This is a genomic window from Thalassobaculum sp., assembly GCF_040219615.1.
GTDB lineage: Bacteria > Pseudomonadota > Alphaproteobacteria > Thalassobaculales > Thalassobaculaceae > Thalassobaculum_A.
Window position 1 is genome coordinate 500,255 of record NZ_JAVJSE010000041.1, and the last position, 112,981, is coordinate 613,235.

Annotated in this window: 105 protein-coding genes and 1 riboswitch (2 of these 106 cut by a window edge); of the genes, 59 read left to right on the forward strand and 46 right to left on the reverse strand. The window is 70.0% G+C overall.

Translation table 11 applies throughout. The features are described 5' to 3' along the window. Together RIC31_RS25350 and RIC31_RS25355 are read left to right on the forward strand one after the other, a co-directional pair. Positions 1–6: the 3' end of a TRAP transporter small permease subunit gene (locus tag RIC31_RS25350; RefSeq protein WP_350114869.1), read on the forward strand. It extends 987 nt beyond the left edge of the window; 6 of the gene's 993 nt are visible here — the last part of the coding sequence; its start codon lies beyond the left edge, outside the window; its stop codon occupies positions 4–6. Positions 7–96: 90 nt separating this feature from the next. Then, the gene (locus RIC31_RS25355) at positions 97–2,763 is read left to right on the forward strand and encodes a TRAP transporter large permease subunit (RefSeq protein ID WP_350114872.1); all 2,667 of its coding nucleotides are present in this window, start codon (positions 97–99) and stop codon (positions 2,761–2,763) included. Between the two features lie 110 nt (positions 2,764–2,873). Here RIC31_RS25355 and parC read toward each other — a convergent pair whose 3' ends face one another. The 8 genes from parC to folK form a co-directional block, all read right to left on the reverse strand. Beyond that, positions 2,874–5,108 (reverse strand): DNA topoisomerase IV subunit A, encoded by a 2,235-nt coding sequence (gene parC, locus RIC31_RS25360; protein ID WP_350114875.1) that lies wholly within the window; start codon positions 5,106–5,108, stop codon positions 2,874–2,876. After that, positions 5,105–5,866: a DNA repair protein RecO gene (gene recO / locus RIC31_RS25365; RefSeq protein WP_350114878.1), complete on the reverse strand. Its 762-nt coding sequence runs from the start codon at positions 5,864–5,866 to the stop codon at positions 5,105–5,107. The genes parC and recO overlap by 4 nt, the downstream gene beginning before the upstream one ends. 41 nt (positions 5,867–5,907) lie before the next feature. Then, positions 5,908–6,855, reverse strand: coding sequence for a GTPase Era (gene era / locus RIC31_RS25370; RefSeq protein WP_350114881.1), 948 nt, complete (start codon positions 6,853–6,855; stop codon positions 5,908–5,910). Then, positions 6,852–7,535 carry a ribonuclease III gene (gene rnc / locus RIC31_RS25375; RefSeq protein WP_350114884.1) on the reverse strand — a complete coding sequence of 228 codons (684 nt, stop codon included), beginning with the start codon at positions 7,533–7,535 and terminating at the stop codon, positions 6,852–6,854. Before rnc ends, era begins: the two co-directional genes overlap by 4 nt. After that, the gene (lepB, locus tag RIC31_RS25380; RefSeq protein WP_350114887.1) at positions 7,532–8,269 is read right to left on the reverse strand and encodes a signal peptidase I; all 738 of its coding nucleotides are present in this window, start codon (positions 8,267–8,269) and stop codon (positions 7,532–7,534) included. Before lepB ends, rnc begins: the two co-directional genes overlap by 4 nt. Positions 8,270–8,387: 118 nt before the next feature. Further along, positions 8,388–10,529, reverse strand: a complete 2,142-nt coding sequence (locus RIC31_RS25385; RefSeq protein ID WP_350114890.1) for a RelA/SpoT family protein — start codon at positions 10,527–10,529, stop codon at positions 8,388–8,390. Between the two features lie 63 nt (positions 10,530–10,592). Beyond that, the gene (rpoZ, locus tag RIC31_RS25390; protein WP_350114893.1) at positions 10,593–11,030 is read right to left on the reverse strand and encodes a DNA-directed RNA polymerase subunit omega; all 438 of its coding nucleotides are present in this window, start codon (positions 11,028–11,030) and stop codon (positions 10,593–10,595) included. 88 nt (positions 11,031–11,118) lie between these two features. Further along, positions 11,119–11,628: a 2-amino-4-hydroxy-6-hydroxymethyldihydropteridine diphosphokinase gene (gene folK, locus RIC31_RS25395; RefSeq protein ID WP_350114896.1), complete on the reverse strand. Its 510-nt coding sequence runs from the start codon at positions 11,626–11,628 to the stop codon at positions 11,119–11,121. A 170-nt stretch (positions 11,629–11,798) separates the two neighbouring features. Here folK and RIC31_RS25400 point away from each other — a divergent pair, with 170 nt between their 5' ends. Beyond that, complete coding sequence (locus RIC31_RS25400) at positions 11,799–12,470, forward strand: LabA-like NYN domain-containing protein (protein ID WP_350114899.1); 672 nt, start codon at positions 11,799–11,801, stop codon at positions 12,468–12,470. 9 nt (positions 12,471–12,479) lie between these two features. Then, positions 12,480–13,142 carry a uracil-DNA glycosylase gene (locus RIC31_RS25405; RefSeq protein ID WP_350114902.1) on the forward strand — a complete coding sequence of 221 codons (663 nt, stop codon included), beginning with the start codon at positions 12,480–12,482 and terminating at the stop codon, positions 13,140–13,142. On the opposite strand, the gene RIC31_RS25410 is transcribed toward RIC31_RS25405, so the two are convergent. Genes RIC31_RS25410 through dapA form a run of 3 tightly spaced genes read right to left on the reverse strand, consistent with a single transcriptional unit; the run spans position 13,139 to position 14,941 of the window. Next, positions 13,139–13,579, reverse strand: a complete 441-nt coding sequence (locus RIC31_RS25410; RefSeq protein ID WP_350114906.1) for a hypothetical protein — start codon at positions 13,577–13,579, stop codon at positions 13,139–13,141. The genes RIC31_RS25405 and RIC31_RS25410 overlap by 4 nt on opposite strands. Further along, positions 13,576–14,046: an SsrA-binding protein SmpB gene (smpB, locus tag RIC31_RS25415; RefSeq protein WP_350114909.1), complete on the reverse strand. Its 471-nt coding sequence runs from the start codon at positions 14,044–14,046 to the stop codon at positions 13,576–13,578. The genes RIC31_RS25410 and smpB overlap by 4 nt, the downstream gene beginning before the upstream one ends. A 19-nt stretch (positions 14,047–14,065) precedes the next feature. Next, positions 14,066–14,941 (reverse strand): 4-hydroxy-tetrahydrodipicolinate synthase, encoded by an 876-nt coding sequence (gene dapA, locus RIC31_RS25420; RefSeq protein ID WP_350115227.1) that lies wholly within the window; start codon positions 14,939–14,941, stop codon positions 14,066–14,068. A 184-nt stretch (positions 14,942–15,125) separates the two neighbouring features. On the opposite strand from dapA, the gene RIC31_RS25425 reads away from it, so the two are divergent. Genes RIC31_RS25425 through RIC31_RS25440 form a run of 4 tightly spaced genes read left to right on the forward strand, consistent with a single transcriptional unit; the run spans position 15,126 to position 19,887 of the window. Next, positions 15,126–17,357: a transglycosylase SLT domain-containing protein gene (locus tag RIC31_RS25425; protein ID WP_350114912.1), complete on the forward strand. Its 2,232-nt coding sequence runs from the start codon at positions 15,126–15,128 to the stop codon at positions 17,355–17,357. Next, positions 17,354–18,058, forward strand: a complete 705-nt coding sequence (locus tag RIC31_RS25430; RefSeq protein WP_350114915.1) for a haloacid dehalogenase type II — start codon at positions 17,354–17,356, stop codon at positions 18,056–18,058. The genes RIC31_RS25425 and RIC31_RS25430 overlap by 4 nt, the downstream gene beginning before the upstream one ends. A gap of 7 nt (positions 18,059–18,065) precedes the next feature. Then, positions 18,066–18,917 carry an alpha/beta fold hydrolase gene (locus RIC31_RS25435; RefSeq protein ID WP_350114918.1) on the forward strand — a complete coding sequence of 284 codons (852 nt, stop codon included), beginning with the start codon at positions 18,066–18,068 and terminating at the stop codon, positions 18,915–18,917. Further along, entirely contained in the window at positions 18,895–19,887 is a 993-nt protein-coding gene (locus tag RIC31_RS25440; protein WP_350114921.1) for a threonine ammonia-lyase, read from the forward strand. Before RIC31_RS25435 ends, RIC31_RS25440 begins: the two co-directional genes overlap by 23 nt. A gap of 9 nt (positions 19,888–19,896) precedes the next feature. On the opposite strand, the gene RIC31_RS25445 is transcribed toward RIC31_RS25440, so the two are convergent. Together RIC31_RS25445 and RIC31_RS25450 are read right to left on the reverse strand one after the other, a co-directional pair. Beyond that, the gene (locus tag RIC31_RS25445) at positions 19,897–20,379 is read right to left on the reverse strand and encodes a bactofilin family protein (protein WP_350114923.1); all 483 of its coding nucleotides are present in this window, start codon (positions 20,377–20,379) and stop codon (positions 19,897–19,899) included. Continuing rightward, entirely contained in the window at positions 20,354–21,823 is a 1,470-nt protein-coding gene (locus RIC31_RS25450; RefSeq protein WP_350114926.1) for a peptidoglycan DD-metalloendopeptidase family protein, read from the reverse strand. The genes RIC31_RS25445 and RIC31_RS25450 overlap by 26 nt, the downstream gene beginning before the upstream one ends. 140 nt (positions 21,824–21,963) lie before the next feature. Here RIC31_RS25450 and RIC31_RS25455 point away from each other — a divergent pair, with 140 nt between their 5' ends. Then, positions 21,964–22,596: a hypothetical protein gene (locus RIC31_RS25455; protein WP_350114929.1), complete on the forward strand. Its 633-nt coding sequence runs from the start codon at positions 21,964–21,966 to the stop codon at positions 22,594–22,596. A 9-nt stretch (positions 22,597–22,605) separates the two neighbouring features. Here the strand turns inward: RIC31_RS25455 and ggt are convergent, their stop codons facing one another. Beyond that, entirely contained in the window at positions 22,606–24,381 is a 1,776-nt protein-coding gene (gene ggt / locus RIC31_RS25460) for a gamma-glutamyltransferase (RefSeq protein WP_350114932.1), read from the reverse strand. A 101-nt stretch (positions 24,382–24,482) separates the two neighbouring features. Here ggt and RIC31_RS25465 point away from each other — a divergent pair, with 101 nt between their 5' ends. From RIC31_RS25465 to RIC31_RS25480, 4 genes are read left to right on the forward strand one after another with little or no spacing between them, the layout of a single operon-like run. Beyond that, positions 24,483–25,739 carry a sarcosine oxidase subunit beta family protein gene (locus tag RIC31_RS25465; protein ID WP_350114935.1) on the forward strand — a complete coding sequence of 419 codons (1,257 nt, stop codon included), beginning with the start codon at positions 24,483–24,485 and terminating at the stop codon, positions 25,737–25,739. 16 nt (positions 25,740–25,755) lie between these two features. Continuing rightward, complete coding sequence (locus RIC31_RS25470; RefSeq protein WP_350114938.1) at positions 25,756–26,034, forward strand: sarcosine oxidase subunit delta; 279 nt, start codon at positions 25,756–25,758, stop codon at positions 26,032–26,034. Further along, complete coding sequence (locus RIC31_RS25475; protein ID WP_350114941.1) at positions 26,031–29,075, forward strand: sarcosine oxidase subunit alpha family protein; 3,045 nt, start codon at positions 26,031–26,033, stop codon at positions 29,073–29,075. The genes RIC31_RS25470 and RIC31_RS25475 overlap by 4 nt, the downstream gene beginning before the upstream one ends. After that, a complete protein-coding gene (locus tag RIC31_RS25480) occupies positions 29,068–29,679 on the forward strand; it encodes a sarcosine oxidase subunit gamma (protein ID WP_350114943.1) in 612 nt (203 codons plus the stop codon). The genes RIC31_RS25475 and RIC31_RS25480 overlap by 8 nt, the downstream gene beginning before the upstream one ends. A 102-nt stretch (positions 29,680–29,781) precedes the next feature. On the opposite strand, the gene RIC31_RS25485 is transcribed toward RIC31_RS25480, so the two are convergent. Continuing rightward, positions 29,782–30,690, reverse strand: coding sequence for a 4-hydroxy-tetrahydrodipicolinate synthase family protein (locus RIC31_RS25485; RefSeq protein ID WP_350114946.1), 909 nt, complete (start codon positions 30,688–30,690; stop codon positions 29,782–29,784). Positions 30,691–30,964: 274 nt separating this feature from the next. Between RIC31_RS25485 and RIC31_RS25490 the strand changes: the two genes are divergently transcribed. From RIC31_RS25490 to RIC31_RS25510, 5 genes are all read left to right on the forward strand, one after another. After that, the gene (locus RIC31_RS25490; protein ID WP_350114949.1) at positions 30,965–31,423 is read left to right on the forward strand and encodes a VOC family protein; all 459 of its coding nucleotides are present in this window, start codon (positions 30,965–30,967) and stop codon (positions 31,421–31,423) included. Between the two features lie 104 nt (positions 31,424–31,527). Next, positions 31,528–33,162: a flavin-containing monooxygenase gene (locus RIC31_RS25495; protein ID WP_350114952.1), complete on the forward strand. Its 1,635-nt coding sequence runs from the start codon at positions 31,528–31,530 to the stop codon at positions 33,160–33,162. Positions 33,163–33,321: 159 nt separating this feature from the next. After that, a complete protein-coding gene (locus RIC31_RS25500; protein ID WP_350114955.1) occupies positions 33,322–34,194 on the forward strand; it encodes an FAD binding domain-containing protein in 873 nt (290 codons plus the stop codon). A 13-nt stretch (positions 34,195–34,207) separates the two neighbouring features. Beyond that, positions 34,208–34,690, forward strand: a complete 483-nt coding sequence (locus RIC31_RS25505) for a (2Fe-2S)-binding protein (RefSeq protein ID WP_350114958.1) — start codon at positions 34,208–34,210, stop codon at positions 34,688–34,690. Next, positions 34,687–36,945, forward strand: a complete 2,259-nt coding sequence (locus RIC31_RS25510; protein WP_350114961.1) for a xanthine dehydrogenase family protein molybdopterin-binding subunit — start codon at positions 34,687–34,689, stop codon at positions 36,943–36,945. The genes RIC31_RS25505 and RIC31_RS25510 overlap by 4 nt, the downstream gene beginning before the upstream one ends. Positions 36,946–37,022: 77 nt before the next feature. On the opposite strand, the gene RIC31_RS25515 is transcribed toward RIC31_RS25510, so the two are convergent. The 5 genes from RIC31_RS25515 to RIC31_RS25535 all read right to left on the reverse strand — a co-directional run bounded on the left by RIC31_RS25515 (position 37,023) and on the right by RIC31_RS25535 (position 41,505). Next, entirely contained in the window at positions 37,023–37,340 is a 318-nt protein-coding gene (locus RIC31_RS25515; RefSeq protein WP_350114968.1) for a helix-turn-helix domain-containing protein, read from the reverse strand. Then, positions 37,333–37,707 carry a type II toxin-antitoxin system RelE/ParE family toxin gene (locus tag RIC31_RS25520; protein ID WP_350114971.1) on the reverse strand — a complete coding sequence of 125 codons (375 nt, stop codon included), beginning with the start codon at positions 37,705–37,707 and terminating at the stop codon, positions 37,333–37,335. The genes RIC31_RS25515 and RIC31_RS25520 overlap by 8 nt, the downstream gene beginning before the upstream one ends. A gap of 231 nt (positions 37,708–37,938) precedes the next feature. Continuing rightward, complete coding sequence (locus RIC31_RS25525; protein WP_350114974.1) at positions 37,939–39,489, reverse strand: flavin-containing monooxygenase; 1,551 nt, start codon at positions 39,487–39,489, stop codon at positions 37,939–37,941. Between the two features lie 91 nt (positions 39,490–39,580). After that, complete coding sequence (locus tag RIC31_RS25530) at positions 39,581–40,312, reverse strand: SDR family NAD(P)-dependent oxidoreductase (protein ID WP_350114977.1); 732 nt, start codon at positions 40,310–40,312, stop codon at positions 39,581–39,583. A 32-nt stretch (positions 40,313–40,344) separates the two neighbouring features. Then, positions 40,345–41,505 carry a M24 family metallopeptidase gene (locus RIC31_RS25535; protein WP_350114980.1) on the reverse strand — a complete coding sequence of 387 codons (1,161 nt, stop codon included), beginning with the start codon at positions 41,503–41,505 and terminating at the stop codon, positions 40,345–40,347. A gap of 126 nt (positions 41,506–41,631) precedes the next feature. Here RIC31_RS25535 and RIC31_RS25540 point away from each other — a divergent pair, with 126 nt between their 5' ends. From RIC31_RS25540 to RIC31_RS25560, 5 genes are all read left to right on the forward strand, one after another. Further along, entirely contained in the window at positions 41,632–42,171 is a 540-nt protein-coding gene (locus tag RIC31_RS25540) for an MAPEG family protein (protein WP_350114982.1), read from the forward strand. Between the two features lie 250 nt (positions 42,172–42,421). Next, positions 42,422–44,176: a winged helix-turn-helix domain-containing tetratricopeptide repeat protein gene (locus RIC31_RS25545; protein WP_350114985.1), complete on the forward strand. Its 1,755-nt coding sequence runs from the start codon at positions 42,422–42,424 to the stop codon at positions 44,174–44,176. 31 nt (positions 44,177–44,207) lie between these two features. Then, positions 44,208–45,374 carry a phosphatase PAP2 family protein gene (locus tag RIC31_RS25550; RefSeq protein ID WP_350114988.1) on the forward strand — a complete coding sequence of 389 codons (1,167 nt, stop codon included), beginning with the start codon at positions 44,208–44,210 and terminating at the stop codon, positions 45,372–45,374. Positions 45,375–45,422: 48 nt separating this feature from the next. Next, positions 45,423–47,438, forward strand: a complete 2,016-nt coding sequence (locus tag RIC31_RS25555; protein ID WP_350114991.1) for a S8/S53 family peptidase — start codon at positions 45,423–45,425, stop codon at positions 47,436–47,438. 135 nt (positions 47,439–47,573) lie between these two features. Beyond that, entirely contained in the window at positions 47,574–48,047 is a 474-nt protein-coding gene (locus tag RIC31_RS25560; protein WP_350114994.1) for a hypothetical protein, read from the forward strand. A 173-nt stretch (positions 48,048–48,220) separates the two neighbouring features. Here the strand turns inward: RIC31_RS25560 and RIC31_RS25565 are convergent, their stop codons facing one another. Then, the gene (locus RIC31_RS25565) at positions 48,221–50,131 is read right to left on the reverse strand and encodes an ABC transporter ATP-binding protein (protein ID WP_350114997.1); all 1,911 of its coding nucleotides are present in this window, start codon (positions 50,129–50,131) and stop codon (positions 48,221–48,223) included. After that, positions 50,128–52,008, reverse strand: coding sequence for an ABC transporter ATP-binding protein (locus tag RIC31_RS25570; protein WP_350115000.1), 1,881 nt, complete (start codon positions 52,006–52,008; stop codon positions 50,128–50,130). The genes RIC31_RS25565 and RIC31_RS25570 overlap by 4 nt, the downstream gene beginning before the upstream one ends. A 147-nt stretch (positions 52,009–52,155) precedes the next feature. Between RIC31_RS25570 and RIC31_RS25575 the strand changes: the two genes are divergently transcribed. Next, the gene (locus RIC31_RS25575; RefSeq protein WP_350115003.1) at positions 52,156–53,856 is read left to right on the forward strand and encodes a thiamine pyrophosphate-binding protein; all 1,701 of its coding nucleotides are present in this window, start codon (positions 52,156–52,158) and stop codon (positions 53,854–53,856) included. 3 nt (positions 53,857–53,859) lie between these two features. After that, complete coding sequence (locus RIC31_RS25580; RefSeq protein ID WP_350115006.1) at positions 53,860–54,684, forward strand: transglutaminase-like domain-containing protein; 825 nt, start codon at positions 53,860–53,862, stop codon at positions 54,682–54,684. On the opposite strand, the gene RIC31_RS25585 is transcribed toward RIC31_RS25580, so the two are convergent. Continuing rightward, a complete protein-coding gene (locus tag RIC31_RS25585) occupies positions 54,681–56,318 on the reverse strand; it encodes a Na/Pi cotransporter family protein (protein WP_350115009.1) in 1,638 nt (545 codons plus the stop codon). The two genes, RIC31_RS25580 and RIC31_RS25585, sit on opposite strands and share 4 nt — an antisense overlap. Before the next feature lie 209 nt (positions 56,319–56,527). Then, positions 56,528–57,520 carry an NAD(P)H-quinone oxidoreductase gene (locus RIC31_RS25590; RefSeq protein ID WP_350115012.1) on the reverse strand — a complete coding sequence of 331 codons (993 nt, stop codon included), beginning with the start codon at positions 57,518–57,520 and terminating at the stop codon, positions 56,528–56,530. Between the two features lie 106 nt (positions 57,521–57,626). On the opposite strand from RIC31_RS25590, the gene RIC31_RS25595 reads away from it, so the two are divergent. Together RIC31_RS25595 and RIC31_RS25600 are read left to right on the forward strand one after the other, a co-directional pair. Continuing rightward, a complete protein-coding gene (locus RIC31_RS25595; RefSeq protein ID WP_350115015.1) occupies positions 57,627–58,529 on the forward strand; it encodes an Fpg/Nei family DNA glycosylase in 903 nt (300 codons plus the stop codon). Then, entirely contained in the window at positions 58,526–58,906 is a 381-nt protein-coding gene (locus tag RIC31_RS25600) for a VOC family protein (RefSeq protein ID WP_350115018.1), read from the forward strand. Before RIC31_RS25595 ends, RIC31_RS25600 begins: the two co-directional genes overlap by 4 nt. 182 nt (positions 58,907–59,088) lie before the next feature. Here the strand turns inward: RIC31_RS25600 and RIC31_RS25605 are convergent, their stop codons facing one another. Continuing rightward, positions 59,089–59,883, reverse strand: coding sequence for an aspartate dehydrogenase (locus RIC31_RS25605; RefSeq protein WP_350115021.1), 795 nt, complete (start codon positions 59,881–59,883; stop codon positions 59,089–59,091). 268 nt (positions 59,884–60,151) lie between these two features. On the opposite strand from RIC31_RS25605, the gene RIC31_RS25610 reads away from it, so the two are divergent. Beyond that, positions 60,152–61,381, forward strand: a complete 1,230-nt coding sequence (locus RIC31_RS25610) for an MFS transporter (RefSeq protein ID WP_350115024.1) — start codon at positions 60,152–60,154, stop codon at positions 61,379–61,381. On the opposite strand, the gene RIC31_RS25615 is transcribed toward RIC31_RS25610, so the two are convergent. From RIC31_RS25615 to RIC31_RS25630, 4 genes are all read right to left on the reverse strand, one after another. Continuing rightward, positions 61,382–63,586 (reverse strand): alpha-ketoacid dehydrogenase subunit alpha/beta, encoded by a 2,205-nt coding sequence (locus tag RIC31_RS25615; RefSeq protein ID WP_350115027.1) that lies wholly within the window; start codon positions 63,584–63,586, stop codon positions 61,382–61,384. It abuts the gene before it with no gap. Positions 63,587–63,590: 4 nt separating this feature from the next. Next, a complete protein-coding gene (locus RIC31_RS25620) occupies positions 63,591–64,535 on the reverse strand; it encodes a 3-hydroxyacyl-CoA dehydrogenase (RefSeq protein ID WP_350115030.1) in 945 nt (314 codons plus the stop codon). 100 nt (positions 64,536–64,635) lie between these two features. Beyond that, entirely contained in the window at positions 64,636–65,352 is a 717-nt protein-coding gene (locus RIC31_RS25625) for a CbtA family protein (RefSeq protein WP_350115033.1), read from the reverse strand. Positions 65,353–65,368: 16 nt separating this feature from the next. Beyond that, positions 65,369–65,551, reverse strand: coding sequence for a CbtB domain-containing protein (locus RIC31_RS25630; protein WP_350115036.1), 183 nt, complete (start codon positions 65,549–65,551; stop codon positions 65,369–65,371). Positions 65,552–65,730: 179 nt separating this feature from the next. Between RIC31_RS25630 and RIC31_RS25635 the strand changes: the two genes are divergently transcribed. The 16 genes from RIC31_RS25635 (at position 65,731) to RIC31_RS25710 (ending at position 79,687) form a co-directional block, all read left to right on the forward strand. After that, positions 65,731–66,261, forward strand: a complete 531-nt coding sequence (locus tag RIC31_RS25635) for an acyl-CoA thioesterase (RefSeq protein ID WP_350115038.1) — start codon at positions 65,731–65,733, stop codon at positions 66,259–66,261. Continuing rightward, positions 66,258–67,025 (forward strand): SDR family oxidoreductase, encoded by a 768-nt coding sequence (locus tag RIC31_RS25640; protein WP_350115041.1) that lies wholly within the window; start codon positions 66,258–66,260, stop codon positions 67,023–67,025. The genes RIC31_RS25635 and RIC31_RS25640 overlap by 4 nt, the downstream gene beginning before the upstream one ends. Positions 67,026–67,145: 120 nt before the next feature. Further along, a complete protein-coding gene (locus tag RIC31_RS25645; protein ID WP_350115044.1) occupies positions 67,146–68,744 on the forward strand; it encodes an ABC transporter substrate-binding protein in 1,599 nt (532 codons plus the stop codon). A gap of 9 nt (positions 68,745–68,753) precedes the next feature. Next, a complete protein-coding gene (locus tag RIC31_RS25650; protein WP_350115047.1) occupies positions 68,754–69,815 on the forward strand; it encodes an ABC transporter permease in 1,062 nt (353 codons plus the stop codon). 10 nt (positions 69,816–69,825) lie between these two features. Further along, complete coding sequence (locus RIC31_RS25655) at positions 69,826–70,758, forward strand: ABC transporter permease (RefSeq protein ID WP_350115050.1); 933 nt, start codon at positions 69,826–69,828, stop codon at positions 70,756–70,758. After that, the gene (locus RIC31_RS25660) at positions 70,755–71,630 is read left to right on the forward strand and encodes an ABC transporter ATP-binding protein (RefSeq protein WP_350115053.1); all 876 of its coding nucleotides are present in this window, start codon (positions 70,755–70,757) and stop codon (positions 71,628–71,630) included. Before RIC31_RS25655 ends, RIC31_RS25660 begins: the two co-directional genes overlap by 4 nt. Continuing rightward, positions 71,614–72,411 carry an ABC transporter ATP-binding protein gene (locus RIC31_RS25665; RefSeq protein ID WP_350115056.1) on the forward strand — a complete coding sequence of 266 codons (798 nt, stop codon included), beginning with the start codon at positions 71,614–71,616 and terminating at the stop codon, positions 72,409–72,411. The genes RIC31_RS25660 and RIC31_RS25665 overlap by 17 nt, the downstream gene beginning before the upstream one ends. Positions 72,412–72,572: 161 nt before the next feature. Further along, a complete protein-coding gene (locus RIC31_RS25670; protein WP_350115059.1) occupies positions 72,573–72,809 on the forward strand; it encodes an AbrB/MazE/SpoVT family DNA-binding domain-containing protein in 237 nt (78 codons plus the stop codon). Positions 72,810–72,829: 20 nt separating this feature from the next. After that, positions 72,830–73,135 (forward strand): type II toxin-antitoxin system PemK/MazF family toxin, encoded by a 306-nt coding sequence (locus RIC31_RS25675; protein ID WP_350115062.1) that lies wholly within the window; start codon positions 72,830–72,832, stop codon positions 73,133–73,135. 200 nt (positions 73,136–73,335) lie between these two features. Continuing rightward, the gene (locus RIC31_RS25680) at positions 73,336–74,646 is read left to right on the forward strand and encodes an ABC transporter substrate-binding protein (RefSeq protein WP_350115064.1); all 1,311 of its coding nucleotides are present in this window, start codon (positions 73,336–73,338) and stop codon (positions 74,644–74,646) included. Between the two features lie 46 nt (positions 74,647–74,692). Continuing rightward, positions 74,693–75,475, forward strand: a complete 783-nt coding sequence (locus tag RIC31_RS25685) for an ABC transporter ATP-binding protein (protein WP_350115067.1) — start codon at positions 74,693–74,695, stop codon at positions 75,473–75,475. Next, on the forward strand, positions 75,469–76,173 hold the full coding sequence (locus RIC31_RS25690) for an ABC transporter ATP-binding protein (protein ID WP_350115070.1): 705 nt from the start codon (positions 75,469–75,471) through the stop codon (positions 76,171–76,173). The genes RIC31_RS25685 and RIC31_RS25690 overlap by 7 nt, the downstream gene beginning before the upstream one ends. A gap of 12 nt (positions 76,174–76,185) precedes the next feature. Beyond that, positions 76,186–77,061: a branched-chain amino acid ABC transporter permease gene (locus RIC31_RS25695; RefSeq protein ID WP_350115072.1), complete on the forward strand. Its 876-nt coding sequence runs from the start codon at positions 76,186–76,188 to the stop codon at positions 77,059–77,061. 3 nt (positions 77,062–77,064) lie between these two features. Further along, complete coding sequence (locus RIC31_RS25700) at positions 77,065–78,087, forward strand: branched-chain amino acid ABC transporter permease (protein ID WP_350115075.1); 1,023 nt, start codon at positions 77,065–77,067, stop codon at positions 78,085–78,087. Between the two features lie 170 nt (positions 78,088–78,257). Further along, complete coding sequence (locus tag RIC31_RS25705; RefSeq protein ID WP_350115078.1) at positions 78,258–79,307, forward strand: Leu/Phe/Val dehydrogenase; 1,050 nt, start codon at positions 78,258–78,260, stop codon at positions 79,305–79,307. A gap of 119 nt (positions 79,308–79,426) precedes the next feature. Next, on the forward strand, positions 79,427–79,687 hold the full coding sequence (locus RIC31_RS25710) for a hypothetical protein (protein ID WP_350115081.1): 261 nt from the start codon (positions 79,427–79,429) through the stop codon (positions 79,685–79,687). A 6-nt stretch (positions 79,688–79,693) separates the two neighbouring features. On the opposite strand, the gene RIC31_RS25715 is transcribed toward RIC31_RS25710, so the two are convergent. Next, positions 79,694–81,166, reverse strand: a complete 1,473-nt coding sequence (locus RIC31_RS25715) for an AMP nucleosidase (RefSeq protein ID WP_350115084.1) — start codon at positions 81,164–81,166, stop codon at positions 79,694–79,696. 110 nt (positions 81,167–81,276) lie between these two features. Beyond that, a riboswitch (cobalamin riboswitch) is annotated at positions 81,277–81,494 on the forward strand. A gap of 38 nt (positions 81,495–81,532) precedes the next feature. On the opposite strand from RIC31_RS25715, the gene RIC31_RS25720 reads away from it, so the two are divergent. From RIC31_RS25720 to RIC31_RS25730, 3 genes are all read left to right on the forward strand, one after another. Further along, positions 81,533–82,165: a HupE/UreJ family protein gene (locus RIC31_RS25720; protein WP_350115087.1), complete on the forward strand. Its 633-nt coding sequence runs from the start codon at positions 81,533–81,535 to the stop codon at positions 82,163–82,165. A 173-nt stretch (positions 82,166–82,338) separates the two neighbouring features. Continuing rightward, positions 82,339–83,556: a polyhydroxyalkanoate depolymerase gene (locus tag RIC31_RS25725; protein WP_350115090.1), complete on the forward strand. Its 1,218-nt coding sequence runs from the start codon at positions 82,339–82,341 to the stop codon at positions 83,554–83,556. Continuing rightward, positions 83,502–84,056 (forward strand): phosphatase domain-containing protein, encoded by a 555-nt coding sequence (locus tag RIC31_RS25730; RefSeq protein ID WP_350115093.1) that lies wholly within the window; start codon positions 83,502–83,504, stop codon positions 84,054–84,056. The genes RIC31_RS25725 and RIC31_RS25730 overlap by 55 nt, the downstream gene beginning before the upstream one ends. A 47-nt stretch (positions 84,057–84,103) precedes the next feature. On the opposite strand, the gene RIC31_RS25735 is transcribed toward RIC31_RS25730, so the two are convergent. Continuing rightward, positions 84,104–84,460: a RidA family protein gene (locus tag RIC31_RS25735; RefSeq protein WP_350115096.1), complete on the reverse strand. Its 357-nt coding sequence runs from the start codon at positions 84,458–84,460 to the stop codon at positions 84,104–84,106. 92 nt (positions 84,461–84,552) lie between these two features. Here RIC31_RS25735 and RIC31_RS25740 point away from each other — a divergent pair, with 92 nt between their 5' ends. From RIC31_RS25740 to RIC31_RS25750, 3 genes are read left to right on the forward strand one after another with little or no spacing between them, the layout of a single operon-like run. Then, positions 84,553–85,755, forward strand: coding sequence for an acyl-CoA dehydrogenase family protein (locus RIC31_RS25740; protein ID WP_350115098.1), 1,203 nt, complete (start codon positions 84,553–84,555; stop codon positions 85,753–85,755). Between the two features lie 3 nt (positions 85,756–85,758). Then, positions 85,759–86,793 (forward strand): phosphotransferase family protein, encoded by a 1,035-nt coding sequence (locus RIC31_RS25745; RefSeq protein ID WP_350115100.1) that lies wholly within the window; start codon positions 85,759–85,761, stop codon positions 86,791–86,793. After that, a complete protein-coding gene (locus RIC31_RS25750) occupies positions 86,793–87,206 on the forward strand; it encodes a DUF6285 domain-containing protein (protein ID WP_350115102.1) in 414 nt (137 codons plus the stop codon). Before RIC31_RS25745 ends, RIC31_RS25750 begins: the two co-directional genes overlap by 1 nt. Before the next feature lie 24 nt (positions 87,207–87,230). On the opposite strand, the gene RIC31_RS25755 is transcribed toward RIC31_RS25750, so the two are convergent. From RIC31_RS25755 to RIC31_RS25765, 3 genes are read right to left on the reverse strand one after another with little or no spacing between them, the layout of a single operon-like run. Beyond that, positions 87,231–88,766 (reverse strand): ATP-binding protein, encoded by a 1,536-nt coding sequence (locus RIC31_RS25755; protein ID WP_350115105.1) that lies wholly within the window; start codon positions 88,764–88,766, stop codon positions 87,231–87,233. Then, the gene (locus RIC31_RS25760) at positions 88,766–89,368 is read right to left on the reverse strand and encodes a YfiR family protein (protein WP_350115108.1); all 603 of its coding nucleotides are present in this window, start codon (positions 89,366–89,368) and stop codon (positions 88,766–88,768) included. The genes RIC31_RS25755 and RIC31_RS25760 overlap by 1 nt, the downstream gene beginning before the upstream one ends. A gap of 4 nt (positions 89,369–89,372) precedes the next feature. Beyond that, on the reverse strand, positions 89,373–91,343 hold the full coding sequence (locus RIC31_RS25765; protein ID WP_350115111.1) for a TonB-dependent receptor plug domain-containing protein: 1,971 nt from the start codon (positions 91,341–91,343) through the stop codon (positions 89,373–89,375). 396 nt (positions 91,344–91,739) lie between these two features. On the opposite strand from RIC31_RS25765, the gene RIC31_RS25770 reads away from it, so the two are divergent. Then, positions 91,740–92,555, forward strand: a complete 816-nt coding sequence (locus RIC31_RS25770; protein WP_350115114.1) for a DUF2189 domain-containing protein — start codon at positions 91,740–91,742, stop codon at positions 92,553–92,555. 288 nt (positions 92,556–92,843) lie between these two features. Continuing rightward, the gene (locus RIC31_RS25775; RefSeq protein WP_350115118.1) at positions 92,844–93,443 is read left to right on the forward strand and encodes a MarR family winged helix-turn-helix transcriptional regulator; all 600 of its coding nucleotides are present in this window, start codon (positions 92,844–92,846) and stop codon (positions 93,441–93,443) included. Here RIC31_RS25775 and RIC31_RS25780 read toward each other — a convergent pair. The 4 genes from RIC31_RS25780 to RIC31_RS25795 all read right to left on the reverse strand — a co-directional run bounded on the left by RIC31_RS25780 (position 93,383) and on the right by RIC31_RS25795 (position 98,685). Continuing rightward, positions 93,383–94,564 (reverse strand): enolase C-terminal domain-like protein, encoded by a 1,182-nt coding sequence (locus RIC31_RS25780; protein WP_350115121.1) that lies wholly within the window; start codon positions 94,562–94,564, stop codon positions 93,383–93,385. The genes RIC31_RS25775 and RIC31_RS25780 overlap by 61 nt on opposite strands. Before the next feature lie 73 nt (positions 94,565–94,637). Next, on the reverse strand, positions 94,638–95,756 hold the full coding sequence (locus tag RIC31_RS25785) for a sensor histidine kinase (RefSeq protein ID WP_350115124.1): 1,119 nt from the start codon (positions 95,754–95,756) through the stop codon (positions 94,638–94,640). 53 nt (positions 95,757–95,809) lie between these two features. Beyond that, on the reverse strand, positions 95,810–97,084 hold the full coding sequence (locus RIC31_RS25790) for a pentapeptide repeat-containing protein (protein ID WP_350115127.1): 1,275 nt from the start codon (positions 97,082–97,084) through the stop codon (positions 95,810–95,812). 146 nt (positions 97,085–97,230) lie between these two features. After that, positions 97,231–98,685, reverse strand: coding sequence for an amidase (locus RIC31_RS25795; RefSeq protein WP_350115130.1), 1,455 nt, complete (start codon positions 98,683–98,685; stop codon positions 97,231–97,233). A 205-nt stretch (positions 98,686–98,890) separates the two neighbouring features. Here RIC31_RS25795 and RIC31_RS25800 point away from each other — a divergent pair, with 205 nt between their 5' ends. From RIC31_RS25800 to RIC31_RS25830, 7 genes are all read left to right on the forward strand, one after another. Continuing rightward, entirely contained in the window at positions 98,891–99,322 is a 432-nt protein-coding gene (locus RIC31_RS25800) for a PAS domain-containing protein (protein WP_350115133.1), read from the forward strand. Positions 99,323–99,504: 182 nt separating this feature from the next. Further along, positions 99,505–100,779, forward strand: a complete 1,275-nt coding sequence (locus RIC31_RS25805; protein ID WP_350115136.1) for an ABC transporter substrate-binding protein — start codon at positions 99,505–99,507, stop codon at positions 100,777–100,779. A 92-nt stretch (positions 100,780–100,871) separates the two neighbouring features. Continuing rightward, the gene (locus tag RIC31_RS25810) at positions 100,872–101,780 is read left to right on the forward strand and encodes a branched-chain amino acid ABC transporter permease (RefSeq protein WP_350115139.1); all 909 of its coding nucleotides are present in this window, start codon (positions 100,872–100,874) and stop codon (positions 101,778–101,780) included. Then, positions 101,777–102,793: a branched-chain amino acid ABC transporter permease gene (locus RIC31_RS25815; RefSeq protein WP_350115142.1), complete on the forward strand. Its 1,017-nt coding sequence runs from the start codon at positions 101,777–101,779 to the stop codon at positions 102,791–102,793. The genes RIC31_RS25810 and RIC31_RS25815 overlap by 4 nt, the downstream gene beginning before the upstream one ends. Positions 102,794–102,801: 8 nt before the next feature. Next, positions 102,802–103,596 carry an SDR family NAD(P)-dependent oxidoreductase gene (locus RIC31_RS25820; RefSeq protein ID WP_350115145.1) on the forward strand — a complete coding sequence of 265 codons (795 nt, stop codon included), beginning with the start codon at positions 102,802–102,804 and terminating at the stop codon, positions 103,594–103,596. A gap of 1 nt (position 103,597) precedes the next feature. Continuing rightward, complete coding sequence (locus tag RIC31_RS25825; RefSeq protein WP_350115148.1) at positions 103,598–104,347, forward strand: ABC transporter ATP-binding protein; 750 nt, start codon at positions 103,598–103,600, stop codon at positions 104,345–104,347. Further along, on the forward strand, positions 104,344–105,060 hold the full coding sequence (locus RIC31_RS25830) for an ABC transporter ATP-binding protein (protein ID WP_350115151.1): 717 nt from the start codon (positions 104,344–104,346) through the stop codon (positions 105,058–105,060). The genes RIC31_RS25825 and RIC31_RS25830 overlap by 4 nt, the downstream gene beginning before the upstream one ends. A gap of 16 nt (positions 105,061–105,076) precedes the next feature. Here RIC31_RS25830 and RIC31_RS25835 read toward each other — a convergent pair whose 3' ends face one another. From RIC31_RS25835 to RIC31_RS25870, 8 genes are all read right to left on the reverse strand, one after another. Further along, on the reverse strand, positions 105,077–105,676 hold the full coding sequence (locus tag RIC31_RS25835) for a TetR/AcrR family transcriptional regulator (protein WP_350115154.1): 600 nt from the start codon (positions 105,674–105,676) through the stop codon (positions 105,077–105,079). Positions 105,677–105,893: 217 nt separating this feature from the next. Next, positions 105,894–107,126 carry an MFS transporter gene (locus tag RIC31_RS25840; protein WP_350115157.1) on the reverse strand — a complete coding sequence of 411 codons (1,233 nt, stop codon included), beginning with the start codon at positions 107,124–107,126 and terminating at the stop codon, positions 105,894–105,896. A 128-nt stretch (positions 107,127–107,254) separates the two neighbouring features. Further along, the gene (rsmI, locus tag RIC31_RS25845) at positions 107,255–107,956 is read right to left on the reverse strand and encodes a 16S rRNA (cytidine(1402)-2'-O)-methyltransferase (protein ID WP_350115160.1); all 702 of its coding nucleotides are present in this window, start codon (positions 107,954–107,956) and stop codon (positions 107,255–107,257) included. After that, positions 107,953–108,954, reverse strand: a complete 1,002-nt coding sequence (locus tag RIC31_RS25850; protein ID WP_350115163.1) for an RsmB/NOP family class I SAM-dependent RNA methyltransferase — start codon at positions 108,952–108,954, stop codon at positions 107,953–107,955. Before RIC31_RS25850 ends, rsmI begins: the two co-directional genes overlap by 4 nt. A 40-nt stretch (positions 108,955–108,994) precedes the next feature. Beyond that, entirely contained in the window at positions 108,995–110,857 is a 1,863-nt protein-coding gene (locus RIC31_RS25855) for a sensor histidine kinase (protein ID WP_350115166.1), read from the reverse strand. Positions 110,858–111,048: 191 nt separating this feature from the next. Beyond that, entirely contained in the window at positions 111,049–111,861 is an 813-nt protein-coding gene (locus RIC31_RS25860; RefSeq protein ID WP_350115169.1) for a TrmH family RNA methyltransferase, read from the reverse strand. Further along, entirely contained in the window at positions 111,854–112,723 is an 870-nt protein-coding gene (locus RIC31_RS25865; protein ID WP_350115172.1) for a class I SAM-dependent methyltransferase, read from the reverse strand. Before RIC31_RS25865 ends, RIC31_RS25860 begins: the two co-directional genes overlap by 8 nt. An 82-nt stretch (positions 112,724–112,805) precedes the next feature. Next, on the reverse strand, positions 112,806–112,981 hold the end of the coding sequence (locus tag RIC31_RS25870) for a 4'-phosphopantetheinyl transferase family protein (RefSeq protein ID WP_350115174.1). 550 nt of this gene lie beyond the right edge of the window; 176 of the gene's 726 nt are visible here — the last part of the coding sequence; its start codon lies off the right edge, out of view; its stop codon occupies positions 112,806–112,808.

Here is a 112,981-nt window from a genome sequence, read left to right on the forward strand (position 1 = left end):
TCCTGACCGGGGCGCCGGCCCCCGGCGACCCGTGTCATCGCAGCATTTCCAGGGCCTCCGGCCCATGACCGACCAGAGCGAAAGCGGCGCCTAAAGATGGAGCTCTTCTTCCTCGCCCTCCTCGTGATCCTGATGGCTGCGGCCCTCGGATCGGGCTTCCCGGTCGCATTCGCCCTCCCGGGCTCGGCGATCGTCACCATCGGGCTCGCCGCGATGTCCGGCATGCTCTTCGAGGGCAATGCGGACGCCTACTTCGCCCAGGGCAGCCCCGTGAACTGGCTCAGCGCCGGCGTCACGAACTTCCGCGGGATCTACTGGGAGGTCGAACGCGACACCCTGATCGCGATCCCGCTGTTCGTGTTCATGGGCATCATGCTGCAGCGCTCCAAGATCGCGGAAGACCTGCTGGTATCGATGGCGCAGCTGTTCGGCCCGATCCGCGGCGGCCTCGGCATCTCGGTGGTGTTCGTCGGTGCGCTGCTGGCCGCGACCACCGGCATCGTCGGCGCGACGGTGGTGGCGATGGGACTGATCTCGCTTCCCGCGATGCTCCGCAACAACTACTCGCACCCGCTCGCCACCGGCACCATCGCGGCCTCGGGGACCCTCGGCCAGATCATCCCGCCGTCGATCGTGCTGATCATCCTGGCCGACCAGTTGTCCGGCGCCGTCGACCAGGCGGCGACCGCCCGCCTGGCGCTCTACAAGGCGAACACCGGCGAGTTCTCGATGCCGAGCGAGTTCAGCGTCAGCTCGACCAGCGCTGGCGACATGTTCATGGGCGCCCTGCTGCCGGGCCTGATCCTGGTCGGGCTGTACATGCTGTTCATCCTGGTGATCTCCTTCGTCCGCCCGAAGATGGCACCGGCGGTTCATTTCGACGGCGCCTACGACCGCCGCTTCGCCGGCAAGGTCCTGTTGGCCCTGGTCCCGCCGCTGACGCTGATCTTCGTCGTGCTCGGCTCGATCATCACCGGCATCGCCACCGTCAACCAGGCCGGCGCTATCGGCGCGGCCGGCGCACTGATCATGGCCGGCTACCGGCTGTACGAGGGCAAGGGAACCTATCGGCCTGCGGTGCTGGCGGTCGTCTCCGTGGTCCTGATCCTCGGCACCCTTCACGTCGTCCCGCTCAACATCCGCCAGGTCAACACCCAGGCCGACGTGATCGGCATGCTGGTGGCCACCGTCGGCGTGATCGGCCTGCTGGTCGCCCTGTCCTGGAGCGGCTATCGCACGCTGAAGATCGACAACACGCTGCAGGGCGTGATGATCGAGACGGCGAAGACGACCTCGCTGGTGTTCATCATCCTGCTCGGCGCCGCCATGCTGACGGCGGCGTTCAGGGCGTTCGGCGGCGAGGACCTGGTCCGTGAGTTCCTGACCGGCCTGCCCGGCGGGTTCTGGGCCCAGTTCATCATCGTCATGGCCGTGATCTTCGTCCTCGGCTTCTTCCTGGACTTCATCGAGATCGCCGTCGTCGTGGTGCCGATCGTGGCCCCGATCCTGCTGATGGACCCGTCGGCGAACGTCACCGCGGTCTGGCTCGGCGTGATGATCGGCCTGAACATCCAGACGTCGTTCCTGACGCCGCCCTTCGGCTTCGCGCTGTTCTACCTGCGCGGCGTCGCCCCGGCGGTGGTGCGGACGATCTCCATGTACAAGGGCGTGGTTCCGTTCATCTCGCTGCAGCTGTTTGCGCTGTTCATCGTCGGCGTGGTGCCGGAGCTGGTGAACTACATCCCGAGCCGGGTTTCGCTCACCGGTGTGACGGCCCCGCCGCCGAAGAACCCGCGCCTGCAGAGCTGCATCGAGGACTACATCCGGGAGACCAACGCGAACCGCGGCGACGAGATCAAGGCCGCGATCCGGCAGGCCCAGGGATGGGATCTCTCGACCCTCCCGAAGCGCCGCGCCACCGCGGTCGCGAAGGCGCTCGACACGGCCGGCCAGACCTTCACCGCCCTGGACGAGGCGTTCGCCGCGTCCAAGGCGATCGACGACGCCGCGGTGAACTACCGGCCCCTGCACGTCGCCGTCCGGGCGACCCAGGACGACATCCGGGGCCACAAGCAGGAGATCCAGGAGATCAGGAACCGGATCGACCTCGCCAAGCGCTTCCGTCCCGACGAGACCGCCTACCTCGCGGGCCTGGAGGAGGAACGGGACCGTCTCGAGGCCGAGCTGAAGCAGCTCGAAGCATCGATTCCCGACGACTGGGAGCCGCGGCACCGTGACTTCAAGAAAGTGCTGGCCGAGGAGAAGCGCGCGCGCCTCACCTATCGGCGGACCACAGACCAGGCCTACGAGCCGATCCTGGAGCTGATCGGCGTCCTGCGGACCGCCGACGCGCTGGCCGCCCTGGAAGACGACCTCCGCGCCCTCGGGGAGGTCGTGCGCAGCGAGCAAAGCGCCGACAGCAAGGAAGAGGCGATCAAGGAAGTCGAACGGCAACTCAACGACGGGGTCTCGGACGTCAACGAGATCCGCACCGCCCTGTCGTCGACGCGCCGCGCCATCCGCCGCGACGCCGACAAGCCGGAGAAGGCGATCCAGGAGTTCGAGAAGGCCGTGGCGATCATGAGCGAGGAAATCACCTGGCGAACCAACGCCCGGGAAAGCCTCCTGCCGCAGCTCGAGGCCTACGACGCGGCGATCAAGTACACGATCGGCCTGCGCCAGCTCAACCGGATGCCCGACGAGATCGCGGTCGAGATCGCCGCCTGCCAGGCCCACCACACGGACATCTCGCTGTACTTCTGAGCATCCCCCGCGGCAAACGCCGCAAGCGGCCGAAACGGAAAGGGCCCGGCGCATCGCGCCGGGCCCTTGGTCGTTGCTGCGGGTGCGGCCCGCCGGCCGCGGCGCCGCGATCAGGTGAAGCGCGGCGGCCGCGGGAAGCCGTTCGGCGGGTTCCGGCCGGCCCCGGCACGCTTGCCGCGCCACGGCTCCAGCTCGGTCTCGGTGCGCCGTCGGCCGCCCTGCAGCGTCCAGGACAGTCCCTCCTCGGCCTTGAACACCACGGCGTCGGCCAGCCGGCCGCCGCTCTTGTACTTCTGCAGGATCACGCCCTTGCCGCGCGACATCTCCGGCAGGTCGGCGAGGTCGAACACCAGCAGGTTGCGGTTGGTACCGACCACCGCGATGGCGTCGCCGGTTGCCGGCACGCAGACCTGGGCCTTGGCGCCCGCATCCAGCACCAGCACCTGCTTGCCCGTCCGGGTCTGCGCCACCACGTCGTCGGCCGGCACCACGAAGCCGCGGCCCTCGGTCGAGGCGACCAGCAGCCGCTCGCCGGCCCGGTGCGGCCTGATCGCGACCAGATCCTCCTCGTTGGCCAGGTCGATCATCAGGCGGATCGGCTCGCCATGGCCGCGGCCGGACGGCAGCTTGTCGCCGCCGATGGTGTAGAACCGGCCGTCGGTGGCGAACACCAGGATCCTGTCGGTGGTCTCGGCATGCAGTCGGAAGCGCTCGCCGTCGCCCTCCTTGTACTTGACCTCCTGGTCGGCGCCGATATGGCCCTTCAGCGCCCGGATCCAGCCCTTCTCGGAGCAGATGACGGTGATCGGCTCGCGCTCCACCAGAGCCTCGGTCGGCACCAGCACCGGGCTCGGGGTCGAGCCGATCACAGTGCGGCGGCGGCCGAGCTCGGTGTCCTTGCCGAAGGTCCGCCGCAGCTCGCCGAGCTGCTGCGCGACGGTCCGCCAGCGCCGGCGCTCGTCGTCGAGCAGCGCGACCAGGTCGTCGCGCTCGGCGGACAGCTCCTCGAACTCCTTGCGGATCTCGATCTCCTCGAGCCGCCGCAGGGCCCGCAGGCGCATGTTGAGGATCGCCTCGGCCTGCACGTCGGTCAGCTCGAAGGTCCGCATCATCACGGCCTTCGGCTCGTCCTCCTCGCGGATGATCCGGATGATCTCGTCGAGGTTCAGATAGGCGATCAGGTAGCCGCCCAGTACCTCCAGGCGGTGCGCGATCTTCTCGAGCCGGTGCCGGGTGCGGCGCACCAGCACCTCATGCCGATGGTCCAGGAACGCCTGCAGGGCCTCGCGCAGACTCATGACCCGCGGCACGTTGTCCTTGTCGAGGACGTTCAGGTTCAGCGGGATCCGGCTTTCAAGGTCGGTCTGGCGGAACAGGCTCTCCATCAGCACGTCGGGGTCGACGTTGCGGCTCTTCGGCTCCAGCACGAGGCGGATGTCGGCGGCCGACTCGTCGCGGATGTCGTCGAGCAGCGCCAGCTTGCGGGCCTGCAGCAGCTCCGCCATGCGCTCGACCAACCGGGACTTCTGGACCTGGTACGGGATCTCGGTGACGACGATCTGCCAGGTGCCGTTCTTCAACGGCTCGACTTCCCAGCGCGCCCGCACCCGGAAGCTGCCGCGCCCGGTCCGGTACGCCTCCATGACCGCCTCGCGGGATTCCACCAGGGTGCCGCCGGTCGGGAAGTCCGGGCCCGGAACCAGGTCGATCAGGGTCTCGTCGCGGGCATTCGGGTGCTCGATCAGGTGCTGCAGGGCGGCGCACAGCTCGTCGACGTTGTGCGGCGGGATCGAGGTCGCCATGCCGACCGCGATGCCCTGGGCGCCGTTGGCCAGCAGGTTCGGGAACGCCGCCGGCAGGACCACCGGCTCCTCGCCCTCGCCATCGTAGGTCTGCCGGAAATCGACCGTGTCCTCGTCGATTCCCTCGAGCAGCAGGCGGGCGACCTCCGTCATCCGCGCTTCGGTGTACCGCATCGCCGCGGCGTTATCGCCGTCGACGTTGCCGAAGTTGCCCTGGCCGTCGACCAGCGGATAGCGGACCGCGAAATCCTGGGCCAGCCGGACCAGGGCGTCGTAGATCGAGGAGTCGCCGTGCGGGTGGAACTTACCCATGACGTCGCCGACCACGCGGGCCGACTTCTTGTAGGCCGATCCCGGGTCGAGACGGAGCTGCCGCATCGCGAACAGCAGCCGCCGGTGCACCGGCTTCAGGCCGTCACGCACGTCGGGCAGCGAGCGCGCCATGATGGTCGACAGCGCATAGGCGAGATAGCGCTCGCTCAGCGCGTCGGCCAGCCAGGTATCGCGGATCCGCGGCGGGTCGTCGGTAGATGTCGTGGTCATATGCTCGATCCTCCACCAGATACTGTAACGTCCCGCGCGAAGCGTTCAACGAAACGCGTGCGGGCCGGCGGTGGCTGCCGGCCGTGGGTCGCAAACACATGGCGCTCAAGGAAGAATCCGGACAGCGCCAGACCCCGGAAAAGATCGTCGACGTCGCCGCCGCCGCGCCCGATCAGGAATCGCGGCAGCGCCAGCAGCCGGTCGCGGTACGGCTCGCCGGCGGCCAGCGAGACCGCCCGGCCGGAACGCGGGCTGACATAGGCGAGATCGTCGTTCACGCCGGTCGCGGCACAGCTCTCCAGGTCGAGGCCGTAGCCGAGGTCTGCCAGCACCCCGATCTCCCATCGGACATAGGCGGCGATCCAGGCATCGCCCAGGTCCGGACGGGCCATCGCGTCGAGCAGCGCGACCAGGCCGTCATACACCCGGGGATGCGGCTCGCGCTCGGGCAACGACGCCTCGGCGATCGCGCAGGCGGCGGTCAGGCCGGCCAGCTTCAGCGGGTCGTCAAGCGCCGCGGCCGCATAGCCGTGGGCGAGTTCGCAGGCATAGTTACCAAGATGCTCGGACAGCCGCGCCCGCCACTCCGCGGTCACCCGGTTGCCGGCCTGGTAGAGCCCCCTTGCCCGCCCCGAGAAGGCGCCGCGGACCAGCCCTGCGTGCCGGCCGTGCGCCCGGGTCAGCAGCATCACGACGGCCGAGCCCTCGCCGTGCGGCCGGGCCGCCAGGACGATGCCCTCGTCGCTCCACTCGACCATGGGTCAGGCGCCCGTCTCCGGAGACATGGCCCGCCGGGCGCTCACACGTCCCACTCCAGCCCCCAGGTGGTGTAGCGCTCGCGGTCCTCCTGCCAGGCCTCCCGCACCTTCACGAACAGGAACAGGTGCACGCGGCGGTCCAGCATGGCCTCCAGCTGTTCCCGGGCGAGCTGGCCGATCTCCTTGATCTTGCGGCCGTTCTTGCCGAGCACGATCATCCGCTGGTTGTCGCGCTCGACGTAGATCGTCTGGTCGATCCGCACCGAGCCGTCGTCGCGCTCGGTCCAGATGTCGGTCTCGACCGTCGCCTCGTAGGGCAGTTCGTCGTGCAGCTTGAGGAACACCTGCTCGCGCGTGACCTCGGCGGCCAGCAACCGCTCCGGGAGGTCGGAGAGCTCGTCCTCGGGATAGTGCCAGGGTCCTTCCGGCATGCGGTCCGCCAGATACTGCCGCAGGTCGTCGCAGCCGCTGCCGTTCAGCGCCGAGATCATGAACACCCGGTCGAACTCGAACAGCTCGGAGCATTCCTGCGCGATCGGCAGCAGCCGCTCGCGCTTCATGCCGTCGACCTTGTTCAGGGCCAGGACCGCACGCTGCCCGTTGGCCTTCAGGCCGTCGATGATCCGCCGGGTGTCCTCATCGATCCGCCCCTTGGCCGCGTCCACCACCAGCACGATCACGTCGGCATCGCCGGCGCCGGCCCAGGCGGCATGCACCATGGCCCGGTCGAGCCGGCGGCGCGGCCGGAAGATGCCGGGCGTGTCGACCAGGATGATCTGGGTCGGGCCCGCCATGGCGATGCCCCGGATCCGGGCGCGGGTGGTCTGCGCCTTGTGGGTGACGATCGAGACCTTCGCCCCGACCAGATGGTTGGTCAGGGTCGACTTGCCGGCGTTGGGCGCCCCCACCAGCGCGACGAACCCGCAGCGTGTGGGCGCATCGCCCGCACCACCGCCGGCCTGCCCGTCATTGCCCGGTACGTCGCTCATTCGCCAATCGCCTCCAGCATGGCCGCCGCCGCAGACTGCTCGGCCAGCCGTTTCGACTTTCCGATCGCCCGCTGCGGCTCCAGGCCCTCGACCCGCACCTCGACCGTGAACTCGGGGGCGTGCGCCGGGCCGGTCTGCACGACCGTGGCGTACACCGGAAGCGGCAGCCGGCGTCCCTGCGCCCATTCCTGCAGGGCGGTCTTCGGATCCTGCGGCGGCCGCTGGTCGAGTTCCAGGACCGGGTTCCAGTATCGGAGTATGAACCGCCGCGCCGCCTCCAGCCCGCCGTCCAGATACAGCGCGCCGATCACCGCCTCCATGGCGTCCGACAGGATGGTGTCGCTGGCGCGCGCGCCGGCCTCGTCCTCTCCGCGCGAGACGATCAGGTAGCGGCCGAGGTCGATGCTGTGCGCCACCTCCGCCAAGGTCTCGCGCCGCACCAGGCTGACATGGCGCTTGGCGATCGAGCCCTCGCGCTCGTGCGGGAACCGGTCCAGCAGATGTTCGGCGAGGATCAGCGCCAGCACCCGGTCGCCCAGGAACTCGAGCCGCTCGTATGCGTTCCAGGCCCGCGGTTCCGCGCTGGCATGAGTCACCGCGCGCCGCAGGATGTCGGCATGGTTGAAGGTATGACCGAGAAGCTCGGCCAGGCCGCTTAGGTCGCGGTCGACCTCGTTCATTCGATGCCTTCCAGCAACCGGCCGAACCGGGTCGCCGGCAGCCACTTCCAGACTTCCCAGACACTCGCGGTCGCGGCGGTCGAATAGAAGATCACCTCGGCCCGGCCAACCAGGTTGTCCTTCGGAATGAACCCGACCCGGGCAAACCGGCTGTCGACCGAATTGTCGCGGTTGTCGCCCATCGCGAAGAAGTGCCCCTCGGGCACCCGGTAGACCCCGGTGCTGTCGTTCGGCTGGTCGTCGCTGATCTCCAGGATGCGATGCTCGACGCCGTTCGGCAGGGTCTCGATGTACTGCTTGACGTCGGCCGGCCGGCCGAACCGGTCCTCGTCGCGGTAGTCCTCGACCTGGCGGCGCTTCACGGCCTCGCCGTTGATCTGCAGGATCCCGCCGACCACCTGGATGGTGTCGCCGGGCAGGCCGACGATCCGCTTGATGTAGTCGGTCCGGTTGTCGGTCGGAAGCTTGAACACCACGACATCGCCGCGCTCCGGCTCGTCATACAGCAGCCGGCCCGGGATCAGCGGGAGCGAGAACGGCAGGGAATGCCGGCTGTACCCGTAGGACATCTTCGACACGAACAGGTAGTCGCCCACCAGGAGCGTCGGGATCATCGAGCCGGACGGAATGTTGAACGGTTCGTAGGCGAAAGTGCGGATGAACAGGGCGATACCCACGGCGATGAGGATCGTGCGGATCATCTCGCCGAAGCCGCCCGTTTTTCTTACCGCCATGTGTCGGGGTCTCGCTTGCATCGAAGGACTCGGACTGGTCGTCCAGCCGCGGTCGGTATGCCGAATTTCCGTACCCGGGGCAAGAACCTGCGCCGTAAAACCGCACCCGCTCTCCGGATCATCCGCGGGCGCGCTCCACGGAGTTGATGACCGGTGTGGCGCGCAACGCCGCAATGATGGTGGTCAGATGCCGGACATCGCCGACCTCGACGTCGATCAGCAGTTCGAAGAAATCCACCGATCGCGTGACGATCTTCAGGTTGATGATGTTGCCGCCGTTCTTGCCGATCACGGTCGACAGCGAACCCAGGCTTCCCGGCTCGTTGGCGATGACCACCTCGAGTCGCCCGACATGGACCGTCGCGCGTTCGGAGTCCCAGCCGACATCGAGCCAGCGCTCCGGCTCGTGGTGGTAGTTCTCCAGGGTCTCGCAGTCGATGGTGTGGATCGTCACGCCCTTGCCGGTGGTCACGATGCCGACGATGCGCTCGCCCGGCAGCGGATGGCAGCAGCGCGCGAAGTGCACGGCCATGCCGTCGATCAGACCGGTGATCGGGATCGCGTCGTGGCTGGACTTCCGGGACTTGCCGCGCGCCCGCGCGATCGGCACCACGTTCGCGGGCTTCTCGGCCGGCCGCGCCGGCGGATAGGCGGCGTGCACCACCTCCAGCGCGCTGGTCAACCCCTCGCCGACGCCGGCGTAGAGATCCTCGACAGTCTCGGCGCGGAACTTCTCCGACAGCGGCGCCACGGTCTTCTCGCTGAACGGATGGCCCTCCTGGCGGAACGCCTTCTGCAGCATGGCCTTGCCGAGGTCTGAGAACTGCTGGCGGCGCTTCAGCCGGACGAAGCGCCGGATCCGCGCCTTGGCCTTGCCGGTGACGACGAACTGCTCCCAGGTCGGCGACGGAGTCGAGGTCTTCGAGGAGACGATCTCGACCTGGTCGCCGTTCTTCAGCTGGGTCTGCAGCGGCACCAGCCGGCTGTTGATCTTGGCGCCGACGCAGGTGTCGCCGATCTCGGAGTGCACCGCGTAGGCGAAGTCGATCGGCCCGGAGCCCTGGGGCAGCGCGATCAGGTCGCCCTTCGGGGTGAAGCAGAACACCTGGTCCTGGTACATCTCGAGCTTGGTGTGCTCGAGGAATTCCTCGGGGCCGGACGCCTGGTCCAGGATGTCGAGCAGTTCCCGGATCCATCGGTACTTGCGCCCCTCGCTGGCGCCCGATCCCTGCTTGTAGGACCAGTGCGCCGCGACGCCGAGCTCGGCGATGCTGTGCATGTCCGGGGTGCGGATCTGCATCTCGATACGCTGGCGATGCGGCCCGATCACGCCGGTATGCAGCGATCGGTAGCCGTTCGGCTTCGGGGTAGAGATGTAGTCCTTGAACCGGCCGGGAACCACCGGGTAGCGGGCGTGGATCAGGCCGAGCGCGTGGTAGCAGGCGCCGATGTCCGGCACCACCAGCCGGAACGCCATGATGTCCGAGAGCTGCTCGACGCTGACGTTCTTGCGCTGCATCTTCTGCCAGACCGAATACGGGGTCTTGGTCCGGCCGGAGATCTGCGCCTCGACGCCGCCCTCCGACAGCGTGCTCCGCAGTTCCTCGATGATCCGCTCGACCAGGTCCCCGCCCTCGGACCGCAGGTAGTCGAGCCGGGTCTTGATCGACGACCGGGCATCCGGATTGATCTCCGCGAAGGCCAGGTCCTCGAGCTCGTCCTTGATGTCGTTGATGCCGATCCGCGCCGCCAGCGGCGCATAGATGTCCATGGTCTCGGCGGCGATCCGGCGGCGCTTCTCCGGCTTCTCGATGAAATGCAGCGTCCGCATGTTGTGCAGGCGATCCGCCAGCTTGACCAGCAGCACCCGGATATCCTGGCTCATCGCCAGCACGAGCTTGCGGAGGTTCTCGGCCTGCTTGGTGCGGTCGGACTGCAGCTCGATGCGGGTGAGCTTGGTGACCCCGTCGACCAGCCGCGCGATCTCGTCGCCGAACATCCGGCGGATGTCGTCGAGCGATGCGTCGGTGTCCTCGAGCACGTCGTGCAGAAGCGCGGTGATGATGGTGCCGTGGTCGAGCTTCATCCGGGTCAGAATCCCGGCGACCTCGAGGGGGTGCGAGAAATACGGATCGCCCGACGCGCGCGTCTGGCTGCCGTGCATCTTCATCGCATAGACATACGCACGGTCCAGGGCCGCCTCGTCCGCGGTCGGATCGTAGGCGCGTACCGTTTCTACAAGCTCGTATTGCCGGATCATGAGGCCCTACCTGCGTTACCTCTCAAGGTAGGGCCGCCGCCATAAGTTGGCGAGACGGGAACTTCAGTCCTCGTCGCTGAGCGTGCCGTCGTCCACGTCTTCGAAGCCACCGGCCGCCTTCTCGTCTTCCTGCTCGACCTGCATGCCCAGGGACGAGGCCGCGTCCTCGTCCAGCGTCTCGCCTTCGGCAAGCCGGCCGTCCAGGCCGACGGCGCCGCCGAGGCCCTCGGCACCGATCAGCCGCTCGAGGTCGTCGTCCTCCGGCTCATCGACTTCCACATGCTTCTGCAGGCCCTTGATCAGGCTCTCCTTCAGCACCTCGGACTCGACGGTCTGGTCGGCGATCTCGCGCAGCGCGACCACCGGGTTCTTGTCGTTGTCGCGGTCGACGGTGAGCTGCGATCCGGCCGAGATGTCGCGGGCGCGCTGCGCCGCCGCCATCACCAGGTCGAAGCGGTTCGGGATCTGGAGGATGCAATCCTCAACGGTAACCCGCGCCATGAAAGCCTCTCGAAATCGGTCGGGGAAGGTCGGCGAGCCGCGGAATATAGCGATGCGCCCCCGGCTAAACAAGGACTATCCACAGCCCTCACCGGTCGTCGATCGGGCGGATCGCGGGACCGTCGGCCGGCAGCGCCGAAATCAGCTCGCGGACCGCCTCGCCGGTGCCCGGATGCCGCCAGGCCGGCGCCACGTCGGCCAGCGGGAGCAGAACGAAGGCCCGCTCCCGGGCCCGCGGATGCGGCAGCACCGGCCCGCCGTCCCGGCCGTCACGCAACGCGCCGTCATGGTCGATCAGGTCCAGGTCCAGCGGCCGGGCCTCGTTGCGGATCCGGCGCACCCGTCCGAACGACGCCTCGACCGCGTGCAGCCGCGCCAGCAGCTCGGCCGGCCCCAGCGCGGTCTCGACCGTCACCGCGCCGTTGACGTACCAGGGCTGCCCGGACGGCGGCACCGGTTCCGATTCGTACCAGCGCGACGTCGCCGTCACCGCGAGGCCGGGTTCCCCGGCCAGTCGCTCGACCGCCGCCCGGCAGGTCTCGAGCGGAGTCGCGAAACCGTCGGCCGGCAGGTTTGCGCCGATGGCAACGATGATCATCGCAAGCTCCTTGCGGCAGCGGGCCGAGTCCGGGCGTTTCGTCTGTACATGCGCCGCCCGGCCCTCATACTATGAAAGGCATCATTTGCGAGCCCGTTTGCGGCTTTGACGTGGCGGGCATTCGTTCATGTATTGATCCACCCAAGCACGCTATTTGAGAGGCTTTCGCGATGTTTTTTTATCCGCATGAGAAGGTTGCATTGTTCATCGACGGCGCGAATCTCTATTCCGCTGCCCGGGCCCTCGGATTCGACATCGACTACAAGCGGCTGCTCGAACTCTTCGGCAGCAAGGCCCATCTGATCCGCGCGTTCTACTACACCGCGCTGCTCGAGGATCAGGAGTATTCGCCGATCCGCCCGCTGGTCGACTGGCTCGACTACAACGGCTACAGCCTGGTGACCAAGCCGGCGAAGGAGTTCACCGATTCCCAGGGCCGCCGCCGGATCAAGGGCAACATGGATATCGAGCTGGCGGTCGACATGATGGAGATGGTCGACCGACTGGACCATGTCGTGCTGTTCTCGGGCGACGGCGACTTCCGCTCGCTGATCGAGGCGGTGCAGCGCAAGGGCGTGCGGGCCACGGTGGTGTCGACGATCCGCTCCTCGCCGCCGATGATCGCCGACGAGCTTCGCCGCCAGGCCGATCAGTTCATCGACCTCGACCAGCTGGCGAGCGACATCGAGCGGGTCCATGCCGACCGGCCGCCGCGGCGCGAACGCCCGGCCCCGTCGTCCAGCGACAATTCGACCGACGACGAAGAGGACTTCGAGGACGAGATGCCGGCCGTGGTGACGCGCCGGACACCGCGCCGTCCCGGCGGCTACGACGGCGTCTGATACCCGACGATGGGGGCTTCGGACGTCGACCCGCCGCGCGACTGCCCGCTCTGTCCGCGCCTGGTCGCGTTCCACCGCGGCAATCGCGCGGCCTATCCGGATTTCTTCAACGCCCCGGTGCCGAGCTTCGGTCCGGCCGACGGCCGCCTGCTGATCGTCGGCCTCGCCCCCGGCCTGCGCGGGGCCAACCGGACCGGCCGGCCGTTCACCGGCGACTATGCCGGCGACCTGCTGTACGCGACGCTGATCGCGCACGGCTTCGCTCGCGGGACCTACGACAAGCGACCGGATGACGGCCTCGAGCTGGTCGACTGCCGCATCACCAACGCCGTGCGCTGCGTGCCGCCGGAGAACAAGCCGGTCGGATCCGAGGTGTCGGCCTGCCGGCCGTTCCTGGTGAATACCATCGCCGGGATGCCGAACCTTCAGGCCATCCTGGTGCTCGGGTCGCTGGCCCACGGCGCGACCCTGGCCGCCCTCGGCCTGCGCAAGTCGGCCTGCAAGTTCGGCCACAACGCGGTGCATCCGCTGCCCGACGGCCGGACCCTGGTCAGTTCGTACCATTGCTCGCGCTACAACACGAACACCGGCAAGCTGACGGCCGAGATGTTCCATGCGGTGTTCGGCACGGTTCGCGCCCTGCTCGACGGCCCGCCGGCGACCCGAAGCTAGCCGCAGGCCAGGTCGTAGCGCCCGCGATACAGTTCATTCATCCAGCCGTATTCGAAGCCGACCAGGTAGAGCACCAGGGCCGACAGCACGGCGACGAGCAGCAGTTCCCGCACGCGGACCCAATCCACGTACCAGAACAGCGCCGCGACCAGCAGCAGCACCGGCGCCCAGAACTGGATCGTCGCGGTGAAGTACAGCAGGTGGATCTCGAACGGGTACACGACGCGCCGCCCGGCCTCGATCTGCGACTTCAGCCAGCAGGTCGACGTCGGCTCGACATAGGCCCACACCAGGACCGCGACGTTCAGCACGACCAGCAGGACCAGCGGGCTGGCGACCGACAGGCCGGCCATGACCGGCTTGAGGCGCGCCGGCCGGCGCGGCGCCGGTTCCGGAAACGGGGGCTGGAGGCCGCCGTCGCCGGAAGCGCCGGTCATGCCCGCTCCCGCATGATCCGCGACTTCTGACGCTCCCAGTCGCGCTTCTTCTGGTCTTCGCGCTTGTCGGCCAGCTTCTTGCCGCGCGCCATGCCGAGCTCGAGCTTGGCGATGCCCCGGTCGTTGAAGTACAGCGAGATCGGCACCAGCGTGTAGCCCTCGCGCCGGATCAGACCGAGCAGGCGCTCCTTCTCGCGCTTGTGCACCAGCAGCCGGCGGATCCGCTTCGGCTCGTGGTTGAACGGCTCGGCCGGCCGGTACTCGGGGATGTGCGCATTGATGAGCGCGAGGCCGCCCTCGTACTCGCCCGCATAGGACTCGCCGATCGATGCGCGGCCCTCGCGCAGCGACTTCACCTCCGAGCCGGTCAGCATCATGCCGGCCTCGATGGTATCCTCGATCTGATAGTCGAAACGCGCCCGCCGGTTCCGCGCCACCTCCCGGCGGGTGCCTTGGCTGCCCGCCATGACGCCCTCGCTGTGCCCGTCAGTTCAACAACCCGGCATGCCGCATCGCGTCCTCGACGCGGCGCTTGCTGGTCTCGGCGATTTCCACCATCGGCAGCCGTGCCGTGCCGTCGCACAGGCCGATCAGCTTCGCCGCGTACTTCACCGGGCCGGGGCTTGTCTCGCAGAACAGCGCCGCATGCAAGGGCTGCAGCCGCTCGTTGATCGAAAACACGGTGTCGAGGTCGCGGCGCTGCCAGGCCTCGTGCAGCTCGGACAGCGGCTTCGGTGCGACGTTCGCGGTCACCGAGATGCAGCCATGGCCGCCATGGGCCAGGAACGGCACGATCGAGGCGTCTTCGCCCGAAAGCTGGGTGAAGTCCGGGCCGATGGCCATCCGGGTCTTGATCGGCCGCACCGGGTCGGAGGTCGCGTCCTTGACCCCGGTCACCCGCGGCAGGTCGGCGAGCCGCGCCATGGTCTCGACGGTCATGTCGACGATCGAGCGTCCCGGGATGTTGTAGATGATCACCGGGATCTCGGCGCTGTCGTGCACCGCCTTGAAATGCTGGTACAGGCCTTCCTGGGTCGGCTTGTTGTAGTACGGCGTGACATGCAGCACCGCATCGGCGCCGGCTTCCTTGGCGTGGCGGGTGAAGTCCATCGCCTCGGCGGTCGAGTTCGAACCGGCGCCGGCAATCACCGGAACCCGGCCGCGCGCCTCGTCGATGCAGAGCTCGACCACGCGCTTGTGCTCCTCGTGGCTCAGCGTCGGGCTCTCGCCGGTGGTCCCGACCGGGATCAGGCCGTGCGTGCCGTTCGTGATCTGGTAGTCGACGAGTTTCCGGAACGCGTCCTCGTCCACCGAACCGTTCTTGAACGGCGTGATCAGGGCAACCAGCGACCCCTTGAACATCGGCTCTCCGAACGCGTAACCCATCGGCCCTCTCCCGAAGCGGCGACTTCACATGTCGCGGAGCCGGACCTTACGCCGCAGGTTCCGAGCGGGCAAGGCTCGCGGCCCCCCTCCCGCGCGGCCCCGGAACGCGGTATGTTGTTGTGCGTTGCGGAATTCTGACGAAAGAAGCGTCGATACTCCGATGCCCATGCCCGAGCGGCGATCAGCCCCCCTTCCTCCCGGTTCCCGCAGCCGTCGACCCGGTCGATCGGCCCTGCTTGCGGCCATCGCCCTGCTCGGCGGCCTCGGCCTCCCGGCATCCGCGGTCCTGGCGGCCGCGCAGCCGCCGCGACCGGTATCGCGACCCGCGGTCGACGCGCCGTCGGAGCCGCCCGCCGAAGCGACCGCCGAGCGATCGGCCCGGCCGGCGGACGGCCTGCCGCCACGGCCGACCCCTCGCCCCCTGGTTGCTCCCGGCCGCCTGCCGCCGGGCGACTCCGCCTGGCGGACGACCCTGGCCTATGCCGAGGACGGCGACTGGGATGCGGCGCTGGCGGTCCCCGGGCGGACGCAGGATGCCGATCTCGCCGCCGTGCTGCTGTGGCTCGACCTGCAGGATGCAAGCCGCCCCGCCGATTTCGCCACCCTCGCCGGGTTCCTGACCGAGCATCCGGGCTGGCCCGGCGAGTACGCGATCGAGCTCCGGGCCGAGCAGGCCATGCCGGCCGGCCTGCCGGGTTCCACCAAGGTGTTCTGGTTCCGGACGCACCGGCCGCGGACCGCGGCCGGGCGGCTGGCCTATCTGGATGCGCTCGACTCCGTGGGTGCCGGCGACGCCCTCGTGCAGGAGGTTCGCCGGGTCTGGCGCGAGCTGGATCTCGGCAACAAGGCATTCAAGGAATTCCTCGACCGCTACGGCCGGCACCTGCGCCCGATCGACCACCAGCACCGTCTGGACGAGATGCTGTGGCGCGGCGAGTCGCAGGCGGTCGAGCGGACCCTGCCGCTGGTCTCCGGTGGCTGGCGGAAGCTGGCGGACGCCCGGCTGCGGCTCCGAGAGGGCCGCGGCGGCGTCGACCAGGCGATCGAGGCGGTGCCGGCGGAACTCCGCAACGATCCCGGCCTGTTGTATGAGCGTATCCGCTGGCGACGGCAGCGCGGTCTCGTCACCGAGGCGCGGGAACTGCTGTTCGAGGCCCCCCCGAAGCCCGAGTTCGAGGCGCTCTGGTGGCGCGAGCGGGCCTGGCACATCCGCGAGGCCCTGGACCGGGGCAGCTACCAGGACGGCTACCTGCTGGCGGCATCGCACGTGCAGCGCGGCGGCATCGCGTTCGCCGAGGCCGAGTGGCTGGCCGGCTGGATCGCCCTGCGGTTCCTGGACCAGCCCGCGGACGCGCTGCGCCATTTCCGGCAGCTCTACGAGAACGTCTCGACGCCGATCAGCCTGGGGCGGGCGGCCTACTGGGCCGGGCGGGCCGCCGACGCCCTCGGCGACTCCGCCGACGCCCGCGCTTGGTACGGCCGCGGCGCCGAACAGGCGACCACCTTCTACGGCCAACTCGCGGCCGCCCGGCTGGGCGCCACCGAGATAGCGCTGGCGGCTGCCGACCCGCTCTCCGAGGAGAAGAGGCAGGCCTTCCTGGCCCGCGACCTGGTGCGGGCGACCGCGTCCCTGATCCGGGTCGACCGCAGGAAGCTGGCGGAGCGGTTCCTGCGCACCCTGGCCTACCGGGCGGCGGACGAGGACGAGTCAGTCGCGATCGCCCGGCTGGCGGCAGAGCACGGCTTCACATCGACGGCGGTCTATGCCGCCCGCCGGGCGGCCCGCAGCGGCGCCGCCCTGATCGACCTGGGCTATCCGCTGCTCGACCCGCTGCCGGACATGACGCCCGAGCCGGCGCTGGTCCACGCCATCATCCGGCAGGAGAGCAGTTTCGACCGGGACGCAATCAGCCGGGCCGGGGCCCGCGGCCTGATGCAGTTGATGCCCGGCACCGCCAAGGACACCGCCAGGTCGGTCGGGGTCGACTACGACCTGGGGGCGCTGATCGCCGACCCGAGCTACAACGTGAGGCTGGGGCGGACCTATCTGAATGCCATGATCGAACGGTTCGACGGCCAGTACGTCCTGGCGATCGCCGCCTACAACGCCGGGCCGCACCGGGTGAACCAGTGGATCGGCCGATACGGCCATCCGTCGTCGCCCGATGTCGACGTGATCGACTGGATCGAGAAGATCCCGTTCTCCGAGACCCGGAACTACGTACAGCGGGTGCTCGAGGGACTGCACGTCTATCGCGGGCGGCTACCGCAGCAGGCATCGCTGATGCTCGCGGCGACCACCTGGCGGCCGCAGGCGGTCTGGTGCGTGTACAGCTGTGGCGTCTTGCTGGACGGCCAGCAGGCCGCCCTCGCACGGGAGAAGAGCCGATGATCCACCGCCTGACCGGCATCGAGGCCTGCGTGTTCGATGCCTACGGCACGCTGTTCGACGTGCATTCCGCTGTCGGCCAATGCCGCGACCGCTTCGGGCTGGAGTCCGGGCCGGCGCAGACCATGTCCGACAGCTGGCGGACGCGGCAGCTGCAGTATTCCTGGCTACGGTCGTTGATGGGCAAGCATGTCGATTTCTGGCAGGTCACCGGCGACGCCCTGGACTTCGCCCTCGACACCGCCTTCGGCCCCGGCAAGGCGCCGGACGGCCTGCGCCAGGCCCTGATGGACAGCTACCTGGCCCTGCACACCTACCCCGAGGTGCCGGGCGTGCTCCGCAAGCTGAAGGATGCCGGCATGAAGACCGCGGTGCTGTCGAACGGCTCGCCGTCGATGCTGGAGAAGGTCTGTACCAGCACCGGGATCGACGCCGTGCTCGACGCCGTGCTGTCGATCGAGGACGTCGGGATCTACAAACCGCATCCCAGCGTCTACCGGCTGGCGGTCGAGCGCCTGGACCTCAGCGGGCCGGCCGCCGTCAGCTTCCAGTCCTCGAACGCCTGGGACGCGGCGGCGGCATCCGCCTTCGGGTTCAAGGTGGTGTGGTGCAACCGCTTCGGCCAGGCCCGCGAGCGACTGCCCGGCGCGCCCGACGTGGAAGTGACCAGCCTCACGGACCTCCCCGCCCTCGTCGGCGTCTGAACCGCCGATGTCCGCCGCCCCGCGCGAGCGCCCGGTCAGCAACCGCGACGGTCGGCGAATCCATGTCTCCGACTGGGGCGATCCGCTCGACCCCCGAACGCCGATCCTCGGCCTGCCCGGCTACGCCCGCAACGCCCGGGACTTCCAGCACGTCGCCGAGCGGCTGGCACCGCGCCGGCTGGTCTCGCTCGACTACCGCGGCCGAGGACGGTCCGACTATGAGCGGGACTGGCGGGACTACGACCCGCGCGGCCTGGTCGACGACGTCCGGCAGGTGACGGTGGCGACCGGGCTGCACCGGTTCGTGGCCATCGGGACGTCGCTGGGCGGTATCCTGGCGATGGCCCTGGCGGTCGCCATGCCGTCCGCCCTTGCCGGAGCGGTCCTGAACGACGTGGGACCGGCGGCGGCCAGCGGCGGAGCCGACTACCTGATCGACTACATGGGCCGGGACCGGCCGCAGCCGGACTGGCCGAGCGCGGTGGCCGAACTCCAGCGGAACATCCCGAACCTGTCGCTGCAGACCGAAGAGGAGTGGCTGGCCTTCGCCCGCAACACCTTCCGCCGCGGCGAAGACGGGCTCCTGCATATCGACTGGGACCCGGCAGTGGTCCGGCCGCTGCGACGCGGCTCGGCCCGCGGGACCGATCTCTGGCCGCTGTTCCGCGCCCTGCGGCCGTATCCGGTCCTGGCGATCCGCGGCGGGGCGTCGATGCTGCTGTCGGCCGAGACCTTCGACGCGATGGCCGCCGCCCATCCGGGCATGCGGCGGATAACCCTGGAGGGGGTCGGGCATGCCCCGACCCTGGACGAACCGATCCTGCGCGAGGCCCTCGATGACTTCCTCGATTCCGTCTGACCTGCCGTCGGCCGCCGACGTACGGGCCGCCGCCGCGCGCCTGGCCGGCGTCGCGGTGCGCACGCCGCTGCTGGAGCCGGGGTTGCTGAACGCCCGGCTCGGCGGCCGGCTCCTGGTCAAGGCCGAGCCGCTGCAGCGCACCGGGTCGTTCAAGTTCCGGGGCGCCTACAACCGGGTCTCGCTGATCCCGGCGGCGGACCGCGACCGCGGCGTCGTCGCCCTGTCGTCGGGAAACCACGCCCAGGGCGTCGCCGCAGCGGCCGCCATGCTCGGCCTCTCCGCCACGGTCGTGATGCCGGCCGACGCCCCCGCCATCAAGCGCGCCAACACCGCGGCCCTGGGGGCCCGCGTGGTCGCATACGACCGGCATTGCGACGACCGCGAGGCGATCGCCGCCGGGATCGCCGCGCGCACCGGCGCCACCATCGTGAAGCCCTACGACGACCCCGGCATCATCGCCGGCCAGGGGACCGTCGGCCTGGAGATCGCCGAGCAGACGGCGGAACTGGGCGTACGGCCAGACGCGGTCCTGGTCTGCTGCGGTGGCGGCGGCCTGGTCTCGGGCACCGCCCTGGCGCTCGCCGACGCGGCACCGGGCGTCCCGGTGTGGTGCGTGGAGCCGGCGGCGTTCGACGACACCCGGCGGTCATTGGCGGCCGGCGAGCGGCTGGGCAATCCGCCGGAGGCCCGGTCGATCTGCGACGCCCTGCTGTCGCCGATGCCCGGCCACCTGACCTTCGCGCTGAACCGCCGGCTGCTCGCCGGCGGGCTGGCCGTCGACGACGACGAGGTGCGGCACGCCATGCGTACCGCGTTCGAGACCCTGAAGCTGGTGGTCGAACCCGGCGGCGCGGTCGCACTCGCCGCCGTCCTGTCCGGCCGGATCGAGATCAGCGGCCGGACCGTCGTCGTCGTCGCATCCGGCGGCAATGTCGATCCGGAGACCTTTGCGGATGCGCTCGCCGCCTGACCGGCGACGTCAGCTGCCGGCTTCGACCGCGGCCACCGGCGTCGCCTGTGCCGGCGAGGAATCGCCGTCGCGGTGCATGGCCGGCTTGATCGGCTCGAGGCGCGGCATCGGCTTCTTCTCGCCCTCCGGCGGGAAGTGCCGGCAGTTGCCCTCGAAGAACGCCCCCGGCTCGATCGACAGGCGCTCCTGCACCACGTCGGCGATGACGCGGGCGGTCTTGATCAGGGTCACGTGCCGCGCCTTGATCTGACCGGTCACCGATCCGGCGATCACCACCGTCTCCGCCTCGATCGCACCGCGCACCGTCGCCGAGCTGCTGACGGTCAGCTTCTTGGAGACGATGTCGCCCTCGACCGTTCCGTCGACCTGTATGTCGCCGCCGCTGTTGAGGTTGCCGTTGATCGACAGGTCGGAACTGATGATCGACGGCGCCGCCGGCTTCGGGGCGCCCGCCGTCTCGGTTCTGCTAGTTGGTTTCTTTTGACTGAACATATGTGCCCGCCTTCAAAAATTTGGCCGGATTCAGGGCCCTGCCGTGATAGCGGACCTCGTAGTGAACATGCGGCCCCGAGCTCCGCCCGCTCGAACCCAGAAGCCCGATCGTCCGTCCGAGCTTGACCGTTTCACCACGGCGGACCGAAATCTTAGCGAGGTGGGCGTACCGCGTCATCAACCCGTGGCCATGGTCGATCTCCACCACCCGGCCGTAGCGGCTGCGGCGACCGGCGAACACAACCTCGCCATCTGCCGTGGCCGTGACCGGCTCCTTGTACGGACCGGCCATGTCCAGGCCGTCATGCATGGCAGTGCGGCCGTTGAACGGGTCCACGCGCGGGCCGAAGCGGCTGGAGATCCGGTAGTTCACGACCGGGGAAACCAGCGGCAGCGAGACGAACACGCCGCGCAGCGACTCCCAACGGTCGAGCCGCTGGGTCAGGGCGACGCGCAGGCTGTCGTCGTCCTCGTCGACCTGCATGTCCGGGTGATAGGGCACGAACGGCCCGCCCTGTCCCATCAGCTGCTTGGCAGGCAGCGGTGCGATCACGTCGAGCTTGAGGCCGGTTCGCCGGATGACTTCCTCGACCGTCCGTATGTTCTGCTGAGCGCGGTCGGCGATCCGCCGCAGCTCCGTCCGGTGCGCGTCGCGTTCCTCCTCGAGCGCGCGCTGCAGGCCGGACATCTGGTTGCGCAGACCGTCGTTGTCGGACGCAATGGCGCTCCGCTCGAGGATCACGGTGCGAAGGTCGCCCTTCAGGGCCTTCACGTTGTTCTGCAGCAGCGCGACCTTGGAGTTCGACGACTCGAGCTCGTTGTGGAGCGCCCACAGCTGGTCGTCCAGGGCCGCACGCTCCGCCGCGATCTCCGCCTTCTCGGCCTCGATCGTCTCGAGATGGCGGCGCAAGGTGCCGATATGGGCTTCGAGCGCGTTGTTCTTGCCGGTCATCTGCCGCAGTTCGGAACCCAGCAGCTCGAGCTGGTCGCCCAGGGCGACTCGGGCGTTGGCGATCCGCGCCCGCTCGGCCTCCGAGGTGCGCAGCGCCACCTCGGTCGAATTGAGATCCTGCTTCAACGCCTCGTTCTGGCTGAACAGGCGGCGCAGGTGCGCCTCGGTTTCCTTCAGGTCGCGGGTGATCCCGACGATCGAGAGCTGATAGTCGGATACCTGGTCGAGCAGTTTCCGGTAGGCGTGGCGCGACCGGTCGATCGCGTCGTTCTTCGCCAGGATCATCGATCCCTGCGTGTAGTAGCCGACGGTCGCGAAACCCACCCAGCCGGCGACCGCCAGCCAACCGCCGAGTGCGATCAGCTGCAGCCCGGTGGTCAGGCGGACGTAGCTGGTCTCGCCATCCGTGCGAAGAATGATCTGCCGTTCCGGGAAGATTCGGCGTACGCCGCCTTTCAGGCGATCCGCCCACCCCCTGGCGTCGTCTGTCATGCGGCCCCCCCCCGTCGATTACGTTCGATTGGGCCGAGCCTGCCCGCCCGACCGTTGCGTACTCTTCTCTCCCACGCGGCAAGCGCAAGTTAGCTTTCGCCGCTATCATAGGCAAGCTGTTGCCGCATCCGGAGCGTCGCTTGGAGCGCGATCTCGATCTCGACGACCAGATCCGCGGTGTCGCCATGGCGGTGCGCCACTGGTTCGACGTCCGCGACCTGGAAACCCTGCAGCGCAATGTCGGCATATTGCCCGCGCGCGACCGAAAAGCAGCGTATGACAAGCACCTGCGGGTGTTGACGGTATCCGCACTGCCGCCGCAGGTGGTCCGCATGAGGGCCGACGCACCGATGGTGACGCTTCATTACATGCAGGACGTGTATGACGACGGCATGCTTCGCGCCGACGCTTGGCGCTGGTGGTTCGCCTGGGTGGCCGTCGAGTTGATCGCGCGGCTCGGACCCGATCGCGACGGCTCCCGGACCCGCCGATTCGTTCTGGACGACCCGTCGATCGACAGCATCCGCACGGCGGCCCCGCGCTGGCTGGCGGCCAATCCGCTGCGCCTTCAGCTGGTCGAAAGACGGCTGGGCGAACTGGTCGACCGGGCCGCCGACCCGACGTCGTCGCCCGGACGGACGATCGAGGAGCGGGTCCGCGGCATGCTCGCGGGCCATCTGGCGCGGACGGTGGTCGATGCGATGGCCGGCGAAGCCGGCGAGGTCGCCGCCGCCATCACCAGGCGCTTCGACGAGCGGGCCCGGCGGGGCTGAGCCGGCCTCTCAGTCGGGCCCGGCCGCCAGCCCGCCGGGCCGCCGCGGATCGGCGAAGCCGCGATAGCCGTCCGGCGCCCGCCGGACCGCCTGGACCGTCGCCGACGGCCGGCGCACCACCACCCGGTGCCCCATGCCCTGCAGCAGGGCCACGGTGTCCGGCGAGAAGCCCTCCTCGACGCCCAGTTCGTCCGGCAACCACTGGTGATGGATCCGCGGCGCCAGGGTCGCCTCGGCCAGGTTCATGCCGTGGTCGAGCGTGTTCGTCAGGAACTGCATCACCGAGGTGATGATCCTGCTGCCGCCCTGCCCGCCGGTGGCGATGACGGTGCCGTTCCCGTCCAGAACCAGGGTCGGCGACATCGACGACAGCGGCCGCTTGCCGGCTTCGATCGCATTCTCCTCGCCCTGCACGAGGCCGTAGGCGTTGGCCGCACCCGGCCGCGCCGAGAAATCGTCCATCTCGTTGTTCAGGAAGATCCCGGTTCCCTCCGCCACAATCCCGGTGCCGAACGCGAAGTTCAGGGTGGTGGTCAGGGCGACCGCCGCCCCAGCCCGGTCCATGACCGAAAGATGGGTCGTGTTGTTGCTCTCGAAGACCTTCGGAGACCCGGGCCCCAGACTTGCGGAATCGCCGGCGCGCTGCAGGTCGATGCTGACGCGCAGCGCCTCGGCATAGTCCTTCGAGATCAGGCCGGCCAGCGGGACGTCGTGGAACGCCGGGTCGGCCAGATGCCTGAAGCGGTCGGCGTAGGCCCGCCGCATGGTCTCGGCCATCCGGTGCAGGGTCGCTGCCGATCCGAAGCCGAGTTCGGCGATCGGCCACCCCTCGAGCACGTTCAGCATCTGGATCAGCAGGGCGCCGCCGGAACTCGGCGGCGGCATCGAGACGATCTCGGTGCCGCGGTAGGTCCCGCGCACCGGCTCCCGCAGCACGGTCCGGTAGCCGGCCAGGTCGGCCTCGTCGATCAACCCTTCATGCCGCCGCATCTCGTCGGCGATCGCGACCGCGATCGGTCCGCGATAGAAGCCGTCGGGACCGTCCCGGGCGATCAGCTCGAGGGTGTTCGCCAGATCGGGCTGCCGGAACGTTTCGCCCGGCTCGTAGGCGCCGCCGTCGGGTTTGGCGACCACCGCCCGGGTCTGCGGCCATTGCCGCAGACGATCGGAGGAACGGGCGACGTCGCGCGCCAGCGACCGCGACATCGGGATGCCGTCGCGCGCCAGGGCGATGGCCGGCTCGATCACCCGGTCCAGGGACCAGCTGCCCCAGCGGGCCAGGGCATCGGCGTAGCCGGCGACCGATCCGGGAACGCCCACCGAACGGTGCGAGTAGCGGGCGATCCGGTTGTCGACATTGCCGTCCGGTCCGATGAACAGGTCGCGGAAGGCCCGTGCCGGGGCTGTCTCGCGGAAATCCAGGGCCACCGGCGGCGACCCGTCGGCCGGCCGGACCAGCATGAAGCCGCCGCCGCCCAGATTGCCGGCCTGCGGCAGCGTGACCGCAAGCGCGAAGGCGGTCGCGATTGCCGCGTCGACTGCGTTGCCGCCGGCCTCCAGCACCGAGACGCCGATTCGGGTCGCGGTCGCCTCGCGGCTGGTCACCATGCCATAGCGGGCTTCGGACGGGATGATCCGATCGGCACCTTCCAGCGGCGGCGCGCCGATCGAGGCGATCGCCGGCGCCGCCGCGCCGAGCAGCGTCAGGCCGCCGCCGCCGACCAGAAAGGCGCGCCGGCCCAGCCTGGCGCCGGGGCCGGTATGGGAACGATGTCGCTGGGTCACCGTTTGATCCTCCGCCCGTCGTCTCCGGGACAATAAGCGTCCGAAGACGGTCTCGCCACCCGGTCCCGGTTGCTGCAGAGTGCGCCCGAAGGGAGGGTCGTATGGTCGAGTATTCCGTCCTCAGTCTGGTGCGCAACGCGCTCGGCGGTCACAAGGGCTGGATCCGCGCCTGGCGCGACCCGGAACCGAAACGCCACTACGACGTGATCGTCGTCGGCGGCGGCGGACATGGCCTTGCCACCGCCTACTATCTTGCGCGCAACCACGGGATCACCAACGTCGCGGTCCTGGAGAAGGGCTATATCGGCGGCGGCAACGTCGGCCGCAACACCACCATCGTGCGCTCCAACTACCTGCTCGACGGCAACAACCATTTCTACGAGCACTCCCTCAAGCTGTGGGAGGGGTTGAGCCGTGAGCTGAACTACAACGTGATGTTCAGCCAGCGCGGCGTGCTCAACCTGGCGCATTCCGACGGACAGATGGACGCCTACGCCCGGCGCGGCAATGCCATGCGCCTCAACGGCGTCGATTCCGAGCTGCTGGACCGCGAGGACGTGCGCCGGCTCTATCCCTACATGGACTTCTCGGAGACCGCCCGCTTCCCGATCTACGGCGGCCTGCTGCAGCCGCGCGGCGGCACCGCCCGCCACGATGCGGTCGCCTGGGGCTTCGCGCGCGGCGCCGACCGGCTGGGCGTGGACATCATTCAGAACTGCGAGGTCACCGGGTTCGAGCGCTCGGGCGGCCGGATCACCGCCGTCAACACCACGCGCGGCAGCATCGGCTGCGGCCGGATCGGCATGGCGGTCGCCGGCAACACCAGCCGGGTGGCGCAGATGGCCGGCCTGGAGCTGCCGATCGAGAGCCACGTGCTGCAGGCCTTCGTGACCGAACCGCTGAAGCCGCTGATCGACGGCGTCGTCACCTTCGGCGCCGGGCATTTCTACATCAGCCAGTCCGACAAGGGCGGACTGGTGCTGGGCGGCGACATCGACTTCTACAATTCCTACGCCCAGCGCGGGAACCTGCCGATCGCCGAGCATGTGATGGCGAACGGCTGCGCGATGATGCCGAATCTGCGCCGGGTGCGGATCCTGCGCAGCTGGGGCGGCATCATGGACATGTCGATGGACGGCAGCCCGATCATCTCGAAGACGCCGCTTCACAACCTCTACCTCAATGCCGGCTGGTGCTACGGGGGCTTCAAGGCGACCCCCGGCTCCGGCTGGGTGTTCGCCCACACCATCGCCGAGGACCGCCCGCACAAGTTCAACGAGCCGCTGTCGCTGGAGCGCTTCGCGACCGGCCACCTGCTCGACGAGGGCGGCAAGGGGCCGACCCCGAAGCTGCACTGAGCGTGGAAAGCACCCGATGATCCGCATCACCTGCCCGCATTGCGGCCCGCGCGACCACGACGAGTTCAGCTATGCGGGCGACGCCGGCAAGCTCCGCCCGGCCGACCCGGAAGCCGCCTCGGCCGAGGACTGGCACCGCTACGTCTACCTGCGCGACAATCCGCGCGGCCCGCATCTGGAGTTCTGGCACCACGTCCAGGGCTGCCGGGCCTACGTGAAGGTGCTGCGCGACACCGCCACCCACGAAGTGCTGGCGACCGGCCTGCCTCAGGACGACCTGGAGGCGGCCCGATGATCTTCGGCCGCCACGCCCCCGAGCAGACCCACCGTCTCGCCGCCGGCGGCGAGATCGACCGGCTGCGGCCGATCGGCTTCAGCTTCGACGGCCGGAGCTTTGGCGGCTATGCCGGCGACACCCTGGCGTCGGCGCTGCTGGCGAACGGCGTGAAGGTGGTCGGGCGCAGCTTCAAATACCACCGGCCGCGCGGCATCCTGTCGGCCGGACCGGAGGAGCCGAACGCCCTGGTCGAGCTGCGCTCGGGCGCGCGGCGGGAGCCGAACACCCGCGCCACCATGGTCGAGCTGTTCCACGGCCTGAGCGCGACCAGCCAGAACCGCTGGCCCTGCCTGGCCTTCGACGCGATGGAGATGAACGACCTGATGTCGCGCTTCCTGGTCGCCGGCTTCTACTACAAGACCTTCATGGGCTTCCCGGGCTGGCACTTCTGGGAAAAGCGCATCCGCGCCGCCGCCGGCATGGGGCGGGGTACCGTCGAGCCCGACCCGGACAACTACGAGACCATGAACGCCCATTGCGACGTCCTGGTGGTCGGCGGCGGGCCCTCCGGCCTGGCCGCGGCCCTGGCGGCCGGTCGCACCGGGGCCCGCGTCGTCCTGCTGGACGAGACCGACGGCCTGGGCGGCCGGCTGCGCAGCGAGCGCGAGGCCCTGGACGGCGCCCCCGCCATGCGCTGGGTCGAGTCCGCCTCGGCGGAACTCGCCGACCTGCCCGATGTCAGGGTGCTGACCCGGACCACCGGCTTCGGAATCTATGACGGCAACGTGGTCGGCGCGGTCGAGCGGGTGGCCGACCACCTGCCGGTCCCGCCGGCCCATGTTGCTCGCCAGCGGTTGTGGCACATCCGGCCGCGCCGCGTGATCGTCGCCGCCGGCGCCATCGAGCGGCCGCTGGTGTTCGGCGGCAACGACCGGCCCGGCGTGATGCTGGCCGGCGCCGTGCGCAGTTATCTGAACCGCTTCGCCGTGCGGCCGGGCAGCAGCGCGGTGGTGGTCGCGAACAACGACGACGGCTACCGCACCGCCCTCGACCTCGCCGCCGCCGGCGTCGACGTGGCGCAGATCCTCGACACCCGCGGCGGCGGCCGCGGCGCCTGGCGCGACCGGGCGCTGGCCGCCGGGCTGGAAGTCGCCGACGGCCACGCCGTCACCAACGCCTACGGCCGCATGGGCCTGGTCGGCTGCGACGTCGGCCGGCTGGACGGCCGCGGCGGCACCGTCGGCGACAGCCGGTTCGTGGCCTGCGACCTGATCGCGACCTCGGGCGGCTGGACCCCGTCGATCCACCTGCACAGCCATGCCGGCGGCAAGGCCGAGTGGAGCGATGCGGTCGCCGCCTTCCTGCCGGCCGACGGACGCCCGGGCATTGCCACCATCGGCGCCGCCGCCGGCCGTTTCGCCCTCTCCGACTGCCTGGCCGACGGCTTCCGGACCGGCGCCAAGGCGGCCCAGGCCTGCGGCTTCGGTAGCGGCACTGCGCCGGACGCGCCCGCCACGGAAGAGACCGCGACCGCCCCCCTGCAGGCGATCTGGTCGGTCCCCGGCACGCCCGGCCGCAAGGTCAGGCGATTCGTCGACCACCAGGACGACGTCACCGTCGAGGACATCGCGCTGGCCCACCGGGAAGGCTTCGTCTCCGTCGAGCACCTGAAGCGCTACACCACCCTCGGCATGGGCACCGACCAGGGCAAGACCTCGAACGTCGCCGGCCACGCCCTGATGGCCGAGGCCCGCGGCCAGCCGGTCCCGGTGGTCGGCACCACCACCTTCCGGCCGCCCTTCACCCCGGTCGCCATGGGCGCGCTGGCCGGCCGCGCCGCCGGCCGGCACCTGGCGCCGATCCGCCGGACCGCCCTGCACGACTGGCACGCCACCAACGGCGTGGTGTTCGTTGAGGCGGGACCGTGGCTGCGCCCGCAGTACTACCTGCAGCCGGGCGAGGCGAACGCGAAGGAGGCCATGGACCGGGCGATCACCGGGGAGGTGGTGAACACCCGCACCCGGGTCGGGATCTCCGACGTCTCCAGCCTGGGCAAGATCGACGTCCAGGGGCCGGACGCCGCCGAGTTCCTGAACCGGGTCTACAGCAACGGCTTCGCCAGGCTGCCGGTCGGCAAGGCGCGCTACGGGCTGATGCTGCGCGAGGACGGCATCGTCGACGACGACGGCACCACCTCGCGGCTGTCCGAGCACCACTTCCTGACGACCACCACCACGGTCCATGCCGCCAAGGTGCTGGCCGACCTGGAGTGGTACCTGCAGGTGGTGTGGCCGGAACTGGACGTGCGTGTGTCGTCGGTGACCGAGCAGTGGGCCGGCATGGCGCTGGCCGGGCCGCGCGCCCGCGACGTGCTCGCAGCCGCCGTCGATCCCGGCACCGCCGACGTGTCGAACGCGGCCCTGCCCTTCCTCGGCGTCACCACGACCGCCACGATCCGTGGCGTGCCGGTGCGGATCTTCCGGATCAGCTTCTCCGGCGAGCTCGGCTACGAGGTCAATGCGCCTGCCGACTGGGGCATCGAGGTCTGGGAAGCGCTGATGGCGGCCGGGGAGCCGCACGGGATCCGTCCCTACGGCCTGGAGGCCATGGGCATCATGCGGATCGAGAAGGGCCATGTCGCCGGCCCGGAGCTGGACGGCCGCACCACCGCCGACGACCTCGGGCTCGGGCGGATGACCGGCCGGAGCAAGTGGTATGTCGGCCGCGGCATGCTGGACAAGCCGGCCTTCACCGACCCCGACCGTCCGAGCCTGGTCGGGCTGGTGCCGGTCGACGGTCAGACCCGGATCCGCGCCGGCTCGATCCTGGTCGACGATCCGGACGCGGCGACGCCGATCCCCAAGCTCGGCCACGTCACCTCCAGCGCCTACCTGTCGCCGACCGTCGGGCACCCGATCAGCCTCGGCCTGCTGGCGCGCGGCCGCGAGCGGATCGGTCAGGAGGTCTGGGCGGTGTACCCGATGCGCGCAATCAGGGTGCGGGCACGGGTCACCGAGACCTGCTTCGTAGACCCCAAGGGGGAGAAGCTGCATGGCTGAGACCGCCACCCTTCCCGCCCGCCGCTCCCCGCTCGACGGCGTCTGGACGCCGGGCGACCACGGGGCCGTCGGACCGGGCGGGCCGGGAGTCACCATGACCCGCCGGCTCGGCCTGTCGGCGGTCCAGCTCGACGCCCGGGCCGGCACCGCCGATGCCGTGCGCCACGCCATCGCCGCCGCCCTCGGCGTCGCGCTCCCCGCCGCCGGCCATGCGACCTCGGGCGGCGACGTCCGGGCGCTCTGGCTCGGCCCCGACCGCTGGCTGCTGATGGCCGCCGACGGGTTCGGCCTGGAGCCGAAGCTGCGCGATGCCGCCGGACCGGCCGGCGGCATCGTGGTCGACCAGGGCCATGGCCGGGCGATCCTGCGGCTGGAGGGGCCGGCCGTGCGCGACGTGCTGGCCAAGGGCACCGGAGTCGACCTGCATCCCCGCGCCTTCGCCGAGCACGCCGTGGCCCAGACCGGGCTGTTCCACCTGACGGCCACCCTGGACCGCCGGCGCGGCACCGGCCGCTTCGACGTCCATGTGATGCGCGGCTTCGCCGTCAGCCTGTTCGAGAGCCTGTGCGAGGCGGCGGCGGAGTACGGCTACCGGCTGGTGTGACGGCAGCTCAGTCCCACGCACTCTCCCAAGCCGTCATTCCGGACGGGCGCGCCGCCCTCGGGGCGACCGAGCCGGAATGACGGCGAAGAGCCGGAGCGGCCCCTAAGCCGCCACCGCCCCCACGGCACCGCGCCGCGCCATTTCGGCATCGATCCGCGCCGCCAGCGCATCGCTGACGCCGGTCATCGGCAGCCGCAGCTCCGGGCTGGCGATCAGGCCGGCCCGCCACAGCCAGTGCTTGATCGCGGCCGGGCTCGGCTCGGCGAACAGCATCCGGGCGAGCGGCTCGAGCGCCTGCCACCGGGCCAGCGCGCCCGGCCGGTCGCCGGCCAGCAGCAGATCCCGCACGGCGATCCATTCCGCGGTCTCGATATGCGCCGAGGCCGTGATGCCGCCGTCCGCCCCCTGGGCCACCGCGCCGAACAGCAGCGCGTCCTCGCCGGTCAGCACCGCGAAGCCCTCGGGCCGCCGGCACAGCAGGTCGAAGGACTGGGCGGCGTCCGCGCAGCAGTCCTTGAGGCCGACCACGTTGGGCAGCCGGGCGAGGTTCAGCAGGGTGTCGTTGGTCATGTTGACGCCGGTGCGGTACGGGATGTTGTAGATCGCGATCGGCCGTTCCGTGCGCCCCGCCAGGGCGGTGAAATGCGCATGCAGGCCGGCCTGCGACGGCCGCGAATAGTACGGGCAGGCGACCAGGTAGCCGTCGACCGGCCAGGGAGCCGTGGCGTCGAGCGTCCTCGCCATCCTGCGGGTGTCGCTGCCGGACAGGCCGAGCCACATCGGCAGCCGGCCGCGGCCCTCGTCGGCGGCGACCGCCACCAGTCGCTCGGTCTCGGCGGCGTCCAGGGTCAGACCCTCGCCGGTGGTGGCGGCCAGGATCAGGCCGTCGATCCGCCGACCGGCATAGTGCGCCACCAGCCGGCGCAGTGAGGTCTCGTCCAGCTCGCCGTCGCGGAACGGGGTGACCAGCGGCAGCCAGATGCCTGAGAGAACGGGGGTTCGCGGTTGCATGGGAGTGCTCCTTCCGATGGAGGCCGGGCGGAGCGTGGGCGCACATGCGAAAAATCCCCGTCCGAGCCGGCCGGGGATGATGGTGGTCGATCGCTTGGATGCTGCGCGGCGCGCTAGGGCATGCGAACGGAACCGGTCCCCGTGTCGAGGAGCGGTTTGGCTTTCCGGACGCTGTGGCTGCACGAGCGCATGGCCGGCAGCATCGTCGCCGATGCGGCGGCTGTCAATGCGGCGCGAAGCTCGGCTAGCATCGGGAAAAGGCCGGGAGGATCCGATGCCGCTGACCGATCTCCAGCATTTCCTGCTCCAGGTCGCCGACCTGGACGCCACGCGCGACTGGTATGTCGATGTGCTCGGCCTCGAGGAGGGCCCGCACCCGGATTTCGGCTTCCCGGTGCGCTGGCTGTACCTAAGCGGCAAGGACGTCCTGCACCTGACCGCGGGCGGAGCCGGCGTGTCCGAGCAGCGCCGGCGCTATGTCGGCCAGCAGTCGCAGGCGGTCGAGGGCACCGGCGTGGTCGATCACGTGGCGTTCGGCGCCACCGGGCTGGATGCCATGATTCAACGGCTCAGGGCCAGGGGCGTGGCCTTCACGGAACGCCGGGCCGACCTGGTCGCCGCCTACCAGCTGTTCCTGCTCGACCCGAACGGGGTGAAGGTCGAGCTGAACTTTCCGGCGAGCGAGGCGGCCGGGCGCACCACCGAGGTCATGGCTGGGGTGACGGAGAGTTGAGGCGGGCCACGCATCGCACCCTTGCCAACCGGGATTGCCCGTTCGCCCGCGCTTGCGGGTAGACTGTCGTCCGCAACGACCTTGCCCGTCCCAGGAGGCCGCCGATGGCCGCGCTTCAGGAAACCGACGCCGACCACGCCCCTGCCCCGGACCATGACGTGCTGATCGTCGGGGCCGGCATCTCCGGCATGTACCAGCTGCTGCTGCTGCGCCGGCTCGGGCTGCGGGCACGCGTGTTCGAGGCCGGCACCGGGGTCGGCGGCACCTGGTACTGGAACCGCTATCCGGGCGCCCGCTTCGATTCCGAGAGCTGGTCCTACGGCTACTCGTTCAGCCAGGAGTTGCTCGACGAATGGGACTGGACCGAGCACTTCTCGCCGCAGCCGGTGACCGAGCGCTACCTGAACCTGGTCGCCGACAAGTTCGACCTGCGCCGCGACATCCAGTTCCAGGCCCGGGTGTCCGCCGCGCACTGGGACGACGACGCCCGAACATGGACCCTGACCCTGGAGGACGGCAGCCGACACTCCGCCCGCCATGTGGTGACCGCCGTCGGCCCGCTCTCCACCCCGACCTATCCGCGGCTGCCGGGTCTCGACGACTTCCAGGGCCAGTCCTGGCACACCGGCCTCTGGCCGAAGCAGCCGGTCGACTTCGCCGGCAAGCGGGTGGCGGTGATCGGCACCGGCGCCTCGGGCGTCCAGGCGATCCCGATCATCGCCGGCCAGTGCGCCCACCTGACGGTGTTCCAGCGCCGGCCGAACTGGTGCACGCCGCTGCACAACGCGCCGATCGACAAGGCCGAGATGGAGTCGATCCGGGCGCGCTACCCGGAGATCTTCGAGCGCTGCCGGGAGACCGCCGCCTGCTTCGTGCACACCGTCGACCCGCGCGGTACCTTCGAAGTCACCCCGGAGGAGCGCGAGGCGTTCTGGGAGCGGCGCTATGCCGAGCCGGGCTTCGGCATCTGGCAGGGCAACTTCCGCGACGTGCTGACCGACCGGCAGGCCAACGCCCTGCTGTCCGACTTCGTCGCCCGGAAGATCCGCGCCCGGGTGACGGATCCGGCGGTCGCCGAGAAGCTTATCCCCAAGGACCACGGCTTCGGCACCCGCCGGGTGCCGCAGGAAACCGGCTACTACGAGACCTTCAACCGGCCGAACGTCGAGCTGGTCAGCATCCTGGACACCCCGATCGAGCGGATCACCCCGGCCGGGCTGAAGACCACCGAGCGCGACTACGCGTTCGACATCATCGTCTACGCCACCGGCTTCGACGCCATCACCGGCAGCCTCGACCGCATCGACATCCGCGGGACCGGCGGCCGCCGGCTGAAGGAGCGCTGGAAGGCCGGGCTGGAGACCTGCCTGGGGATGATGGTCGACGGCTTCCCCAACCTGTTCATGGTGATGGGCCCGCACACGGCGCTCGGCAACATCCCGCGCAGCATCGAGTACAACGTCGAATGGATCCGCGACCTGCTGTCACACATGGCCGCGCGCGACCTGACCCTCGTCGACGCCCGTCCCCGGGCGGTCCGGGACTGGACCGCGTTCGTGAAGCGCAAGGGCGAGGGCCTGCTGTCCAACGAGGTCGACTCCTGGATGACCGGCGTGAACATGAACGTCGACGGCAAGCAGGTCCGCACCATCGCCCGCTACAGCGGCACCGCGCCGGAGTACCGGGACTGGTGCGACAATGTGGCCGCCGGCGGCTACCGCGAGCTGGCGATGGATTGAGACGGCCACCCCGCATTTGACAGACCCCGGCCGGACCGGTCCAATATCCGTTGCAGGACAGCCTTCCCGCCTCCACCACTCATATGACAAGCTGACAATCCCCCGTGCAAAAAGGGGGTGCGTGCCGGAAACGACCCAGGGAACTTCACGGGAACGACCATGACCGATATCCGATACCTGGCACCGCAGACGCTCGACGAAGCGGTCGGTGCCTTCGCCGCGGCCACGGGCGCCGCCCGCATCCTGGCCGGCGGCACCGACCTCCTGGTGCAGATGCGCTCCGGGATGGTTCGTCCGGGCCTGATCGTCGACATCAAGAAGATTCCCGAGATGATGGCCATCGAGGAGACCGCCGACGGCGGCTTCAAGGTCGGTGCCGCGGTCTCGGGCGCGGTGCTCGCCGAGCACCCGAAATTCGGCAAGGCCTGGCCGGGCGTGCTGGAGGCGATCAACCTGATCGGCTCCACCCAGGTCCAGGGCCGGGCCTCGGCCGGCGGCAACCTGTGCAACGGCTCGCCGGCCGGCGACAGCGTGCCGGCCATGGTCGCGGCCGGTGCCGTGGTCACGGTCCAGGGTCCCGGCGGTCGCCGCGACATCAAGGTCGAGGACTTCCCGGCCGGCCCCGGCAAGACCAACCTGAAGCCGGGCGAGATCCTGGTGAGCTTCACCCTGCCGCCGCGGCCCAAGGGCTCCAGCGACGCCTATCTCCGGATGATCCCGCGCACCGAGATGGACATCGCGGTGGTCGGGGTCGGGGTCAACCTGACCCTGGAGAGCGGGGTGTGCACCGCCGCCCGGGTCGGCCTCGGCGCGGTCGCGCCGACCGTGCTGCTGGTCGCCGACGCCGCCAAGGCGCTGGTCGGCAGCAAGCTCGACGACGACGCCATCGCCGCTGCCGCGGCCGCCTGCAGCGCTGCCTGCAAGCCGATCGACGACAAGCGCGGCACCATCGCCTATCGCACCAAGGTGGCCGGGGTGCTGCTGAAACGCACCGCCGCAATCGCGGCCGAACGCGCCGCCCGGAACGCCTGAGGGAACGGAGACCATGGCTAAAATTCACGTCACCACCACCATCAACGGCGAGCCGACCGAGTTCCTGTGCGACCCGGCCGAGAGCATGCTCGACGCCCTGCGCGGCCCGCTTGCCCTCACCGGCGCCAAGGAAGGCTGCGGCACCGGCGACTGCGGCGCCTGCAGCATCACCCTGGACGGCCGCCTGGTCTGCTCCTGCCTGATGCTGGCGGCCGAGGCCGAGGGCCACGAGATCACGACGATCGAGGGCATGGCCGAGGGCGACCACCTGCACCCGCTGCAGCAGAAGTTCCTGGAGATGGCGGCCCTGCAGTGCGGGATCTGCACGCCGGGCGTGCTGGTCGCCGCCAAGTCGCTGCTGGAGCGCAACCCGGATCCGAGCGAGATCGAGGTGCGCTACTGGCTGGCCGGCAACCTGTGCCGGTGCACCGGCTACGACAAGATTGTCCGCGCGGTCATGGAGACCGCCGCCGATATGCGGGAGGCTGCCCGATGAACGACCAGAGCAACAAGTGGATCGGCAAGCGCACGATCCGTCCGGACGGTGTCGACAAGGTCACCGGCCGCGCCGCCTATGCGGCCGACAACAGCATGCCGGGCATGATCTGGGCCAAGGTCCTGCGCAGCCCGCACCCGCATGCGGTGATCCGCGGCATCGACACCTCCAAGGCCGAGGCGCTGCCCGGCGTGAAGGCGGTGGCGACCGCCAAGGACTTCGTCGACTTCCCGCTCGACAAGCCGGTGCCGATCGGCATCCAGGACATGCGCTGGATGTCGCGCAACATGCTGGCGCGTGAGAAGGCGCTGTTCCACGGCCACCCGATCGCGGCGGTCGCGGCCACCAGCCAGGACATTGCCGCCGAGGCGTGCAAGCTGATCGAGGTCGACTACGAGGTCCTGCCCTGGGCCGTCGAGATCGACGACGCGCTGAAGCCGGATGCGGCGAAGCTGTTCGACTTCACGGAGTTCGACGGCAAGCCCTCCAACATCGCCGGCAAGCTGGAGCACAAGAAGGGCGACATCGACGCCGGCTTCGCCGAGGCCGACGTGATCATCGAGCGCAGCTTCACCACCCGGCCGGTGCACCAGGGCTACATCGAGCCGCATGCCTGCACGGTCAGCGTCGGCGCCGACGGCAGCACCACCATCTGGAGCTCCAGCCAGGGCCAGTTCATGGTCCGCGCCATGACCTCGTTCCTGACCGGCATCCCGCAGAGCAGCATCCGCGCGATCCCGGCCGAGATCGGCGGCGGCTTCGGCGGCAAGACGATCTGCTACCTCGAGCCGGTGGCCGCCGTCCTGTCGCGCAAGTCCGGCCGGCCGGTGAAGATGGTGATGTCCCGCGAGGAGGTGATGCGGGCGACCGGCCCGACCTCCGGCTCGAAGATGACCGTGAAGATCGGCGCCAAGAAGGACGGCACCCTGGTCGCCGGCCAGGGCGTCTTCTACCTGCAGGCGGGCGCGTTCCCGGGCTCGCCGATCCGCGGCGCCGCCGGCTGCTCGTTCACGCCCTACACCATCCCGAACGTGCTCTCGACCGGCTACGACGTGGTGTCGAACCGCTCGAAGGTCGCGGCCTACCGGGCGCCGGGTGCGCCGATCGGCGCCTACGGCGTCGAGTGCGTGCTCGACGAGGTTGCCCAGGCGATCGGCATGGACCCGCTGGAGCTGCGGCTGAAGAACATCGCCCGGGACGGCACCAAGGCCGTGCACGGCCCGGTGTTCCAGAGCATCGGCTTCGCCCAGACCATCGAGGCGGCGATCAAGTCCGAGCACTACAAGTCGAAGCTGACCGGCAAGTTCCAGGGCCGCGGCGTCGCCAACGGCTGGTGGTTCAACGCCGGCGGCGAGTCGAGCGCCCAGGTGAACATCACCGAGGACGGCAACGTCGTGGTGACCACCGGCCACCCGGACATCGGCGGCTCGCGCGCCTCGATCGCCAACATCACGGCCGAGCTGCTGGGCGTCGACTACAACCGGGTCTCGGTGCTGATCGGCGACACCGCCACCATCGGCTACAGCAACCTGACCGGCGGCAGCCGCGTGCTGTTCGCCTCGGCCATGGTGGTGACCGAGTCGGCCGAGAAGGTGATCGAGCAGCTCAAGCAGCGGGCCGCCAAGCTCTGGGGCATCGATGCCTCGGCGGTGGTCTGGGAGAACGGCGAGGCCCGCCCGAGCGGCCAGCACACCGGCAACTTCCCGACCCTGACCCTGGCCGAGATCGCCGCCAAGGCGACCGAGACCGGCGGGCCGATCGGCGCCGGCAGCCAGCAGAACACCACCGGCGCCGAGGGTGGATTCGCCACCCATATCTGCGACGTCGAGGTCGACGTCGAGCTCGGCACGGTGACGGTGCTGCGCTACACCTGCATCGAGGACGTCGGCAAGGCGATCCACCCGAGCTACGTCGAGGGCCAGATGCAGGGCGGCATCGCCCAGGGCATCGGCTGGGCCCTGAACGAGGAGTACGTGTTCGACAAGCAGGGCCGGGTCGACAACCCGAGCTTCCTCGACTACCGGATGCCGGTGTGCTCCGACCTGCCGATGCTGGAGACCATCATGGTCGAGGTGCCGAACCCGAAGCATCCCCAGGGCGTGCGCGGCGTCGGCGAGGCGCCGCTGGTGCCGGGGCCGGCCGCCGTCTGCAACGCGGTCAGCAACGCGCTCGGCATCCGCTTCCACGACCTGCCGCTGTCGCCGATGCGGGTGCTGGCGGCGATCGACGCCAACATGAAGCAGGCGGCGGAGTGACGGCCAAGGCCTGACGCAAGGCATCGACCAGACGCGACGGGGCCGGCGGAAACGCCGGCCCCGTTCGCCTTTTGGCCTCACGCGACTGCTTGCAGGCCCTTGTCCTTCACCAGAGTCAGCAACTTCAAAGAGGCGCCGCGGGGCCGCTTCTCGCCGCGTTCCCACTGGCTGACCAGCCCGGTGGTGACGTTGAGGTAGCGGGCGAACACCGCCTGGCTGGCGCCCTCGCGCAGCCGGATGGCGCGGATCTGCTCGGCCGAGAGCGGCTCGACCGGCGTCAGGCACAGCGCGTCGAACTCCTTCATCGTGCGCTTGTCGATCAAGCCGATCTCGGCGAGGTCAGAGGCGGCCTCATGCACGGCAGCGAGCGCGCCGCTGCGGTAGGTCCTAGGCATCGTCGCCCACCTCGATCAGCTTTCCCTTGGCGAGCGCATGCCCGATCCCGTCATCGTCGACCCCGAGCATCTCTTTGGCGAAGTCGCGGAAGGCCATGAGTTCGTCCCGTCGGATGTTGTCCCGGTCCTTCTTTGCGTAGCCGTGCACGAAGACCGCCCGTTGGCCGCGCCGGAACAGAATGACCGTCCGACAGCCGGACGAGGCGCCCTCTCCGTCGCGCGCAATGCGCTGCTTGATCACGCCGCCTCCGAGATCGGCGTCGACGAGGCCGATATTCGCTCGGTGGACGGCGAGGCGCAGCGACGCGTCGGAAATGCCGTTGCCCGCCGCGAAGCGCGCGAACGGCCTAGTCTTGAAGATGCGCATCCGACTATCGCACTCAGTACTATAGTGAGTGGCAGGATCGCTGTCGAATGCGTTATGGGAGGCGCAGGGACGATTCGCCCGTGCCGATCGGCACGGAGTCTCGCCCCCGCCCGGCCCTTCGAGGCCCCCGGCTACGCCGGAGGCACCTCAGGGCGACAGGAGTCGTATATTTTCAGTGTCTTGTGCCTATCACACTGAGATGTCCGCCTCGGAGCGACGGGCTGCGAGGGGTCATTCCGCCGCCTCGCTCGCCCGGTCGCCCCAGCGGTACACGAACGCCTCGCCCTCCAGGTCGATGGCCGGGAACTCGTCGCGCTCGCGCCAATGGTCCTGGGTGTGCTGCCACTCCCGCGCCGCCCCACGCTTCGGCAGCAGGTGCATGGCCCGCAGCAGGTAGTTCGGGTTGAAGTTCTCCTCGTCGATCCAGGGCAGGATCGCCATGTCCTTCTGGGACGGCGGGATCTCCGGCCGCATGCTGCGCGCGCCGGTCGCCTTCATGTGGTTCAGCAGCCGGCCGACGAACTCGCCCACCAGCTCGGCCCGGAGCGTCCAGGACGCCCGGAAATAGCCGAACACCCAGGCCAGGTTCGGCACCCCGGTGAACATCATGCCGCGGTAGTTGACGGTCCGGCTCCAGTCGAGCGGCCGCCCGTCGATGCTGAACGCGATGTCGCCCATCACGCACATGTTGAAGCCGGTGGCGGTGACCACGATGTCGGCCTCCAGCAGCTCGCCGGACTTCAGGCGGATGCCGTCCTCGACGAAGCGGTCGATCTCGTCGGTCACCACCGAGGCGCGGCCGTCGGCGATCGCCTTGAACAGGTCGGCGTCGGGCACGAAGGCGATGCGCTGGCGCCACGGCCGGTAGGACGGGGTGAAGTGCCGGTCGACGTCGTAGTCCGGGCCGAGCAGGCTGCGCACGTTGGCCAGCAGGTCGTTCTTCACCGCCTCCGGCTTCTCGAAGCACATCCGGGTAAAGGCGTCCTGCTCGAACAGGATCTTGCGGCGGGTGATCTCGTGCACCCACTCCTCGTCGACCTGCAGCCTGCGCAGTTCCTCGGCGATCTCGATGGCGTTGCGGCCGGTCCGGAAGAAGGTCGGCGAGCGCTGCAGCATGGTGACGTGCGCCGCCTTGCCTGCCATCGCCGGGATCACCGTGGCGGCGGTCGCGCCGGAGCCGATCACCACCACCCGCTTGCCGGTGTAGTCCAGGTCCTCCGGCCATTCCTCGGTGTGGACGATCGGTCCCCTGAAGTCGGCCATGCCCTGCCATTCGGGGGTGTAGCCCTGGCGGTGCCGGTAGTAGCCCTGGCACATGTACAGGAAGCGGGTGGTGAAGCGCCGGGTCTCGCCGGTCGCGGCGCCGCTCGCGTCGAGGATCGCGGCCTCGACGGTCCACAGCGCGTCGGCCTCGGACCAGGCGGCGGCCAGCACCTTGTGGCGGTAGCGGATGCGCGGGGCCAGGCCGATCTCCTCGATCACCTCGCCCATGTATTTCAGGATCTCGGCGGCGGTCGCGATCGGCGGGCCGACCCACGGCTTGAAGCCGTAGCCGAAGGTGTGCAGGTCGCTGTCCGAGCGGATGCCGGGGAAGCGGTGGGTCCACCAGGTGCCGCCGAAGCTGTCCTCTGTGTCGAGGATCGTGAAGTCCAGGTCCGGGCAGTCGCGGCGCAGGTACCAGGCGGCGCCGATCCCGGAGATCCCGGCGCCGACGATCAGCACGTCGACATGCTCGGCCGTGCCCTGGGGATCCCTGGCCTCGATCGCGGTCGCCTCGCTCACGGCGTGATCCTCCCTCGCTTGAAGCGTCGTTTCACCCATCATGGGCGATCGGACCGCGCCTGCACAAGCCGGGGCCGAGATCCGCGACGGATCACCAGGGGACCGGCGTGCCCCGATGGTCGAAGAACCCGCCGGATCCGGCGACCGTCAGCCCGTCGACCACGGTCAGGAGGCGTTCCGCCGCCAGGGCGGGCAGCTGGGCCTCCAGGCCGGTCCTGGCGAACGGCCGGGACAGGCCGGTGTCGACGGTCCCGGGATGCAGCGCCACGCAGACCGCGTCCGGCCGGGTTCGCCGGAGTTCGACTGCCGCGGTCCGCACCAGTTGGTTGAGGGCGGCCTTGGAGGCGCGGTAGCCGTACCAGCCGCCGAGCCGGTTGTCGGCGATGCTGCCGACCCGGGCCGACAGGGTGGCGAACACCGCACGGCCCCGGCGCGGCAGCCGCGGCAGCAGGTGCTTCATGAGCAGGGCCGGGCCGACGGCGTTCACCGCGAAGGCGTGCGACAGCCGGTCGCCGTCGAGCTCGCGCCAGGACTTTTCGGGCATGGCCTGGTCATCGTGCAGGAAGCCGGTGGCGTCGATGGCCAGCCGGATGTCGCCATGGGCCGCCGCCGCCTCGACGGCATGCTTCAGGCTGGCCTCGTCGAGGAGATCGATCGCCGGCTCGGTCGCGCGGCCGAACCCGAGGACCGTCGCAAAGGCGCTTCCGGCCCGCAGCCGCTCCAGCAGGGCCGACCCGATCCCGCCGCCGGCGCCGAACACCACGGCGACCCCGCCGGGCGGCCACGGGGCGGAGGCGGCTTCCGCTTGATCCTGGTTCGTCATGCGGCCTGTTACGCGGCCGACAGCCGGGCGGATCAGCGCGCCGGCAGGTCCAGGGCGTGCCGGCTCAGCACCTCGCAGCCGGTCTCGGTCACCAGCACCGTGTTGCCGAGGCCCATCGCCAGCCGGGTCGCCGGGTCGCCGACCATGACATGCGGGAAGAACACCATGCCGGGGCGGAGTTCCAGGGGATTGCCGCTGTAGATCATCGGCGGCACGTCCATCCAGGACGGCCGGTAGGTGGCGCCGAGCGAATAGCCGCAGGCGGCGAAGCGGTGGTCGCGGTGGCCGGCGGCGTCCAGGCGGCGGCGGTGGATGTCGTCGACGGCGCCGAGCGGCTCGCCCGGCCGGAAGGCCGCCTGCATTTCCTCCAGCGTGTCGCGGACCAGGGCGTGCAGGTCGCGATGCGCGGCCGGCGGCGCCCCGATCGCGATGCTGCGCTCGAGGCAGGCGTTGTAGCGCCGGAAGGTGCCGGCGTATTCCAGGATCAGCAGGTCGCTGGCGTCGAGCCGGCGGGGACCACCGACGCCGCGGCCGTAGACCGCCCGGCTGCCGGAGTTGACCAGCGGGCCGGCCGGCGGCATGTCGCCGCCGCCGCGCAGGATGGCGGCGAGGATCGCGGCGGTCACCTCGGCATCGACGACGCCGGCGGCCGCCGTGGCCAGCGCCGCGTCGTAGGCGTCGTCGGCCAGCGCCGCCGCCCGGCGCAGATACTCGATCTCGGCCGGCGACTTCACGAGGCGCATCGCCGCCACCGCGTCGTCGGCCGGGATCAGGGGGCAGAAGCCGTCGAGCGCCGCCTGAACCCGCAGCAGGCTGCGGCCGGTCAGGCCGTGGGTGTCGGTCTCGATCCCGACCCGCCTGCCCGCCAGTCCCTTCTCGCCCAGGATCTCGCGCAGGGCGACCGCCGGGTCGGCCCCCTCGGCGTCGAACCACACCCGGATCTCGTCGATCAGCGAGGTGTCGCGGGCCTGCGCCACGTCCGGGCGCCGGCACAGCAGGGTCAGCGGCCGGTCGTCGGCGGTGACCACCAGGCACTGGAAGAACACGTAGCCACCGCCGTCGTAGCCGGTCAGGTAGTAGTGGCTCTCCTGGCCGAAGCACAGCAGGGCGTCGAGCCCCCGCTCGGCCAGCCGCGCCCGCAGGCGGGCGATCCGGTCGCGGTGCTCGGATTCCTCGAACGGCAGGGATGGCATGCGGCGGTCTCCGGTTGCTGTCCGGCAAAGCCTACGCGGTCCGGTCGCCCGCGGCACCTCTCGCCGGTTGACCCGCCCGGCGCCGGGGTGAAGGTTGGGCGGCGTCGAGGTCAGTGGAGGTGCACCATGGCTCTCAGCGAAGCCCAGCGCGGCGTGTTGCGCGGCATGCTGGCGGCGGTCGCCGTGACGGTGGCGGCGATCGGCGCGGCGGTGCTGCTGCAGCCGGCGTTCCTGATGCCGCTGCCGGGGTTCGAGCAGCGGCTGGCGGCGACCCTGCACTGGGACGGGTTGGTCCTGGCCTGCCTGGTGCTGGCGATCGGCCTGCTGGCCCGGCATCGGTTCTTCACCCCGGCCGACATCGACGGCAGCGGCCTGACCGCCGGCACCGACCGGGCGAAGGTGCTGCAGGCGGTGCTGCAGAACACCCTGGAGCAGGCGGTGATCGCGGTGCTGGCGCACCTGCTGTGGACGGCGGCGACCCCGGCCGGCTGGTTCGCGGCGGTGCCGGCGGCGGCAATGCTGTTCCTGGTCGGCCGGATCTGCTTCGCGCTCGGCTACCGCGGCGGCGCCCCGGCACGGGCTTTCGGCTTCGCCCTGACCTTCTACCCGACGGTACTGCTGACCGTCGTTTCCGTCCTCGTGCTGGCGCTGAACGCGGTGCGGTGAACCCGCCCGATGCGTCCACCCGCCCAGACCGACGACAAGCACCGGTAGCAGCGTCGGCGCCACGGCACAGATGCCGTGTTATACGGCGCGTTGCACCCCCACCATTCCGCGACTAGATTCCTGTGTCGGGGGACTTCCGCATGACCGCACTGCTTCAATCGATCCTGATCGCCGGGCGCAGATGCTCGCTCGGCCGGTGCTGACGGTCTCGACGACCGGCACCGGATCCGGCGGAGGACGGACACGACAAATGTCGACCGACGAACATCGTCACGGCACGATTCGATTGGGAGACATCGAGTACCACCCGGACACCGGAAGGCTCGCCAAGATCACGGGTGAAGAAGTCTTCCTACGCGCGCAATCGGCGCATGTTCTTCGCGTTCTCGGCGAGAACGCCGGGAGCCTCGTCAGCAAGGACCGATTGATCTCGGAAGTCTGGCGGGACGTCCATGTGACCGACGACAGCCTGACCCAGTGCATCTCAGACATCCGCCGCGCGATCGGCGACAAGACCCGCGAGATCCTTCAGACCGTTCCGAAACGGGGATTCATCCTGCGCGTCCCGACCGGCGGGCGGGCGTCCCCGCAGTCGGGAACCACGCTCTCGGAGGACGGCGCGGTCGCCGGCGCCGGAAGCGGTCACGCCTCCCTCTCGGCCGCTTTCACCGCCACCGCCGTCATCGATCCACCCAGCCGGACGGGCGGCCTCACGCGGACGCCCGAGCCGTACCCGCTTCCAGCCGCCCGGCCGCCGCAGAGCCCGCACGCGCTCGTTCAGCCGCTTTCCGGCCATCCTGAGCGATCCGCCGACCCGCTCCCGACGATCGCCGTCATCCCGGTCAGGGCGATCGGCGGGACGCCGGCGCTCGATGTCGTCGGCGAGGTCGTCGCCGACGACGTCATATCCGCCCTGTCGCTGTCCGACGAGGCCAACGTCACCTCCCGGCTGTCGACCACCGTCTTCAAATGGCGCGACATCCAGCTCGGCGCCGTCGGACGGGCGCTGAACGCGGATTTCGTACTGTCCGGCTCGATCGCGGGCGATGACGAGCGCGTCATCCTGCGCCTCGAATTCGCGGAGGTCGGCACGAACCAGGTCCTCTGGTCGGACCGCATCGAGGCCGGCATTCCGTCCCTGATCACCGAGACCGACGTCTCGCAGAAGATCGTGTCGGGCATCCGCCGGTCGGTCGAGCTGCGCGAGATCCGCCGCGTCAAGTCCAACCCGCTCGAATCCCTCAGGGACTACAGTCTGCTGACCGGCGCGGTCGGGCTGATGCACCGGCTCGCGCCTGCGGATTTCACCTCGGCGCGAACCCTGCTGGAAACCCTGATCGAGCGCTCGCCCAACCATCCGTCGCCCCTCGCCTGGATGGCCCGGTGGCACGTCCTGCGGGTGCAGCAGGGCTGGTCGCCCTCGCCGCAGCACGACGCTGAAGCGGCCCTCGACTGCGCCAGGCGCGCACTCGACATCGATCCGGACAACGTCCTCGCCCTCACCAATGCCGGCTTCGTGCTGACCAATCTGCTGCGCCGGCTCGACGAGGCCGAGGAGCGCTACGACACGGCCCTCGAGGTCAATCCCAACGACGCCAACGGCCGGCTCCTTCGCGGGGCGCTGTACGCCTTTCGGGGCGACGGGGAGCGCGCGATCCTGGACTCCGAGCGGGCGCTCCATCTCGCCCCCCTCGACCCCCACCGCTTCTTCTTCCTGGCCCTGGCCGCCGGCTCGCATCTGGCCGGCGCGAACTACGGACGCGCGCTCGAACTCGCCGACGACTCGCTGCGCTTCAACCGGTCCCACACCTCGACCCTGCGTATCAAGACGGTCGCGCACATGCGCCTCGGGCAACCCGAGAAGGCGCGGGCCGCCGCCCGGGAGCTGCTGCGGCTGCAGCCGTCGCTCCGCGTCAGCACCTGGTTGAGCACCTCGCCCAGTGCCGATTTCGAGATCGGCCGGCGCATCGCGGAGGACCTGCGTGCCGCCGGAATACCCGACTGAGACCACGCCATGTTGAAAGGAGTCGCGAGCCATGCCGGTCCCGCCCAGCGCATCGCCTGAAGGCAGCTTCGGAAGTTTCGGAAGTTTCGGAAGCTTCGGGAGTTTCGGAAGCTTTGGCAGTTTCGGCAGTTTCGGCGGGCCGGAGAGCCCGCTGGTAGCCGCGGCGCTGCTGACCAATCGCGACGGCATCGTCGGAGCGCCGGTCACGCCGGATCCCCGGCTTCCGCCGAACCGCCCCGACGACATCACCGGCCTCGAGCGCATGGCGCCCGCGGTCCGCGACAGCATCATGACGTTCGACCTCGCCTCCCGCGTCAGCTTCAGCGTCGACGCGGGGAAGTCGCCCACCGCGTCGATCTGGCGCTCGACCGAGCCCGCGGGGTCCTCGTCGCGGATCGAGCGCAAGCTGCTGGTCTCGATATCCGCACCGTCGATCAAGCAGTTCGAGACGCAGATGAACTACCTCACGGCCTATGCCGACCTTCGCGAGGACCGGACCAGCGAGATCCTGGCGCAGACCACCGGCGTGGTCCCGTTCTTCGCGTCGCTGCTCTACATGGATCCGGGCCGGACCCCGCACACGCTGCAGCTGCTCGCCATCGCGTTGCGCTTCGCAAATCTCGCCTACATGCGCGTCAAGTTCGGGCTCGGCTGCAAGCGGCCGATCCTGTTCTCGCCGCAGGTCCAGCCGGTGATCCCGACCCCGACTCATCCGACGCTGCCGAGCGGCCATGCCACGGAGGCGTTCCTGGTGGCGCGCCTGCTCTGGAAACTGCTGCGCGACTCCAGGTCGCCGCAGGCGCACGTCAAGACCGGCTCGTGGGGCGAGATGCTGATGCGCCAGGCGGCGCGGATCGCGACCAACCGCACCGTCGCCGGCGTGCACTTTCCGGTCGACAGCGCCGCCGGCGCCGTCCTCGGGCTGACCCTGGCCGACTTCGTTCACGAAGTCTGCCGGCCCAAGCCGGGTGTCCCGCCGACCGCCACCTTCGTCGGGCAGAACTTCGACCCTCACGCGGACTTCGACTGGCACCCGCTGTACGACGTCGAGCACGACCGGCAGGCGCCGCACGCGGGTCCGGCAAAGAAGCCGTGGGCGACCAGCGGCACCGGCAAGGACAAGGACCCGACCGCGCCGTCCCCCGCGCTGCACTGGCTGTGGGAGAAGGCCGTCGCCGAATGGGTCGAGGCGGGGTAGCGGCCGCCCCCCTGGACAGCGCCCGCCCGTCAACCGGAGGAGCCGGCAATGGAACTCAGCTGGCAGACCAGCACCGCCACGACCGTGATCGACCCGATCACCGACTACCGCCTGAGCCGCGACGCGACGGCCTATCCGGAACCGGTCGAGTCACTCTGGTGGTCGGCGATCCTGCTCCTGAGGGATATCAGCATCGACGAACTGATGCGCCGCAGCGACCTGCAATCGCCCGGCAACCTGATCGTTCCGAACGTCTACGACGCCGACGAGCGCAGCGCCGTGCCCGCCGAACAGCCCGTCACCCTGTTCGCCCGCGCGCCGCTGCTCAAGCTGGCGAACACCGTGGGGAACGACCTGGGCGTCGCCTCGGTGTGTCTCGGCGGGATCATCCGCAGGGAGCATCTGCGGCCGGAGCCGGAGCCGGCCCCCGGCCCCGGGCATACTCCCCCACACATCAGGTGCCCCAAGGGCTCGGCCGTAATGGCCGTGATCGACGACGGCATCGCCTTCGCCAACAACCTGTTCAGGGACGGCCTCACGTCGACCCGAATCCAGCTGGCCTACATCATGGCGGCTGCCCCCAGGCACGGTGGCAAGGGAAAGCCCGGCGAGACCCAGGGGCTCACGCTCGACAAGTCACGGATCGACAGGCTCCTGAACGAATGCACCTCGCTCGGCCTGCTGGACGAGGAGACGTTCTACGCCAGGGCCGGGCTGTTCGACCTGTTCGGCGGGCACTTCTCCCCGGTCGCCCACCGGCGCTCCCACGGCACCCACGTCGCCGCCCTGGCAGCCGGATACGAGATCGACGCGGCCCCTCGGACCCGGCCGATCATCTGCGCCTCGCTGCCGCCCCGGGTCACCCAGGACACGTCCGGGCAGAACCTGTATCCGAGCCTCCTGCTGGCATTGAAGCGGCTGAGGCGCGAGGCGCTGCGGTTCCGGATGCCGGGCGGCAAGCGACCGCCGGTCGTCTACAATTTCAGCTACGGAACGCTCGACGGGCCGCACGACGGGACCGGCAGGATTCCCCGGCTGTTCCAGAGGCTGGTAGGCGGCGACCAGACGCAGGTCAGCCGGATGGTGCTGCCGGCCGGCAACGGCAACCTCTCCCGCACCCACGCGCTGGCGGACTTCGCGAAGACCGATCGCGTCACCCTCGACCTGCGCGTCGTCCCGGACGACCGGACGGCAAGCTACGTCGAGCTGTGGATGCCCGACGGCGGCTCGGGCAAGCCGGATTACGTCGACGTAAGGGTTACGCCGCCGGGTGGTCCGCAGAGCCCGCCGGTCCGCGCCAACTCGGGCGAGTCGGTATCCCTCGTCGACCACGACGGGCAGGAAGTCGGCCGGCTGTCCTGCGGACGGGAATCCGGACCGGGCTCGCGCGGTGTCATCGTGCTGAGCGTCAATCCGACGGCGAGCCTGGCGCAGAAGGCGAAGCTGGCGCCGGCCGGGCGGTGGCGCATCGTGATCGGGAAGCGGTCGATCGCCGCCGGCGAGGCCGTGGAGGTCTGGGTCCGCCGGGACGATACCCTGCCCGGCTTCCCCCCGTTCGGCCGCCAGGCGCATTTCGACAACGCGAGCTATCGGCGGTTCGATGGGCTCGGCTACCCGCTGGCCGTCGATCCGCCCGGCACCGACTGCCCGGTGCGGCGTGCCGGCACGCTGAGCGGGATCGCCACCGGGGAGGCGCCGCTGGTGATCGCCGGCTTCACCCACAGCAACAGCCTGCTGTCCGACTACTCCGCCGCCGGGCCCGTGGAAAGCCGTGACGGCCCCGACGCCGCCGCCCGCAGCGACGACAGCGTCGTGCTGACGGGCGTGCTCAGCGCCGGATCGCGCAGCGGCACCATGGTCCGCCTGTCGGGGACCAGCGTCGCCGCGCCGCGGGTCGCCCGGTTCACGGCCGACGCCATGGCGAAGGGTGCGACCGGCGATCGGGCGTGGCTCCGCTCGGCGGTGGAGCATCAGCCCGCGCCGTTGCCGGGACCGTCCCCGGGTCCGACCCGGTGCGGGGCCGGCCGCCTGGCGATCGCGGTCGACTTCGGTCCCCCGGAGTGACGCCGCCTGCCGAAGTCCCGGCGATTTCGGCTTTCTTTCGGAAGGGTTTCAGGATTCCGGCCGCCGGACTCCGCAAGGTTGACCGCGTCGGGGCAACGCCCTGGCTGTCGACCGGATCGGAAGAAAGGAACCCCCATGGCCATGGTCGCCGCGTCTTCTGTCACCTGGGTCTGCCCTGCCCTTCCCGTCATGCTGCAGAACGCCTTCACCTCGAACGTCATCGCCCAGACCGGGGAATGGCCGCATAACAACGGCCTCTGCGCCTATTCGGGAATGCGCTTCGGCGAGGACACCTACTGGTTCTTCCTGCAGTACCTGCCGAACCGGTTCAAGATCGCGAACCAGCGCTTCAACAACTGGGTCATAGCCGGCGGCGACGGCACCATGACCGTCCACGATGGTGGCGACTGTCCCGACCAGTACTGGGCCATGGAGCCGGTCGACGGCCAGCCGAGCATCGTCCGGCTGAAGAACCTGACCCACGGGATCTATGCCTTCGACCCCAACTCGGTCGGCGAGACCGGGGAACTGGCCATCTCGCCGCTCAGGCAGGTGCAACGGTCCCGGTTCGAGTGGGCTCTCCTCAACCAGCCGAGCCTGGCCTTCTGATCCGCCGATCGACTTGCGGATCTATCGCGGAGAAATCCGAGGACCGGGCTGCCGGCGGCAGCCCCCGTCGGCGGCAAGGCGACCCGGTGCCGGTGGACGACAGTCACGCGTGCCCGAGTCCCAGGAGGGGGAGGACCGGCATGCGGGAGGGGCGGTCGAGCTTCGGCCGCCCCTCACGTCCCCCGCCCGTCCTCGCGCGTGGCCTTGGCGATCTCCTCGGCCGGGATGTCGTCGAAGCTGGCGTAGTTCATCCGGTACAGCCGGGCATACAGGCCGCCGGCCGCCACCAGGGCGTCGTGCCTGCCTTCCTCGATCTTGCGGCCGTCCTGCAGCACGATGATCCGGTCGGCGCCGCGGATGGTCGCCAGCCGGTGTGCGATCACCAGGGCGGTGCGGCCATGCAGCAGCCGCGCAAGCGCCCGCTGGATCTCCAGCTCGGTGTAGCTGTCGACATTGGCGGTCGCCTCGTCCAGCACCAGGATGCGGGCGTCGGCCACCAGGGCCCGGGCGAAACTGATCAGCTGGCGCTGGCCGAGCGACAGGTTGGCGCCGCGCTGCTCGAGCATGGTGTCGTAGCCCTTCGGCAGGCGCAGGATGAAGTCGTGGGCGCCGACCGCCCTGGCCGCCGCCTCGACGTCGGCGCGGGTCGCCCCCGCCTTGGCGTAGCGGATGTTCTCCTCGATGGTGGTCGAGAACAGGAACGGCTCCTGCAGCACCATGGCGATGTGGCGGCCGAGCGAGGCCTGGGTGACGCGGCGCACGTCGCGGCCGCCGACCAGCACCTCGCCCTGCCAGACGTCGTAGAACCGGTGCACCAGCGCGGTGGTGCTGGTCTTGCCGCTGCCGGTCGGGCCGACCAGCGCCACGGTCTCACCCGGCGCCACCTTGAAGCTGACGTCGTGCAGCACCGGGTTGCCCGACTCGTAGCCGAAGGTGACCCCGCGGAACTCGACCGCGCCGTCGATCTCGGCCGGGTCCTCGGCGTCCGGCGCGTCCTTGACCTCGACCTCGACGTCGGTGACCTCGAAGATCCGCTGCCCGGCCGCCATGGCGCGCTGCATGATGCTGTACTGCAGGGTCAGCGACCGGATCGGGTCGAAGAACCGCTGCACGTAGAACAGGAACGCCACCATCACGCCGATGTCGAGGCTGTCGGACAGCACCATCGAGCCGCCGGCCACCACCACGATCGCCATCGCCGAGCCGGTCAGGGTGTCGACGATCGGGATCATCACGTTGGTGAACTTCGAGGCCTTCAGATGGGCCAGCAGGTTGGTGCGGGCCTTGCCCTCGAACAGCCGGAAGTTGACGTCCTCGCGTCCGAGTTCCTGGATCGCCCTGATGCCGTGGACGTTCTCGGCGAGCGCGGCGTTCACCGAGCTGCTGGCCTCGCGCGCCGCCATGAACGCCTTGCGGGCCAGCGGCAGCCAGACGATCCGCACCAGCAGCAGCAGCGGCACCACCGACAGGGTCAGGCCGCCGAGCACCGGATCCAGGCTCAGCACCACCGCGACGATGCCGAACAGCAGCACCAGGTCGCCGATCGCGAAGATCGAGGACTCCAGGAACTCCTGCAGGGCGTAGACGTCGCCCTGCAGCCGCGACATCAGTCGGCCGACCTCGGTCTTGTCCATGAACGACAGCGAGACGACCTGGAGATGCGCGTACATCGCCCGGCGCAGGTCGAACAGCAGATGCTGGGCGGTCCGGCTGACGGTCGCCTCCATCACGTGGTTGGCGGCGTAGTTCAGCGCCACGACGCCCACGAACACGCCGACGAACAGCTGCAGCAGGCCGAGGTCGCGAATCTGCTCGGCCAGCGCATGGTCGATGGCCGCCCGCACGATCAGCGGGATCGACAACTGGGTGGCGGTGAATGTCAGCACCGCGACGATACCCAGCGCGATGCGCCGGCGGTACGGCGCCAGATAGGTCAGGAACCGCTTCACCACCCAGGGGTCGAAGGCGCGGCCGAACAGCTCCTCGTCCTGGTCGATCTGCGAGCCGACCACGGCCAGCGGCGACGGACGGTCGCGACGCTCGGCGGGATGCGGGGCGGTCGGCGTGGTCTCGGGCGTGCTCATGACGGCGCCCCCTCGCCGGCATTCGGTTCGGTGCTGCGGGCCTGCAGGTCGTAGAGCTGGCGGTAGCGTCCGCCGGCGGCCATCAGCGCGTCGTGGCTGCCGCGCTCGACGATCCGGCCGGCCTCCAGGAACAGGATCTCGTCGGCATGCATCAGGGCACTCAGGCGGTGGGCGATCACGATCACTGCGCGGTCGGCGGTGAACTCCTTCAGGGCCTCGCGGATCCGGCGCTCGGTGGCGGCGTCGACGGCGGCGGTCGAGTCGTCGAACACCAGGATCCGGGCGTCGGGCAGCACGGCCCGGGCGATCGAGAGGCGCTGGCGCTGGCCGCCCGACAGCGACACCCCGCGCTCGCCGACCAGGGTCTGGTAGGCCTGTGGCAGGCCCTTGATGTAGTTGTGCAGCTGTGCCATCTGCGCCGACTTCTCGATGTCGGTCCGGCCGGCCCAGGGATCGCCGTAGGCGACGTTGTGGTCGATGCTGGCGGTGAACAGGAACGGTTCCTGCGGGACGATGCTGACGGCGGCGCGCAGCGACTTCAGGGTGACGCCGCGAATGTCCTGGCCGTCGATGCTGACGCTGCCCTCGGCGACGTCGTAGAACCGGCCGATGAGCTGGGCGATCGTCGTCTTCCCGGACCCCGGCGGGCCGACGATGCCGATCATCCTGCCCGGGCGGGCCTCGAACGAGATGTCGCTCAAGGTGCGGTCGTCGCCGGCCGCCGCCGGATAGCGGAAGCCGACGCCCTCGAACCGCAGCGCGCCCTCGGTCACCACGAGCGGCCGGGCGTCCGGGGCGTCGGCGATCGACGGCTGCAGGTCGAGCACGTTGAACAGCCGGCCGCCGCAGGTCGAGGCGCGGGCGATCGAATTGATCATCCAGCCGATCTGCCGCACCGGCATCTGCAGGATCAGCATGAAGGCCAGCGCCTCGGTGAGCTGGCCGAGCGTCACCTCGCCGGCGATCACCTTGGCGCCGCCGACCCAGAGCGTCAGCGCCATCGCCAGGAAGTACACGAAGGTCATCTGGGTGGTCGACAGCACGAACAGCCGCACCCGCCGGCTGGCGATCGCCAGCGCGGTGTCGGAGATCGCGTCGTAGCGCGTCATCTCGTGGGCCTGGGCCGCGAAGGCGCGGACCACCCGGATGCCGCCCAGGTTCTCCTCCATCACCTTGGTCAGCAGCGACATCTGGTCCTGCAGGGCGATCCAGGTGTCGCGCAGCTTCAGCCGGGCGATCGAGGCGCGCACCCCGACGATCGGCACGAAGCTCAGCGCCGCCAGCGCCAGGACCGGATCGTTGCGGAACAGCACCACCGCCCCGCCGCCGATCAGCACGGTCAGCAGGATCGAGCGCAGAACCCCGGTGTCGACCCACAGCCTTACCCCCTCGATGTCGAGGATGCCGCGGGTCATCAGGTCGCCGGTATGCACCCGGTCGTGCCAGGAAAGGCTGAGTTCCTGGAGCTTGCGGTAGTAGTCGAGCCGCAGGCGGTAGCCGATCAGCTGGCCGACCGCCTCGCCCTGGTAGTTCTGCAGCATGGTGAAGGCGCCGCGCGCGACCGCCGCGCCCAGCAGCAGCAGCGCGGTGGCCAGCAGCGCATCCTCGGCGGCCGCGCTCGCCACGTCGCCGGCGGCGGCCCCCGCCAACAGGCCGCGCGCCTGGTCGACGGCCCGGCCGAGATATTGCGGCACCAGCAGCTGGAAGCCGCCGGCGCACAGCGTCGCGACCACGGCCACAGCCATCCGCGCGCGGTGGCGGAACGCCATGGCGGTGATGCGCCACAGCACGGACGTGTCGAGCTTCGAGACGTCGATGCTGTATTCCGCGTCGACGGCGATGTCGACGCGCTTGGCTGGCTTCTGGGACCGGGTCATCGGGTGCCGGGGTGGGTTCCGGAACGGGGCCGAGACTATGCCACGGTCTCGCGCCGGGGAACACCCGCGGGCGAGCTCGACCGTACTTGCGGGTCCCGCGCTCTCCGTGCGTTGATCGACCGAATGCCCATCCGAGGAATCGCTCCCATGAAAGCCACTGCCGGTCGCATCCTGTACGAAACCCTGAAGGCCCACGGCGTGTCCTGCCTGTTCGGGATGGAGGACCCGATCCACGTGTTCCACGCGGTCGACCGCGCGGCCACCCGGGTCGTCACCGTACGCGACGAGAAGCACGGCGCGATCATGGCCCACGGCTATGCCCAGGCCACCGGCCGCCCCGGCGTGTGCACCGCCACCTCGGGCCCCGGCGCCACCAACCTGATCACCGGGTTGCTGGAGGCGCTGCAGTCCTCGGTGCCGGTGGTGGCGCTGGTCCAGGACCATCCGCTGCGGATCAAGGGCCGCCACGCCGGCAGCGCGCTCGACCATGTTGCCGCCCTGACGCCGTTCGCCAAGGCGGTGTTGCGCATCGACCTGGCCGAACGCACCGCCGAGCTGACCCGCTCGGCCCTGCGGATCGCCACATCCGGACGGCCGGGCCCGGTCGTCCTGCTCTGCCCGACCGACGTGATGGCGGCCGAGACCGAGGGCGACCCCTGTGCCGACGCGCCCTACACCCGGTTCCCGGCGGTCCGCACCCGCGCCGACGCCGCCGCCCTCGCCCGTGCCGCCGACCTTCTGGCCGGCGCCGAGCGGCCGCTGATCGTCGCCGGCGGCGGCAGCGTCGCGTCCGGCGCCTTCGCCGAGATCGCCGAGCTGGCGGAACGCTTCGCCGCCCCGGTCGCGACCACCATGACCGGCAAGGGCGCGATCGCCGACGGCCACCCGCTGTCGGCCGGCGTGCTCGGCACCTCGACCGGCGGGCTGTACGGCCGCGGCAAGGTTTCCAACACCCTGCTGGACGAGGCCGACGTGGTCTTCGTGCTCGGTTCGCGCACCGGGCAGATCTGCTACTCGAACTGGACCCTGCCGAAGCCGGGCACGGCGCTGATCCACCTGGACGTCGACCCGGCCGAGATCGGCCGCAACTTCCCGACCGACGTGCCGATGGTCGGCGACGTGCGCGACAGCCTGCGCGACCTCCTGGCGCATTGCCGGGCGAACGGCCTGGAGCGCAAGGACCGCGGCAACGGCGGCCGCATGGCGGTGCTGAAGGAACAGGTCGAGCGCGAGCTCGCCGTGGTCGCCGGCTCCGACCGCCGGCCGATGCGCCCGGAGCGGGTGATGGCCGAGATCGGCCGGCTGACCGACGCCTCGACGATGATCGTGACCGACGCCAGCTACGTCACCGGCTGGGCCATGAGCCAGCTCGACGTGCCGGTCGCCGGCCGCTTCATGCTGTCGCCGCGCGGCACCGCCGGGATCGGATGGAGCCTGCCGGCGGCGATCGGCGCCAGGCTCGGCGACCCGTCACGCACCGTGGTCTGCGTCACCGGCGACGGCGGCTTCGGCTATGTGATGAACGAGCTGGAGACCGCGGCGCGCTACGGCGTGAAGGTGCTGACGGTGGTGTTCAACAACTCGACCCTCGGATTCCAGCGTCACTGGGAGCAGCTGGCGATGGGCAGCTACATGGACTGCGATTTCCTGGAGGTCGACTATTCCGAGGTGGCGCGGGCCCTGAAATGCGCCGGCGAGAGCGTGACCGACCCGGCCGACCTGCCGGCCGCCCTGGCGCGCGGCCTGGCCTGCGACGGGCCCTACCTGATCAACGCGGTGATCGACCCGGAGGCGGCGGCGCCGATCATGGGCTTCGACAAGCCGATCCCGGCCGACGCGGCGCACTGATCGATGACGGCCGGCCCGCAGGACTGGTATGTGCGGCACGGCCCGCTGACCGATCCCGAACCGTTCGGGGCAATGCTCGACAGCCTGCCGAACGGGGTGGGCGGGCTGGTCGAGGTCGTCCAGGGCCTGCTGATCCACGATGCGGGCCTGCACCTGTACGACCTGGCCGCCGCCGACTTCGCCGCCGCCTCGCGCGAGACCCGGCCGGTGTCGGAACGCCTGTCGGCCCTCGCCGCCGCCCCGTTGACGACCGCCCGCGCGCCCGCCGGGCGGATCTTCGCTACCTGCCGGGACTACGCGCTGCTGCTCACGGCCTTCCTGCGCCACAAGGGCGTCGCGGCCCGCGTGCGCTGCGGCTTCGCAGACTATCTCCGGCCGGGCTTCCATGCCGACCACTGGGTGTGCGAATACCGGCACGACGACGGGGGACGCTGGGCGTTCGCCGACGCCCAGATGGACGCTGCGCATCGTCGGCACCTCGGCATCGCCTTCGACCCTGCCAGGCTGCCCGCCGGCCGCTTCCTGACCGCCGGCGAGGCCTGGAGGCTGGTGCGGTCGGGTGCCGCCGACCCCGCGGCCTTCGGCCACGGTACCGCCTGCGGCGAGTGGTTCCTGCGGGTCAACCTCGCCCGCGACCTGCTGGCGCTCGGCAAGCGGGAGGTCTCAGACTGGGACGGCTGGCGGGATGCCGGGCCGGCGCACCGCCGGCTCGACGATGAGGCCCGGCGCCGGTGCGACGCGATCGCAGCGACCGCAGCCGGTGCCGACCGCGGCCCGGGAGTGATTCCGGCCGATCTCGCCGGCCGGCTGGATCCGTTCTGGCGCTAAGGGGCCGGTGCGGCAGTCCCGACGGCAGAAGGTTCGACAGGCGTCGACGGCTCGCGGGGCAGCAGCCGGTGCAGCAGCCAGACCGACCGCTCGTACAGGCTCGACAGCGCGAACAGCGCCTGGTGCGCGTCGCGATCGAGCGCCGGCATGTCGTTGACCAGCCGCTCACGCATCCGCTGGATCGTCTCGGCCCGGTCCGATGTGAGTCGGCTTATCGTCTCGATGTCCTCGGCGTCGGGCGCGATCAGGGTCTCCGCGACGGCCCCCACCAGGAAGTGCAGGCTTTCCGCCATCGCCGCGACGCTGGGAGCGAGACCGGGAAACGGAGCGGCGGCCTTGGCGGTGGCGACGAACGCCGTGACGGTCTCGGTCAGGTCCTTCGCCAGTTGCACGCGGTGACCCAGCAGCGTTCCGCCGATCAGGAACGACCGCGACTGGCTCTGGTCCTGCACCTCCTGGATGAAGATCTCGATACGGGAGGCCAGGGCGAGATTGGCGTCGTGGAGAACCGCCGGGGTGTGCGCCGGCGTCCGCGTCGGATCGGTGCCGATGGCCTCGATCATGACGCCGAGGTTCGGCAGCAGGCGCGACATTTCCTTCTCGGCCAACAGCGGGGCGGTCTCGGAATCGGCGTACGGTTCCGCCGGCAGGTAGCGTGGCGACGCCAGCCGGTCGACCTTGGAGACCCGCACCAGTCGCACCGCCAGCCCCAGACTGCGATCCCGGAACGCCAGGGCGATGAGGATCGTGCCCGCCTCCCACAGAACGATGATCATCACGCCGCGCGACGCCAGGCTGTCGGGAGGCAGCCATGCGGTCAGAAGGGAGACCGGGGCGCTCATGCCGCTCCACTCGAGCACCAGCAGACCCGTGACCAGCAGCGCAGCGGCGGACTGGTTGGCCACATTGAAATAGGCGAGCGACTGGGTCGCCCGATCGAAGCGGCGCATGTAGAGCGAGGTCTTGGACAGGTTGCCGAACATCCCGCCGACCAGCAGGAACCCGGCGATCAGGAACTCCATCGAACCCGACGCCACCAGGGACACCGTGACGATCGCGATCACCAGCACCGGCATAACGAAGCCGATGGACAGCCCGATGGCCAGCGCCACCAGCGGGTGGTGGGCGGCGACCAGCAGCGCTGCGTCCAGCAGTGCCGTTCCCTTCATCAGGAAGGCCGCTTCCCGCATCAGGTCGATGCCGAGGATGAGCAGGCCGGCCCCCAGGAGGGCCTGGACAAAATGGCGCGTCCGCTCGCGCCGGTGCAGGTCCAGCAGGTACATGACGCCGGCGGCGCCCAGCAGAGCCTCGTCGAGCAGGCTCGCATCGATGGCGAGCAGGAAGATGATCGGCGAGCCGCCGATGTTGGACCATACGATCACGTCGGCGCCGCGCTTCAGACTGAGCGCCCGGGCCGCCACCATGCCGGCGACGGTGTAGAAGAGCACGCTGGTCTTGAGTGTCAGCGGGCCGGTGATCAGGCCGAACAAGGCCGCATAGGGATAGGACCGCGTCAGGCGCCGCAGGACCCGCCGGAAGCGATGACTGACCATCTCGCGGGCGCCCGCGGTCAGCAGCTTCATGCTCATGAAGAGCACGCCGAACCCGGCGACGAGCGTGATGAGGATCGTCATGGCCGATCGCGTCACAGCAATTGCGGGAGCCCTGCGGCCGACCGCCGTCTACGCGCCCGCTCGCACCGCGGCGTTTATGACAACGGACAGTCGACGTCCAGTCGAACATGCGCGACGGACCTCGACCAATGTGCCCGGCAAAGGCAGTTCCGTTATGCGAAACGGCCCCTGACTACTGGGACTTCTCTTGGCATGGCCGACCGGGACGGTCAAACCTCGAGCAGGATCTTGCCGATGTGCTGGCTCGACTCCATCAGCGCGTGGGCGCCGGCGGCATCGGCCAGCGGGAAGGTCGAGTGGATCAGCGGCTTGACGGTGCGGGCTTCCAGCAGCGGCCAGACCTTCTCCTCGAGCTGGCGGGCGATCGCCGCCTTCTGGGCCACGGTGCGCGGCCGCAGGGTCGAGCCGGTGATGGTCAGGCGCTGGGTCATGACCTTCAGGAAGTTGAACTTGTCGACCACCGGCGGCTGCAGGAAGGCGATCTGCACCAGCCGCCCCTCCAGCTTCAGGCAGTCGATGTTGCGCTGAATGTAGGGCCCGCCGACCATGTCGAGGATGACGTCGGCGCCGCCGGCTTCCTTCATCACCTCGACGAAGTCCTCCTGGCGGTAATCGATGCCCCGGGTCGCCCCGAGTTCCTCGCAGACCTTGGTTTTTTCGGCCGAGCCAGCGGTCGCGTAGACCGTGGCGCCGAAGGCATGGGCCAGCTGGATGGCCGTGGTGCCGATCCCTGACGAGCCGCCGTGGATCAGGATGGTCTCGCCCTTCTGCAGGCGGCCGCGCTCGAACACGTTGGTCCAGACCGTGTAGTAGTTCTCCGGCAGCGCCGCCGCCTCGGCCAGGCTGTAGCCCTTGGGCAGCGGCGAGCAGGTGTCGGCCGGGGCCGTGCAGTACGCCGCATAGCCGCCGCCGGCCACCAGGGCGCAGACCTGGTCGCCGACCTTCCAGCGCGTCACGCCGCCGCCGACCGCCGCCACCGTCCCGGCGATCTCCAGCCCGGGAATGTCGGAGGCGCCCGGCGGCGGCGGATAGCCGCCGGCCCGCTGCAGGCAGTCCGGCCGGTTGACCCCGGCGAACGCCACCTTGACCAGCACCTCGCCCTCGCCGGCCTGCGGCACCGGCCGGGTCCCCGGCTTCAGCACCTCGGGGCCGCCGGGCTGGGTGATCTCGATCGCCGTCATGGTCGCGGGCAGGTCGGACATGGCTCTCTCCCTGGATGACTTTCCCTCTACCTAGCCCGCCGGCCGCCGCGGGGAAAGTCCGACTCCCGGACTTGCCCGCGCCGTAGCGCCGGACGACACTCGTGCCATGCCGGAACTGCCGGACATCGCGATCTACCTGGAGGCGCTGGAGCGCCGGATCCTGGGGGCCGAGATCACCGGCCTGCGGATTGCCAGCCCGTTCCTGGTGCGCTCGGTCGATCCGCCGGTCAAGGCGGCGGTCGGCCGCCGGGTCGAGAACCTGCGCCGGCTCGGCAAGCGCATCGTGATCGGCCTCGACGGCGACCTGTTCCTGGTGCTGCACCTGATGATCGCCGGCCGCCTGCAATGGACCGCGCCGGGGGCGGCCCTGCCGGGCAGGAAGGGCCTCGCGGCCTTCGACTTCCAGGGGGGCACCCTGATCCTGACCGAGATGGGCTCGAAAAAGCGCGCCAGCCTGTACCTGGTACGGGGCGCCGGAGCGCTCGCGGATCACGACCCGGGCGGCCTGGAGCCGCTGGAGATCGACCGGGAGGCGTTCGCGACCGCCCTGGTCGCCGGCAACCACACCCTCAAGCGCGCGCTGACCGACCCGCATCTGTTCGCCGGCATCGGCAACGCCTATTCCGACGAGATCCTGCACGCCGCCGGGCTGTCGCCGATCGCCATGACGCGCAAGCCGGGCGATGCGGAAGTTACCCGGCTGTACGAAGCGACCCGCAGCACCCTGCTGGCCTGGATCGAGCGTGGCCGTCAGGAGACCGGCGACGGCTGGCCGACGCGGGTCACCGCGTTCCGCCCGGCCATGGCGGCGCACGGCCGATACGGCAAGCCCTGCCCGGCCTGCGGCACCCCGATCCAGCGTATCGTGCACGCCGACAACGAGACCAACTACTGTCCGCGCTGCCAAACCGGCGGCAAGCTGCTGGCCGACCGGGCGCTGTCGACCCTGCTGAAAAAGGACTGGCCCCGGACCATCGACGAATTGGAAAGCCGGAGGAAGACGCCTTGATCGACCATGTCTCGGTCGCCGTGCGCGACCTCACAGCCGCGGCGGCGTTCTACGAGGCGGTGCTGGGCCCGCTCGGCTACACGCGGCTGGTCGAGCGCGAGCGCACCGTCGGCTTCGGCAAGAAGTACCCCGAGGTCTGGCTGAACCTGCGCGAGGGCCTGGAACCGATCGGGCCCGGCACCGGCGTCCATGTGGCGCTGCGGGCCCGCGACGAGGCGGCGGTGCGGGCGTTCCACGCGGCGGCGCTGCAGCACGGCGGAACCGACGCCGGCGCGCCGGGACCGCGGCAGGCGGCGCTGGGCCCGTACTTCGGCGCCTTCGTGCAGGATCCCGACGGCAACAAGATCGAGGCGGTGACGTTTCCTGCGGGGGAGTAGCAGCCGGATCCAAGAGCCCGTCGTTCCGTGGGTTCCGGATCAGCCGCGCGGCTGCGCGCCTGTCCGGAATGACGAAGTGGGGTGGGGCATCGTTCATTTGCCGTCATTCCGGACCGGACCGCCGGCGGTGGGACGGAGCCGGAACCCACCCGCCGCCTCACCACTTGATAGCGGGACGCCCCTCACCCCCCGATCCGCACCGCCGACACCAGCTGCCGCACCGTCTTGGTCACCGCCATCGCCACGATCTTCCCGGTCTTGCGGTTCTCCTCGGCGACCGCGACGTCCTCGACGAACCGGAACGAGCCGAAGGCGCCGCGCGCCGTCACCTCGATCACATGGGTGTCGATGGTCGGGTCGGCGACGATGGTCAGCCGGGTGCGGTCGAGGCCGATGCCGGCCAGCGCCACCGCCGCCGAGATGTTGACGTTCTGCGGGTAGGTCGCCGCCCCCTCCCGCGCCGTGCCCTCGAAGATCACCGTCGGCTCGGTCATGCCGGCGAGGTCGAACAGGCCCTCGGCGGCGGTCCCGTACCAGGCGCTCGGATCCTTGCGCACCAGCATCTCGACCGCGTCCAGGCCGCCGACTGCCGCCCCCGACAGGATGTCGAGCGCGCCGATCCCGGCCGAGGCCAGGGTCAGGCTGGTGCCGCCCCGCTCGGCCGCCGCCCGGCAGCGGTCGTGCAGGGCGTCGTCGGTCAGGGCGCCGATCGAGGTCATGATGACGGCGACCCCGCGCTCCAGCAGCCTCGGCACGTGGTCGCGCACCGCCTGGTGGCCGGCGCCCTCCAGCACCACGTCGAAGGCGTCGGCATGGAACGCCTCCGGGTCGGCCAGCAGAAGCGGGCCCGGCGCCGCCGGTCGCGGCCGGCGCACCAGCACCGCCGGTATCGTGACCCGGTCGGACAGGTCGCGCGCCACCAGGTCGATCACATGCGCGCCGATGGCGCCGGCGCCGATCAGGCCGAGTCTGAGCATGGGGAGCCTCGTCGGGTTGGGTCTGCAGCCGGTACCGTAGCGACGGCCGGCTCCCGACGACAGGTCTCGCTTCGCCTTCCCCCTATCGTCCTGAGGCGCCGCACATCGTGCGGCCACGAAGGGCCGGCCGACACCGGGCCTTCGCGGCTCGCCTCGCGAGCACCTCAGGCCGATTGAGGGTGGAGGACGCGTGCAGCGAGGTGCCTCCTGGCGACAGCAAACCGTCGGGCGCGTATAGTCGGCGGCCCTGCCCGACGAGCCCCCGCCGATGACCGAACCCGCCCCGCCGCCGCTCCTGCGCAACCGCGACTTCCTGCTGGTGGTCGGCGGCCGCACCTGCAACACCGTCGCCGTCCAGGCCCTGACCGTCGCGGTCGGCTGGCATGTCTACCAACTGACCGGCGACCCGGTGGACCTCGGGCTGGTCGGGCTGGCGCAGTTCGCGCCGGCGCTGGCGCTGTTCCTGGTCTCCGGCCTGGCGTCCGACCGGTTCGACCGGCGCCGCATCCTGGTGGCCTGCAACCTGACACACATGGTCGCGGTCGGGCTGCTGATCGCGATCCTGTCGCACGACACCGGGACCGTGTGGCCGATCCTGGCGGTGCTGGTGCTGCACGGGGCGGCCCGGTCGTTCTTCCACACCGCCAGCCAGGCGATCCTGCCCAACCTGGTGCCGCGCGCGCAGTTCCCGAACGCCATCGCCTACTCGTCCTCGGCCGGCAAGGCGGCGCAGCTGGTCGGGCCGGCGCTCGGCGGGCTGCTGATCGCCTGGACCGGCGACGGCGTGTACTGGGTGATCCTGGTGATGTTCGCGCTGGCCGCCACCGCCGCCGGCGCGATCGGCGCCCGCCTGAAGGTGCAGGCGCGCGAGCCGTTCGGGCTGGCGATGATCCTCGGCGGGTTCTCCTATGTCTGGGCCAACAAGGTGGTGCTGGGCGCGATCTCCATCGACCTGCTGGCGGTGCTGTTCGGCGGCGTGATGGGCCTGCTGCCGGTGTTCGCCAAGGACATCCTGCATGTCGGCCCGGACGGGCTCGGGCTGCTGCGGGCGATGCCCGGGGTCGGCTCGCTGATCGTCGGCCTCGCGCTCACGCAGATCGCCTCGCCCCGTCACATGGGGCCGGCGTTCTTCGTGGCGCTGGCGATCTTCGGCGGATCGATCGTGGTGTTCAGCCTGTCCGAGACCTTCTGGCTGTCGCTGCTGGCGCTCGGCGTCTATGGCGGCGCCGACATGGTCAGCGTGTACATCCGCCAGACCCTGGTGCAGATCGCCACCCCCGACGGCATGCGCGGCCGGGTCAGCGCGGTGAACTCGGTGGCGATCAACGCCTCCAACGAGCTCGGCGACTTCCGGGCCGGCATCATGGCCGGCGGCATCGGCTCGGTGCCGTCGGTGCTGGTCGGCGGCGTGGTGACGATCGCCGTCACCGCGCTCTGGTGGCGGCTGTTCCCGGGGATCCGGCGGGTCGACCGGCTGGACGACCTGATCGCGAAGTAGCTACTCGGCCGCCACCGCCGGCAGCGGCCGGCCGATCTCGGCCAGGGCCCGGCGCAGGCCGTCCTCGACCCTGGTGTCGTTGGCGATCGCCGCCTGCTCCAAGACCCGCGAGATGGTCGGCGACGCCTCGCCGCCGTGGATCCGCAGCACCGGCGCGTCCAGCCAGTCGAACAGCCGGCGCTGCGCCTCGTCGGCGACCATCTGGCCGTAGGACGCGGTCAGCGGCCCCTGCTCGGCGACCACCAGGGCGCCGGTCTTGCGCACGCTGGCGCCGATGGTCTCCCAGTCCAGGCCGGCCCGGTCCAGGCTGCGCAGGTCGATGACCTCGGCGTCGACGCCCAGCCGCTCGGCCGCCGCCCGCACCCGTTCGACCATCGCCAGGTAAGTCACCACCGTCAGGGTGCCGCCGGGCCGCACCACCTTCGCCCGCCCGAACGGCACGTGGTAGCCGTAGTCGTCGACCGGTCCCGGGCCGGACGAGGCATAGAGCTCCAGATGCTCGATCACCAGAACCGGGTCGTCGCTGGTCAGCGCGCTGTTCATCAGCCCGACATAGTCGAACGGCGTGGTCGGCGCGACGATCCGCCAGCCCGGGAACAGGGCGTACAGCCCGGCCGGGTCCATCGAGTGCTGGGAACCGTAGCCGGAGCCCATGGCGACCTTGCCGCGCACCACCACCGGCATCGACAGGGTGTCACCAAACATATGCCTGAACTTGCCGATCTGGTTGAACAACTGGTCGCAAGCCACTAAGGCAAAATCCGGATACATCAACTCGACCACCGGCCGATAGCGCCCGTCGACGGCCACGCCGCCGGCGAAGCCGGTGAAGGTCTGCTCGCAGATCGGGGTCGGCAGCACCCGGCCGGGATACTTCTCGAACAGCCCACGGGTGGCACCGTTGGTGCCGCCGCGCAGCCGATGGATGTCCTCGCCCAGCACCACGACCCGGTCGTCGGCCGCCATGCGGGCGTCCATCACGGCGCTGACCACGTCGATGAACTTGCGCTCCTCGACCGCGCCGCGATAGGTCTCCAGCTCGACGAACCCGATCCCGTCGAACTCGGCGCCGCCGCTGCGCAGGCCGTGGTCGACGGTCCCGGTGTCCGGCCACAACGCCGGCACGATGCGCCGGCCGTTGCCCTCGGGCTCGACCAGCCGGCCGACCACCTCGGCGACAGTCCGTACCGCGCGCTCGCGCATCAGCGCGTCCTCGGCCTCGTCGATCAGGCCGGCGGCCGCCGCCTCGCGGGCCACCCGGCGGATCGGGTCGCGGGCCCGCCAGGCGTCCTCCTCCTCCTTGGTGCGATAGCCGAAGGCCGATCCCGGCAGCGGGCCGGACTGGTGGAAGTAGCGGTAGGTCGCGGCCTCGATCATCACCGGCCCCTTGCCGGCGCGCAGCATGGCCACCGCCCGGTCCATGGTCAGCGCGACCGCCAGCGGGTCCATGCCGTCGACCGCGAAGGACGGAATGCCGAAGCCGGGGCCGCGCGCCGACAGCCGGGTCTCGCGGGTCGCCTCGGCGACCGTGGTCGCGACCGCGATCTGGTTGTTCTCCACGAAGAAGCAGATCGGCAGGCTCCAGGCCGCGGCGAGGTTCAGGCTCTCCAGCGCCGCCCCGATGTTCAGCGCGCCGTCGCCGAAGAACGTCACCGCCACGTCGCCGGTGCCCGCCTTCATGCGCGACCAGGCCGCACCCAGCGCGAACGGCACGCCGCCGCCGACGATGGCATTGGTGCCGATCACGCCGGCCTCGGCCCAGCGCAGGTGCATCGAGCCGCCGCGCCCGCCGGTGAATCCGGGCTGCAGCCCCATGATCTCGGCCAGGGTCCGGGTCAGCATCGGCGCCACCGCCGGGTGCTCGCCGGCCACCAGCGGGTCGAAAGCCTCACCGTCCAGCACCCGCCCCAGCGCCTTGGCCAGGAACTGGTGGTGGGCCCGGTGCGAGCCGTTGATCTGGTCGCCGGCCCGCAGCGCCGCCATGGCGCCGACCGCCGCCCCCTCCTGGCCGATCGAGGAATGCGCCGGGCCGTTCACCAGGCCCTCGCCGGCCAGTTCCAGCACCGCCTCCTCGAAGGCCCGGATCAGGTGCATGCGGTGCAGCAGGGTCGCCAGGCGGCCGCGGCCGGCCTTCTTCCAGTCGGCCGGCGTGGTGCGGATCTCCAGCCAGGGCGTCTCGGTCGTCAGCCGGATCTCGCGCGGCATGGCCCTATCCCCCGAACTCGTCGGTCGCGTCCGCCTGGTGACGCAGCAGCGCCATCAGCCGGCGGTCGCGCCAGACCTGGCGCTCGCCCAGCCCGTCCGCCGCCAGCCGCTTGCGACGCTCGGCCTCGATCCGGCCGACCAGCGCGGCGTCCCAAGGCAGCACCGGCGCCTGCTCGGCCTGCAGCCGCTCGTAGAACGGGCCGTAGCGCGCGCAGTAGTCGGCGACGCCGCCGGGCGCGTTCAGGTCGATGGTCTCGAACGGCCCCATGAACGACCAGCGCAGGCCGAGGCCGTCCTTGACGGTCTTGTCCAGGTCGTCGGCCGAGATCGTGCCGTCGGCGACCAGCTTGAAGGCTTCGGCCAGCAGCGCGCCCTGCAGCCGGTTCAGCACGAAGCCCTCGACCTCGCGATTCACCGACACCGGCACCATGCCGGCCGCCTCCATGACCGCGCGCGCCCGCTCCACCACCGCCTTGTCGGTCCAGGGCGACGGGCAGAGCTCGACCAGCGGTACCAGGTAGGGCGGGTTGACCGGGTGCGCCACCAGGCAGCGCAGCCGCCCGGCCAGGCCCTCGGTGTAGCGCGACGCGGCGATCGCCGAGGACGACGAGGCCAGGATCGCGGTCGGCTCGGCCAGCCGGTCGGCCTGCTCGAACAGGGCGGTCTTCGGCTCGACCTGCTCGGCGATGCATTCCTGCATCCAGGCGGCCCCGTCCAGGGCATCGGCCAGGGTCGCCACGGTCTCGACCCGGGCCGCGACCTCGGCGGCGCCGGCGATCAGGCCCTGGGCCTCCAGGTCGTCGAGGTTGGCGCGCAGCAGCGGCAGGGCGGCGTCGAGCGCCGCCGGTACCGCGTCCCACAGGCGCACGCGATGGCCGGCGCGGGCGAACACGATGGCCCAGGCACGGCCGATCAGGCCGGCGCCGGCGACGGCGAAGGTTTCGGGCATGGCGCTTCCTCGAACGGCTTCATTGTTCGACGCGCCGGACGGCGCGCCGTGTTTCGAGGAAGTGTAGCGGGGTGTAACGGGGGCTGGAAGGACCGCCCGATCAGGCGGCCGTGCCCTGCGGCTGGCCGAAGCGCCGGTAGAAGGTGCCCGACAGCCAGCCGATCAGCGCCCAGGTGACCGCCGAGACGACGATCGAGGTGGCCGCGAAGCGGGCCGCCAGTTCCGGCGGCGCCAGCCCGGCCTCGCCGCCATGCGGATGCGGCGCGCCGACGACATGCGGCAGCGCGAGCAGCGCCACCCCGGCGACCTTCCACATGATCGAGCGACCGAACGCCAGCAGCCACAGGCCGGCCGCGGCGGTCACCACCGCCGAGATCCACCAGAGCTGGCGCGCCGCCAAGTCGCCGGCCACGCTGCCCGGCACCTCTGGCGGCAGGCCGAGCGCCGGCGACAGGGTCATGGCGGCGAAGCCGGCCAGCCCCCACAGCAGGCCGCGGCGCCCGCCGCCCTGCTCGCCGCGCAGCACGAAGCCGGCGGTCAGCAGCAGCGCGAACCCGGTGGCGCCGACGATGTTGGCGATGGTGGTGTAGAGCGTGCGCTCGATCCCGTCGGCCGGCGACCAAGTGTCGGCCCCGTGGCTGTGCGACCCGTGGTCGTGGGCGGCGGTAGCGCCGGCGGTGTGTGCTTGCGGGGCCGCCGCCTCGAAGCTCTCGGCCTGCAGAATCAGCGGCACCGTGGTGACGGCCTGCAGCGCGGACACCGTCAACCCGGCCAGCAGGCCGGCGACCAGCGCCGACAGGAACAGCCGTCGGATCATCGCGCCCTCGGCCCGATCAGTGGCAGGGGAAGCCCATCGAGTGGCGCCAGTCATGCGCCGCGTTGTGGACCGCGTCCGGCGCCGCCATGCCGACCCCGAAGGTCAGGACGCTGCCCAGGAACAGGGCCAGGAACGCGGCGACCGTCGCGTCGCGGCGGGTCACCCTGGCAGTGCCCTGCTTCAGAGCTTCCGTGGTCATGCCGATCTCCCTTCAATACCTGGACGTCCAGCGCCCGAGCTTATCGCGACGGCGTCGCTCAGCGAATCCCTAATCGACGGGCCGGCTCCGGTCAACGAGTCGACCCGGGCGGGCGACGCGGTTGCCGTCGGCCGGCCGCTCGCCGAAGATGCCGTGAGTCCACCCTGAAGTCCTGTGCCATGAACGACCGCCTTTCCCCTGCCGGCGACCTGTCGGCCGCCGCAGCCCCGACGGACCGCATCGCCGCAGACCGAATTGCGGCCGCCGACCGCGCCCGGTTCCGGGTCGAGCCGGGCTGGAACTTCGGCTTCGAGCGGATCGTCGAGTGGCGCGACGTCGACGCCTTCCGGCACGCCAACCACACGGCGTTCCTGCTGTGGTTCGAGTCGGCGCGCAACCGCTACCTGCAGGCGGCCGGGCTGCCGCGGCTGTCGGCCGACACGCCGGGGCCGGTGATGATGACCCTGGAGGCGCGCTACCTGCAGCCGCTGGCCTACTACGACACGGCGTTCGTCACCGCCCGGGTCAGGTCGATGCGGCGCACCTCCTTCGTGATGGAGTACGCCGCCTGGAGCGAGGCCGGCTGCCACGCGACCTGCACCGCGGTGCTGGTGCTGATGATCAACGCGACGGCCGAGAAGGTCGCGATACCCGACGGCGTGCGGGCGGCGATCCGCGCCCTCGACGCCCCGCTGGAGGACGGCGCATGAGCAGGACACACAATGGCCGCGTCGCGGTCGTCACCGGCGGCGGGTCCGGGATCGGCCGGGCGATCGCCGAGGCGCTGGCGGCCGCCGGCGCCGCCGTCGCGGTGCTGGACGCCAACGGCAACGCCGCCGAGGACACCGCCGGCGCGATCGCCGCCGCCGGCCACCGGGCGATGGCGGTGGCCTGCGACGTCGCGCGCTTCGACGCCGTCGAGTCGGCCGGCCGGGAGGTCGCCGCCAATCTCGGGCCGGTCGACATTCTGATCAGCAACGCCGGGATCTCGCCGAAGCATGACGGGCGCCCGGCCTCGGTGCTGGAGATGGACCCGGCGGAATGGCAGCGGGTCGTCGACGTCAACCTGACCGGCGCGTTCCACGGTGCCCGGGTGTTCGGGCCGGACATGGCGCGGCGCGGCTGGGGCGCGATCGTCAACCAGTCCTCGGTCGCGGCCAAGACCCATGTCGACTTCGTCGGCGTGCACTACCCGGCCACCAAGGCCGGCCTCATCGGCCTGACCAAGCACCTGGCCGGCGAGCTCGGGCCGATGGGCATCAACGTCAACGCCCTGGCCCCCGGCCGGATAGACACCCCGCTGATGCGCGGGGTCGCGACCGCGGTCAACGACGCGATCGTGGCCGACACGCCGATGCGGCGGCTCGGCACCGCGGCCGACGTCGCCGCCGCAGCCCTGTTCCTGACCTCCGAGGCCGGGCATTTCATCACCGGCCAGGTGGTCGATGTCGCAGGCGGCTGGAAGCTGACCTGATCGACCGGACGGTCAGGATTCCGGTTCTCTCGCCGCGGCCAAAGCTGTAACAATCCCCCGTCCATGGAAGGCGACCCAAGGGGACAAGGCGGTCGCCGATCCGAACAGGAGGCATCACAGATGACCAAGTTCACGTCCGCGTTCGCGGCGGGCATGCTGGCGGCGGTCGCAATGACCTCGACGGCGGCCCTGGCCGCGACGCCCAAGGATACCCTCGTGGTCGCCGCGGCGATCGACGACATCGTCTCGCTCGACCCGGCCGAGGCCTTCGAGTTCTCCGGCGGCGACCTGCTGCAGAACACCTACGACCGGCTGGTCGAGTTCGATCCGAAGAACCTGAGCGCCGGCTACCAGCCCGGCCTGGCGGCGTCGTGGAAGGTCAGCGAGGACGGCAGGACCTTCACGCTGACCATGCGCGACGGCGTGAAATTCCAGTCGGGCAACCCGTTCACCGCCGAGGACGCCGAGTTCTCGCTGCGCCGCGCGGTGCTGCTGGAGAAGACCCCGTCCTTCATCCTGACCCAGTTCGGGTTCACCAAGGACAACATCAACGAGACGATCAAGGCGACCGACGCCAAGACCCTCGTGATCACCACCGACAAGAAGTACGCCCAGTCCTTCGTGCTGAACTGCTTCAGCGCCACCATCGGCTCGATCGTCGACAAGAAGACCGCCCTCGCCCACGAGAAGGACGGCGACATGGGCTACGAGTGGCTGAAGACCAACACCGCCGGCACCGGCGCCTATGCGCTGAAGTCCTGGAAGGCCAACGAGTCCTATGTGCTCGAGGCCAACGCCGAGTTCTGGCGCGCCAAGCCGGCGATGAAGCGGGTGTTCGTCCGCCACGTCTCCGAGTCGGCCAGCCAGCGCCTGCAGCTCGAGAAGGGTGACGTCGACGTCGCCCGCAACCTGACCCCGGACGACATCGCGGCGATCGCCGGGAACGGCGACCTGAAGGTCGACGAGGACCTGCGCGGCCGCATCGTCTACATGTCCCTGAACCAGAAGAAGGCCCCGCTGAACGACCCGAAGGTCGTCGAGGCCTTCAAGTGGGCGGTCGACTACAAGGGCATGTCGGACACCATCCTGCGCGGCCAGTACACCCCGCACCAGGCCTTCCTGCCGCTGACCTATCTCGGCGAGCTGAAGGAGAAGCCGTACTCGCTCGACATCGCCAAGGCCAAGGCGCTCCTCAAGGAGGCCGGCCATTCGGACGACGTCGCGGTCAAGATCAACGTCCGCAACGAGCCGACCTACATGGCGATCGCCCAGGCCATCCAGGGCACCCTGACCCAGGCCGGCATCAAGGTCGAGCTGACGCCGATGACCGGCAAGCAGTCGCTCGGCGAGTACCGGGCCCGCGAGCACGACGTCTATCTCGGCGCCTGGGGCCCGGACTATCCGGACCCGCACACCAACGCCGACACCTTCGCCCACAATCCGAACAACACGGACGAGGCGAAGCTGACCGGCAAGCTGGCCTGGCGGAACGCCTGGGACATCCCCGGGATGACCAAGGAGACCGAGGCCGCAGTTCAGGAGGCCGACTCCGCCAAGCGGGCCGAGATGTACCGCTCGATCCAGCGTGAGCACCAGCAGGCCAGCCCGTTCGTGATCATGTTCCAGAAGATCGAGCAGACCGGCCTGCGCAAGAACGTCGAGGGCCTGGTCACCGGCAGCGCGATCTCGTCGGTGCACTACTGGACCGTGACGAAGTAACAGGACCAGATGAGCCTCACCGGCACCATCTCGGGCGGGAGGAGAGCCTGGCTCTCCTCCCGTTCCGGCATTTTGAAGCTCGGCCGCCTGCTGATCTCTCTGGCGGTCACCCTGCTCGGCCTGCTGCTGATCACCTTCCTGATCGGCCGGGTGATGCCGATCGACCCGGTCCTGGCCGTGGTCGGCGAACGCGCGACCAACGAGGTCTACGAGGCGACCCGCAAGGCGATGGGCCTCGACGACCCGCTGATCGTCCAGTTCTGGAACTACGTCACCGAGGTCCTGACCGGCAATTTCGGCACGTCGCTGCTGACCTCGCGGCCGGTCATCCAGGACATCGCCCGGGTGTTCCCCGCCACCCTCGAGCTGGCGACCGTCGCCACCATCATCGGGGTGTCGATCGGGATTCCGGCCGGCGTGATCGCCGCCGTGCACCAGGGCCGCTGGCCCGACCACTTGGTCCGCCTGCTCGGGCTGTTCGGCTATTCCATGCCGGTGTTCTGGCTCGGCCTGGTGGGCCTGCTGGTGTTCTACGGCAAGCTCGACTGGGTCGCCGGCCCGGGCCGCCTCGACGTGTTCTTCGAGGACGTGGTCCCGCAGGTCACCGGCGTCATCCTGATCGACAGCCTGCTGGCCGGCGACACCGAGGTGTTCGCCAACGCGCTGTCGCACATCATCCTGCCGGCCTCGGTGCTCGGCTACTATTCGCTGGCCTATGTCAGCCGCATGACCCGCAGCTTCATGCTGGAACAGCTGGCCCAGGAATACGTGACGACCGCCCGGGTGAAGGGCCTGTCCGAGGCCCGGGTGATCTGGCGACACGTGCTCGGCAACGTCATGGTGCCGCTGATCACCGTCATCGCGCTCAGCTACGCGAACCTGCTCGAGGGCTCGGTGCTGACCGAGATCGTGTTCGCCTGGCCGGGGATCGGCTTCTACATCACCAACGCCCTGCTGGCCGCCGACATGAACGCCGTCCTCGGCGGCACCGTCGTGGTCGGCATCGTGTTCATCGGCCTGAACCTGCTGTCCGACGTGCTGTACCGCTTCGTCGACCCGCGGGCCCGGTGAGGAGGCCGGCATGACCGACCACGCCGTCCCCTCGTCCGGCCGCCACGGCCCGCTGGCCTGGCTGACATCCGACTCGCCGACCAGCCGGCTGCAGGCCAAGTGCGTGCAGATCTACCTCGGTTGGCTCGGGCTGGCCCGCAACCCGCTGGCCATGCTCGGACTCGGGATCGTCGTCGTGCTGATACTGGCAGCGATCTTCGCGCCGCTGCTGGCGCCGGCCGATCCGATCGCCCAGGACCTGACCCGGCGGCTGCTGCCACCGGGCACGCCGGGCTTCCTGCTCGGCAGCGACGAGCTCGGTCGCGACATCTTCAGCCGCCTGCTGTACGGCGCCCGCGTCACCCTCTACATCGTGGCCCTGGTGGTGATCACCGCACCGGTGTTCGGGCTGCTGATCGGCACCGTGGCCGGCTATGCCGGCGGCTGGGTCGATGTCGTGCTGATGCGGATGACCGACGTGTTCCTGGCGTTCCCGCGGCTGATCCTGGCGCTGGCCTTCGTGGCGGCGCTCGGCCCCGGCATCGAGAACGCGGTACTGGCCATCGCGCTGACTTCCTGGCCGCCCTATGCCCGGATCGCGCGGGCCGAGACCCTGACGATCCGCAACTCGGACTTCATCGCCGCGATCCGCCTGCAGGGCGCCTCGCCGCTGCGCATCGTGGTCGGCCACGTGATGCCGCTGTGCATCTCCAGCGTGATCGTCCGGGTGACCCTCGACATGGCCGGGATAATCCTGACCGCCGCCGGCCTCGGCTTCCTCGGCCTCGGGGCCCAGCCGCCGCTGCCGGAATGGGGTGCGATGATCTCGACCGGCCGGCAGTTCATCCTCGACCAGTGGTGGGTGGCGACCGTCCCCGGCCTGGCGATCTTCACGGTCAGCCTCGGCTTCAACCTGCTGGGCGACGGCCTGCGCGACGCCCTCGACCCGCGGTCCGCCCGATGATCCCCAAGGCAAGCGCCCCGCTGCTCGAGGTCGAAGGCCTCTCGGTCCGCTTCCCGACCCGCACCCGGGTGGTCGAGGCGGTCCGCAACATCAGCTTCTCGGTCGGCCGCGAGAAGGTCGGCATCGTCGGCGAGTCCGGCTCCGGCAAGACCATGACGGGGCGCGCCGTGCTCGGCCTGATCCGGCCGCCGGGGATCGTCGAGGCCCGCAGGATGACCTTCGACGGCATCGACCTGCGGTCGCTGTCGGAGAAGCAGTACCGGTCGATCCGCGGCAACCGGATCGCCATGGTCATGCAGGACCCGAAGTTCTCGCTGAACCCGGTGATGACTGTCGGCCGGCAGATCGCCGAAGCCTACCAGGTCCATACCAGAGCCTCGCCGTCGGAGGCGAAGCGACGGACCCTGGAGATGCTCGAAGCCGTGCGTATCCGCGATCCCGAGCGGGTCTACGGCGCCTATCCGCACGAGGTCTCCGGCGGCATGGGCCAGCGCATTATGATCGCCATGATGCTGATCCCGGACCCGGACCTGCTGATCGCCGACGAGCCGACCTCGGCGCTCGACGTGACCGTGCAGATGCAGGTGCTGGCGATCGTCGACGACCTGGTCACCAGCCGCGGCATGGGGCTGATGTTCGTCAGCCACGACCTCAACCTGGTCGCCTCGTTCTGCGACCGGGTGGTGATCATGTATGCCGGCCAGATCGTGGAAACCTGCAGGGCCTCAGAACTGCACGCCGCCCAGCATCCCTACACCCGCGGGCTGCTGGCCTCGCTGCCGCGAGTCGACCAGCCCAAGGAGCGGCTGTCGACCCTGACCCGCGAGGAATCCTGGAAGACGGAGCCCGGTGTCGATGCGCGCGTCTCCTGAAGTCGCCCTCCTGATCGACCATCTCGACGTCCGCTTCGGCAAGGGCGAGGACATGGTGCACGCGGTGCGCGACGTCTCGCTGTCGGTCGACCGCGGCGAGAGCTTCGGGCTGGTCGGCGAATCGGGCTCCGGCAAGTCGACCGTGCTGCGGGCGATCGCCGGCCTGGCGCGCGACTGGACCGGCCGAATCGCGGTCGAGGGCAATAACCTCGGGCGCGACCGCAGCAAGGCGTTCTACGAGACCGTGCAGATGGTGTTCCAGGACCCCTATGGCTCGCTGCACCCGCGCCACACCGTCGACCGCACGCTGGGCGAGCCTGGCCGGATCCACGGTGTGGCGGACATCGACGCCCGCATCCTGGAACTGCTGCGCGACGTCGGCCTCGGCCCGGAGTTCCGGTTCCGCTACCCGCACCAGCTGTCCGGCGGCCAGCGCCAGCGCGTGGCGATCGCGCGCGCCCTGATGCTGGAGCCGAAGATCCTGCTGCTGGACGAGCCGACCTCGGCGCTCGACGTCTCGGTGCAGGCCGAGATCCTGAACCTCCTGCAGCGCCTCAAGCGCGAGCACGGCCTGACCTACGTCCTGGTCAGCCACGACCTCTCGGTGATCGCCCATATGTGCGACCGCATGGCGGTGATGAACGCCGGCCGGGTGGTCGAGGAGATGAGCGTCGACCAGCTCCGCCGATCGGAGCCGACCCACGCCTATACGCGGCAGCTGCTGAAGGCCTCGCTCGGCTACGACCGGGCGGCGGTGGATGCGCTGGAGACGTTCGACTGACCGCGACCGGGTGACGATCGCGGAACGCGCAACCCGCGGCTGCCACCCGGTTCCGGACAGCGTCTCGCGGCGGCGTCGCGGCCGAAATCCACTTATCGAAATAGTCTACTTACCGTATGATATGAAGGTCGGATCTTATTCACCTCAAAACGGTGCCTGACATGAAATCCCGGATCGGCACATGGGGCGGGTCGTGCGCATTGCGCCTGCCGAAATTCGCCGTTGAGACGCTCGGTCTGCACGAAGGCCAGACAGTGGACCTGCAGATCGAGCGCGACGCGCTGGTCATCCGGCGCGCCCGGCCCGCCTATGCCCTCGAGGACCTGGTGGCCGAGGCCAAGGCTCTGACCCCGCCCGACCCGCTCGACGACGCACCCGTGGGGCGCGAAGCTCTATGACGGTAAACCGTGGCGACCTCGTGTGGCTGGACTTCAATCCACAGAAGGGTCACGAGCAGGCTGGCCGCAGGCCCGCACTGGTGATTTCACCGGCCGTCTACAACGGCATCTCGAATTGCGCGATCGTGTGCCCGATCACGTCCAACCGGTCTCCCTGGCCTTGGAAGGTCATGCTGCCGGAAGGCGGCGAGATCACCGGGGCGATCCTGGTGGATCAGATCAAGTCGATCGACGGCGAAGCGCGGCGCCTGTCCGCCAGCGGTCACCGGGCGGACGACAGCACGCTCGGAGAGGTCCTGGCACGCTTGGCGACCCTCACCGCGTGACAAAGGGCTTACTCCGATGAAGCCGGCCGACTCGGCTCCACCCATTGCGCCTGCGCCGATCTGATCGACAGCCCGGCACCAATGGCATCATCTGATATGGCAGCCGGTTGACTCCGATCCGATTAGCCGCCGACACTGCCCCGGCCATCGTTCCAGAGCCGGGGTTCACCGGCCGGCATTTTCAGACAGGAGGAAGCGTCATGACGTTCACGACATCCGTGCGTCGGGCGGTGTGGGGTGTGCTCGGGGCCGCAGCGGTGGCTTCCGTACCCTTCGCGCCCGGCAACGCCGCCGACCCGATCCGCATCGGCGTGATCTACGACTTCACCGGGCCGTTCGCGGCCGGCGGGTCGCAGGCCGCCGCCATCGGCACCCAGTCCGCCATCGACATGATCAACGAGAAGGGCGGCGTCGAGGGCCACAAGATCGAGGCGATCACCGCCGACGCCCAGTCGAAGGCCGAGGTCGCGATCAACGAGGCCACCCGCCTGCTCGACCAGGAGAAGGTCGACCTGATCATGGGCGTCTACTCGTCGGCGCACTGCGTGCCGATGGCCCAGAAAGTCGACTCCCAGAAGAAGTTCATGTGGGCCAACGTCTGCGTCGCCTCGGCGGTGTTCAAGGGCAAGGACCTGAAATACGTGTTCCGCGCCCAGGTCCACTCCGACCAGTTCGGCTGGGCCTCCTGCACCTTCCTGAACGAGCAGGCCGAGGCGAAGCTCGGCATCAAGCCGGGCGACCTGAAGGTGGCGATCATCCACGAGGACGGCCCCTACGGCTCCGGCGTGGCCTCGGGCAACGAGGCGACCTGCAGCAAGTACGGCATGAAGGTGGTCCTCAAGGAGGGCTATGCCGCCACCGCGCCCGACCTGTCGAGCCTAGTGACCAAGCTGCGCCGGGCCCGGCCGGACGTCATCCTGCACACCGGCTACAACCCCGACATCACGCTGTTCCTGCGCCAGGCCAAGGAGCAGGGCCTGAAGTGGGCGGCGCTGATCGGCCACGGCGCCGGCTACGGCCAGATCGACAAGCTGAAGGACACCTTCGGCAAGGACGCCGACTTCATCTACAACGTCGACCCGGTGGCGGCCCAGCTGCTGGACCCGAAGACCCTGGCCCCCGGCCTCGGCGACCTGACCCAGGAGATGGTCAAGCGCTACAAGGCGGCCAGCGGTGCGGAGCAGGTTCCGCCCCACACCTCCATGGGCTTCAACCAGGCCTGGATCTTCTTCACCGACGTGCTGCCGCGCGCCATCAAGAAGTACGGCGGCTACGACCCCGAGGCCCTGCGCAAGGCGGCGCTGGACACCGACATCCCGGTCGGCGGCACGATCCAGGGCTATGGCGTGAAGTTCGATCCCCCGGGCAGCGAGATGGCCGGCCAGAACAGCCGCTCCTCGCCGGTGGTCATGCAGTATGTGGACGGCGAGACCAAGATCGTCTGGCCGACCGCGATCCGGACCATGGATCCGGTGCTGCCGCTGCCGGCCGGTCACAGCTACGCGCGCTGACCGCTAAGCACCAGCCTATACCGACGTCGAATTGGGGAGACCGGCGATGGGGTCCATGCTGGAAGTGCACGGGCTGACCAAGCGGTTCGGCGGCTTCACCGCCGTCGACCGCATAGGCTTCGACCTGGCCGAGGGCGAGATCCTCGGCCTGATCGGGCCGAACGGCTCGGGCAAGAGCACGACCTTCAACCTCATCGCCGGCGCCCTGCCGCCGACTGCCGGTTCGATCAAGCTGGACGGCCAGGAGATCGCCGGCCGGTCGCCGACCGAGGTCTGCCACCTCGGGATCGCCCGCACCTACCAGATTCCGCGGCCGTTTCGAAAACTGAGCATTCTGGATAACGTGGCGCTGGCCGCCTACTACGGCGCCAACAGCCTGATCTCGCGCGCCGAAGCCTGGAAGCGGGCGGAGGACGCCCTCGCCCTCACCCAGCTGCCGGCCGACCCGGGGATTCGGGTCGACGGGCTCGGCGCCGCCGGCCTGAAGAAGCTGGAGCTGGCCCGCGCGCTCGCCACCCAGCCGCGGCTGCTGCTCGCCGACGAGAGCCTGGGCGGCCTCGACGAGCACGAGATGGACCAGGCCGCCGACATGCTGAGCGACATCCGCCGCGAGCGCGGCATTACGATCATCTGGGTGGAGCACATCATGGGCGTGCTGATGCGGGTGGTGGACCGCTGCGTGGTGCTGGACCACGGCGAGATCATCGCCAGCGGCCTGCCGCGCGACGTCGCCCACGACCCCAAGGTGATCGAGGTCTATCTCGGGACCGACGCCGAGAGCCTGCAGACCCAGGTCGGCGGCCGCGCCGCGGAGGCCGGCGCATGCTGACGCTGGACAACGTGACCGCCGGCTACGGGACCTTCCAGGCCCTGTTCGGCGTGAGCCTGGAGGTCAACGCCGGCGAGGCGGTCGCGGTGATCGGCCCGAACGGCGCCGGCAAGACGTCGCTGCTGCGGGTGATTTCCAAGGTGATCCCGCTGAACGGCGGCCACATCGCCATGGAGGGCCAGACCCTCGACACCGTGCCGGCCCACAAGGTCATCGAGCTGGGGATCGCCCATGTGCCGGAACATCGCCGGCTGTTCCCGCGCCTGACGGTCGAGGAGAACCTGCGCATGGGGGCGTTCATCAACGGCGCCCGCAGCCGGTTCGACGAGCGCCTCGCCTACGTGTACGAGCTGTTCCCGCGCATGAAGGAGCGGCGCCACCAGCTGGCCGGCACCATGTCGGGCGGCGAGCAGCAGATGTGCGCGATCGGCCGCGGCCTGATGTCCGGGCCCAAGCTGCTGCTGCTGGACGAGCCCTCGGCCGGGCTGGCGCCGGTGATCGTGCAGCAGGTGTTCGACCTGGTGCGGCGGATCCGCGAGGAAGGCTACACCGTGCTGATCGTCGAGCAGAACATCCAGCAGGTGCTGAAGGTGGTCGACCGGGCGTATCTGCTCGAGGTCGGCCGGATCAAGATGAGCGGCGCGTCCCGGGATCTCCTGGAGAACGACGAAGTCCGCCGCGCCTATATCGGGCTGTAGAGGGGATCGACGATGGAATTCTCGCTCACCGATCCGTTCCTCTGGGAGACCGTGATCCAGGGCCTGCTGTTCGGCGGCGTGCTGGCGCTGCTGTCGCTCGGCCTGAACATCATCTTCGGCGTCATCGACGTGGTGTGGATCTGCTACGCCGAGCTGATCATGCTCGGCATGTACACGATCTACTACCTCTACGCGGACTTCGGGGTACCCCTGCCGCTGGCCTTCGGCGCCGGCATCCTGGTGGTGGCGGCCCTCGGCGCCCTGCTCCACCACCTGGTGATCCGGCCGATCCTGCACACCGAGCCGATCAACCAGCTGCTGGTGACCGGCGGCGTGCTGTTCTTCCTGCAGGGCCTGGCGACCATGATGTTCTCGGTCGAGTTCCGGAACCTGGGCGTGTCGTTCGGCAGCGTCGAGGCCGGCGAGATGTTCTTCCCGGTGTCGCGCATCATCGCCTTCTCGGTCTCGCTGGTGGCGGTCGGCGTGCTCTGGCTGTTCCTGAAAAAGACCTATCTCGGCACCGCCATCCGGGCGATCAGCCAGGACCGCGACGTGATGCCCCTGATGGGGGTCAGCCCCCGCAAGATCTACCTGGTCACCTCCGCACTCGGCGGCGGCCTGGCCGGGCTCGGCGCCTGCCTGCTGGTGCTGCTGTACGACATCCACCCGGCGATCGGCCTGACCTTCGGCCCGATCACCTTCATGGTCTGCGTGCTCGGCGGCCTCGGCAACATGATCGGCGGCTTCATCGCCGCCTTCATCTTCGCCGAGTTCATCGCGCTCGGCGGCTTCTACGCCGAGGTCGAGTGGGGCTACGTGATGGCCTTCGTGTTCTTCATCGTGATGATGTTCATCCGCCCGCAGGGCATCCTCGGGTCACGGAGCTGAGCGATGGAAGCCTCGACCGCACGCAACGTCACGATCCTGAAGGCCGTCGGGCTGGCCGCGGTGCTCGGCCTCCCGCTGCTCGGCTTCAGCGACTACGTGCTGCACATCGCGATCTCCATCCTGCTCTGGGGCTTCGTCTACACCGGCTGGTCGGTGATGGGCCGGTTCGGCCTGGTCTCGCTCGGCCACGGCGCGTTCCTCGGCGTCGGCGCCTACGGCACCACGATGCTGTGGAATCTCTACGGCCTGACCCCCTGGGTCGGCATCCCGCTGTCGGTGGTCGCCGCCGGCATCCTCGGCCTGCTGATCGGCCTGCCGTGCTTCCGGTTCAAGATCACCGGGCACTACTTCGCGCTGGTGACGCTCGCTCTCACCGAGGTGGCGCGGCTGCTGATCGTGGCCCTGCGCGATACCACCGGCGGATCGCTCGGCGTAACCCCGATCGGCGTCGTGTCGCCCGAGGACCCGGTGTCGCTCTACGCCCTGCAGTTCGCCTCGAAGACGGTCTGGTTCTACATCATCGTCGGGGTCTGGCTGGCCGGGCTGCTGATCTGGCGCGCGGTCGACCGATCGATGCTGCGCTACGCCATGGAGGCGATCAGCCAGGAGGAGGACGCCGCCGCCTCGGTCGGCATCCACGTCACCCGCACCAAGCTGACCGTCACCGTGATCTCGGCGGCGATGACCGCGTTCGGCGGCGCCGTCTACGGCCAGTACCAGCAGTACATCAATCCCGAGACGGTGTCGGGCATCGCCATCTCGCTGCAGATCGTGTTCGCGGTGATCGCCGGCGGCATGTTCGTGCAGCTCGGCCCGACCATCGGTGCCGTCATCACCCTGCTGCTCGGCGAGGGCCTGCGGCTCGGCTTCGGGCACCAGTTCCACGGCCTCGACGTCACGATCTACGGGCTGATGCTGGTGCTGTTCATCATCTACATGCCGCGCGGGGTGCTGGGCAAAGCGGTCGACGTGCTGGCGGCCCGCGGCCCGCGCGCCGGCAGGCCTAGCCCGCAGCCGGGCGAATAGCTCCGTCCGCAGCCCGCAGGTTTCTGTCGTCGGCGGCCGCCGCCGCGCAACCCCGCTGCCCGTCGCAAGCCGGGTAGGGACCGGATCGGTCTTTTCCCCGCACCCCTCTTCCCGAACCCGCCCGGGATGCCCAGCCTCCCGGAAAAGCGGACTTTCGAGGGAGAGAAGCGATGTCTGTCTTCACCGCTCCCGACTTCGCGGGCCACGAGCAGGTGGTGTTCGCGTCCGATCCCGCCTGCGGCCTGCGCGCCATCATTGCCATCCACGACACCACCCGCGGCCCCGCCCTCGGCGGCTGCCGCATGTGGCACTACGCCAGCGAGGCCGACGCGGTGGCCGACGTGCTGCGGCTGTCCCAGGGCATGACCTACAAGTCGGCGCTCGCCGAACTGCCGCTGGGCGGCGGCAAGGCGGTCGTCCTGGGCGACCCGGCGCACGACAAGTCGGAAGCCCTGTGGCGGGCGCTCGGTCGCGCCATCGACCGGCTCGGCGGCCACTACGTCACCGCGGAGGACGTCGGCACCTCGGTCGCGGACCTCGAGACCGTCCGCACCGCCACCGCGCATGTCGCCGGCATCGCCGAAGGCGGCTCCGGGGATCCGTCGCCGGCCACCGCCTTCGGCGTGTTCATGGGGATGCAGGCGGCGGTGCGGCACCGGCTCGGCGGGGCCGATGTCACCGGGCTCCGGGTGGCGCTGCAGGGGCTCGGTCATGTCGGCCTGTGCCTTGCCGAGCATCTGGCCGAAGCCGGGGCCGAGCTGGTTGTCGCCGACCTCGATCCGGGCCGGGTGGATGCGGCCGTCGAGCGGTTCGGTGCACGCCGTGCCGAGTCGGCGGCGATCCATGCGGAGGATGTCGAGGTGTTCGCGCCCTGCGCCCTGGGCGCGATCCTGAACGACCGGACGATCCCCGAGTTGTGGGCGCCGGTGGTGGCCGGCTCGGCCAACAACCAGCTCGCCGAGGCCCGGCACGGCGGAGCCCTCGCCGAGCACGGGGTGCTGTACGCCCCCGACTACGCGATCAACGCCGGCGGCATCATCAACGTCAGCCACGAGTCGACGCGGACCGGCCGGCCCTACGACCGGCAGGCGGCCTATGCGCACATCGCGCGGATCCACGACACTCTGGCACGCATCTTCGAGGCCGCCGACGCCGAGGGCATCCCGACCTCGGTCGCCGCCGACCGCCTGGCCGAGGCTCGGCTCAGGCAGGCCGCCTGAGCGCGCGACCGCCGGGCCTGCGTCAGGCTGGCGCACCGTCTGCCGGATTGCGCTGGATCAAATCGGCAACCGCCTCGACGGCGCATCGTTTCAGCAACGGACCCGCCGAGGAGAGTTCGATGCCGAATGCCCGTCTGAAGGTGCTGGAACGCCGCCCCGATCCGGATCCCGTGCACGACCTCGCCGAGGCTCTGGCGGCGCTGCTCGGGCGGCATGGCTCGCCGTCCGAGCGGGTCGACGTCGAACTGGCGTCGGCAGACGGCCGCGGGCTCTCGATCGAGCGGGTCGGCGACACCCTGACGATCCGGGGGGCGGTGCTGACCCTGCGCCGCGCGGCCGAGCCGGACGCCCTCGCCGGCGCCAACAAGAACTATTTCTGACGCCACCTACTGTAGCGGCACCTCGTTGAAGCTGCGCAGCTTGCGCGAATGCAGCTGCTCCGGCGGCAGGGCGCGCAACAGCTCCATGGTCCGGAACCCGATGTCCAGATGCTGGGCGACCTGCCGGCGGTAGAAGTCGTCGGCCATTCCCGGCAGCTTCAGTTCGCCGTGCAGCGGCTTGTCGGACACGCACAGCAGCGTCCCGTAGGGCACCCGGAAGCGGAAGCCGTTGGCCGCGACCGTGGCGCTCTCCATGTCGAGGGCGATCGCCCGCGACAGCGACAGCGCGCGGTCCGGCTCGTGCTGCTCGCGCAGTTCCCAGTTGCGGTTGTCGGTCGACGCCACCGTGCCGGTCCGCATGATCCGCTTCACGCCGACCGGATCCAGGCCGGTGACGTCGGCCACCGCCTGCTCGAGCGAGACCTGGACCTCGGCCAGCGCCGGGATCGGCACCCAGACCGGCAGGTCGTCGTCGAGCACGTGGTCGTCGCGGTGATAGGCATGCGCCAGCACATAGTCGCCGAGCCGCTGGGTGTTCCGGAGGCCGGCGCAGTGCCCCAGCATGATCCAGGCGTTCGGCCGCAGCACCGCCACGTGGTCGGTGATGGTCTTGGCGTTCGACGGACCGACCCCGATGTTCACCATGGTGACGCCCTGGTGGCCGTCGCGGACCAGGTGATAGGCCGGCATCTGCGGCGCCCGCGAGGCCGGAACGCCGACCGCGGTACCGTCCTTGCGCAGCACCCGGCCGCCGGGCTCGACGAAGGCGGTGTAGCCGCTGTCCGGGTCGCGGACCAGTGCCTCGGCCCGCTGCACGAAGCCGTCGACATAGACCTGGTAGTTGGTGAACAGCACGAAGTTCTGGAACGCGTCGGGCCCGGTGCCGCAGTAGTGCCGCAGGCGGTGCAGCGAGTAGTCGACCCGGGGCGCGGTGAACAGCGCGAGCGGCAGCGGCTCGCCGGGCTCCGCGGCCAGCTCGCCGTTGACGATCCGGTCGTCCATCAGGGCCAGCGCCGGCATGTCGAAATGCCGCTTCAGATGGGTCATGGCCGCGGCGTCGAAGCCGTCGCCGACGATCATGCCGTCGGGAAACGCGAACGGCAGCGGGATCGGGGTTTCCGAGAGCCGAACCTCGATCGGTCCGCCGTGATTCTCGATGATGCGCGCGAACTGCTTCAGCAGATGTCCGCGGAACAGGTCGATTCGCGTGAAGGTGCCTTCGTACACGCCCGGCTGGTCGGCGAAGCCGAAGGTCGCCGACGGCAGCGGGGCATGGTCCTCGTCGACCACCAGCCGGGCCATCGGGTAGACCGCCCGGGCGCGCCCGCCGTGGTCGCCGCCCTCGTAGACGCGGAAGCGGGACTGCAGGAACTCGATCTGGCTCCGGTACAGCCGGTCCAGGGCCTCCACGGTCGCCGTCGCGTCGTGGCACATCACCGGGGGCTCGCTGGCCGCGCGCGCGATGCTCGATCCGTCCATGTTCCGAAGACCGGGGCTGTTCCAGGGCCGAGACTCTATCACGATGCGGTCCCGGGCGGCCATGCGCGCGGCGCCGGGAATTCGGGACTTGAACGCCATGCCGCATCCCCCGACACTCGCTCCCGGCGGTGCCGTCCGAGCCGACGCGGAGACGGCACAATAGGGAACACGGTGAGGCGTACCCATCAGGGGCCGAGTCCGTGGCTGCCCCCGCAACTGTGAGCGCCGAGCGTCACCCTACTCGCCACTGCCCCGATCCGGGGTGGGAAGGCCGGGTGAGACGCGAAGACGCGCAAGCCAGGAGACCTGCCGCCGCAGTGAAACCCGTGACGGTCGTCGGGTGGACGACCGAGGAGAACAGACACCATGAATCCCCGTCATATCCTGGCGCTCGTTCCGATCGCCCTGGCCGGCTCTATCGGCCCCGTCCTCGCCCATCACCCCATGGGCGGCGAGACACCCGGCACGCTGGCGACCGGCCTGCTTTCCGGCCTCGGCCACCCGATCATCGGCGTCGATCATCTGGCTTTCGTGATCGCGGTCGGCCTGGCCGCCGCGTTCACCGGCCATCGCCTGCTGTCACCGCTGGCGTTCGTCGCGGCCACCGTCGCCGGCTGCCTGCTCCAGGTGGCCGGCACCGTGCTGCCGGCGGCCGAGTTCGTGATCGCGGCGTCGATCCTGCTGCTCGGCGGGATCGTGCTGTCCGGCCGCCGGATCGCCAGCCCTGCCCTTCTCGGCCTGTTCGCGGTCGCCGGCCTGTTTCATGGCTGGGCCTATGGCGAGAGCATCGTCGGCGCCGAGCCGACCCCGCTGGTCGCCTACCTGGCCGGCTTCTCGCTGATCCAGTACGCGATCGCCGCCGGGTCGGGCTATCTGGTGCTCCGGGTCTGGAACGCCGCCGATCGGCATGCGATCCACCCCCGCCTGGCCGGGGCCGTGATCGCCGGCATCGGCCTGACCTTCCTGATCGAGAATCTGGAAGGCCTGCTGCTGGCCTGACGACCCGGGCGGAGCGGCGCCCGGCGCCGCTCCGCCCCTCATCAGGTCATATGACGACGAGACTCGTTTCACCCACATGATTAACGATCGGTCAATCTTGATCTTTTAGGATTCAGGGAGCCTGATAGCGGACTTTTTCGGCAAGTTTCCGTCACGGCACGGAGTTACCGGCCTTGCTCTATTCCCTGTACGAGACCCAGCGGGCCCTGCTCGCCCCGGTCCGACTGTTCACGCAGACCACCGTAGCCCTGAACGGCCATCCCCTCGCCCCGCTGTCCTACATCGCCTTCGGCCGCGCCCTCGAGGCCGGGGTCGAGGTCCTGGACGGCATGATCAAGCACCGGGGCAAGCCCGACTGGGAGATCGAGACCGCCGAGACGCCCGACGGGCCGGCGGCGGTGTCGTTCGACCCGGTCCTGGAGACGCCCTTCTGCAACCTGGTCCATGTGCGCCGCGACACGACGCGGCAGGATCCGAAGGTGCTGGTGGTCGCCCCGATGTCCGGGCACTTCTCGACCCTGCTGCGCGGCACCGTGAAGGCGCTGATCGCCGACCACGACGTCTATGTCACCGACTGGATCGACGCCCGCGGCATCTCGCTCAGCCAGGGCTTCTTCCATCTCGACGACTACATCCAGGTGCTGATGGACTTCATGCGCCACCTGGCGCCGGACCTGCACGTCATCGCGGTCTGCCAGCCGGCCCCGATCACGCTGGCCACGGTGGCGCTGCTGGCCGACCAGGACGACCCGGGACAGCCGGCGTCGATGACCCTGATGGGCGGCCCGATCGATCCGGACGGTGCCCCGACCGTCGTCACCCAGCTGGCCGACGACCGTGACATGAGCTGGTTCGAGACCCGCTGCATCACCACCGTCCCGGCCTACTATCCGGGCGCCCATCGCCGGGTCTATCCGGGCTTCCTGCAGATCGGCGCGTTCATCGCGATGAATCCCGACCGGCATTTCGCGGCGCACATGCAGATGTTCCGGCACCTGATCGAGGGCGACGACGATTCCGCCGAGTCGAAGCAGCGCTTCTACGACGAGTACCTGTCGGTCATGGACGTGCCGGCGGAGTATTACCTCGAGACCGTTCAGCGGGTGTTCAAGGAGCGCCAGCTGCCGCGCGGCGTGATGACCTGGCGCGGCCTGCCGGTCCGCCCCGAGGCGATCCGCAAGACCGCCCTGCTGACCGTCGAGGGCGAGCTGGACGACATCTCGGCGCCCGGCCAGACCCTGGGCGCCCATCGCCTGACGCCGAACATCCCGGAGGCCCGGCGCCGCGACCACCTGGAGCGGAACGTCGGCCACTACGGCATCTTCAACGGCCGCAAGTGGCGCGAGAACATCGCACCGACCATCGGCCGGTTCATCCGGGACGTCGGCTGAGCTCCTACCCGATCGCGGCCGTCGCCGAAGGACCCTGGCCCGCCCGCCTGGGGCTGGGACCGATTCCGGCCGGAGGCGAAGATCCGGCCGCGATCGCCGCCTGGGGGACGTCCACCGTACTCGGCCTGACCACCGCGCAAGAGGCCGAACGCCACGGCTGGAGCGACCTCGCGGACCGGCTGGCGGCTGTCGGGATCACCTGGCTCAACGCCCCCATCGAGGACTTCATGGTCCCCGACGCCGCCTTCGAGCGAGCCTGGCCGGCCCTGCGGGATCGCCTGATCGCGGTTCTCGACGGCGGAGGCCGTATCCTGGTGCATTGCCGTGGCGGACGGGGTCGCAGCGGCACCGTGGTCGCCGCGTTGCTGGTCGCCGGCGGCCTGCCGGCCGACGAGGCGGTCCGTGTCGTGCGGAAGGCCCGGCCCGGGGCGATCGAGACGCCGGACCAGGAGGCCTGGATTCGACAGCTGACCGCCGGACCGCAGGGTCGTACGCGCTGAACGAACCGGCGCCGACGCGGATGCCGCGCCGGCCCCGATCCATCGCCTTACTTCACGGCGGCGACGATGCCGATCTCGACGGTGAACTGCGGAGCAGCCAGACGCGGCGACTCCACGCAGGCCCGGGCCGGGGCGTGGCCGGCCGGCACCCAGGCGTCCCACACTGAATTCATCTCGGCGAAGTCGTCCATGCTGTTCAGCCAGATCGTGGCCGACAGCGCGTGCTCCTTGTCGCTGCCCGCCTCGGCCAGCAGGGCGTCGATGCGCGACAGGATGTCCTTGGTCTGCTCGGCGACGCTCTTGCCGCCGGCCCCCTGGGCCACCTGGCCCGCGAGATAGACCGTGCCGCCATGGACCACGGCCTGGCTCATCCGGGTCGCGGTCTGGAAGCGCTTGATGCTCATGGGATGTTTCCCTCTTCTTCTGGGTCTGATGCGTTGCGCCGCGGCGCGGCGGCGGTATCTTAGCCCGGTCGAAACCAGCCGAGCGACCCCCCATGGACTTTCACCTCCCCGCCGAGGTCGATGCGTACCGGGCCAAGGTCCGTGCCTTCGTCGCCGAGCATATCGTGCCGGTCGAGGCCGACCCCAGCGCCTATGACGAGCACGACAACATCCGCCTCGACCGGCTCGCGACGCTGCGGGCGAAGGTCAAGGAGGCCGGGCTGTGGGCGCCGCAGATGCCGCGCGAGATGGGCGGCCTCGGCTTCGACCAGGTCGGCATGGCCCCGGCCTACGAGGAGATGAACCGCTCGATCTTCGGACCGGTCTGCTTCAACTGCGCCGCCCCCGACGACGGCAACATGTTCGTCCTCAACCGGGTCGCGACCGAGGACCAGAAGCGGCGCTGGCTGCAGCCGATCGTCGACGGCAGCGTGCGCTCGGCCTTCGTGATGACCGAGCCGTCGCCGGGCTCCGGGTCCGACCCGGGCATGATGCTGACCAAGGCGGAGCCCGCCGGCAACGACCGCTGGCGGATCACCGGCCGCAAATGGTTCATCACCGGCGCCGAGGAGGCCGCGCACTTCATCCTGATGGCGCGCACCTCCGACGATCCGCGCAAGGGGCTGACAGCGTTCATGTTCCACAGGGACCAGCCGGGATGGCGGATCATCCGCCGGATTCCGATCATGGGACCGGAGGAGCATGGCGGGCACTGCGAGATCGAATTCGAGGGCATGGAGATCGACGACAGGGACCGCGTCATGGCGGTCGGCGACGGCCTCAAGCTCACCCAGATCCGGCTCGGCACCGCCCGGTTGACCCATTGCATGCGCTGGCTCGGGCTCGCCAAGCGCTCCATGGAGATCGCCCTCGAATATGCCGAGCGCCGCGAGGGCTTCGGGGTCCGGCTGGCCGACCGCGAGACCGTGCAGACCATGCTCGGCGACCTCGCCTACAAGATCGAGATCGGCCGGCTGCTCACCATGAAGGCGGCCTGGAAGCTGTCCAACGGCGACTTCGCCCGCAAGGAGGTGTCGATGGCGAAGATCCACGTCGCCGACACCCTGCACGAGGCGGTCGACATCGCCATCCAGATCAACGGGGCCCGCGGCTATTCCAAGGACACGCCGCTGGAATGGATCTACCGCTACGCCCGCCAGGCGCGCCTGGTGGACGGTGCCTCCGAGGTCCACAAGATGGTGCTGGCCCGGTTCTACCAGAAGGAGCGCGGCGACTTCTGGTCGTGGGGCATGTAGGCCATGCGGGCGGAGCACCGAGACGCCCTGGGCCGCTGGCTCGCACGGGCCCTGGGCGCAGGCGAGGTCCGGATCACCGAGCCGGCCAAGATGCCGGGCGGCGCGATCCAGGAGAACTGGACCTTCGACGCCCTGGTGACCGACGGACCGCATGCCGGCACCCTCGGGCTCGTGCTGCGGACCGATGCGCCCTCGGGGGTCTCGTTCAGCCGCAGCCGGATCGAGGAATTCGCCCTGCTGAAGGCCGCGAACGCCGTGGGGGTCACCGTCCCGGAGCCGCTGGCCGTCGACCCCGACGGCGAGGTGCTGGGCAAGCCGTCCTACGTGATGCGCCGGGCCGCCGGCACCGCCAATCCCCGCACCCTCGCCCGCGAGCCGGCCCTGGACCCGCACCGGCCGGCCCTGACCGAGTCGATCGGCCGGGAGCTCGCGCGGATTCACACCATCACGCCGCCGCAGCCGAGCCTGGCCTTCCTGGGTACCGATCCGCGGCCGCCGGCCCGGCGGCGGGTCGCCGAGTTCGTCGAGCAGCTCGACGCCCTGCCGCATCCGTACCCGGTGCTCGAATGGGCGATCCGGTGGCTCGACCGCAACGCGCCGACCGCGCCGGCCTCGGTGCTGGGACATGGCGACTTCCGCTGCGGCAACCTGATGGTGGATGCGACCGACGGACCGAGCGTGACCGCGGTCCTCGACTGGGAGTTCGCGAGCTGGTCGGACCCGATGGAGGATATCGGCTGGCTTTGTGCGCGGTGCTGGCGGTTCGGGGCCGACGACCGGGAGGTCGGCGGCATCGGTCTGCGCGCCGATTTCCAGCGCGGCTACGAAGCGGTGTCCGGCCGCCCGCTCGACTGGGCGCAGGTGCCGTACTGGGAGGTTCTGGCCACCACCCGCTGGGCGATCATCGCCGTCCAGCAGGGCGAACGCCACCTGTCGGGGCGTGAGTTCTCGATCGAGCTGGCGCTCACCGCGCGCAAGGCCGCAGAGATGGAATACGACCTGCTGGCCCAGATCCGCCGCATCGAGGAGGCCGCCTGATGTTCGACCGCCCCGACCGCCTCGCCCTCCTGGGCGCCGCCGAGACAGCGTTGCGCGACGAGGTCCTGCCGGGACTGGAGGGCGGCGCCCGATACACCGCCCTGATGGTCGCGAGCGCGCTCGCGATCGCCCGGCGCGAACTCGAAGCCGGCAACGAGCCCGCCCGCGTGGTGCTGGACGCCTTCGCCGAGCTGTACGGCCAGGACAACGTGCATCGCGCCGGCGGCGACTCCGGCGAGCGGGTGAAGGCCCTGATGGCCGACCTCGCCCGCGAGATCCGCGACGGGGAGTATGACGACGACCTGCTGGGCCCGATCCACGCGGTGCTGCAGACCCTCGTGGTCGAGCGCCTGAAGCGCTCCAATCCGCGGTTCCTGGAGGCCAGAGAGTACAGCCAGCCGAGCCGCTGCTGACCTCCTAGTGGTCGATTTCGATCGCTAACCCTCGGCGGACAGCCGGGACGTCGGGAACCACAGCACGACCGAGGTGCCCTCGCCCAGCCGGCTGGTCAGTTCCAGGCGGCCGCCGTGATGCTCCATCAGCGTCTTGCTGAGCGACAGGCCGAGCCCGGTGCCCTGATAGCGGCGGGAGAACGCGTTCTCGACCTGGGCGAACGGCGTGAGGACCCGCCCGAGATCCGCCTCGGCGATCCCGATTCCGGTGTCCGCGATGGTCACCCGCAGGCCGTCGTCGGCCTGGACCGCCACCGAGACCCGGCCGCGCGCCTCGGTGAATTTGACGGCGTTGGACAGCAGGTTGATCAGGACCTGGCGCACCCGCATCGGATCGCAGCGAAGCGTCACCGCGGCCGACCCCGGTGCCGGCCGCTGCAGATCGATCTCCTTGGCCCGGACCAGCGGCCGCACGATCCGCAGGGCATCGTCGATCAGCGTACCCACATCCACGGCCTCCTCGCGGAGCGCCAGCTGTCCGGACTCCATGCGGGTCATGTCCAGGATGTCGCCGATGATGCCGACCAGGTGCTCGGCGCTCTGCCCTATGTCCCGCGCGTACTCCTCGTAGCGGGCGTCGCCGAGCGGACCGTAGATCCGGTCCGCCATGATCTCCGAGAACCCGATGATCGCATTGAGCGGCGTCCGGAGCTCGTGGCTCATGTTGGCCAGGAACTCGGACTTGAACCGGTTCGCCGCCTCCAGCTCGGCCTTCGACGTCCGCAGGTCGGCCACGGTCGCCTCGAGACGGTCGTTGCTCTCCTGCAGCTGCGCCGTGCGCTCGACGACCAGCCGTTCCAGCTGCGCCCGGTACATCTCCAGTTCGCCGTGCTGCGCCTCGATCTGGCCCAGCATGTCGTTGAATCCGGTGATCAGGTCGCCGAGTTCGTCGTTGGTCTGCCGGTCGGCGCGACGGCCATAGGCGCGATCGGTGCTGACCTGGTTCATCACCCCGGCCAGATGCATGATCGGCCGCACCAGGGTTCGCTGGAGCATCGACGACAGGGCGAAGGCGATGATCGTCGACAGCAGGGCAATCACCCCGGCGATCGCCAGCAGCGCGTTGCGCTCTTCGCGCAGGACCCGCAGCGAGGCGAGCAGTTCGACCGCGCCGACGACCTCGCCGTTCAGCCACACCGGTTGCCGGACCCAAAGCCCGCGTTCGTCGAACCGTGCGCCCGCACTGAGCGCCGGCACGCCGCCGCCCGGCATGGTCCCGAAGCGCGCGAACGACTCGCCCTCCGGGCCGACCAGGCGACCGGCGACAACGTCGGTCCGGCCACGCAGGGCCGACAGGGTCTGGGTCGCTGCAACGGGGTCGTTGAAAACCAGGGCGGCGCCGGTGTTCTCCGCCAGCACCTGCGCCAGCGCCGTGATCTCGCGCACCATTCCCGACCGGGTGGCGCCGTTCGCATACAGCAGGAAGCCGATGGTCGCGAATGCCGTCGCGACCGTTCCGACCAGCATGGTCGCCGCAATGAATTTCGCGCGCAGAGAGAGGTTGGAGACCCAGCCGGGCATCACTTCCTCACCGCCTCGACGATCTCCGCCAGTTGCAGAAGCTTCGAACTCAACCTGACCCCCGCCTGGGTGACTGCTTGCAGATTTACTTGAAATCGCAGGCGCTTTCGATCCTCGATCAAGCCGATATGCCCGCCGAGGCCGGCGAAGCCGGGTTTGTCCGACACCAGCAGGACGGCGCCACGGCGAGCCCGCGCGAGCACGTCCTGCAGCGCGGTCTCGGAGGCGAACCCGCTCGCGAAGTAGATGTGGCAGGCATTGATCGCCGCTCCCGGATCGAGCATCCGGACCAGGATCGGGTGTCCGCCGACCGGACGGCCTTCGATGGCGTGCAGCGCCTCGCGGTCGAGATCGCCGTGGCGCGCGCACAGCACGATCGGGTCCTCGGTCGACTGGAACCGCTCTCCCGGCCAGATCGCGAACTTCGCGAAGTTGTAGACGAATGCCACCTTCACCGCCGCCTCCCGGGGCTGGTCGTTCGGCTCCGCCTCCGCGGCGTACGGCCGCCAGATCGCTCCAAGCAGCACCGCTGTCCAGCAGGCCGAAAGGAGCAATCGGCGGATCGCTCGCATCGACCGGAAGCTGGTTTGGCGCCCCGCCATGCCTTCAGAACTTCAGCGAGACCGACCCGAAGACCGAGCGTTCGGCCTTCGTCGAGATCGTGCCGGCCACCGCGTCGCCATTGAGCTCCAGACGCTCGCTGTGCAGCAGGTTCTGACCGGTGATAGCCAGTTCGAGATTCGGTACCGGCCGCCAGGCCAGGCGAACGCCGAGTTCGACATAGGCGTCGGTATCGTTCACGTCGATCTCGCTGACGTAGCGGGCGGTAGCGTCGAGCGTCACCGTCGGCGTCACGTCCCAAAGGCTGCGGGCTGCCACCTGGTGGTTCGAATCGGCGCTCTGGGCGTAGTCCGTCTGCAGGAACGCGTACCAGCCCTGCAGCCGCAGGGATTCGGCCGGTCGCCAGTTGCCGACGACCTCGAGGCCGTAGACGTCGGCCTCGTCGTCGTTGGCGGTGTCGAGCGGGACCACCACGTAGGAAGTCCCGTCGGACGACGCTGCGAACGGCGTTCCTGCGGTCGAGCTGACCAGTCGATCGTAGAAATTGTAGAAGGCCGCGACGTCGAACGACAGGTTCCGGTCGGCCTGCCAGCGGTAGCCGGCTTCCAGCGACAGCAGGTCCTCTGACGTGACCGACGGGTCGCCGATGAAGCGCACCACGCTCGGCAGCCCTCCCGCCGTCGGCGGGATCACGATCGCCGCGATGTCCAGGTCGTTCTCCGCCCGGGACGGGGTGCGCACGGCACGCGAGACCGCCGCCCAGGTCGAGTTCCGGTCGTCGAGGTGCCAGATCCCCCGAACGCTCGGCTGGATCTCCAGGCCGGTGTAGCTGTTGTATTCGACCTTGGTGCCGGCGGTGACCTCAACGTCGCCGCCGAAGAACTGCAGGGTGTCCTGGGCGAATGCGTTGATCAGGTAGAGGTCGTCGCTGTCCGGCTCGAAGTCGACGGCGAAGCTCTCGCTGAGATTGTCGCGGCTGTAGCGGCCGCCAGCCCCCCAGACGATGCGGTGACGGTCGCCCACCGCGAAGCGGTGCAGGGCCTCGACGTCCACCGTGTCGCGCTCCTCCTCAACCCGCGGATCGACGAGGGCGTCGCGCTGATAGTACATGCGCATCTCGACCTGGTTGCCGGCGGACAGCTCGCGGCTCCAGCTTCCCAGCACGAAATGGCCGGTCACCTCGCCGTCGACCTCGAGGCGCTCGGAATACGGGGCGGTCAGGGTCGGACCCACGTAGCCGTCGCCGACCACGCTGCTGAACGACCCGCCCTGGACGTGCCAGGTGTCGCCGCCCGGCTCGGACAGGTCGACGCGGAAACCGGCACGCGCCGACCGCCAGTCGTCGGCGCCGCCGACCCCGTCGTTGCCGGCCCTGCTGCCCTCGCTGAATGCCTTGCCGTACACCCGGTAGTGACCGTTCTCGCCGAGTGATCCGCCGTACCGTCCCTCGCCGCGGATCTCGTCGTTGGATCCGGCCCCGGCCGACAGGAAGCCTCCCCGGGTATCCCGGGCGTGCTTGGTGATGACGTTGATGACGCCGTTCACCGCGTTGGCGCCCCACAGCGCGGCCCCCGGCCCGCGGATGACCTCGATCCGCTCGACATCCTCCAGGAGCGTGTCCTGACGATCCCAGTACACCCCCGAGAACAAGGGCGTGTAGACGGTCCTGCCATCGATCAGCACCAGCAACTTATTGGCGAACCGGCCATTGAATCCGCGCGAGGAGATCGACCAGGAGCTGGCCGTGATCTGGGCGACGTTCAACCCGGGTACCATCCGTAGCGCCTCCGGGATCGACCGCGCGCCCATCCGTCGGATGTCCTCGTTGGTCAGGACGAACACCGCGGCCGGAGTGTTCTCTATCGATTCCGGACGTTTGGCTGCCGATGTGATCTCGATTTTCAGGAGCTGCTCGAGCGTCAGGTCCGCATAGTCCTCCGGCATCGCCGAGCGCGCCGGAGTCGCTGTCGCGACTCCCCAGGCGGCGACGGCGACGGCCGCCCAATGTCGATGCATGCCCCCCTCCCTGCAACACGGAGACAGGATACCCCAACACGGTTTACGTGTAGCCATGTCATTCGCGACGGTCCGATGGTCCCATGGCGGATCGCACGAGGGAGGACCGCGCGACGCCGGCGCCGGCCCCGTGACCGCGGCAGCAGTGAGACCGGAGACGGCGCCGCTCCGAACTGACTTGCCGTGCCGGGACAGCCGTGAAGATGGCGTCGCTCGGGATTCGGCGTATGCTGGAGACCTACGGCGGGTCGCGGCTGATCGCGTGACCGGCGCCGATCCGACGCCAGCCCATGACCGGCCCTGCCGCCTCGGACCAGACGTTCGGGAGTTTGGAAAATGGCCACTGGAGCGCAAATTCGTAATCCCCTCGAATGGGGGTTGGATCAACTTAAGAGAGTGCAGACCGCGATCGAGGCTACCGGGCACGCGGTCGGCGGGGCGGAGGCCGCGGCGCCTGCCGATACCGCCGGCATACGCCGAATCGAGATCCGGGACCTACGGGATGCGCTGTCGAAGGGCCTCGACGACTTCCGGGCAAGCCGGACCGACGTCCTGTTCCTGTGCCTGATCTATCCTGCGGCCGGCCTGTTCCTCGCGCATCTCGCATTCGGCTACGACCTGCTGCCGCTGATCTTCCCCATGGCGTCGGGCTTCGCGCTGCTGGGGCCGGTCGCCGCCATCGGCCTGTACGAGATGAGCCGCCGCCGGGAACGTGGCCTCGAGGCGACCTGGGCGGACGCGCTCGGGGTGATCAGGTCGCCCGCCTTCGGCGCGATCGCGGTTCTCGGCCTTTACCTGCTCGCAGCGTTCCTGCTCTGGCTGCTGGTCGCCTACGGGATCTTCCAGGCGACCCTGGGACCGGAGCCGCCCGCCTCGGTCGGTGCATTCGTCCAGGCGGTTTTCGGCACCGCTGCCGGCTGGGCGATGATCGCCATCGGCATGGGGGTCGGCTTCCTGTTCGCCGTCGTCGTCCTGACCGTCAGCGTCGTGTCGTTCCCGATCCTGCTGGACCGCGACATCGGCCTCTACCCGGCGATCGGCACCTCGATCCGGGCGGTCCTGGCCAACCCGGTGCCGATGGCCGCCTGGGGGCTGATCGTCGCCGCCGGCCTGGTGGTCGGGACGATCCCGCTGTTCATCGGCCTCGCGGTCGTCATGCCGGTCCTCGGCCACGCCACCTGGCATCTGTACCGCAGGCTGGTCGCAAGATGAGCGGCCGCGCCGACGGCACTTGAGGGCAATCGGGTGAAGGATAGGAGCGGCGGGTGGGTTCCGGAGCCGTGCGCTCTCGCGCCCCCTCCGGAATGACGAGAATGGGAGCGAGTCCGCCGATTGCAGTGACTTGCTCCGCCCTTTCCATCGTCATCCCGGAGAGTCCCGGACTTGATCCGGGGCGGCTCCGGGAGCCACGAAGCGACGGGCTGCCGACCTCAACACCGTTCACCCGATTACCCTGCGACGGCACTTGAGGCCGGTGCCGCAGACACATATCGTCCGGGGATGCGTGAGCCCTCATCGCCTCCATCGGATCGGGCGGTCGCCGCCTGGGCCCGGCTCGTCCGGGTCTCGCAGGCCCTGCTCGAGGCCGTCGAGGCGGACCTCAAGGCCGCCGGCATGCCGCCGCTGGTGTGGTACGACGCGCTGCTCGAACTCCGGCGCGCCGAGCCCGACGGCCTGCGACCGTTCGAACTGCAGAACCGGATGCTGCTGGCGCAGTACAACCTCTCGCGGCTGCTCGACCGGGTCGTCAAGGCCGGCTACGCCGAACGCCGGCCCTGCCCCGACGACGGCCGCGGCCATGTTCTGCGGCTCACCGACACCGGCGGGACCCTGCTGAAGTCGATGTGGCCGGTCTACCGCCAGGCGATCGCCCGGCATTTCGCCGACCGGCTGGACGACCGGGAGGCCGACGAGTTGGCCCGGCTGCTCGGCAAGCTGCAGGAGCCGGCGGGCAATCAGCAGCCGTCGCCTGAGCCGGTTCCGCCGCCTGAAGCGCAGCCCGAGCCGGAGCCCCCGTCGCTCCGATCCGGACGGCGCCTTCACTTGACCTCGAAGACCTCCAGGCGGGTCCGGTTTCTGACGATGAAGTCCCAGTCGTAGATCACCCCGAGGCCGGGACCGGTCGGGACGGAGACGCAACCGTCGCTGCCGATGCAGTCGAGCTGGTCCGAGTAGCCGCAGGCATAGACCGGCGGCACGGCGTTCGGGCAGTCCGGCCCGACCAGCGCCACCTCGTAGTAGTTGCTGTTGCGGGTCGCCGCCATCACATGGCGGTGCGCCGGCCCGCAGGCATGCACCTCGACGTCGACCCCGAAGGCCTCGGCGAGATGGTGGATCTTCATCGCCCCGGTGATTCCCATGTCGTATTCGGGATCGGAGCGCAGGAAATCGGTGCCGCCGGCCATCAGGAAGTCGGCCTTCGGCTCGATGCCGCGGACGTGCTCGGTCTGCAGGATCGGCGTGCGGATCATCTCGCGCAGCTTCTTGTGCGCGAAGGCCGAGACGCCGGAATCCCGGAACGGATCCTCGTACCAGAAATAGCCGGCCTCGTCGCAGGCCCGGCCCACGTGGAGCGCGTCGGCGAAGGTCCGCAACTCGCAGGCCGGGTCGAGCATCAGCGTCATCGAGTCTCCGACCATCTCGCGGACCTTCAGGACGTTGGCGGCCTCCTCGTGCCGGTCGCCGTCGTGCCAGCCATGGACCTTGAAGGCGCGATAGCCCATCTGCCGGCACTGCAGCGCGAACTCCCCGAACGCCTCCGGGCTGTCGAGGCCGCCGGAGCGGTCGCCGTGATAGGTCGAGGCATAGGCCGGCAGCCGTTCGCGATGGGCTCCCAGCAGGGTCGCGACCGAGCACCCGAGCTGCTTGCCGGTCCAGTCCCACAGCGCGATGTCGATCGGGCCGTGGCCCATGTGGTCGAACTGCCGGGCCTCGCGCTTGAGGTCGTCCCAGATGCCCTCGCGCTGCTCGGCATGCCGGCCGAGCAGCAGCGGCGCCAGCATCAGGGTCTGGCCGAGCGCGGACGGCGACGCCACCCAGTGGGTGACATACTCGCCGCGGCAGCCGTCGGCGGTCTCGATGCGTACCGCGTATTTCGAGACCCGCGAGGTCGCCCCCTTGCGGAAGCTCAGCGAGCCGATGCTGCCGCCCTCGGCGGCCCGCCCGAGATTGACGGCATCGAAGCCGAACTCGTGAACCTCGACGCGGGTGATCCGGGTCATTGCGCACCCTCCCTGCTCCAGCCTCGCGCGATCATGCGCGGCGGTCAGCGACCGGGCAATCCCGGTCCGCCGGTCAGAGCAGGTTCAGGAGTCCGCCATGGCCCGGTGCGGCGACCAGCCGGTCGGCCGGCAGCATGACCGATACCGTGGTGCCGCGCCGGGGCGCGCTGTCGATCGACATCCGGCCGCCATGAGCCTCGATGATGGCCTGGCTGATCGGCAGGCCCAGGCCGGTGCCGGCCTCGCCGGTGCGGATCGCCGACTCGGTCCGACCGAACGGCAGCAGGGCTATGGCGATCTCGTCCCGGGTCATGCCGTTGCCGCCGTCGGCGACGTCTATCCAGACGTCCCCGCCCGCTGCGACCCGGTGCGAGATCCGGATAGGCCTGCCATGCGACGAATATTTGATGGCATTGCCGATCAGGTTGACGAACAGCTGCCGCATGCGGGTCTCGTCGGCATACACCAGCGGCATCCCGGTGATGCCGTCGACGTCGATCTTGATCGACTTGTCGTGCGCCGCCCTTTCCAGCATGACGACCGCCGAGGACAGCACCGAGCGGAGTTCGACCGGGCGTTCGTCGAGCGAGGCCGGACCGGCGCTGGCCCGCCCGAGGTCGAGGGCGCCGTTCACCAGGGCCAGCAGGTGATAGCCGGACCCCACGATGTCCCGGGCATAGTCCTTGTAGCGGCCGGCCAGCGGCCCGAAATGCTCACCGAGCAGAATCTCGCCGAAGCCGATCACCGCATTGAGCGGCGTACGCATCTCATGCGCCAGGTTGGCGAAGACGTCGGCGATCCGTCCGCGCGACTCGGCGCGGGCTTCGACGTCCAGGACGCCGCCGCGCTCGGACGCGGCCGGAACCACGACCAGGGCCCGGCGGTCCTCGCCGCCGCCGGTCCAGTCCCGACCGCTCGACACCAGGACCGGCAACGCGCCGCCGGACAACGGCCGGATCAGGGCATGTCGCCACAGGGTCCCGGCGCCGTCAGGCGTGCCCTTGCCATCCAGCTCGACCGAGACCGGATCACCGAGGACGATGACCTCCGAGACCAGCCGTCCGACCACGTCGCTCGGGCCGGACCCGCCGATCAGTTGCAGGCCACCGGTGTTGACGTCGGCGATCCGGTCGTTGGCCAGAATGAACATGGCAATCGGCCAGGCGTCCACCGGCACCGAGCGGGCCTGCACGGGGGGCTCCTCCTTCGGTGAAGCCGTGGCCGGTGCTCCGCAACCGCCCACGCTCACAGTCCCCGTACGCCGTCGAGGTCGACGCCGTCGAGGACCGCGCCCTGCAACCGGGCCCCCTCGAGCATCGCGCCGCGCAGAACCGCGCCGGTCAGATCGGCGTCGGACAGGTCGGCCCGCCGCAGATCGGCTCCGCTGAGGTTCATGCCGACCAGCCTGGCACCGTTCAGGCGGGTGCCGACGAATGCCGCGCCGACGCCGTTGGCCGCGATCTCGCGCGAGTGGCTGGCCATCGCCAGCGGCCCGAGGTCGGCTCCCCGGAGATCCGCGTCGTTGAGATGGGCATCGCTCAAGGTCGCGCCGCGCAGGTCCGCCGACCGCAGGTTGGCTTGCCGCAGGTCGCTGCCGGTCAGGTCGATCAGCGCCATCGAGGCACCGTTCAGGTCGCCTGCGAACAGCACCATGCCGCGCAGCGATGCCGCCGCCAGGGCACGCCCGGCCCAGTTCACCTTCGGCAGCATCATGCCCGAAAGCACCATGCGCGCACCGCTGCCCGAGTTGGTCTCGACCCAGGAGCGGTGGGCGGCCAGCAGCGCCGGGAGATCGAGGCCGGCCTCCTGGTCGGTCTGGGGCTTGATCGCCTTGTTCAGGGCCGGGTGATCGAGCAGAGCGATGTCGATGATGGCGCCGGTGAGATTGGCGCCGGTGAAGTCGCTGTCCTCGAGCACGACATTGGTCAGGATGGCGCCCCGGAAATCAGCCTCGCTGGCCTTGCAGCCGACGAACTGCGCGCCTTCGAGGTTGGCGTTGCGAAACACCGCGGTCCGCAGGTCCGCCTTCTGGAACGACACGCCGCGCATCTGGGCGCCGGTGAAATCGGCGCGGACGGCGAAGGACTGCCCGACCCGGGCCGAGGTGAAGTCGGCACCGTGGGCCCGCACGCCGGAGAGGTCCGGCGCGCCGGACTGCGCGGACAGGCCCGACAGGCCCGAGGCCGAGGCCCGGGCCAGCACCGCCTCGCGGATGTCGGCCTGCGCCAGGTTGGCACCGCACAGGGAAGCCCCCCGGAAGCACGAGCCGCGCAGGTCTGCGCGTGTCAGATCGGCACCGTCGAGGCGCGCCCGCGTCAGGTCGGCGCCGAAGAATGTCGCGAAGCACAGGACCGCCCGGTCGAGCTTGGCATCGACCAGGGAAGCGCCCGTGAAGTCGGCCTCGTCCAGCCGCCGTCCGCTCAGGTTGATCCCGTCCAGCCGCATGTTGGCCAGCAGCGCGCGCCGGCCACCCGGAAGGCGCTTCACGTAGCGATCGTGCTGCTTGATGGCAGTCGCCACTGCCCGGCTGTCCGGCGTAACCGGACCGTCGGGAGAGACGTCGTTTGCCGTGGCCATTGCGGATCCCAGTTCCGTCGTTCGCCTGGAAAGTACCCCGGACTCGTTAAGGGAGGGTTGACGCAATTACCGTGAGGTACTCTACCACCCTAGCTGTACCCGGATGGAGCGACGAATCCGCCGTACTGCATCTCCATCATCCGGGCGAATGCCAGGGCGGTCTTGTCCCTGCCGTGGCCGGCGATGATCTGCAACCCGCACGGCAGGCCGTCGCGCGCCGCGCCGACCGGCACCACGGTGCTCGGCAGGTACACCACCGAAGACAGACCGGCCCAGAACAGCTGGTCGACCGTCGGTTCCGGGCGCCCGTTGATCGGGATCGTCCGCTCGTGCCGGAGCCCCTTCTGCTGATGCGGGAACGCCGTCGACGCGGCGGTCGGGCACAGCAGCAGGTCCCATTCGCCGAAGAACGCGGCCCAGGCCTCGCGCAGGTGGGTGCGCCGCTCATGCGCCCGCAGCCAGTCCCGGTGGCCCTGGGTCACCGCCCGCGCCACCATCGGCACGTAGCCATGGTCCTCGGGGGCCGCCTCGGCGGCGATCCGGCGCTGCTGCTCGAGATCGGCGTCGCCGAGGCGCGCCGAGGTCGCGGCCCGCAGCAGCTGGATGTACAGCCGGTGCGACTCGGTCGTGTCGAAGTCCGGCCGGGCGGTGTCCGAGACCGTCACCCCGAGCCGCGCCAGCGCGTCGACGGTGTCCTGGAGCTTGGACGTCAAGGTGTCGTCCTGGGCGCAGTTCCGGTCGGTCAGCATCACAGCGACCCGGAACTCGCGCGGGTCGGATCGGGCATCCTCCGGCATCTCGAGGCGCCAGCAGTCGGCGTCGAGCCCGTCGGCGCCGGCCATGGCGTCGAGCGCGACCTCCAGGTCCGCGGCCGATCGCGCCAAGGGCCCCACGACCGAGATGTCGGCGGCCGACAGCACCCCCGGCAGGGCGTGCCCGCGCATCGGCACGATGCCGTAGGTCGGCTTATGGCCGTACACCCCGCAATAATGCGCCGGGTTGCGGATCGAGGCGCCGATGTCCGATCCGGCCTCCAGCCCGGTCAGCCCGGCGGCGAGTGCCGCGGCGCTGCCGCCCGAGGAACCGCCGGGCGTGCGCGTGACGTCCCAAGGGTTGTTGGTGCTGCCGTAGACCGGGTTGTAGCTCTGCCAGTCGGCGAGCAGCACCGGCACGTTGGTCTTGCCGAACGGCACGGCGCCGGCGGCACGCATCCGGCGCACCACCGTCGAGTCCTGCCGGGCCCGCCGGTCGGCGAACTCGGGGAGGCCCCAGGTCGTGGGCAGCCCCTCCATGTCGTAGCTTTCCTTGAAGGTCATCGGCACGCCATGCAGCGGGCGCCAGACGTCGCCGCGGGCCAGCGCCGCGTCGGCGGCCTCGGCCCGGGCCCTGGCGCGCTCGACGTCGAGCACGACGATGGCGTTCAGGCCGGGATTGTGGCGCTCCACCCGATCCAGCAGATGCTCGAGCACGTCCACGCAGCCGAGCCGCCGGTCCCGTATCCGAGCCGCGATATCTGTGGCGGAAAGGTAGGCAATCTCGGTCATCGCGGCCTCGTTCGAACGGTTGCCCGGCAACAATGGTCCGCGGCGACCCGCCGATCAACTCGTGACCGTTTCTTAAAATCCCGTCATGCGAGTATGGATTTTATGGTTATTCCCTTGATGAACGATCTACATACGATCATATTCGAATCGGCACGGCTCGACGGGACCCATGGGACACATCCTCGCACACCCTCTGGAACGGCGGTTGACCCATCCGGTCCACCAGTTGGCGCTGGCCTACTGGATGCGATGCAGAAAGCTGTCCGGCGGGATCCCCGGGCGGCAGGACATCGATCCGGTCGAGATCCCCAGCCTGCTGCCGTGGGTGAACCTGATCGAGGTGCATCGCCGGCCGGACCGCCTGGCGTTCCGGCACCGGCTGGTCGGCACCGGGATCGTCGACGCCTGGAACCGCGACAGTACCGGCCAGTGGTTCCACGAGATCTACCAGCCCCGGAAATTCGCGTCCATGCAGCCGAGGCTCGAGGAAATCACCAGGACCGGCGAGCCGGCGGTCCTGGACGACGACCTTCGCGAGGTCGGCAAGCCGCACCGGACGGTAAGCACGCTGGTCATGCCCCTGGCGTCGGACAGCCGCCGCGTCGACATGCTGCTGGCGGTGTCCCAGTACGTCTGAGTCCGGGACCCGGGCGCCGCGCGGTCCCGCTCCTTAAATGAACAATGACCCATGGTTCATTTACCTTGACAGTCCTCCCGCTGCGTTCGCAGACTTGGCCGCAATAAGAGTCCCCCCACCGGAACCGCGACCGGCCAGCGCCAACCGGCGCCGGTAGCGCACGCCAAAAAGCGAGGAACGCCATGAAGAACCACCAGAGTCGAGGACCGTCCCGGCGAACCGTCCTGAAGGGGGCCGCCGGCGCCGCCGCCCTCGGAACCGCCATCGTCGGGTTTCCGGCCTATCTGAAGGCCGCCGGCAAGCCGATCAAGATCGGCATGCCGACAATCATGTCCGGCCGCGTCGCCATTCTCGGCGAATCTTCGGTCGCCGCCGCGCAGCTGCAGATCGCGCGCGTCAACAAGGCCGGCGGCGTCGGCGGCCGGCCGCTCGAGCTGGTGGTCCGGGACTCCCGGGGCAAGCCCGACGAGGCGGCGCGGATGACCCGCGACCTGGTCAACAACGAGGGCTGCGACATCATCCTGGACGCCGAGGCTTCCAGCGCCTCCTTCGCGGTCAACGAGGTGGTCCGCGACATCAAGAAGTACTGCATCCACTCCAACTCCGAGACCTCGTCGCTGACCGCCGAGCCGAAGAACCAGGTCCCCTGGGTCTTCCGCAGCGCGCGCCAGGGCATCCACGACGCCGTCGGCGGCGGCCTTTACGCCGCCAAGGTGGCGAAGGAGAAGGGCCTGAAGCGGTGGGCCACCGTGTCGCCCGACTACGCCTACGGCCGCGCCAACACCGAGGAGTTCATGGAGTACGTCAAGGTCTTCGCCCCCGAGGTGGAGATCATCGAGCAGACCTGGCCGAAGATCTTCCAGCCGGACTACACCGAGAACGTGACCGCCCTGCTCAACGCCCAGCCGCAGGCCGTGTATTCCTGCCTCTGGGGCGGCGACCTGGTGGCGTTCACCGACCAGGCCAGCCTGTACGGCCTGTTCAACCAGTTCGAGGCGTTCGCCGTGAACCTGGGCGACTACCCGGTGATCACTGCTATCAAGAGCCTGCCGGAAGGCGTGCACTCGGGCAGCCGCTACCACCGGGACATCCCCGACACGGCGGAGAACGAGGCCTGGTACAAGGAGTTCATGGCGAACTCCAAGGTCCTGCCGACCAACTGGAGCTGGGAGAACGCCACCGCGATGGACTTCATCATCGCGGCGCTGACGGCCACCGGCGGCGACACCGATGCCGAGAAGCTGGGCAAGGCGACCGCCGGTCTCACCATCGACTCGCCGTTCGGCGCCGGCGGCAAGCTGACCATGCGGGAGTCCGACCACACCCTGGTCAACTACATGGTCGGCTACAGCAAGACGATCGCCAAGGACCCCTACGTGGTCGACTTCAAGCAGACCGACTGGGCCGACATCTACAAGCACGAGGACGAGTGGAAGAAGCGCAACGGCTACATCTGACCTAGCCGGACGGGGCGGGCCCGCCCCGCTTCCCGAACCAGGCCGCGCCGGCAACCCCGGCGCGGCCTTCCCCGCGGCCCCGGGACTCGAAAATGATCGAACTCGACGCGCTCGCAGCCTGCCTGACGACGCCGGCCTGTCTCGTCAACCAGACGACCAGCGGGCTGATCATCGGCATGCTTCTGTTCCTCGTGGCCTCCGGCGTCACGCTGATCTTCGGCGTCCTGCACGTCATCAACTTCGCGCATGGCAGCTTCTACATGCTCGGAGCCTATTTCGCGTTCACGGTCTACGGCCTCACGGGAAACTACTTCCTGGCGGCCGGCGCCGGAGCGGCCGGCGCGGCGCTCAGCGGCATCGTGTTCGAGCGCCTGATCATCAGCCGCGTATACGGCCAGAACCTGCTGATGCAGTTGCTGGTCTGCTATGCGTTCATCCTGATCGTCGACGATCTGGTGAAGATCGTCTGGGGCGCCGAATACCTCGCCATGGGCATCCCGGCCGAGTTCCGGCTGCCGCCCCTGCGCTTCGCCGGCGGCTTCGTCCCGCCGTTCTACCTGTTCCTGGTGGCGATGGCGGTGGCGATCGGCGTCGGCTCGCTGCTGATCGTCACCAAGACGCGGTTCGGCAAGATCGTCCGCGCGGCCGCCCACAACGCCTCGATGGTCTCGGCCCTCGGGATCCGCGTGAACATCTATTTCGCGCTGCTGTTCGGCCTCGGCTGCGGCCTGGCGGGCGTCGCGGGCGCCTTGGCGGCGCCGGTGCGGTCGCTCACCCCGGGCATGGGTCTCGGCATCCTGGTCGAGAGCTTCATCGTCACCGTGATCGGCGGCATGGGCTCGATCCCCGGGGCGTTCCTGGCCGCCATCATCCTCGGCCTGACGCGCTCGATCGGCAGCGTCGGCTTTCCGCTGTTCGTCGACGGCGCGATGTTCATGATCATGGCGCTGGTCCTGATCTTCCGGCCGACCGGCCTGCTCGGCCAGGGGACCCTGCGATGACGCTGCTGAGAGAATTCCGCCGCGACCTGGCGATCGCGGCAGCCGGCCTCGTGGTCCTGCTGCTGATCGGCTTCGGCGTCGAGAACCCGTGGCCGCGCGACTTCCTGACCTCGATCTTCGCGGTCGGCCTGCTGGCGATGTCGCTCAACCTGCTGGTCGGCTACACCGGCCTGGTGTCGTTCGGGCACGCCGCCTTCTTCGCCTTCGGCGGCTATGTCTTCGGGCTGCTGCTGCAGTGGCCGGCGTTCACGGACTCGCTCGGCGCGGGCTCGGTCCCGGTGGCGTTCGCGGCCGCGGTGATCGGGACCGGACTGTACGCCACGATCATCGGCGCGATCTGCGTCCGCCTGACCGAGATCTACTTCGCTTTCCTGACCCTGGCGTTCCAGATGTTCCTGTACAGCGTGATCCTGAGCGCGGTCAGCATCACCGGCGGCGACCAGGGACTGATGGGCGGCATCCCGCGGCCGGTGTTCCTCGGCATCGATCTCGGCGATCCCCATCACCGCTACACCGTCTGCGCGGTGGTGTTCGTGGTCTGCGTGATGATCATGCGGATCGTGACCGAGAGCCCGTTCGGCTACACCCTGCGGATGATCCGCGACAATACCCAGCGTGCCGCGTTCCTGGGGGTCAACGTCGCCCGCGTGAAGCTGATCTGCTTCGTCACCGCCGGTTCGATCGCCGGGGTGGGCGGCATCATCCTCGCCCTGTTCACCTCCGGCGCCTATCCGGAGTGGGCGTTCTGGGCACAGTCCGGCGAGGCGATCTTCATGATCATGCTCGGCGGTCTCAACGTGTTCCTCGGGCCGCTGCTCGGTGCGGTCGCGCTGCGCATCCTGAATGACGTCGTCCAGATGTACACGAGCCACACCGAGATCGTGATCGGGTTCGTGATCCTGGCGGTGGTGCTCGGGCTGCGGCGCGGCCTGCTGGACTTCGCGCGGGATTGGTGGATCGAGCGGCAGCAGGCGAAGCTGGCCGCCGCAAGCAGGGAAGAGCGTCAGTCATGAGCGCGGCCATGAGCATGCAGACCGGATCCCTCGACGGCCGGGTCGCGGTCGTCACCGGCGGCGCCAGCGGCATCGGCGAGGCCTGCGTCCGCCTCCTGGCGGCGCGCGGTGCCCGGCTGGTGGTGGCGGACCGCAACATCGAGGCCGCCGAACGGATCGCCGGCGCGGTCGGCGGCACCGCGCTCGCGGTCGACGTCCGCGACGCCGATGCGGTGCAGGCCCTGGCCGACCGCACCGAGCGCGAGGTCGGCCCGACCGCCATCCTGGTCACCTCGGCCGGCATCGTGCAGCCGCCGCTGCCGCCGGAGGACCTGCCGCTGGCCCTGTACGACGACGTCGTGGCGATCAACCTGCGCGGCACCTACCTGACGGCGCGCGCCTTCGCCGGCTACATGCTGACGCGCCGGGCCGGCGCCATGGTCACGATCAGCTCGGTGACCGCCGAGCGCTCGACGCCGCTGCACGCCTATGCGCCGACCAAGGCCGCGGTGACCAACCTGACCAAGGGGCTCGCCGCCGAATGGGGCCGGGCCGGCATCCGGGTCAACACGGTCGAGCCCGGCTACACCCGCACGCCGGCGCTGCAGGACCAGATCGACCGCGGCTACCGCGACCCGGGCCTGCTCGAGGACAACTCGACCCTCGGCCGCATGGTCGAGCCCGAGGAGATCGCCAAGGCGGTGGCGTTCCTGGTGTCCGACGAGGCATCGGCGATCACCGGCATCGCCCTGCCGGTCGACGCCGGCTACTTCTGTGCCGGATCCTGGCACCCCTATGGCGGCGTGCGCCGCAGGGACGCCTGACATGCTGAAGATCGAAAGCCTGGTGAAGTCCTTCGGCGGCGTGGTCGCGACCGACCACGTCTCGCTCGACTTCCCGTCCGGCTCGCTGAGCGCCGTGATCGGCCCGAACGGCGCCGGCAAGACCACGCTGTTCAACCTGATCACCGGACACCTGGTGCCGGACAGCGGCCGCATCCTGCTGGCCGGCGAGGACATCGCCGGCATGGCTCCCGCCCGGATCGTCCGCAAGGGCGTGGGACGGGCGTTCCAGGTCGCCAGCATCTTCCCGACCCTCACGGTCGAGCAGGCGCTGATGGTGGCGGTGGCCTCGCATGTCCACATGTCGGAGCGCCTGCTGTCGGCGTTCCCGCCCCCGGCCGTGCGCACCCGCGCCGGCGAGTTGATCGACCTGCTCGGCATGGCCCCGGTCGCCCGCCTGCTGTGCGCCAACATCTCGCATGGCGACCAGAAGCTGCTGGACATCGGCCTGGCCCTGGCGCTGGAGCCCAGGGTGCTGCTGCTGGACGAGCCGACCGCCGGCATGGGCCCGGAGGAGCGCTGGCAGATGATCGGCACGGTGCGCCGGCTGTGGGAACAGGGCCACATGACGCTGGTGTTCATCGAGCACGACATGGATATCGTCTTCGAGGTCGCCCAGGCGATCCACGTGCTGCGCTACGGGTCGGTGCTGGCGTCCGGGAACGCCGAGCAGATCCGCGGCAACCAGGAGGTCGTCGAGGCTTATCTCGGGACCGAGGAGGCCACGGCATGAGCGGCACGACGATCCTCAGCGTCGAGGACCTGGACGTGTTCTACGGTGCCTCCAAGATCCTGTTCGGCGTCGGCCTGGCCGTCGAGAAGGGCCGGACGCTGGCCCTGCTCGGCCGCAACGGCGCCGGCAAGAGTACGACCCTGAAGGCGATCGCCGGGGTCGCGCCGCCACGCCGCGGCCGGGTCCGGCTCGGCACCCGGGAGTTGGCCGGTGCGCGGCCCGACGCCATCGCGCGGGCCGGCATCGGCTACGTCCCGGAGGACCGGCAGGTGTTCCCGATGCACAGCGTCGAGGACAACCTGCTGATCGGTGCCAAGGCCGGGCCGGCCGGCCAGGATCACTGGACCCTCCAGACGGTCTACGCGTCCTTCCCGATCCTGGCTGGCATGAAGGAGCGACGGGCCGGGCTGATGTCCGGTGGCGAGCAGCAGATGCTGACCATCGCCCGGACCCTCATGGGCAACCCCGAGATCCTGCTGCTCGACGAGCCGTCCGAGGGTCTCGCGCCGATCATCGTGCAGGCCATCGGCGAGCTGATCCGCAAGCTCCGCGCGATGGGGGTCACCATCGTCCTGGCCGAGCAGAACATGCATTTCTGCCTGGGCATCTCGGAGGACGCGGCGGTCATCGACAAGGGCCACATCGTTTACCGCGACACCATCCAGGGCCTGCGGGCGAACACCGAGGTGACCAGGCGCTACCTGGCGCTGTGACGGCGGTCTGCCGCGGTCACCCGGCGCTGAACAGCCCGCGGCTGACCAGCTTCACATAGGCCTCGACAACATGCTCGGGCGGCGGCGCGGTGCCGCCCTTGCCGTCGTAGACGTAGCGCATGGAGAGATAGGACCGGGCCGACAGCAGGATGTAGATCACCGCCTCCAGCTCGGCCTCGCTGTAGCCCTGGATCTCGCCCCGCTCGACCGCCCGGCCGAGCGATCCGGCGTAGCCTTCGACCAGCAGCCGGAAATGCTCGGCATGGGCCTTGGGGGCGAAGATCTCGGCCTCGTAAAGGATCCGGTAGAACGACGGGTGCGCGATCAGATAGCCGAAGAACGCCCGGAGCCGGGCCTCCTCGCGGGCGGCGCCGGTCAGGTCCGCGGCGACCGTGTCGCGGATGTGGTCGAGCATCTGCCGTCCGAGATAGGGAAGCAGCTGGTCGAAGATCTGCTGACGCGATTCGAAGTAGTTGTAGAAGGTTCCCTGGGCGACACCGGCCAGCTGGGTGATCTTCGAGACCGAGGCTTCGGCGTAACCGTCCTCCCCGACCACCTGGGCCGCGGCCTCGAGGATGCGCATGTAGGTCTCGCGCGCCTTCTCCTCTCGGGTCACCCGGGGTCTCGGGCTGTGGCGGAGGACTGAAACCTTTCGCATCGATGGTCCAAGTTATTTCAACAGATGAAATTCCTATTTCGACCGCCGGGGACAACCTGTCAAGCACGAGCAGTATGGATAGGGCGGATTGCCGGGGTCAACTTAAATGACTAATGATTCATAATTCATATCAACCACGGCATCCGGCCGGCGGCGCGCCGCCGGAAAGCCGGTCTCAGGGGCCTCGCGACCGGCGGGCGGCGAGTTCGGGAACCGTCCAGAACAACGCTATGCCGGTGATCACGAAGGCTACCGAAAGCCCGAAACCCGCGTCGTAGCCGCCCGTCAGGTCGTGCAGGTAGCCGGCGACCCAGGATCCGACCGCGGCCCCGAGTCCCTGCCCGGTGGTGATCGTGCCGTAGATGACCCCGAGGCCGCGCCCGGCGAACAGCGTGGCGGCGATGGTCGAGACGACCGGGCCGCGCGCGCCCATGCTGACCCCGAAGAACACCACGAACACCACCACCAGCGCGAAGCCGGGTGCGCTCTGCATGGTGAACAGGGCGGCCACGCCGGTGATCGTACAGAGATAGCTCACGGTCGCCGTGACCCGGTTGCCGTAGCGGTCGGCGGCGGTGCCGGTGACCAGCATGCCGGCGATCGACAGCACGCCGGTGAACCCGAAGGCGCCGGCGGCCTCCAGGGGCGAGAACCCCTGCTCCACCAGATACGCGACCGACTGCAGGCTGACCGAGTACACCGCGACGGCGGTCAGGAAGAACACCAGGAACAGCGCCCAGAACGGACGCCCGCGCATCGCCGGCAGCAGGCCGGCCCCGACCGCCGCCGTCCCGACGCGCCGATCGGCGACCCGTCCGAGCGCGATCGCCGACCATGGCAGCAGGGCGACCGGCAGCGCCGCCAGCAGGACGCCGGCGCCGAGCCAGGCATAGGCGGTCCGCCAGCCGTCACTCTGAATCAACACCTGGGTGACCGGCACCAGGACCAGCGTCCCGGTACCGAGCCCGGTCGAGGCGACCGCCATGGCGGTCGCCAGCCGGCGGTCGAACCAGCGGCTGATCAGCGCCGAGGCCGGGATCATCCCGAGCGACGCGATGCCGAGGCCGCCCATCAGCCCGACGCTGAGATACAGCTGCCACAGGCTGGTCATCGAACCGGCCAGCAGGAAGCCGCCGCCGAGGCAGAGCAGACCGGCGACGTAGAGGATACGGGGGCCGAACCGGTCGAAGGCCAGGCCGACGAACGGCGACGCCAGGCCGTTGGCCGCCATGTAGACCGAGTAGACCGAGGTCAGGTCGCCGCGGTCCCAGCCGGTCTCCTCGCCGATCGGCAGCAGGAACACCGCATAGGTCTCGCCGGCGCCGCGCGCGAGCGCGTTCAGCACGAAGCAGAGGGCCAGCACGCCGAGAGCGGCGAGACCGCCCGCGGAGGCCTGGGCTCGGGTCATGACGGACCGAGTGTAGGAGGCGCAATCCGCCCGCGAAACCGCGCAGGCTGGCATCGCTGCCATGGCGTTCGAACATGACGGGCCGGTTCCGCCGGACCCGCGAATCGGAGGCCGGCCGCGGCGGCTCCCTACGTCTCGGTCTCGAACCAGTCGGCCGGCACCTCGGCGCCGGCGATCACCAGGCAACACTCGCCGACCAGCTGCCCGCCTCGGCCCTCCAGCACCGCCGCCAGTTCGGACAGCCGGCCGCGCACCACTTCCTCGTGCAGCTTGGTGAGCTCGCGGGCGAACGCCGCCGGGCGGTCGCCCAGCACCGCGATGGCGTCCTCGATCAGCTTCCCCACGCGATACGGGCTCTCGTAGAACACCAGGGTATGCGGCGAGGCGGCGTCGACCTCGATGAAGCGCCGGCGCGGACCGCCCTTCTTCGGCGCGAAGCCGCGGAAGGTGATGCCGTGCACCGGCAGGCCGGACAGCACCGCCGCCATCACGAACGCCACCGGCCCCGGCACCATCGAGACCGCGACCCCGGCCCGGGCGGCGGCCCGCACCAGGGTGAAGCCGGGATCGCTCACCCCCGGCGTGCCGCCGTCGGTCGCCACCGCGACCCGCTGGCCCTCGGCCGCCCAGCGCACCAGGGTCGCGGCCATCTGGCGCTCGTTGTGCTCGTGATAGGCCACCATGCGGGTCTTGATCCCGGACAGCGACAGCAGCCGGCCGGTCCGCCGTGTGTCCTCGCAGGCCACCACGTCGGCCGCCTCGAAGGCGGCGCGCGCCCGCGGGCTGAGGTCCTCGAGGTTGCCGATCGGCGTCGCCACCAGCTCGATCATGCGTCCGCTCCCTGCTCCGTCTTGCGGATGCGGCATACGAAGAACGATTCCATGAAGGTCGAGGGCACCACCCGCAGGGCGTGCCGCAGGTCCGGGTGATAGTCCCGGTTCTCCCAGCGCGCCAGGCCGGGCATGACCTCCGGGATCGCCAGGTCGATCGGCTCGACCCGGGCGTCGGGATTGTGCCGCAGCAGGTGGTCGAGCGGCGCCTCGTTCTCCTCCGGCGCGATCGTGCAGGTCGAGTACACCAGGATCCCGCCCGGCCGCAGCCGCTTGAACGCCGCCACCAGCATGCGCTGCTGCAGCCGGCTCATCTGCTCGATCCGCTCCGGGCTCCAGAACTTCAGGGCGTCGGCCCGGGACAGGTCGGCCATGCCCTCGCCGGAGCACTGGGCGTCCAGCAGGATGCGGTCGAAGTCAGCCTCCACGAACTTGTCCAGGTACTGACCAGGATGATTCGTCATTTCGACGATATTAACATTCAATAAATCAATAACTTCTGATAGTTTCTTGAGACGTCCCTTGATGCCGTCGTTGACCGTCAGCCGGGCCGCGTTGCCGGTCAGCGCGGCGATATGGGCGGCCTTGCCCCCGGGAGCCGAGCAGACGTCGAGGATGTCCTGGCCCGGCCGCGGGTCCAGGGCCAGCCCCGGTATCAGCGACGACGCGTTCATCACGTAGACCTCGCCGGCCGCATGCGGGGCGCTCTCGGTGATCGCGCGCTTGTCGCCGACGATGTGGAAGGCGTCCGCGCACCAGGGAATCGGCTCTAGTTCGGTCAGCGCCCGCAGCTCGCCCAGCACCGCCTCGACCGGCCGCCCGGCCAGCGGGTTGAGGCGCAGGCTGGACCGCCGTTCGCCGGTCAGCCGGAGCTCGACCTCCTGCGGCCGCATACCCCAGACGGCGGCGGCACGTGCCAGGAACCGGTCGCGGCGGCGGGCCTCGGCCGGGTGGCGGCGGGACAGGGAGTCGCGTGGACGATGGACGGCGCGGGCCATAGCGCGGTCATACAGACCTGCCGCGCCGCCGTCACCTGGGTTACGCGATCCCCGCCGCCGGGTCGTCGGGTGCCGCCATCGGCAGCGACACCGAGATCGTGGTGCCGGCGCCGGGTCGGCTGTCGACCTCGACCGTTCCCTGGTTGCGCTCGACCAGCGCCTTGACGATCGACAGGCCGAGCCCGGTGCCGCCCTCGCGATGGGCGTGCGACGGGTCGCCGACCTGGTGGAACGGCTCGAAGATCTTGTCGATCTGGTCCGGCGCGATGCCGATGCCGTGATCGCTGACCGCCAGCCGCAGCCGGTCGTCCTCGCGCACCACGGAAAGCCGCACGACCCCGCCGGCCGGCGAGAACTTGACGGCGTTGCTCAGCAGATTGACCAGGATCTGCCGGACCGACCGCGGGTCGGCCAGGGCCGGCGGCAGGTCGCGCGCCAGGTCGGCCTCCAGGCGGATGGAGTGCGAGCGCGCCACCGCCCGCATCAGCCGGACCGCCTCGGCGACCGCCCGCCGCGGGTCGATCGGCCGCGGATGGACCGCGAACCCGCCGGCGTCGAGGCGGGTGAAGTTCAGGATGTCGTCGATATGCGACAGCAGGATGCGGCCTGCCTGCAGCACGTCGCCGAGATACTCCCGCCGCTTCGTCGGCGACAGCCTGGCCTCCAGCAGGATCAGGGTCTCGGAGAGACCGAGAATGGCGTTCAGGGGCGTCCGCAGCTCGTGGCTCATCCGGGCCAGGAACGCCGACTTCGCGGCATTCGCCTCCTCGGCCGCGTCGACCGCGTCGCGCAGGTCCAGCTCCGCGCTCTTGGTCTGGGTGATGTCGGTGGCGATCAGCAGGGTGCCGCCGCCCACGAGCTTCTGGTCCTTGGCGCGGAACCAGCGTCCGAAGCGCTGGATGTCGACATAGCCGGCCGGATTGCGGAACTGCTCGAGGCGCTCCGGCACCGCCCGCTCCGGATCCTCGATGATCCCGCGCTCTCCGAACGCCTGCAGGATCGCCGCCATCGTCGTGCCGGGCACCAGCACGTCGTCCAGCCCCGGATGCAGATCCTTGAACAGCCGATTCGCGAACACCAGCCGCTCATCGGAATCGAACAGCGCCACCAGGTCCTCGATGGCATCGAGCGCCCGGATCAGCCGGTCCACGGTATCGCGGGCCGAGCGCTGTTCGGTCACGTCCTCGCGGATCGCCACATAGCCTTCGTGCCGGCCGTCGGCCGAGCGGAACCGGTTCATCCGCAGCGTGAATACCCGCTGCCGCCCGGCCCGGTCGCGGTTGTGGACCTCGCCGTAGTAGTAGCCGGTCTCGGAAAGCCCGCGCCGGACCTCGGCGACGAGCTGCACGGCCCCGTCGTCGCCGTACAGGATCGAACTCGGGCGCCGCCCGATCGCCTCGTCCCATTTGACTCCGAAGGTCTCCAGGAACGGCTCGTTCATCCAGACCAGCCGGTAGTCCAGGTCCATCACGTAGGTCGGGTTGACGCTGTGCCGGACGATCTCCGCCAGCCGGGCGTTCTCGGCGATGTGGCGCTCGATCGCGGCGCGCCGCTCCGCCAGTTCCTCGCCGCGCTCGATGACCTTGGTCTCCAGCCACTCGCGGGCCCGACGATGGGCGATGCTCAGGCCCAGCAGCCCGACGGCGTCGCGCAGCATGCGCTCGACCGGCGCGAAGGCGGCGACATCGGTGACCCGCAGGCGCAGCACGCCGAGGCGCTCGCTGCCCGGGCCGATCTCGTAGACATAGGTCCAGTCGCCAGAGGCCGGCGGCTCGACAGGCGTCTCGGAACTCAGATCCGCCTCGGCCTCGACGACCAGCGGCAGTGCGAGACAGGCGCGCCGGATGGTCGCGGCCATCACCGGTCCGAACGGCAGCGACTGCACGCGGCTCGCGAGATCCAAGAGGATCGGTCCGGCCTCGGCCGTGATCGTTCCGGCATCGCGAAGACGCACGCTGCCGCCCTCCATGCTCCGTCGCGGCAACGCCACCGCGCGTCCGGGGGCACGTCCTTCGTCCCGACTGTCGGCCGACACGCTTCTGCGATCTGTCGAACTGTCGACCGGTCCTGCCCCCCAACCCGGATGGACCGGTTTCACGCGTCGGCCGGAGCCGCCACCGCGAACAGCATGATGGCGGTTGCGGCGGCAAGGTTCAACGAGTCCGCGCCGACCCGCATCGGAATTCTGACGAGATGGTTGCAGGTTACCGCAATCCGCTCGGGCAGGCCGCTCTGCTCGTTGCCCATCACCAGCAGCGTCGGCGGCCCGCGCGTGATCGACTCGGGCCGGTCGGAGGCCGCCAGATGGGTCCCGACCGTGCGGCCGCCCCAGCCGGGATGCCAGTCCAGGTAGCCATGCTCGTCGAGCCGGACCAGCGGCACGTTGACGATCGACCCCATCGACGCCCGCACCGCCTCGGTCGAGTAAGGGTCCACGGTGTGGCCGATCAGGATGATGCCCGCCACCCCGAAGGCGTCGGCGCTGCGCACGATCGAGCCGAGGTTGCCGGGATCGCGGATCCCCTCGAGCGCCAGCCAGGTGACACCGGGCCCGGCCCGCACCGTGTCGATCGGCGCCCAGCGCTGCTCGATCACCGCGATCACGCTCTGGGCGTTGTCGCGCCGCGCCACCCGGGTCATCAGCTCGTCGGTAACCGTAAGCACCCTGCCGCCGCCGGCCCGGCAGCCCTCGATCGCCTCGCGCAGCAGGGCGCCTGAGCCGGCGCTCTCCGACAGCACCAGCCGGCGCACCCGCCAGCCCCGGCGCACCGCCTCGACCACATGCCGCAGTCCTTCCGACAGGAACGCGCCCTGCTCGCTCCGGCCCTTCTTGGATTCCAGCGCCCGCAGCGCCTTGATCTCGGGATTGGCGGCGCTGCTGATCACCACCGGGCTCGGCTCAGGCATCGCGGCTCCAGCTGACATAGAGAGAGGTCGGCAGCAGCCGGCCGGTGGTTTCCTCGCGCAGCGCCATCTCGCCCACGGAAATGCTCCCGGGCAGGCCGGCGAAGGCGTCCTCCAGCAGCCGCTGCAGGGTCAGCATCGACAGATGCGTGGCGTAGGCCGTCAGCACCAGGGTCGACGACCGCTCGTCCATCAACGCCCGGCAGTCGGCCAGCAGCTGCGGCAACTGCTCCTCCAGCCGCCAGACCTCGTTCTTCGGGCCGCGACCGTATTTCGGCGGGTCCAGCACGATCACGTCGTAGCGGCTGCCGCGCCGCACCTCGCGGGCCGCGAACCGGGCGGCGTCGTCGCAGATCCAGCGGATCGGGGCGTCCGCCAGCCCGGACATCTCCTGATTGACGCGGGCCCAGGCGATCGCCTTCTTCGAGGCGTCCACATGGGTGACCTTCGCACCGGCCGCCGCCGGCAACAGCGAAGCCATGCCGGTGTAGCCGAACAGGTTCAGCAGCGCGGTCTCGCCGGCGCGGGCCTGGACCACGTCGACCACCCGGTCCCAGTGCACCCGCTGCTCGGGAAAGATCCCGAGGTGGCGGAACGCGGTCAGCTGCGCCTCGATCCGCACCGGCCCGTAGGCGATCGGCCAGGGTGCCGGCAGCCCGCCGGCCTTGGCCTCCCAGCGCCCGCTGCCCTCCTCCTCGCGCCCGGCCAGGAACCGCGCATCGGCCACCGCCCAGCGCTCGGCCGGCAGCGACCGGTGCCAGATCGCCTGGGAGTCCGGGCGGTCGAGCAGCAGGCGGCCGAACCGCTCGAGCTTGCGGCCGTCGCCGCTGTCGAGCAGCGCGTAGTCCGGCCATGCCTCGGCCACCAGAATCTCGGGTACCAGCGCTGCCTCCCTTGCCGTCGGTGCGCGGCGAAACTACAGGCCCGCGGCGCCCGGCGCGAGCCCGTTAGAACGTCAGGTCGGCGGGCTGCAGGGTCGCTGCCTCGAGAACCGGTTCCGGCCCGGCCCCGCGCCGCCAGCCGGTCGCCACCAGGAAGCGCCCGGCCATGACCTCCTGATGGAAGCTCCAGGCCGACTCGTCGTCGGCGATCGCCGGGGTGAACCGGATGCAGGGCGGGTCGA

Excerpts from the sequence above, each read along its gene's own strand:
- RIC31_RS25385 (WP_350114890.1), bottom strand. The coding sequence starts at position 10,529 with ATGATCCGGCAATACGAGCTTGTAGAAACGGTACGCGCCTACGATCCG.
- smpB (WP_350114909.1), bottom strand. The coding sequence starts at position 14,046 with ATGGCGGGCAGCCAAGGCACCCGCCGGGAGGTGGCGCGGAACCGGCGG.
- RIC31_RS25745 (WP_350115100.1), top strand. The coding sequence starts at position 85,759 with ATGCGGGCGGAGCACCGAGACGCCCTGGGCCGCTGGCTCGCACGGGCC.
- lepB (WP_350114887.1), bottom strand. The coding sequence starts at position 8,269 with ATGGCGGTAAGAAAAACGGGCGGCTTCGGCGAGATGATCCGCACGATC.
- rnc (WP_350114884.1), bottom strand. The coding sequence starts at position 7,535 with ATGAACGAGGTCGACCGCGACCTAAGCGGCCTGGCCGAGCTTCTCGGT.
- RIC31_RS25450 (WP_350114926.1), bottom strand. The coding sequence starts at position 21,823 with ATGACAGACGACGCCAGGGGGTGGGCGGATCGCCTGAAAGGCGGCGTA.
- RIC31_RS25735 (WP_350115096.1), bottom strand. The coding sequence starts at position 84,460 with ATGAGCATCAAGCGCTTCCAGACCGCGACCCGGATGAGCCAGGCCGTG.
- RIC31_RS25530 (WP_350114977.1), bottom strand. The coding sequence starts at position 40,312 with ATGACGAACCAGGATCAAGCGGAAGCCGCCTCCGCCCCGTGGCCGCCC.
- RIC31_RS25430 (WP_350114915.1), top strand. The coding sequence starts at position 17,354 with ATGATCCACCGCCTGACCGGCATCGAGGCCTGCGTGTTCGATGCCTAC.
- RIC31_RS25780 (WP_350115121.1), bottom strand. The coding sequence starts at position 94,564 with ATGACCCGGATCACCCGCGTCGAGGTTCACGAGTTCGGCTTCGATGCC.
- RIC31_RS25850 (WP_350115163.1), bottom strand. The coding sequence starts at position 108,954 with ATGGCCCGCGCCGTCCATCGTCCACGCGACTCCCTGTCCCGCCGCCAC.
- RIC31_RS25550 (WP_350114988.1), top strand. The coding sequence starts at position 44,208 with ATGCCGGTCCCGCCCAGCGCATCGCCTGAAGGCAGCTTCGGAAGTTTC.
- RIC31_RS25405 (WP_350114902.1), top strand. The coding sequence starts at position 12,480 with ATGGGGGCTTCGGACGTCGACCCGCCGCGCGACTGCCCGCTCTGTCCG.
- RIC31_RS25825 (WP_350115148.1), top strand. The coding sequence starts at position 103,598 with ATGCTGAAGATCGAAAGCCTGGTGAAGTCCTTCGGCGGCGTGGTCGCG.
- RIC31_RS25720 (WP_350115087.1), top strand. The coding sequence starts at position 81,533 with ATGAATCCCCGTCATATCCTGGCGCTCGTTCCGATCGCCCTGGCCGGC.
- RIC31_RS25640 (WP_350115041.1), top strand. The coding sequence starts at position 66,258 with ATGAGCAGGACACACAATGGCCGCGTCGCGGTCGTCACCGGCGGCGGG.
- RIC31_RS25695 (WP_350115072.1), top strand. The coding sequence starts at position 76,186 with ATGGAATTCTCGCTCACCGATCCGTTCCTCTGGGAGACCGTGATCCAG.
- RIC31_RS25470 (WP_350114938.1), top strand. The coding sequence starts at position 25,756 with ATGATCCGCATCACCTGCCCGCATTGCGGCCCGCGCGACCACGACGAG.
- RIC31_RS25560 (WP_350114994.1), top strand. The coding sequence starts at position 47,574 with ATGGCCATGGTCGCCGCGTCTTCTGTCACCTGGGTCTGCCCTGCCCTT.
- RIC31_RS25740 (WP_350115098.1), top strand. The coding sequence starts at position 84,553 with ATGGACTTTCACCTCCCCGCCGAGGTCGATGCGTACCGGGCCAAGGTC.
- RIC31_RS25480 (WP_350114943.1), top strand. The coding sequence starts at position 29,068 with ATGGCTGAGACCGCCACCCTTCCCGCCCGCCGCTCCCCGCTCGACGGC.
- RIC31_RS25685 (WP_350115067.1), top strand. The coding sequence starts at position 74,693 with ATGGGGTCCATGCTGGAAGTGCACGGGCTGACCAAGCGGTTCGGCGGC.
- RIC31_RS25555 (WP_350114991.1), top strand. The coding sequence starts at position 45,423 with ATGGAACTCAGCTGGCAGACCAGCACCGCCACGACCGTGATCGACCCG.
- recO (WP_350114878.1), bottom strand. The coding sequence starts at position 5,866 with ATGGTCGAGTGGAGCGACGAGGGCATCGTCCTGGCGGCCCGGCCGCAC.
- RIC31_RS25625 (WP_350115033.1), bottom strand. The coding sequence starts at position 65,352 with ATGATCCGACGGCTGTTCCTGTCGGCGCTGGTCGCCGGCCTGCTGGCC.
- RIC31_RS25660 (WP_350115053.1), top strand. The coding sequence starts at position 70,755 with ATGATCCCCAAGGCAAGCGCCCCGCTGCTCGAGGTCGAAGGCCTCTCG.
- RIC31_RS25440 (WP_350114921.1), top strand. The coding sequence starts at position 18,895 with ATGACTTCCTCGATTCCGTCTGACCTGCCGTCGGCCGCCGACGTACGG.
- RIC31_RS25690 (WP_350115070.1), top strand. The coding sequence starts at position 75,469 with ATGCTGACGCTGGACAACGTGACCGCCGGCTACGGGACCTTCCAGGCC.
- RIC31_RS25795 (WP_350115130.1), bottom strand. The coding sequence starts at position 98,685 with ATGACCGAGATTGCCTACCTTTCCGCCACAGATATCGCGGCTCGGATA.
- RIC31_RS25510 (WP_350114961.1), top strand. The coding sequence starts at position 34,687 with ATGAACGACCAGAGCAACAAGTGGATCGGCAAGCGCACGATCCGTCCG.
- RIC31_RS25445 (WP_350114923.1), bottom strand. The coding sequence starts at position 20,379 with ATGTTCAGTCAAAAGAAACCAACTAGCAGAACCGAGACGGCGGGCGCC.
- RIC31_RS25765 (WP_350115111.1), bottom strand. The coding sequence starts at position 91,343 with ATGCATCGACATTGGGCGGCCGTCGCCGTCGCCGCCTGGGGAGTCGCG.
- RIC31_RS25840 (WP_350115157.1), bottom strand. The coding sequence starts at position 107,126 with ATGACCCGAGCCCAGGCCTCCGCGGGCGGTCTCGCCGCTCTCGGCGTG.
- RIC31_RS25815 (WP_350115142.1), top strand. The coding sequence starts at position 101,777 with ATGACGCTGCTGAGAGAATTCCGCCGCGACCTGGCGATCGCGGCAGCC.
- RIC31_RS25635 (WP_350115038.1), top strand. The coding sequence starts at position 65,731 with ATGAACGACCGCCTTTCCCCTGCCGGCGACCTGTCGGCCGCCGCAGCC.
- RIC31_RS25760 (WP_350115108.1), bottom strand. The coding sequence starts at position 89,368 with ATGGCGGGGCGCCAAACCAGCTTCCGGTCGATGCGAGCGATCCGCCGA.
- RIC31_RS25595 (WP_350115015.1), top strand. The coding sequence starts at position 57,627 with ATGCCGGAACTGCCGGACATCGCGATCTACCTGGAGGCGCTGGAGCGC.
- RIC31_RS25435 (WP_350114918.1), top strand. The coding sequence starts at position 18,066 with ATGTCCGCCGCCCCGCGCGAGCGCCCGGTCAGCAACCGCGACGGTCGG.
- RIC31_RS25425 (WP_350114912.1), top strand. The coding sequence starts at position 15,126 with ATGCCCATGCCCGAGCGGCGATCAGCCCCCCTTCCTCCCGGTTCCCGC.
- RIC31_RS25700 (WP_350115075.1), top strand. The coding sequence starts at position 77,065 with ATGGAAGCCTCGACCGCACGCAACGTCACGATCCTGAAGGCCGTCGGG.
- RIC31_RS25355 (WP_350114872.1), top strand. The coding sequence starts at position 97 with ATGGAGCTCTTCTTCCTCGCCCTCCTCGTGATCCTGATGGCTGCGGCC.
- RIC31_RS25645 (WP_350115044.1), top strand. The coding sequence starts at position 67,146 with ATGACCAAGTTCACGTCCGCGTTCGCGGCGGGCATGCTGGCGGCGGTC.
- RIC31_RS25655 (WP_350115050.1), top strand. The coding sequence starts at position 69,826 with ATGACCGACCACGCCGTCCCCTCGTCCGGCCGCCACGGCCCGCTGGCC.
- RIC31_RS25605 (WP_350115021.1), bottom strand. The coding sequence starts at position 59,883 with ATGCTCAGACTCGGCCTGATCGGCGCCGGCGCCATCGGCGCGCATGTG.
- RIC31_RS25750 (WP_350115102.1), top strand. The coding sequence starts at position 86,793 with ATGTTCGACCGCCCCGACCGCCTCGCCCTCCTGGGCGCCGCCGAGACA.
- RIC31_RS25610 (WP_350115024.1), top strand. The coding sequence starts at position 60,152 with ATGACCGAACCCGCCCCGCCGCCGCTCCTGCGCAACCGCGACTTCCTG.
- RIC31_RS25615 (WP_350115027.1), bottom strand. The coding sequence starts at position 63,586 with ATGCCGCGCGAGATCCGGCTGACGACCGAGACGCCCTGGCTGGAGATC.
- parC (WP_350114875.1), bottom strand. The coding sequence starts at position 5,108 with ATGACCACGACATCTACCGACGACCCGCCGCGGATCCGCGATACCTGG.
- RIC31_RS25535 (WP_350114980.1), bottom strand. The coding sequence starts at position 41,505 with ATGCCATCCCTGCCGTTCGAGGAATCCGAGCACCGCGACCGGATCGCC.
- rpoZ (WP_350114893.1), bottom strand. The coding sequence starts at position 11,030 with ATGGCGCGGGTTACCGTTGAGGATTGCATCCTCCAGATCCCGAACCGC.
- RIC31_RS25410 (WP_350114906.1), bottom strand. The coding sequence starts at position 13,579 with ATGACCGGCGCTTCCGGCGACGGCGGCCTCCAGCCCCCGTTTCCGGAA.
- RIC31_RS25485 (WP_350114946.1), bottom strand. The coding sequence starts at position 30,690 with ATGCAACCGCGAACCCCCGTTCTCTCAGGCATCTGGCTGCCGCTGGTC.
- RIC31_RS25620 (WP_350115030.1), bottom strand. The coding sequence starts at position 64,535 with ATGCCCGAAACCTTCGCCGTCGCCGGCGCCGGCCTGATCGGCCGTGCC.
- RIC31_RS25490 (WP_350114949.1), top strand. The coding sequence starts at position 30,965 with ATGCCGCTGACCGATCTCCAGCATTTCCTGCTCCAGGTCGCCGACCTG.
- RIC31_RS25500 (WP_350114955.1), top strand. The coding sequence starts at position 33,322 with ATGACCGATATCCGATACCTGGCACCGCAGACGCTCGACGAAGCGGTC.
- folK (WP_350114896.1), bottom strand. The coding sequence starts at position 11,628 with ATGATCATCGTTGCCATCGGCGCAAACCTGCCGGCCGACGGTTTCGCG.
- RIC31_RS25665 (WP_350115056.1), top strand. The coding sequence starts at position 71,614 with ATGCGCGCGTCTCCTGAAGTCGCCCTCCTGATCGACCATCTCGACGTC.
- RIC31_RS25805 (WP_350115136.1), top strand. The coding sequence starts at position 99,505 with ATGAAGAACCACCAGAGTCGAGGACCGTCCCGGCGAACCGTCCTGAAG.
- RIC31_RS25465 (WP_350114935.1), top strand. The coding sequence starts at position 24,483 with ATGGTCGAGTATTCCGTCCTCAGTCTGGTGCGCAACGCGCTCGGCGGT.
- era (WP_350114881.1), bottom strand. The coding sequence starts at position 6,855 with ATGAGCGACGTACCGGGCAATGACGGGCAGGCCGGCGGTGGTGCGGGC.
- RIC31_RS25545 (WP_350114985.1), top strand. The coding sequence starts at position 42,422 with ATGTCGACCGACGAACATCGTCACGGCACGATTCGATTGGGAGACATC.
- RIC31_RS25505 (WP_350114958.1), top strand. The coding sequence starts at position 34,208 with ATGGCTAAAATTCACGTCACCACCACCATCAACGGCGAGCCGACCGAG.
- RIC31_RS25575 (WP_350115003.1), top strand. The coding sequence starts at position 52,156 with ATGAAAGCCACTGCCGGTCGCATCCTGTACGAAACCCTGAAGGCCCAC.
- RIC31_RS25820 (WP_350115145.1), top strand. The coding sequence starts at position 102,802 with ATGAGCATGCAGACCGGATCCCTCGACGGCCGGGTCGCGGTCGTCACC.
- RIC31_RS25585 (WP_350115009.1), bottom strand. The coding sequence starts at position 56,318 with ATGACGATCCTCATCACGCTCGTCGCCGGGTTCGGCGTGCTCTTCATG.
- RIC31_RS25680 (WP_350115064.1), top strand. The coding sequence starts at position 73,336 with ATGACGTTCACGACATCCGTGCGTCGGGCGGTGTGGGGTGTGCTCGGG.
- RIC31_RS25810 (WP_350115139.1), top strand. The coding sequence starts at position 100,872 with ATGATCGAACTCGACGCGCTCGCAGCCTGCCTGACGACGCCGGCCTGT.
- RIC31_RS25565 (WP_350114997.1), bottom strand. The coding sequence starts at position 50,131 with ATGAGCACGCCCGAGACCACGCCGACCGCCCCGCATCCCGCCGAGCGT.
- RIC31_RS25775 (WP_350115118.1), top strand. The coding sequence starts at position 92,844 with ATGCGTGAGCCCTCATCGCCTCCATCGGATCGGGCGGTCGCCGCCTGG.
- RIC31_RS25515 (WP_350114968.1), bottom strand. The coding sequence starts at position 37,340 with ATGCCTAGGACCTACCGCAGCGGCGCGCTCGCTGCCGTGCATGAGGCC.
- dapA (WP_350115227.1), bottom strand. The coding sequence starts at position 14,941 with ATGTTCAAGGGGTCGCTGGTTGCCCTGATCACGCCGTTCAAGAACGGT.
- RIC31_RS25715 (WP_350115084.1), bottom strand. The coding sequence starts at position 81,166 with ATGGACGGATCGAGCATCGCGCGCGCGGCCAGCGAGCCCCCGGTGATG.
- RIC31_RS25830 (WP_350115151.1), top strand. The coding sequence starts at position 104,344 with ATGAGCGGCACGACGATCCTCAGCGTCGAGGACCTGGACGTGTTCTAC.
- RIC31_RS25590 (WP_350115012.1), bottom strand. The coding sequence starts at position 57,520 with ATGTCCGACCTGCCCGCGACCATGACGGCGATCGAGATCACCCAGCCC.
- RIC31_RS25540 (WP_350114982.1), top strand. The coding sequence starts at position 41,632 with ATGGCTCTCAGCGAAGCCCAGCGCGGCGTGTTGCGCGGCATGCTGGCG.
- RIC31_RS25670 (WP_350115059.1), top strand. The coding sequence starts at position 72,573 with ATGAAATCCCGGATCGGCACATGGGGCGGGTCGTGCGCATTGCGCCTG.
- RIC31_RS25710 (WP_350115081.1), top strand. The coding sequence starts at position 79,427 with ATGCCGAATGCCCGTCTGAAGGTGCTGGAACGCCGCCCCGATCCGGAT.
- RIC31_RS25630 (WP_350115036.1), bottom strand. The coding sequence starts at position 65,551 with ATGACCACGGAAGCTCTGAAGCAGGGCACTGCCAGGGTGACCCGCCGC.
- RIC31_RS25755 (WP_350115105.1), bottom strand. The coding sequence starts at position 88,766 with ATGCCCGGCTGGGTCTCCAACCTCTCTCTGCGCGCGAAATTCATTGCG.
- RIC31_RS25400 (WP_350114899.1), top strand. The coding sequence starts at position 11,799 with ATGTTTTTTTATCCGCATGAGAAGGTTGCATTGTTCATCGACGGCGCG.
- RIC31_RS25860 (WP_350115169.1), bottom strand. The coding sequence starts at position 111,861 with ATGCCTGAGCCGAGCCCGGTGGTGATCAGCAGCGCCGCCAATCCCGAG.
- RIC31_RS25495 (WP_350114952.1), top strand. The coding sequence starts at position 31,528 with ATGGCCGCGCTTCAGGAAACCGACGCCGACCACGCCCCTGCCCCGGAC.
- RIC31_RS25570 (WP_350115000.1), bottom strand. The coding sequence starts at position 52,008 with ATGACCCGGTCCCAGAAGCCAGCCAAGCGCGTCGACATCGCCGTCGAC.
- RIC31_RS25650 (WP_350115047.1), top strand. The coding sequence starts at position 68,754 with ATGAGCCTCACCGGCACCATCTCGGGCGGGAGGAGAGCCTGGCTCTCC.
- RIC31_RS25705 (WP_350115078.1), top strand. The coding sequence starts at position 78,258 with ATGTCTGTCTTCACCGCTCCCGACTTCGCGGGCCACGAGCAGGTGGTG.
- RIC31_RS25475 (WP_350114941.1), top strand. The coding sequence starts at position 26,031 with ATGATCTTCGGCCGCCACGCCCCCGAGCAGACCCACCGTCTCGCCGCC.
- rsmI (WP_350115160.1), bottom strand. The coding sequence starts at position 107,956 with ATGATCGAGCTGGTGGCGACGCCGATCGGCAACCTCGAGGACCTCAGC.
- RIC31_RS25520 (WP_350114971.1), bottom strand. The coding sequence starts at position 37,707 with ATGCGCATCTTCAAGACTAGGCCGTTCGCGCGCTTCGCGGCGGGCAAC.
- RIC31_RS25580 (WP_350115006.1), top strand. The coding sequence starts at position 53,860 with ATGACGGCCGGCCCGCAGGACTGGTATGTGCGGCACGGCCCGCTGACC.